The following is a 113614-nucleotide window of genomic DNA, read 5'->3' as shown; positions in this document are numbered from 1 at the left end:
ATGATCGATAGCTCGCTTCGCACCAAACTCAATTCGATCAAGCACGCGATGAAAGAGGCAGGCTGATGGACATCCGCGCCGCGGAAATTTCCGCGATCCTCAAGGACCAGATCAAGAATTTCGGCCAGGAAGCTGAAGTCTCCGAAGTCGGACAGGTGCTGTCCGTCGGCGACGGTATCGCCCGCGTTTACGGTCTGGATAACGTCCAGGCCGGTGAAATGGTCGAGTTCGAGAACGGCACCCGCGGCATGGCGCTGAACCTCGAAACCGACAACGTCGGTATCGTCATTTTCGGCGCCGACCGCGAGATCAAGGAAGGTCAGACCGTCAAGCGCACCCGCGCCATCGTGGACGCGCCGGTCGGCAAGGGCCTGCTCGGCCGCGTCGTCGACGCGCTCGGCAACCCCATCGACGGCAAGGGCCCGATCCAGGCCGACAAGCGCATGCGCGTCGACGTCAAGGCGCCCGGCATCATTCCGCGCAAATCGGTGAACGAGCCGATGGCGACCGGCCTCAAGGCGATCGACGCCCTGATCCCGATCGGCCGCGGCCAGCGCGAGCTGATCATCGGCGACCGTCAGACCGGCAAGACCGCGATCGCGCTCGACACCATTCTCAACCAGAAGCCGCTCAACGCGCAGCCGGACGAGAACATCAAGCTGTATTGCGTCTACGTCGCGATCGGCCAGAAGCGCTCGACCGTTGCCCAGTTCGTGAAGGTGCTGGAAGAGCAGGGCGCGCTCGAATATTCGATCATCGTCGCCGCCACCGCGTCGGATCCGGCACCGATGCAGTACATCGCGCCGTTCACCGGCTGCACCATGGGCGAGTACTTCCGCGACAACGGCATGCACGCCGTCATCATCTATGACGATTTGTCCAAGCAGGCCGTCGCCTACCGCCAGATGTCGCTCCTGCTGCGCCGCCCGCCGGGCCGCGAAGCCTATCCGGGCGACGTGTTCTATCTGCATTCCCGCCTGCTCGAGCGCGCGGCGAAGCTGAACAAGGACCAGGGCTCGGGCTCGCTGACGGCGCTGCCGGTCATCGAAACCCAGGCCAACGACGTGTCGGCCTACATTCCGACCAACGTCATCTCGATCACCGACGGCCAGATCTTCCTCGAAACCGACCTGTTCTTCCAGGGCATCCGCCCCGCGGTGAACGTCGGTCTGTCGGTGTCGCGCGTCGGCTCCTCGGCGCAGACCAAGGCCACCAAGAAGGTCGCCGGCAAGATCAAGGGCGAGCTGGCGCAGTACCGCGAAATGGCGGCGTTCGCGCAGTTCGGCTCCGACCTCGACGCCTCGACCCAGCGCCTGCTCAACCGCGGCTCGCGTCTCACCGAGCTCCTGAAGCAGCCGCAGTTCGCGCCGCTGAAGATGGAAGAGCAGGTCTGCGTGATCTGGGCCGGCACCAACGGCTATCTCGATCCGCTTCCGGTCAACAAGGTGCGCGCGTTCGAGGACGGTCTGTTGTCGCTGCTGCGCGGCAAGAACGTCGATATCCTCAACGCGATCCGCGATAGCCGCGATCTCTCCGACGACAGTGCCGCCAAGCTGAAGTCGGTGGTCGAAGGTTTCGCCAAGAGCTTCGCATAAGAGAACGGTCGCAAGGCCGGGCTTCGTGTCCCGGCCTTCCGTGCCTCACTGCATAGAAACGAAGACGTGGATGCCCGGGACACGCCCGGGCATGACGACTGGGATAGGCTAGCGGCTTGATCCAAGGGGTCGAACCGCCGGGGTGAACGAAGAATGGCGTCACTTAAAGACATGCGCGTCCGCATCGCCTCCACCAAGGCGACGCAGAAGATCACCAAGGCCATGCAGATGGTCGCGGCGTCCCGGTTGCGCCGCGCCCAGCAGGCGGCCGAGGCGGCGCGGCCCTATGCCGACAAGATGAGCGCGGTGATCTCCAACATCGCCAGCGCTGCCGCCGGTTCGCCCGGCGCTCCGGTGCTGCTGGGCGGCACCGGCAAGGATCAGGTTCACCTGCTGCTGGTCTGCACCGGCGAGCGTGGTCTGTCCGGCGCCTTCAACTCCTCGATCGTGCGTCTCGCGCGCGAGCGCGCCCAGGCGCTGATCGCGCAGGGCAAGGAAGTCAAATTCTTCTGCGTCGGTCGCAAGGGCTACGAGCAGCTCCGCCGCCTGTACGACAAGCAGATCATCGAGCACCTCGACCTGCGCGGCGTTCGTCAGCTCGGCTTCCTCAACGCCGAGGACATCGCCAAGAAGGTCCTGGCCCGCTTCGACAACGGCGAATTCGACGTCTGCACGCTGTTCTACGCGCAGTTCAAGTCGGTGATCGCCCAGGTCCCGACCGCGCAGCAGATCATTCCGTTGACCGTGGAAGAAAAGGCGGCGAACGCGCCGTCGACGTCCTACGACTACGAGCCGGAGGAAGACGAACTCCTCTCCGGCCTGTTGCCGCGGAATATCGCGGTGCAGATTTTCCGCGCGCTGCTGGAAAACAACGCCTCGTTCTACGGCGCGCAGATGAGCTCGATGGACAACGCCACCCGCAACGCGGGCGAAATGATCCGCAAGCAAACCCAGATCTACAACCGAACCCGTCAAGCCCAGATCACCAAGGAGCTGATCGAGATCATCTCCGGCGCCGAGGCGGTCTGACGCACGAACCAAACGACGGTCGTTCAAGTAAAGAATTTCGAAGGAGAGCTTCATGGCTACAGCAGCTACCCAGGTCGGTCGTGTCACCCAGGTCATGGGCGCCGTCGTCGACGTTCAGTTCGAAGGCCATCTGCCGGCCATTCTGAATTCGTTGGAAACCAGGAACGGCAACATCCGCCTCGTGCTGGAAGTTGCGCAGCATCTCGGTGAGTCCACCGTGCGCACGATCGCGATGGACGTGACCGAAGGTCTGGTCCGCGGCCAGGAAGTGACCGACACCGGTCAGCCGATCTCGGTTCCCGTCGGCGCGGGCACGCTCGGCCGCATCATGAACGTGATCGGCGAGCCGATCGACGAAGCCGGCCCGATCCAGTCCGAAGGCATGCGCGCCATCCACCAGGAAGCGCCGAGCTACACCGACCAGTCGACCGAAGCTGAAATTCTCGTCACAGGCATCAAGGTCGTCGACTTGCTCGCGCCCTACGCCAAGGGCGGCAAGATCGGCCTGTTCGGCGGCGCCGGCGTCGGCAAGACCGTGCTGATTCAGGAGCTGATCAACAACGTCGCGAAGGCCCACGGTGGTTACTCCGTGTTCGCCGGCGTCGGTGAGCGTACCCGCGAGGGCAACGACCTCTATCACGAGTTCATCGAGTCCAAGGTCAACGCCGATCCGCACAATCCGGATCCGAGCGTCAAGTCGAAGTGCGCGCTGGTGTTCGGCCAGATGAACGAGCCGCCCGGCGCCCGCGCCCGCGTCGGCCTCACCGGTCTGACCGTCGCCGAGCACTTCCGCGACCAGGGTCAGGACGTGCTGTTCTTCGTCGACAACATCTTCCGCTTCACCCAGGCCGGTTCTGAAGTGTCGGCGCTGCTCGGTCGTATCCCGAGCGCCGTGGGTTACCAGCCGACGCTCGCCACCGACATGGGCGCGCTGCAGGAGCGCATCACCACCACGCAGAAGGGTTCGATCACTTCGGTGCAGGCCATTTACGTTCCGGCCGACGATTTGACCGACCCGGCGCCCGCGACCTCGTTCGCGCATTTGGACGCCACCACGGTGTTGAACCGCGCGATCTCGGAAAAGGGCATCTATCCGGCGGTGGATCCGCTCGACTCGACCTCGCGCATGCTCTCGCCGCTCGTCGTCGGCCAGGAGCATTACGACACCGCGCGTCAGGTCCAGCAGGTGCTGCAGCGCTACAAGTCGCTGCAGGACATCATCGCCATTCTCGGCATGGACGAGCTTTCGGAAGAGGACAAGCTGACGGTGGCCCGCGCCCGCAAGATCGAGCGCTTCCTGTCGCAGCCGTTCCACGTCGCCGAAATCTTCACCGGCTCGCCCGGCAAGTTCGTCGACCTCGCGGACACCATCAAGGGCTTCCGCGGCCTCTGCGAAGGCAAGTACGATCACCTGCCGGAAGCCGCCTTCTACATGGTCGGCACCATCGAAGAGGCGATCGAGAAGGGCAAGAAGCTGGCGGCCGAGGCGGCCTAAGCTGCGAAGGGCGAGCAGGGAGTAGCGAATAGTCGCGCTGCTCCCGCTCCATTCGCAATTCGCTACTCACCATTCGCAGGTTTCCAATGGCCACCTTCCACTTCGATCTCGTCTCGCCGGAAAAGCTCGCCTTCTCGGGCGAGGTCGACCAGGTCGATATCCCCGGCGTCGAAGGTGATTTCGGCGTGCTGGCGGGACACGCTCCGGTCGTGGCCGCGATCCGGCCCGGCATTCTCACCGTGACCACCGGCGGCAAGCACGAGAAGATCATCGTGCTCGGCGGTATCGCCGAAGTTTCCGACAAGGGCCTGACGGTACTCGCCGACGTCGCGACCTCGCTGGCCGAGCTCGATCGCGCCCAGTTCGCCGCGACTATCTCGGAGATGGAAGAGGGATTGAAGGAGCACGAAGGCAACGAGCTCGATCAAGCCATCGCGCGGCTCGACCACTTCAAGAGCATCCAGCAGCAGCTCAGCAGCACGGCTATGCACTAAGCCCCGGTGCATCGCGCCGGGGCCCGAACTGAAAATTCCTGAATAAGTTCAGCGCTCGTCACGGAAGTGGCGGGCGCTGAAACTTTGTTGCACCGCGCCGCCGATCGCGCCATTCTGCACTCGCGAACTTTGTTCCGGGGGCCGGCCGCAAAATGAAACGCAAGATCGCAGCGATTTTCGCAGCCGATATTGCCGGCTATTCACGACTGGTCGCGGAAGACGAAGAGGAGACGCTGCGGCGTCTCGCCTCCTATCGCGAGGTTGTCGACGATTTCATTGCCAAGGCGGGCGGACGCATCTTCAACACTGCGGGTGACGCCGTGCTCGCGGAATTTCCAAGCGCAGTCGATGCGGTGCGCTGCGCGATCGACATTCAGGAATCCCTGCGAACCCGCAACATGGCCTATCCGCCAAGCCGGCAGATGTCGTTCCGCATCGGCATCACCATCGGCGACGTGGTCGAGCGCGATGGCGATCTGCTCGGTGACGGCGTCAATATCGCCGCCCGGCTCGAGGGCCTCGCCGAGGTCGGCGGCATCTGCGTCTCCCGCGCCGTGCACGAGCAGGTCGCCAACAAGCTGTCGGTGCAGTTCGCCGATATCGGCGCGCAGGAGGTCAAGAACATCCCGACGCCAGTGCACGCCTACATGGTGGCGATGCGGCGCGGGGACGGCAGCTACGCGACGCCGCAGATCAAGAAGGTGGCGAAGGCTGCGGCCGCGCCGAACTGGATGTGGCCGCTGGTGGTCGGTGTCGTCTCCGTCGTCGCCATCGGCGTCGGTGGCTTCCTCTATTTCACCAAGCTCGAGACCACCAGGGCGCCGGCGGTTGCAGCGATTGCGCCAAGCTCTGCATCAAGTCCGATGCCCAGCGCGGCTGCGGCAGCAGCGCCAAGCCCGTCAGCCACCATGGCAGCGAAAGCGCCGATGCCCATGCCGGCACCATCGGCTTCACCGATGGCCGGCAAGTTTCCCGCCGACAGCGTCCCCTTCATCAACGAGCGCATCCGCAACTACCTGGCTGGCGACTATTCCGCTGCCGGCAACTACAAGGCGTTCGCGCTCAATGTCGGCGGGTTCACCGGCGCGTCGTTGAATCAGCCGAACGAGGAAGCCGCGCGCAACGCCGCACTCGATCAGTGTCAGAAGCGCGCCGATGCCGCGCAGTCGCCGCGGCGCTGCGAGCTCTATGCGGTTGGCAACAACATTGTCTACACGCACGGCAAGCCGCCGATGCCGCCGCAGCCATTCGTCCGGCATGATGCCATGACCGAGCGTGCCTTTGCCTCCAAAGACTTTCCGATGGTGCGCGATCCCGCGAAAGTCCGCCTCGAGAACATGTTCGTGCCCGCTGCAAAATCCCGCGCGGTCGCGCTCGGCCCGGGCGGTCAATATTTCATGGTGATGGGCGCATCATCCGCCGACGATGCCGCGCGGCGTTCGCTGGAATCGTGCGGCGCGATCGCCGGCGTCGCTTGCCTGGTCGTTGCGGTCGACGAGAATTTCGTCGTGCCGATCCCGACCCTGCTGAGGATCACCGGCTTCTTCCACGCGGCGTCCAACGCCTCGATCGTCGCAGATGCGCGCGACGAGGTCGTGCGCAAGCTCGCCGACGGCATGGGCTGGAACGCCGTCGCGGTCGGCACCGCGGGCCGGCCGGGCCTCGGCCTCAAGGCCGCGGACGAGCAGACCGCCGTCAATTCCGCGCTCGCCGACTGCGCCAAGCGCGACAGCGACTGCCACGTCATCGCGATCGGCCCGTTCACGGTGGGACCGATCAATTAGGCTCGCGCAAATTTCCGGCGAAAGTTCTCTAATGATTTCAACCCCGTTCTACTGTGCATGGGGTTGTTTTCGCGTTTTTAGTTGGCGAAGGGCGCAAACTGCTGCGCCACTGCGCTGTAGACGTGGCGGCGGAACGGCACCACGACATCGGGGACGCGGTCGAGCCGCTCCCAGCGCCAGGCGTCGAACTCGGCGGGCTGCCCGTTGCGCGGCGTCAGCGGATCGATCTCGTCATCCTTGCCGGTGAAGCGCAGCGCGAACCATTTCTGGCGCTGACCGCGGAATTTCGCCAGCCGATGCGTCTGCGGCCCGTCATAGGGCGGAAATTCGTAAGTCAGCCAGTCGGTCTCGCCGAGATAGGTTGCGCTCTTGACGCTGGTCTCTTCCCAGAGCTCGCGCAGCGCGGCATCGCGCAAATCCTCGCCCTCGTCGACGCCGCCCTGCGGCATCTGCCAGTCGAGGCCCGGCAGGATGATCTCGGGTCCGTCGCCCTTGAAGCGGTGCCCGATCAGCACGCGGCCATCGGCGTTGAACAGCGCGATTCCGACATTGGGACGGTAAGGCTTTTCATGGGTCACGCGTGGATCTCTCGTCGTCATTCCAGGCGATGCATTAGCATCAAGCTGGAATGGCGACTTGAACTAATCCCGCGCCAGCGCGGAAAATTCCTTCACCACCCGCTCGTAGACTGGACGCTTGAACGGGATGATCAGCCCGGTCAGGTTCTTCATCGGTTCCCAGCGCCAGCTCACGAACTCGGCCTTGTGGCCGCCGCCGGGCTTTTCGACGTTGATCTCGCTGTCCTTGCCGGTGAAGCGGACCGCGAACCATTTCTGGCGCTGGCCGCGGTAGCGGCCCTTCCAGGCGCGCCCGGCAACCGTGCGCGGAATGTCGTAAGTGAGCCAGTCCGGAACCTCGCCGAGCCGCTCGACCGAGCGCACGCTGGTCTCCTCATAGAGCTCGCGCTTGGCGGCCTCCCAATTATCCTCGCCGGGATCGACGCCGCCCTGCGGCATCTGCCAGACATGGGTGTCGTCGACATGCTCGATGCCACCGGCGCGGCGGCCGATGAACACCAGTCCGTCCTTGTTGAGCAACATCACGCCGACGCAGGTCCGGTAGGGCAGATCCTCGTAACGCGCCATTCCGCCAGACCTCTCGCATGCCGTCGGTAAGGCTGAAGCAGGCCCCGCGGGCCTGTGCCGTACCAATCCGTTGATTTAGCTGGATTTTGATTTCAGCATCGCGGTTGTCAATGGCACCAAAAGGATACCTCGGTCGCCCAATGTCTTGGTCCAGACGCCAATGCGCTCGATCGAGACCGGGAGGGCGGAGGCGGTGCCTACGGCCACGCCGCGCTCGCGCGCCGCCGCTTCGAGCTTGGTCAGGGCGCGGTCGATCTCGGCCGGGGTCGGCACTGCGTCGATCGCGATATCGCCCTTGCCGAACGGCATCGCCAGGCTGCCGGCGGCCTGCGGTGCGATGCTGCGGGGCGATGAGCCGTCGTCGAAGAAGCCGAGGCCGCGCCTGGCCGCCTCGCGAATGATCGGCTGCATCGCCGGCTCCGTTGCGATGAAGCGGGCGCCCATGAAATTGGTGAGGCCGGCATAGCCCTGCATCCGGCTCAGATGCCAGTACAGGCGGTCCATGTTCTGGTCGGCGCTCAGCGAAGTCAGCAGCGTCTGCGGTCCCGGATCGTTGTCTGGGAAGTCGTAGGGCTCCATCGGAATCTGGAGGAAGATCTCGTGGCGCTGGGCGCGGGCGCGCTCGGCGAGTTTTCCTGGATCGGACCCATAAGGCGTGAAGGCCAGCGTCACCGCCGGTGGCAGCCGCATGATGGCATCGGTGGTCTTGGCGGCGCCGACGCCGAGGCCGCCGATCAGGATCGCGACCACCGGCATCTTGGCGGCCTTGGAGCGATCGGCATCCGCCGCATAGACGTTGAACGGCTTCAGATCCCCGGACATCGCCGGGATCATGCCGTAGCGCGATTTCTCAAGGAGTTTTGGGTCGATCCCGGCCATGACGGGCGGCGGTGCGGAGGCCGAGGCCGCCTCGCTTTTGCCGGCGGCATCGCCGCCGATCACCACGTCGTGGCGGGTGCCGGTGGAACCGTCGATCATGGTGACGGTCTTCTGCTCGCCCGCCTGCTTCGGTGCGTCCCTGGTCTCTTGCTTGCTTTCCTGCTTGCTGTCCTGGCCGTGGCTGGCGGCGGCCGGCTTGTCGTCGCCGGTCTTGTCTGCGGCACTGGGCTCGCGGATCGCGAGCCGCGTCATCGGCTCGCCGCCGAGCGGATCCTTGTTGAAGATGGCGAAGCCGGCAAAGGTGACCAGGAACAGGCCGAGCAGGACTGCGAGCAGCTGCATGGCGGTGAACGGCAGCCGCAGCCGGCGTTTCCGGCGCGGCTTGTCCCGTCCGAGCGGGGCGCTCAGATCATCGGCCGTTTCAGTCATGCGCGATCCCGAATCACTCGAGACGACGATACCACGCCGAGGTCAAGCGGCGGCAGGCCGGGATAGGCCGGGGATATCAGGAGTTCCAAGCAAAAAGGGCGGCTCCGGGAGCCGCCCTTTTCGTCAGATCGCGATGCGCCGACTTAGTTCGCCGCTTTGGGCTTGTCGGTCGTGGCCTTGTCGCCGCCCGGGGTGGGCGCCGCGGAGGCGCTGTTCTTGATGCCGTGGAGCAAATCGTCGGCGAGCTTGAGCGCCTTGTCGTCCTTGGCGTCCGGCGGAACGTAGGACTGCGAGCCGGTCTTCTCGTCGCCGTCGTTCTTGAGATGGCCGCGCAGCGAAGCTTCGCCCTTGGTGTCGGTGCGCGACTTCAGCTCGTCCGGCACGTCCTGCAGCACTTCGATGTCGGGCACGATGCCCTTGGCCTGGATCGACTTGCCCGACGGCGTGTAGTAGCGCGCCGTGGTCAGACGCAGCGCGCCGTTGCCGGAGCCGAGCGGAATGATGGTCTGCACCGAGCCCTTGCCGAACGAACGCGTGCCGACGATGGTCGCGCGCTTGTGGTCCTGCAGCGCGCCGGCGACGATCTCCGACGCCGAAGCCGAGCCGCCGTTGACCAGCACAATGACCGGCTTGCCCTTGGTGAGGTCGCCCGTATGCGCGGTACGGCGCTGGGTCTCCTCGGCATTACGGCCGCGGGTCGAGACGATCTCGCCCTTCTCCAGGAAGGAGTCGGAGACGGTGACCGCTTCCTCGAGCAGCCCGCCCGGGTTGTTGCGGAGGTCGATGACGTAGCCCTTCAGCTTGTCGCCGATCTGATTCGAGAGGTTGGCGACCTCGCGCTTCAGGCCTTCGGTGGTCTGCTCGTTGAAGGTGGTGATGCGGATATAGGCGATGTCGTCGGCCTCGATGCGGGCGCGCACCGAACGGACGCGGATGTTGTCGCGCACCAGCGTGACGTCGATCGGATTGTCCTGGCCCTTGCGGATGATCTTGAGCTTGATCTTGGTGTTGACGGGGCCGCGCATCTTCTCGACTGCCTGGTTCAGGGTCAGCCCCTGCACCGCTTCGTCGTCGAGATTGGTGATGATGTCGTTGGCCATGACGCCGGCGCGCGAGGCCGGGGTGTCGTCGATCGGCGAGACCACCTTGATCAGGCCGTCTTCCATCGTGACTTCGATGCCGAGGCCGCCGAACTCACCGCGGGTCTGCACCTGCATGTCGCGGAAGCTCTTGGCGTCCATGTAGCTCGAATGCGGATCGAGACCGGTGAGCATGCCGCTGATCGCGGATTCGATCAGCTTGGTGTCGTCGGGCTTCTCGACATAGTCCGAGCGCACGCGCTCGAAGACGTCGCCGAACAAATTGAGCTGGCGATAGGTGTCCGCGGTGGCGGCTCGCGCGCTGGAGCCCATGAAGACTGCGCGCGGTTGCGTCACGAACAGCGTCAGCGCCGCACCGGTGGCCGCGCTGAGGAGGATAACTGAAGTCTTGCGCATCATCCGCGAACCTTCTCGCCTTCATTTGCGGCCCACCATGGGCCTGGATCGATTGGAGTGCCGTCTTTGCGGAACTCGACATAGAGCACAGGTTGACTCGCGTTCGTGGCGAGAATGGAGGCGACTTGAGAAGTCGACCCCATGGTCGCGACAGGCTCCCCCGTGAGCACAAACTGACCGATGTTGACCGAAATGCGCTCCATCCCGGCGATCAGCACATGATACCCGCCCCCGGCATTGAGGATCAAGAGTTGTCCATAGCTGCGGAAGGGGCCGGCATAGACTACCCAGCCATCACACGGCGTCGTGACCTGGGAGCCGGGCCGGGTCGCCAGCGAAATGCCCTTCTGGACCCCGCCGAGCCCGTCCGAACCGCCGAAATCCCTGATCTTGTTACCGTTAACCGGAAGAGGCAGCAGGCCCTTGGCCGCAGCGAAGGCCATCGCAGGGGTGGTCCGGGAACGATCCTTGAAAGCGCCAGGGCCGGTCTTGGCGCTGGCGGCCGCGTTTGCAGCGGCCTTTGCCTCGGCCTGCTTGGCGGCCTCAGCCGCCTTCTCGGCCGCCTTGGCGGCACTTTGCAGATCCTGCTCCATCTTGGCGATCAGCCCCTGGAGATCGCCGACCTGTCGTGAGAGCGCGACGGCGCGCGCATTCTCGGCGTCGAGGTCCTTTTCGCGCGACGCCTGCTGGCGCTGCCGCTCGTCGACCAGAGCTGCGAGCCGGGTCTGGTCGTTGCGGACCTTGTCGCGGTCGGAGGCAAGCTGGTCGCGCTCGGTCGCGATGGTCTTGCGCAAGGCCACGAGCTCGCCGAGCTCGCTTGCGATCTTCTCGGCGCGCCCGCGCAATTCCGGCACCACGGCACCGAGCAGCATCGCCGTGCGCAGCGATTGCAGGGCATCCTCGGGCCTTACCAACAGCGCCGGCGGCGTCCGCCTTCCGGCGCGCTGCAAGGCCGCCAGCACCTCGACGATGTCGGCGCGGCGCGAATCGAGCGAGCTGCGCATCGCCTGCTCGCGGCCGTTCAGCGATCGCAGCCGCGCTTCGGCTTCGTCGATCTTGGTCTCGACGGTGCGCACATTGGCGGCGGTGTCGATCAACTGTTGATTGAGCTGGGTGCGGTCCTGGCCGAGCGAGGTGATCTCGGCCTTGAGCTTGGCCTGCGCTTCCTCCGCGCTCTTCTTGCTGGCGCGCGCGGCTTCGAGCTCCTGCTCGCGCTGCTTGATCGCATCGGGCGCGACGGCCGCAGTCTGCGGTGCAGGCGTCTGAGCTTGCGCAAGGCTTGCGCCCAAAATACTTGCGCCGGTCATGCCGGCGATCAGCAGCAGGTTGAGGACAGGCGCTCGCATCGCTTTAGGCAAAGGTGCTCGTTGTGGCGCGGATCACGCGCGGTGATAGGGGTGGCCGGCCAGAATGGTGGCGGCCCGATAAAGCTGTTCCAGAAGCATGACGCGGACCATTTGATGCGGCCAGGTCGCAGAGCCGAACGCGATCGCGAGCTTGGCCTTACGGCGCAATTCGGGCGAAAGTCCGTCCGCCCCTCCGATCATGAAGATAGTGTGACCGGCACCCTCGTCGCGCCAGCGGCCGAGATGCCGTGCGAATACGGTCGAATCCAGATTCTGGCCGCGCTCGTCCAGCGCCACCAGAACCGATTTTTCGGGAATATGCGCCGAGATCGCCGCGGCCTCTTCGGCCATCCGCGTCGCGGTATCGCGCGCACGGCTTTCGGGCAATTCGTGGATGGCGAGCTCGCGGAATCCGAGCTTGCGGCCGGCCTCGTCGAACCGCTCGAAATAGCGGTCGGCAAGCTCCCGTTCGGGGCCCTGCTTCAGCCGGCCCACCGCAATGACGGCTATGCGCATAATATGTTCAGGGTCGCGTTTTCTGGACCGCGCGCGATATGCGCGCGCACGACGCTAGCATGCGCGTCAGCCGATTCGAAATCGGCCAGCAGCCTCTCAGATCGCCTTCGCCGCCCCTGGGCCCTGCGTGTACAATCTCTCGAGACTGTAGAACTCGCGGACCTCGGGTCTGAACACGTGCACGATCACATCGCCGGAATCGATCAGCACCCAGTCGCAATTGGGCAAGCCCTCGACGTGGATGTTCTTGATGCCGTTTTCCTTGAGGCCTTTGGCGACGTTCTCCGCGATCGCGCCGACGTGCCGGTTCACCCGGCCGGTCGTGACGATCATGTAGTCGGAGTAGGCCGATTTGCCGCGAAGGTCGATGGTAACCGTCTCTTCCGCCTTCATGTCGTCGAGGCGGGAGAGGATCAGGCTCAGCGTCTTGTCGGCGTCGGGTTGCGCCTTCAAGGCCGCAGCTTTGGTCGATGTTTTACGCGTCGGCTTGGCAACCTTGGGTAAAACAGACTTCGGTGAAGCCGTCTTGGGTGATGCTGTCTTGGACAATACAGATGTGGTCAGGGACCATTCCTTTCACTGTATCGCGAACGCCGAATCCGGCGCTCACTGGTTACACTACATCATGTGGGGTTAAGGGTTTCAATATGCCAGAGAGCCGAAGGCCGCATGGCGTTCGCACAAATCCGACTCACTTCGTACCTTTCCAGCTTCCGTCCGGGTTCCGTAAGCCGGTCGACGAGAGATTCAGCTTCATACCGGTCAGGAATACCCAGGCCGGGGCGGCCCGATCGGCAAGCAATGGCGCCTCATTCTCCGGCAAGCGGTAGCGCCTGAGCGCCTGGGCGGCGGGAGAGGCGAGGGCACGAAAGCTCTGCGGCGGGCGATCGATGACCGCGATCGGCACCTGACCGGCGATGCGCCGCCAGTGCTGCCAACGATGGAATTGAGCGAGGTTGTCGGCGCCCATGATCCAGACAAAGCGCAAGCCCGAGAGGCGGCGGCGCAAGGTGTTGATCGTGTCGATAGTATAGCGCGTGCGAATGACGGATTCGAGACAGCTCACCTCGATCCTGGGGTCGTCGGCCACGTCGCGCGCCGCCTGCATGCGCTCGCCGAGCTCGTGCAACGCGCCGTTCTCCTTCAGCGGATTGCCTGGCGTCACCAGCCACCACACGCGATCGAGCTGGAGACGTTTCAGCGCGAACTGGCTGATCGCGCGATGGGCCTGGTGCGGCGGATTGAACGAGCCGCCGAGCAGGCCGATGCGCATGCCCGAAGTGTGGCTTGGTATGGCCTGCGCGAAGAAACGTGGCGCGACGAAATTGTTGCTCAATGCCCCGCGCCCTGCGTCGTCTACGGCCGCGTCTGCCCGGTGCCGTGAACGCGATATTTGAAGCTCGTCAGCTGCTCGGCGCCAACCGGGCCGCGGGCATGGAATCTGCCGGTGGCGATGCCGATCTCGGCGCCGAAGCCGAACTCGCCGCCGTCGGCGAACTGCGTCGAGACGTTGTGCAGCACGATCGCGGAATCGACCTCGCTCAGGAATTTCTTCGCAGCGGTCTCATCGGCGCTCACGATCGCATCGGTATGGTGCGAGCCGTGGTTCTGGATATGCGCAATCGCGCCGTCGACGCCGTCCACCACCTTCGCTGCGATGATCGCATCGAGATATTCAGTGTCCCAATCGTCCGCGCTCGCGGGTTTGACGCGGGCATCGGTCTTTTGCACGGCGTCGTCGCCGCGCACTTCGCAGCCGGCCTCGATCAGCATCTCGATCAGCGGCTTCAGGTTTTTACCGGCAGCAGCGCGATCAACCAGCAGCGTCTCGGCGGCGCCGCAGACGCCGGTGCGCCGCATCTTGGCGTTGAGCACGATCGATTTCGCCATGGCGAGGTCGGCGCTGCCGTCGACGTAGACGTGATTGACGCCTTCGAGATGCGCGAACACCGGCACGCGCGCTTCCTGCTCGACGCGCGCGACGAGGCTCTTGCCTCCGCGCGGCACGATCACGTCGACGGCGCCGTTCAACCCCGACAGCATCTGGCCGACCGCCGCACGGTCGCGGGTCGGCACCAGCGTGATCGCGGCCTCGGGGAGGCCCGCTTCGCGCAGGCCCTGCACCAGGCATTCGTGGATCGCGCGGCAGGAGCGGAAACTGTCGGAGCCGCCGCGCAGGATCACGGCATTGCCGGACTTCAGGCACAGCACGCCGGCGTCCGCCGCAACGTTTGGCCGGCTCTCAAAGATCACGCCGACGACGCCGAGCGGCACGCGCACGCGCTCGATGGTCATGCCATTCGGCCGTTGCCAACTCTCGGTGACGATGCCGACCGGATCGGCAATGCCGCGCACGATGCCGATGCCCTCGGCCATGCCCTCGACCCGCGCCGGCGTCAGCGTCAGGCGGTCGATGAAGGACGAGGTGGCGTTGCCGGAGGCGCGGGCCTCGGTGACGTCCTCGGCATTGGCAGCAAGGATCGTAGCTGCATTGTTGCGGATCGCCCGCTCCATGGCCTCGAGCGCCCGGTTCTTCTGCTCCGGCGGCGCCAGCGCGAGCACGCGCGCGGCAGCGCGGGCACGGGTACCGAGATCGGTCATCAGCGCCTGAAGATCGGCATTGCCGTCGACGGCTTTGAGGGGGGCGGCCATGGGGAGTTCAACCTTCTGCTAAGGCGGTGTCCTAGCACGGAAATCCCGCTTTTGCGAAGGGCGGGACGGGTATGGCAGGTCTCCCCGGCCGCACCGGGCTAGGTCTTTGGCCTACCAACTTCCTCGGAAAAGGACCGCTGCGGCCGCTACCCGCCCATCACCAGATCATCGCGGTGGATCATCTCGGACCTCCCGCTGATCCCGAGAATCGCCATCACATCCGGGGAGGAGCGGCCCTTGATCCGCTCGGCATCGTCGACGTCGTAGGCGATCAGGCCGCGGCCGACTTCGCTGGTGTCGGGGCCGCGCACGATCACGGCGTCGCCGCGGGCGAACTGGCCCTCGACCTTGATCACGCCGGCCGGCAGCAGGCTGGCGCCGGCGCGCAGCGCCGCGACCGCGCCGGCGTCGATGGTCAGCGTGCCCTTCGGCTCCAGCGAGCCCGCGATCCAGCGTTTTCGCGACGTAATGGGATTGGCCGGCGTCAGGAACCAGGTGCAGCGGCCGCCATCGGCGACCGCTTGAAGGGGATGCTCGATCTTGCCCGAGGCGATCAGCATATGCGTGCCGCCGGTGGTCGCGATTTTTGCGGCTTCGACCTTGGTGCGCATGCCGCCGCGCGAGAGCTCGGACTCGGCGTCGCCTGCAACGGCCTCGATCTCCGAGGAGATGCTGTCGACGACGGGAATGAGCTTGGCGTTCGGGTTGTTCTTCGGCGGGGCGTCGTAGAGCCCGTCGATGTCGGACAACAGCACCAGCAGGTCCGCGCTCGCCATGGTGGCGACGCGCGCGGCGAGGCGGTCGTTGTCGCCGTAGCGGATCTCGTTGGTGGCGACCGTGTCGTTCTCGTTGATCACGGGGATCGCGCGCCACTCCAGGAGCTTGCCGATGGTGGAGCGCGCGTTGAGATAGCGGCGGCGCTCCTCGGTGTCCTGCAGCGTCACCAGGATCTGGCCGGCGCCGATGCCGTGGGCGCCAAGCACCTCCGACCATATCCGCGCCAGCGCGATCTGACCGACGGCAGCGGCCGCCTGGCTCTCCTCCAGCTTCAGCGGGCCGCGCGGCAGTTTCAGGCGGCTGCGGCCGAGCGCGATCGAGCCGGAGGACACGACGAGCACGTCACGTCCCTCGCGATGCAGCTTGGCCATGTCGTCGGCGAGCGCGGCAAGCCAGGACGCCCGCACCTCGCCCTTGTCGGAATCGACCAGCAGCGCGGAGCCGACCTTGACGACGATGCGGCGGAATTGACTGAGTTCGGGGCTGGCCATCTATGTATGTGGTGTGTGTATGTGCTGGAGAGCGGCGCCGGTAAGGCCTGCTTTTGCAGCAGGACGATGGCCGGCGCAAGGCGGCAGGCCCGGTAAACGGCGCTTGTCCGGAGCGCCCGTCTGGCTCTAACTGTCGCCAACCATAATGGGCTCAAAGAGGAAACCAATGGATCGCCGCAACTTCATCGCCGGATGCCTCGGGTTGCCGTTGTTGGCGCAGGTGGGCGGTTCGCAAGCACAGACCGGGCTGACAAAAATGATCTTCCCGTTCGCGGCGGGAGCGGGTGGCGACACGCTGTGCCGGCTGATCGCACAGGAGATGGCGCCGGGGCTGCAGCGGACCATCGTGGTCGAGAACCGCACCGGCGGAGACGGCCTGATCGGCATCAAGGCGGTGAAAGGGGGCAGCCCCGACGGCAGTATGGTGCTGGTGACCACCGGGCCCACGATGTACCTGCTGCCGATGGTGGAGACGACCCCGAGCTTCGACACCGCAAGAGATTTCGTCCCGGTCTCGCTGCTGGCGCGGTTTGAGTTCGCCGTCGTGATCAGCCCGACGATCGATGCCGCGGATTTCAGGGGATTCGTCGCCTGGCTGAAGGCGCATCCGGACAAGGCATCGTTCGGCGTGCCGAGCAACGGCACCATCCCGCATTTCATGGGCTCCAAGCTCGAGAAGGATCTCGGCATCCCCATGACGCGCGTGCCCTATCGCGGCAGCGCGCCCATCCTCAACGACATCATCGGCGGTCACATCTCCTTCGGCATCGTCACTTTGGCCGATGCGCTGCCGCAGCATCGCGCCAAGGGCGTGAAGATCATCGCGGTCGCGAGCGCGGAACGTTCGCCCTTTGCTTCGGAGGTGCCGACCTTGAAGGAGAGCGGCATCGATCTCGTCGCGGAGGCCTGGTACGGCATGTGGCTTCCCGCCGGCAGCTCGCCGGAATTCGCGAGCAAGCTCGGCGCGGCCGCAAGCGCCGCGCTCGCCAAGCCCGAGGTGAAGGAAAAGCTCACCGCGATCGGGCTCATTCCGGTCGGCAGCAGCGCGGAAGGTCTGACCAAGGAGCTCGCAGCCAACACCGCGTTCTGGCAGCCGATCGTGAAGGCGACGGGGTACAAGATCGAGAATTGACCCGAGCGCTTCACTCTCTCCTCATCCTGAGGAGCGCGCTCTTGCGCGCGTCTCGAAGGATGAAAGGCCCGACTGCCGCAGCGGGGCCTGCATGGTTCGAGACGGCGCTTCGCGCCTCCTCACCATGAGGTCTTAGAGCTTCGCGCGTTGCGCGATGCCGTCCTTGATCGACGCCAGCTCCGCTTCGTCCCAGATGCCGATCAAAATCCCGCCCTTCACCTGGAGCTGGTTGTCGGCATAGGCCGCGATCTTCTCGCGCGGTGTTGTGATGTGGTCGTTGGGATGTAGCGCCCAGTCGAACAATTCCGCCTGTAGTCGCGCGATGATGCCGGCGCACTCAGGATCGTCGCCGCGATCCAGAAACTCTTCCGGATCGGTTTCGAGGTCATACAGCATCGGGCGGAAGCCTGAGGCGTGAATGTATTTCCAGCGGCCGTCGAACACCATGAACAGGCGGCAGCGTTCGATCGGCTGGTTCAGCTTCAGCCGCACGTCCTGCATGACATAGTCGTATTCGGAGAACGCCACCTTGCGCCAATCGGGCGGGCTCTCGCCGCGCATCAGCGGCAGCAGCGAGCGTCCCTCGAGGATATGGCCCGGCACCTTGCCGCCGAAATAATCCACGAAGGTCGGCGCGAGATCGATGGCTTCGACCAGCGCATCGTTGCGCGTGCCGCGCGTCGCATCCGCCTCCTTCGAAGGGTCTATGATGATGAGCGGGATCTTCGCCGACTGCTCGTGGAACAGGTCCTTCTCGCCCATCCAGTGATCGCCGAGATAGTCGCCGTGATCGGAGGTGAACACGATCATGGTGGTGTCCAGCAGATCGCGCTCCTCCAGGAATTTCATCAGCACGCCCATCTGGTCGTCGATCTGGGTGATCAGGCCCATATAGGTCGGGATCACCTTCTCGCGGGCATCGTCGCGCGCCATGTTGCGGGAGTAGCGCATGTCCATATAGGCGCCGAACACCGGATGCGGGTTCTGGCGCTCGCGCTCGGAGCGGATCACCGGGATCATGTCCGATGTCGAATACATGCTGGCGTAAGGTTCGGGCGCGATGTAGGGCCAGTGCGGCTTGATGTAGGACAGATGCAGGCACCACGGCCTGCCGTCGGTCTCGGCCTCGCTGATGAAGTCCATCGCGCGCCGCGTCATGTAGGGCGTCTCGGAATGCTCGTCCGGCACGCGCGCGGCCTTGTCGGCATGCACGAGCAGCCAGCCGTTCTGGAGCGAACCGTCCTCGGCCGCGCCTGAATTGGCCCAATGTTCCCAGGGATTGGGCGCATCAAAGCCCTGCTGGCGCAGATACTCGTCGTATTTCGGGCGCGGCCGCCCCGTGGGATGCAGGCCGTCGTCGCGCTCATAAGGCTCGAACCCGCATTCGGCGACGTGCACGCCGATCATCGATTCCGGCGGGATGCCGAGCGCCTTCATGCCTTCGAGATCGGGCGCCATGTGGGTCTTGCCGACCAGCACGTTGCGCACGCCGAGCTTGTTGAGGTGATCGCCGAGGGTGGGCTCGCCGACGCGCAACGGCCAGCCGTTCCAGTGCGAGCCGTGCGAACGCATGTAGCGCCCGGTGTAGAACGACATCCGCGAGGGGCCGCAGATCGGCGACTGCACATAGGCCTTGCTGAACAGCACGCCGCGCTTCGCCATGGCGTCGATGTTCGGCGTCTTCAGCGTGGGATGGCCGGTGCAGCCGAGATAGTCATAGCGAAGCTGGTCGCACATGATCCAGAGAACGTTCTTCGCGCGCGCCATGAATCATCCCTGCCGTTTCTTGATTGGCCGATGCTGCGCTATCGAGGGCGCGAAGACAAGCAGGGGGTCCGATTCCGCTGCGTCACAAGCAACGAACCTCATCCTGAGGAGCCCGCGACAAGCGGGCGTCTCGAAGGATGGCCACGGGCGAGAGCCGGGCCTTCATGGTTCGAGACGCGCGTTCCGCGCTCCTCACCATGAGGGTCTTCAAGCCGGATTGTTCAAACCGACCAAGGCTCCGCTTCGGCCGCGCTCTTGGCTTTCGCCGAGACCGGGCTCTCGCCGATCACATCCGCCAGAGCGCGCAGCGCTTCCTGCACGCCATCGCCGGTGGCGGCGGAGAGCAGCAGCGGGGTCTTTTTGGCGGCGCGCTTCAGCCGGTCCTTCTGCTTCTTCAACTCGTCCGGCTCGACCGCGTCGATCTTGTTCAGCGCGACGATCTCGATCTTGTCGGTGAGCTGCCCGGCATAGGCGTCCAGCTCGGTTCGTACCGTCTTATAGGCCTTGCCGGCGTGCTCGCAGGTCGCATCGATGAGATGCAGCAGCACGCGGCAGCGCTCGACATGGGCGAGGAAGCGGTCGCCGAGACCGACGCCTTCATGCGCGCCCTCGATCAGGCCGGGGATATCAGCCAGCACGAACTCGCGGCCGTCGGCATTCACGACGCCAAGCTGCGGATGCAGCGTGGTGAAGGGATAGTCGGCGATCTTCGGCTTGGCCGCGCTGACCTTGGCGAGGAAGGTCGATTTGCCGGCATTGGGCAGGCCGACGAGGCCGGCATCCGCGATCAGCTTCAGCCGCAGCCAGATCCAGCGCTCCTCGCCGGGCTGGCCGGGATTGGCATTGCGCGGCGCACGGTTGGTCGAGGTCTTGAAATGCGCGTTGCCGAAGCCGCCATTGCCGCCTTCGGCCAGCACGAATTTTTCGCCCACAGTCGTGAAATCGTGGATCATGGTCTCGCGATCTTCATCGAAGATCTGCGTGCCCAAGGGGACCTTCAGCACGATCGACTTGCCGTTGGCGCCGTGGCGGTCCGAGCCCGAGCCGTTCTCGCCCTTCTGGGCCTTGAAGTGCTGCTGGTAGCGATAGTCGATCAGCGTGTTCAGGCCGTCGGCGACCTCGATGATGACATTGCCGCCGCGGCCGCCATTGCCGCCGGAGGGGCCACCGAATTCAATGAATTTTTCGCGGCGGAACGCCACGCAGCCGTTTCCGCCGTCGCCGGAGCGGATATAGACCTTTGCTTCGTCTAGGAATTTCATGGGCCATAGGTAGGCCAGCCGGTCCCGCGCGGCAACCCGGATAGACCCGCAAATCGGCCGAAACCCGGCGATTTGTGGCCTTGCTTAACCACAGGATGACGTCAGAGCGGCCGGCGCCGGATCAGGAATTTCTGCGTGCCCTCCAGCACCAGCTCCTTGCGCTGGTTGAACACGGTGCTTTTGAGCGTCACCGCGCCGGTCGAGCGTCCCGGCACCAGCTCGGTGACCTCGAGCGCGGGATAGATTGTGTCGTCGGCGAACACCGGCTTGAGGAACCGGCTCGATTGCTCGAGGAAGCCGACCAGGGAGTCCTCGACCATGAACGGAAACAGGCCTGCGCCGGGTGCGGTGTGGATCAGCGTCTGGAAACCGTGGGCGAGCAGATGCGGCATGCCGCGGCTGCGGCAATACTCCACGTCGTAATGGACCGGATGAGTATCGCCGCTTGCGGTCTGGAACGCCGCGAACACGGCCGTCGTCTGCGTGCGGCTCGGCAGCACGAAGCGTTCGCCGACCACGAAATCCTCAAACCAGCGTTGCGCGGGGATCATGCGATGCCGGGCCGGGTCGAAGTCGGTCATGGCTAAGCTCTTTCCTGGCTCTTTCGTTCGGTGTCGCCTATCGCTACCGCGACGCGAAGAGTGCGGCAATCCGTTCAATTCGGCTTGCGCGGGCTTGTCGCGGGCGCTCACGTCATTAAAACGACCGCAAGCGACTCCGGTCGCCATTCCGACGCTCTCTCCGCTCGTCATTGCGAGCGAAGCGAAGCAAATCCAGACTGTCTCCGTGGCAACAGTCTGGATTGCTTCGTCGCAAGAGCTCCTCGCAATGACGAGTTTCCACGAACGACAGCAATGCCCCTCTTCAAGAATCTCTCGGCCTATGACGAACGCTCGGCGCGCCTCGCCGGGATCGCACTCATGGTGCTGTCGATCTTCATGTTCTCGTTCGGCGACGCCATGGGCAAGTTCCTGGTCGGGACTTATTCGGTGGGGCAGCTGCTGCTCCTGCGCGCCTGCGCAGCGCTGCTGCTGCTGTCGCCGCTGGTCTGGCGGCAGCGTCACCAGTTCCTGCAGCTGGAGCGGCCGGGCCTCCAGCTCTTTCGCGTCGTGCTGTCGACGCTGGAAGTGGCGGCCTTCTTCCTTGCGACGGTCTACCTGCCGCTCGCCGACGTCATTACCTATTATCTCGCCGGGCCCATTTTCGTCACGGCGATGTCGGCGATCTTTCTCGGCGAGAAGGTCGGCTGGCGGCGCTGGACGGCGATCCTGATCGGCTTCTGCGGCGTGCTGATCGCGCTGCGGCCGTCGGCACAGACGGTGAGCCTGCCGGCGCTGATCGCGCTTGGCGGCAGTCTTTCCTTCGCAACGCTGATGCTGATCACGCGCAGCCTGCGCAAGACGCCCGATATCGTGATGGCGTCGTCGCAATTCGTCGGCACGTTCTTGCTGGGTGCGGTGCTGTCGGCGTTCCACTGGGTGCCGCCGACACCGGGCAGCCTCGTGATCTTCGCGCTGGCGGGATGCGTCTCGGTCACGGCGCTGTTCTGCGTCAACCGCTCGCTCAAGCTCGCGCCGGCCAGCGTCGTCGTGCCCTATCAATATTCGATGATCGTCTGGGCGGTGATCTTCGGCTTCGTCGTGTTCGGCGACGTGCCCGAAATCGCCACCATCGTCGGCGCCGCCATCATCATCGGCGCCGGATTCTATATTTACTTGCGTGAGCGCGATCTCGGGCGTGGGGACGCGGATGTGAATCCGCCGGCGTAATCACAGTCATCGGCGTCGTCCTGGACAAGCGGAGCGCAGATCCAGGACCCATTACCCCAGGGAGGAGTTTGATGAAGATTCGTGGTTGATAGTTCGCGCCACGACTTCACCCTGGGGTAATGGGTCCTGGCTTCCGCCAGGACGACGATTGTGATTGAGGCGCCTCCGCCTACCTCACCCTCCGCGCACTGCTCCAGCTCTTCAGCGACGCCCACACACTGCGTGACAGGCGGAAGCAGTCGACGGGCGTGGACGAGCCCAGCGCCAGGAAGCGATGCAGCTGGACGCCGCTCCACTGGAAGCCGCACTTCTCCAGGACGTTGCGCGAGGCCGGGTTGGTGACGCGCGCGCCTGCATAGAGATGATCGTCCTCGAACTCCTCGAAGAAGAAGTCGATTGCGCCGCGCGCGGCCTCGGTGGCAAAGCCGCGGCCCCAATGCTCGACGCCGAGCCAATAGCCGAGCTCCGCATTGTCGGGTGTCGAGCGGTCGATGCCGACCATGCCGATGGGGCCGCTGTCATGCTCGATCAGGAACACCGTCTCGCCGCCGGGCGCGGCGGTGGCGCGGACGAAGGCGACGGCGTCGTCCTGCAAATAGGGATGCGGGAGGCGCCTGGTGTTTTCGGCGACACGGCGGTCGTTGGCGAGGAGGGCGATGGTCCTGACGTCGGCGAGGGTCGGCCGCCGCAAGGTCAGCCGCTCGGTGGCGACGACGCTGGGTCTCGCCTCCCGCAAGGTCACGCTCGAAAAGTCCTGCAACATGTCCGGCTCCGTCGAAGTCACTCAGTGAAAAATGAGCACGCAAACGAAAGGGGAGGCCGGTTTCCCGCCTCCCCTGGAGCCTTCGATCTCTAGGATCTCAAGGACTCCGCCGGTTCGGTCTGGGACCCGGCGGACTCCAAATTTGATCCACCGTCTATTCAGCCGCCTCTGCGAGCGGGAGCACCGAGATGAAGGTGCGGCCGTTGGCTTTGGCCTGGAACGTTACGCGACCCTCGACCTTGGCGAACAAGGTGTGGTCCGTGCCCATGCCGACATTAAGGCCGGGATGCCAGGTGGTGCCGCGCTGACGCGCAATGATGTTGCCGGGAATCACAACTTCCCCGCCGAACGCCTTGATACCGAGGCGCTTGCCCTTGGAATCGCGACCGTTGCGCGATGAACCGCCTGCTTTTTTGTGAGCCATGGCTCGTCTCCGAAATTCTACGTATGTCTAGATCAATTCCTTGACGGAATCATTTCACAATTTCTCACGCATCAATTCGTGATGGCGCGTGATCAAATTATGCGGCGGCCTCTTCGGTGGTCGTTTCCTTGACGACCTTTTCCCGCTTCGGACGCGGCCCCTTGGTGGGCTTGGCGCCGTCCGTCAGGATCTCCGAGATGCGCAGCACGGTGATCTCGTCGCGATAGCCGCGCTTGCGGCGCGAGTTCTTGCGGCGGCGCTTCTTGAAAGCGATGACCTTGGGACCGCGCTTGTGGTCGAGCACCTCGACCGCGACGGAGGCGCCTGCGACCGTGGGCAGACCCAGGATCGGCGTGTCGCCGCCGACCAGGAGAACTTCATTGAGCTGCACGATCGAGCCGACTTCGCCTTCGATCTTGCCTACTTCCAGGACATCATCCGGAACGACGCGGTACTGCCGGCCGCCGGTTTTGATGACTGCGAACATCGTTGTTTTCCTTCGTGTTCATTCCCGGCCTCGCGACATATCGTCGGGGCCGGCTTTTTGTCAGTCGTTATGGGTTTATGCGAGTTTTGTGCGGGCGGGAGTTATCCCTTTGAAAACCCACGCAAAAACAAGCGGCGCGAGAAACGCCCCGCGCCGGTTGCGGGATTTATAGCCGCTGACAGCACGGAGTCAAGGAAAAGCCGGCGAAAACGGGCCGGATTTGAAGCATTTGGGCCCGATCCGGCCCCGCAGGCGAATTTCGGCCCGCGCGGCAACCAACAGGTTCCCCCGCCGTTGTCCCCGCGAATTCAGTCAGACGGGCAAGGGGCTTACCATGGCAACGGACGAGCTGGTCAAGACGACGACGGGCATCGCCACCCACGGCGCGGAGCGGTTGCCGTCGGTGGACATCGACAGCTTCAACATCGAGATGAAGGACGAGGACGGGTTTCTCGGCGACCGCGCCAGCAAGGGCGCGTTTCGCGAGATCCTCGATCGCTGGCGCAAGCCGCTGCGCAAGACCGGCGAGGACCCTTTCGGCAAGGAGCCGTCGGATGAGATCAGCAAGAAGACGCTGGACGCCATCCTGGTCGGCGACGACACCGAGGCCTCCGCGCTGGTGCACAGCGCGATCGAGGACTTTGCCCAGGAGCTCGCCTATGTCACCCGCCGTTTCCTCAAGTCCAAGGCCTGGGCCAAGACCGAGCGCATCGTGGTCGGCGGCGGTTTCCGCGATTCCCGGCTGGGCGAGCTCGCGATCGCGCGCGCGGAGATCATCCTCAAATCCGAGGACTTCAAGATCGACATGATGCCGATCCGCCATCACCCCGACGAAGCCGGCCTGATCGGCGCGCTGCATCTGGCGCCGTCCTGGATCTTCGAGGCCCATGACAGCATCCTCGCCGTCGATATCGGCGGCACCAACATCCGCTGCGGCCTGGTGGAGACCAGCTGGAAAAAGGCAAAAGACCTGTCGAAAGCCAAGGTCGTGAAGTCCGAGCTGTGGCGCCATGCCGACGACGAGCCGACGCGCGAAGGCGCGGTGAAGCGGCTCACCAAGATGCTGAAGGGGCTGATCACCGAGGCCGAGAAGGAAGGCTACAAGCTGGCGCCGTTCATCGGCATTGCCTGTCCCGGCGTGATCAACGCGGACGGCTCGATCGAGAAAGGCGCGCAGAATCTGCCGGGCAATTGGGAGAGCAGCAAGTTCAACCTGCCGGCGAGCCTGCTCGAGGGCATCCCTTCCATCGGCGAGCATGATACCGCGATCCTGATGCACAATGACGGCGTGGTTCAGGGCCTCTCCGAGGTGCCGTTCATGCAGGACGTCGATCGCTGGGGCGTGCTCACCATCGGCACCGGCCTCGGCAATGCCCGCTTCACCAATCGCCGCAAGGACAACGGCCAAGGCAAAGGTAACGGCAAAGATAATGGCAAAGACCGGGAGTCTACGGAGAACGGGAAGAAAAAAGGCAAAGAATGACAAAGAATGACAAGGAGTAACCTTGTCTGGTTAGGTTAAGAAACGGATTGCGTTGCGGTGCACGGGTTACACGCTACGGTGGAACCGTCGCCTCACCTGGCCGGCGAAGCCGCCCTTCCCAGCCAGTATTTCAATGAGCGGCACGGGACCGCCAGTGTTTACCGCGTCTGGCGGTCCCACCCCTTTTTCAGCGCATAATGAATGAGACGGGCCTCGTGCCCCGATAAAGGTGCGTTCCCTCCCCCCTTGTGGGGGAGGGCCAGGGAGGGGGGTAGCCCAGGAAAAGGTGCCGGTTATTGATTGCGCGGCGAGAAACAGAGCGGAAGCGGTGAAACGGGCAGCGGATTTTCCCCTTTCGCGCCTTGTCTGGCCCGCCATCCTCGCCTATTAACGCCCGAACCACAGGGGCCCTGCTCCTTACTTGGCGCCTTCAGGAGAGGTGGCAGAGTGGTCGAATGCACCGCACTCGAAATGCGGCATAGGTGCAAGCCTATCGGGGGTTCGAATCCCTCCCTCTCCGCCAGTTAAATTCGCCCTATCCGCCACTTTTTGGATCCGCAAAACCTCGGAAAACAACGTCTCCGGCCTGCCAGAGTGTGCAAGTGTCGAAGCGTGTATCCCCCAATGTAGTCCACGAAGTAGTCCGCCATGACAGAGCATCCGAGCGCCTAGCGCGCTGGCCCAGAGGGCCGGGGCGGGCGCCGACCTATTTGGTGCGTCGGCTTTCCACCTATTTCTTCCAGATCCGCCCCCCCTCAAACCTTGCAGCCGGCCTGCCGTCATGCGCTCCTATTCGGGTGCGACTTGGGGTGCTTCCGCATCGCGAGGCGCAGCGGCGGGCGTCTTGGCTGGGCGCGCTGGCGCAAACCGGTTTCAGCCAATGGAGAGGTGGGGTGAATACTCACACCGAGACCGAGATTTCGAGCAGCGACGTCGGGTTTCCGAGGGGCGATAGCCCTGAGGAATTCCTCACGAACATGCTCGCGTTCCTCGAAACCGCAGCGGCCAAGATCGCCAAGCCCCCTCCGTGGCCGGATTTTTCGCCTGACGCCCTGCGCGATATCGCCGCGATCCAAGATGCGGTGTTGATCGAAAAGGAGGTCGGCAAAGGTGAAGCGGGAAATCCGACGGTCGTGGCCCGCGCCGGCCTGTTGCGCCAAGACGTCTGGAATCGTTGGCGCGCTGGCGTTGGAATCGCACCTGGCGGTGAGCCGCTTTCAGACGTGCTCGGCAAGCTCACCGAAGTAGCCGATCGTCAACTTGCATTTCTGGAACAGAGCTCGGCCACGTCGACAAGCCGGTCTGCAAGGTCGCGCGACTTCAGGCCGACGAAGCCGGAACAGTCGCGGGCGCACGTTCCGCCAAACGTCGAAACATCGTCCGCGCCAAAGTTTAGCGAACTGGAAGACCAATATTTCGAGCTTCGAAAGGCTGGGGGAGCATCCGACAGCGCCATCAGCACTGGCCGGATGCGTGCGGCCACATTCAAAGCGCTTGTCGGAGATCGACCGATCGATTGCTACCTGCCAATTGATCTTCAGAATTTCGTCAACGAGCTTCAGTATGTCCCGCTTGAGCTTTCGCGTGAGGGCGAAAATACGGAAGAGCTGCGACAGATGGGGATCCTTGCGGCGATCGCAAAGAATAAAGCGGAAAGCTGCTACGAGCCGCTCGCGCTGAAAACCATCCAAGACGGATATGTGCAGACGGTTCGAGCGATCATCAACGGTGCGGTAGGATTGCATCGGCTTCGCAACCCATTCGAAGGCTATAGGGTGCGATGGCCGGACAACGCCAAACCTTCAGTAAAGCGCGAGGCCCTCGACTACGAAAAAGTCGACAAAGTCTTCAGACTGGGGGTCGACAGCGGCTATTTGGACGACGCGATGTTGGGGCCCCTGTGCCTTCTCTCTTCGCGTCGGATAGGAATCCTTCCGTTTATCCGAGGCAGCGATTTTGACCGTAAACACGGCGTAGACATCGTGCGCGTAAACGGCATCGTCTACGACAAAGAGAAAGGTATGTACAAGCGGATCGGGTTCAAGACGGAGGCGAGTCTGCGCTTTTTCGTGTTGCATGACTTTTTCCGCCGCATCGGTTTTGTCGATTGGGCGGCCGAGCAGGGCGATGACTTTATCTTCCGCCTACTCGCGTCCACATCCGATCCCGGCGACGTAGCATCGAAGCGCGTCAACCGGCTTCTCAAGAAAGCCGGCGCCATCGGCATGAACGTTGAGGTGGCGCACTCCCTTCGGCACGGCGCTAAGGACATGTTCATCGAGGAAGAAGTCGATGACGAAGCCACACGACTGCAGATGGGCCATGAGGCAAACGATGTTCATGGCAACTATGGCCAGCAGTCTGCCCTGCGTCGTAAGCAGTGCCAAGAGTTGGCTCATTTCGATCTGCCGAAGGAAATCGATTGGTCGATGTTCGAGGGCCTCGATTTCGAAATGATGGCATCCAAGCAACGGATTGTGGGGCGTCCAAAACAAGGGCGGTGAACAACCATATGCAAATGCGAGGTCTTTTTGACGATCCGCGGGCAGAAGCCAGCAATCACACCAAGATTTGTCCCTCAGCCATGTCGGCAAGCCGTGACGGATGAGATCCAGGGGCTGGAATCTAAAGCGCTACCGAGGTGTTTCCCTTGCGACTCCGACCCGTTCAACGGGTTCGGTTAGGATGGCATTAACCATGTCTGGTGTTCATGGTTACCGATGTATATATCGCGGAACAATCGCCTCGTGCAGTTGCCGGACGATGCGCAGGACGCATTGATCGCGGCCGCGCGCTCTTCAGCGCCGGTCCGTGGCCTGACCCACGGCTTCTATAAATACCCCGCTCGCTTCTCACCCGTTTTCGCCCGCGCAGCCATTCAGGCATTCACGAGTCCAGGCGATCTCGTGCTCGATCCTCATGTCGGTGGTGGTACGACGCTCGTCGAAGCGCTCGCCGCAGGGCGCGAAGGCATGGGCGTCGATATCAGCACACTCGCGGAATTTGTTTCGACCGTGAAGTGCAGGATCTATTCGGAAGCCGAGCTTGACCGGCTCGAATGGTGGTCCGACCGCGTGGCGAACGCAGTGGACATCCACCGGCCTTCGATAGCGCTGACCGACTATGAAGAACTCGGCTATTACAAGCACCTGGATCATCCGGATCGCTGGCGCATGCGCAAAGCGATTGAGCAATCGATCGCGAGCGCGATGAAGCTGGGTACGCCGCGGCTAGTGTCATTCGGCCGATGCGTCGTGTTGCGGTCGGCGCAATGGGCGCTAGACGGTAGGAGCAAGCAGGCGACTATCGAAGACTTCCGCCGGGTCCTTACAGAAACATCGAAAGACATGCTGCAGGGCGCTCGCGAGCTGCGGGCAGCCGTGAAAGCAAACGGGCGTCATGGCGTGACGGTCCTTCGGCGGAGCACCGCCGGCATTGAGCATGATGACGATGTTCGCGGCATGCGCGCGCCGCGGCTCGTGGTTACGTCACCCCCATATCCCGGGGTCCATGTCCTATACCACCGTTGGCAGGTGGATGGGCGCAAGGAAACACCACTGCCATTCATGATCGCTAACAAGCTCGACGGTTCCGGCGCGAGCTACTACACGATGGGGGATCGGAAGAACCCGCGCCTCGACAACTACTTTGCGAACATCAAGGCCTCGATGTCGTCCGTGGCAGCGATCGCAAACAAAGATACCGTTGTCGTACAGATGATCGCGTTCTCTGACGCTCGAAAACAGCTTCCCCGCTATCTAGAAGCGATGGAAGCGTGCGGCCTCACGGAAATGATGCTGCCGGTCCTAAAAGAGGAAGCCGACGGTAGGCTTTGGCGCAGCGTACCGGGTCGCCGCTGGTACAGCATGCAGCGTGGCGAAACCCCTGGTTCGCAAGAGCTCGTGCTATTCCATCGGAAGGCGACGGTCAGCCCGTCGCAGCTTCAAGTCCATCGAGGTCATCCCCTTCCGACAAATCCTGCTGCCCGAGGCCAGTCAGCGCGAGCATAAACGGCGCCAAAGCGCGCGTAGTCTCTTCGATGCGGGATTCGATTGACGGCGTTCCTTCCGCATCCTTCGGCTTAGGCGTCTGCCGGTCCTGAAGCAGCATCGACAACCCGACCAAGACGTTCGCGTACAAGAATTGATTCCGCGCCGTCATGTCCTCCAGCTTGCGCTGCTTGATCTCGTTCAAGAGCGGCGTGTTGTCCATGTTGATCTTGAACTCGTAGATTTCGCTTTCGTTCTCGTCGTTTTCGTAGCCAGCAATGTCAACACGCATTGCGGTCCATTCGGTGAAGGGAGGGTTCTGCCCCTCCCACTCCTCGCGAAAGACGCGCTTGATGGCCGGTGTCGAGAGCTGCCGCGGTGCCTCGCGGTCGTTGCCGGGGGTCTTCTGCGGAGGCTTTCGCGTGCCGCCACCGCCTGATTGCGTCTCGGTCGCGGGCTTAACGGTCGCCTCAATGACGTTCTCGAACGTGCTGTGCGGGTCGTCGGTGCGAGCGATGAGCTTAATTACATCGCCGATCTCGGCATCGTCCGGCAGGTTCGCCGTCACCGTCGCGATGCCGCTCTTCAGGTTCGGCCCGACGTATGAGCAGTCCTGCTGGTCGCCCTTCTTGTCCACGTACACCAGAGAGAAATTGCCGCGTTCGATACGACGCTGGAAGTAGTCGTCGCGCGCGTCGGTCTCGAACGTGAACTTCATGCGGTGATTGATCGGCGCGATGCGCTTGAACAGCTTGCCGTATTCCACGTTCTTAATTTTGAAGAACGTCGGGTAGATCTCGCCCTTGAACGGCTCCTCGGGGTGGCTGGACACCATCACAGTATTGAACGGAGCAGAGATGCGCTGACCGAGCTGCAAGAGCTGGGTGAGGTTGGGCGAGCTCTTGATTAGATTTTGCAGCACGTCGTTGAGCGGGCGATCGTCCTTCAATTGCTCGGACACGCGCTCCTGCTGCCGCTTATTGCGGAGTTGCTTCAGCGCTTCGTCAGTCTTCAGCGCCTGATCGAGCGAATCGATCAAGTCAGCCTTGAACGCGATGTCGGCGAGCCGATCGCGTGAAGGCATGAAGAGATCCTCGCGAACGTCCGGGCTCATCTGGTCGCAGTCAACGAAGACCAGCATGTCCTCGGCGAGCGGCTTCAGCTTCAACGTGTCGCGCTTGAAATAGTCGCGCGGCAAGCTGCCCTGCGTCTGTCCGTTACGGACGAACACGACGCCCTCACGCTTGCGGTATGACTTGATGCCGCCAAGCTTCTTGCGGTCCTTGCCCTCTTCTTCCTCGTCGTCGCGCTCCGTGCCTTCCGGCTTGAACACGAACACGTCCGCGATCAGCTTCTCGCCCCGAGGAGAGAAGTTGAGGGTGATCGGGAAGCCGGTCTCAACGTTCTCGTTATCGATCAGGCGACGGCGCAAGCCGACCAGCGTGGTCTCCCGGCTGCCCTTGGGCAGCACCTTGCCGGCAGCGTTCTTGCGGAACTCGTGCAGCCGGACGGGGAGCGCAACCTCGGGGAGCAAAAGCTCGAGACGGCGCAGAATGACCCGCTTGCCGAAGATGATGTTCGAGCGCTCGCCGATGTACTGGTACTCGTAGAGCTTGATGGCCGTACCGAAGGGGGCCTCGCGGCCGAAAGGCTCGTCGTCGTTCGGGAAGATCGGCATCGTAGCAGCCGAGAACGCCAGAACATCGCCATTGCGGGGCTCGTGCGCCGTTCCCACGCCGACCGGCGCCAGGTAGGTGAAGATCGAGTTCTTACGGCCGTCGGTAGCTTCCGACGCACGCTCGCGGCGCACGATGGTGAACCCCCACTGCTTGTCGACGTCCTCCGGGTCTGGTCCGATCAGCGCCGGGTTGCGGCGACTGATGACTAGCTGAAGGTTCCGTTGCCCGCAGAAGCGAAGCGCACCAGCGCCGCCTTGATTGAACTGCCCCTGGACGAACTTGACGTACATCTTGTTCGACCGGCTGAGCGACAAAATGGTGCTCGGCAGGCGGCGAGGGCTTTGGCCTTCGCCAACGTCGGCGATCGTGAGGTTCAGCGTGGGGCGCGTTCCTGTCGCCGTGAGGGTGATGCCCTGCGCCACATTGCGAATGCGCTCGTCGGTCCAGTTCTCGATGAGGCCGCTGGTCTGCTTCTTGCCGGGCTCCTCAAAGAAGGCCGCGACAGCGGCAGGAATGCTCTGCGGGGCATCCTTGCTCTTGGGATCTATGCCGCGCATCCAGCATTCGTTGATGAGACGCGCATCAACGGAGTTGACGATTTTCTCGGCAAGCGCCGCCTCGGCGAGGCTTTGCTGGTTGCCGCCGGTGCCCCAGTTATTCTCCAGGTCCCCGTAATTCCGCCAGAGCTCGGGCTTGTCCCAATACTCCGCGTTCTTCAACACCGTGATCGCTTCGTCCTCGGTCTCGGCGTGAAGAAGTGCGAGGCAAAGGTCCCGAATCTGGCCGTTCGTCATATGCTACAACCCCCCATTAGTGAGAACCGTAGCTCACAATTTGAACTCCACCGACTCTTTTCCGCCGGTTGTGGACATCCGGGCCTTCAAGGCATCGACTTCCTTGCTCAAGGCGCGGATAATTTTGGTGACATCAGACTCGTCAAATTGATAGGCGTTTTTGTTGCCCAATTTGCCGATCACTCGGATCGCCTTGATCGCGTTAACGGTGCGGCTTTCGGCCAGTTCAACGAACTTTTGTCGCTTCGCGTTCACCGCGGGGGCTTCCTTTGAGGGCGATGTTTTTTCCAGCATTTTGGGTTTCCTCGTGCAGTGATTGCGCCAAATTTAGAGATGTTATTGTCTCTAAATTACAGGACTTTTAGAGTCCAGAAGAATCACGAAAATGCGCGTAGGAAATTGCACTCGTCGCGATATCAAAGAATCGCGTGTAATATCAAAGGGATGCGTGAGGGCGGCTCTTGGCGTGCGCTCGCTGCGCCTCTGCTGAGGGTCGAAGTACGATCCTGCCGAGCCGGCCGCGGGAGCGCGGACATCACATCAAGCGGCCCTCAAATGGGGAGCGGTAAGCTTTGGCACGTGTCGAGACCAGGATATAACGGTGGAGCTTTTCCAGCCGGACGCATGGCGGGAGTGCGTGCGGCCGGCCACGCGCCGAAACAACGTGCCGGCTGTCGTTCAGTCTTCAAAGGGTTTCGACTTTCGGTCGTCCCTCAGTTTGAAATTTGACGATCAGAAGACCGCTCCATCAGGAGGAGCGATATTCGGCCACCACTCTGCAATGGTCGCGCAGGCGGCATCCATATTGTTAAACCGGCTCACGGCATCTGTTGGGGCGCGATGGCAGATCCCGCCAGAGGCATCTATGGTGAGGCAAAGTTGGCCTTCGGGTTCTGCCTCCGGCTCGGTTGCTGTGTGGTGCAGGTAGCCCAGCATAAAGGCCGATTGCCAGTTCGCGACTTCGGACGAAAGGGATTTCCCTTTGGCATAACGGAATGCCGCGCCGCCCACTCTGATTTTGTTGGTCTTGGTCAAGCGACGGAGCCGAAATTGTATTTCGGTGGTGACTTTGACGCCGTTCAGCTCGATAGGATGGGACTTGCCCGGCGGGTGAAACTCGACATTCGGCAAGTCCAAATTCGGGAAGACCTCCGCAAAACGGTCAATATAATCAGCATTATGATCAAGCAAGTCTCGATCGAACTCGCTATCGGCCATGCGGTTTCGCAGACCGCTTGCTTTTTCAGTGAGTATTGCGGTGTCGCCCTCTCCGTCGCGAAGGAACTTGGATATCGTTGATTTGGCCTCATCGTGCTGAACGAGACGGGCAATCGGCTGATATTTGCATCCTCTCAAGATCGTGCGACGTGTGCGCTCCGAGGCTGCCATAAAATCTGAAAGGTAACGGGCCGAAATTTTCGGTTGGTTAACCATTCGGTGAGTCTTCTGAACAGGCATAAATCAAGCTCCTAGGTGAGTGTCATGGCAAACTTTTATTTCAGTGTGGGCCTTGATAACGACCGCACACTTTGTGTTGCGCCTCTGACCAACCGGAAGATCGCGATGGCTGGGGTAGAGGTGCCAGACCCAAGCGGATACTTTCTGTACGAGCGGCGCGGATCCGAGGATTTCGGAGGCGTCGAAATAATCGCTCAGGTCTTCTCTGAGGAGGCGGCGTTACGGCTTCGTGATATGTTCAACATGGCTTAGGCCGCCGCGCTTTTCTTATAAGGGCCGCGCTTCGCCGGGCCGATTCGCGAGCGTCGATCAATGCTACCACATCGCTCATAACCATCGGGGATGAAACGAAGTCGGCAGCCATTGCTGGCGTCATGCGCAGCGTCTTGTGCTGCTTGGTGAAATTGTACCAGACGAAACAGAGCGAGAGCGCGTGCTAGTGGTTTTCGACCTTCTTTTGCGCATGGCGAGCTTCTGGCGCTCCACGTAGGACGCGGAAATGTGCGCCATGTCGAGCGAGCCAAGGATCAAATCCTTATCGATGCCAATTAGCTTAGCGCGGCTGTAGTGCTCCTGAGCCTGGGAGTCGCTGCCGTGGTCTTCACCGACAAGCCGCAATCGATGCCGTCGGCGCCGCGGGTCGAACTAGTAGCATTCAAATAGCCCGGTGACCGTCCGTGGTGAGCTGGCCGCGGTTGGCGATGCGAAGCTTCAAATCTTCCATGAGCGCACTGGCGGCGCTCGCGTCACGATCACCAGCCAGCCAGGTCAGGATCAGCTTGGAATCGGCATCGATCGCGGTCCACATCCACACCTCACCGGAGCCGATCGGCGGCGCTCGCGACGTTCTTGGCCTTGGCAGATTTCATCGCACTGAATAGGTTCTGACTTCACGTTGCGCACGGTCAGTCGTGGAATGCGGAACAAGCGTTGCTGGCATCGATCAAGAACTTGGCGGCCGTATTCAGGAAAATGTCGGCCAGCCGTATCCTTCGTTCACTGATGCGGTCGTTGACTTTCTGCCGGCGCATGTGCCGATAGCCAGTTCTTACGCGCCACCTATGGATAAGGGGAGGGCGCCGTCTCGTCTCCGGCCGGATCTCTTGGAGGCGGCCGCTCTGGGCCTACCGGGAAGCATGTACCCTCCGCCGTTGGCTCTTGTTGTTGTTATCTGCGAAGGCGCTGATCGCCGGCCCGCGCCCGTCTGCGAGGCCGTGCCCGCAGCGATACGTCTCAGATAATGACCGGTATCGCCGAAAGGTCCGGGCCAAGGCCCCGATCGTATCCACGCAACCGCGCCGCCTAACTATTTTCCCCGCCTCGCTGTGCTGCGGCTTCCCCGCGGAAGTCAAAATAGTCGGCTCTCAGCGGCCCTCCGCGCTGCTTCGGCATAAAGGTGCGTGTCGATCGCCTGTCGTCGTCAGGACCGTCATCGAGACGCAATCAAGCGGGCTCGGAGGCAAACGAAAAACTGACCATGGCAATCATCGGATCCTTCACTAAGAACAACCCCACACGCCCCGACATTTATCAACGCGTCACTGACGCTATCATCCGCGACCTGGAGCAGGGTACGCGCAGCTGGATCAAGCCTTGGACGACGTCCTCCAAAAAATCGGCAATCCGTCCGCTTCGCCATGACGGCACGCCCTACCGCGGCATCAATGTTCTCATTCTCTGGTCCGAGGCTGCCGGCCGCGGCTACGCGTCGTCGACTTGGATGACCTATCGCCAAGCTCAATCTTTGGGCGGCCATGTCCGCAAAGGCGAGTGCGGCACCACGATTGTGTACGCCAAGACCATCGAACGTAGCAACGACGACGACCCTGCGGCCGGCGAAGTGACAATCGAACGCATACCTCTGTTACGAGCTTACACCGTGTTCAACGCCGATCAGGTCGATGGCCTGCAGCTGCCATTGTCCGCGAATTCGTCACTGAGCGCAGAGGCTCCGTCCACGCGGATCGACCGCGCGGATAAGTTCATCGCCGCGACCGGCGCTACCATCGTGCACAAAGGCAATCGTGCTTGCTTCATTCCGTCGCGCGACATCATCGAAATGCCGCTCTATAGACAATTCGTCGACACGCCCACATCAAGCGCTGGAGAAGCTTACTATGCGACCTTGCTCCATGAACTGATCCACTACACATCCTCGCCCGGGCGGTGCAATCGAGATATTGGTAAGAGCTTTGGCGACAACGCCTATGCACGCGAGGAACTTGTCGCCGAACTCGGAGCGGCATTCCTCTGTGCGGATCTCGGCATCGCTCCCGAACCGAGACCCGATCATGCCGCCTATCTTGCGACCTGGTTGACTGTACTCAAATCGGACAAGCGGGCGATTTTTAGCGCGGCCGCCTTGGCTCAGAAGGCAACCGATTGGCTGGTGGCCAAGAGCGGTGCCGGGTGATGGGCAACCGGAGCATCGCCCCCGCCAAATGCGATCTGGTGAAGGGAAACGCTCAGTAATTTGCATGCGGCGAGGTCCGAGGTCTTGCTCAGACGCCCGCCAACCATTGCTAATTCAAGTATCCCAGTGCACGGGCACGTGTCGTCCTTTGTACTTCTCTAACGTGGTTTTTGCGAGTTGGCTGGGATCCTTGCGTAACAGGCGCTGTAGGTTCGTGCGCTCGTACTCGTGACCTGACAAGAGGGTCGCGTCCAGGTACTCTAGGCCGCGCTCCACCTCGGGAACGATTACCGATCGCCACCCGTCTCGGTAGAGCACCCCCGCTTCCCTGTTTTTGACTTCGATCGGCAAGGCTTCTGCGATCGGACCGTGCCAAGCGAATCTCAATAAGCAGCCGACCTCCTCAGGCAATGCAGCGTTTTCTGTCTCGGTGAAATTGGCGCATTGATCTTGCGCAATCATGTGTCGGCTCACCCTAAACTCGGTTGCGACAATGCTGCAGCCAAAGTCCACGGTCGTACGGTGGTATAGAATCATGGGCATCCAATTTCGCTCTTAGCTAAATGCGACTTCCGTCCATTCGTCGCGAAAGCAACGAAATGATTTGTCGGGGGCACTTCCTATCCTGGCATGCGCAAATGCCCGGTTAAATCCAGGCGACAAATTTGAACCGTCGTATTCTGTTTGGTCGCTGCCAGGATCTGCTACGAAGGCCGTTAGCCGAAGAGGCGCCGGTAACGCCGAGATACGTTTGCAGAGATGTGACCAGCAATTGTTAACGCCTGACCGGGTATCACCCAGCCCATGCACAGTCATTCTCGTTTCGGTCGCGTTTGTGTCACCATCGTCCTGGTCTTAGCAGTGCTCGCGTTCGGGTATCCCGCCGCATTTATCGTTCAACATGGCTGGAATCCAGCGGCTTGGCCTGGTAATGTGCCTTTGACGCCTTTCGTATGGCTCCGCGAGCTGTCGACCGAGCCAGGTGTCCATTACACCAATGCCACTCTCATATTCGGAACGTACCGGGAGATGTATTCCGGGCAAGCCGCTGCGTTCGTCGGTGGTGGCTCCTTCGAAGCCATGACGCTTGGGATGGCCACGCTTTTCCTGAGCTCCTTGATCATCCTCGGCGGCAAGGTTGTCCCGCTACGTGATCCCACGAACATGTACGGCAGCGCGCAATGGGCTTCGAAGGGTGATCGTGCTCGTTTGGATCGCGGTCTCGAGATGGGAATTGATCCCGATACTGGTCGGCCCATTCGCATCCGGGTCGAAGGTAACCTGCTTACAATTGCGCCGCCGCGTACCGGTAAAACAAACGGGTTCATCATTCCTAACTTGGTATTTCCGGAAGCCGGTGCGTGGGCCGGTCCGGCCGTTGTTATTGATCCTAAAGGCGATGCTTTTCGCGCGACGCGGCGTCGTCGAGCAGGGATCGGCAAGACGGTCCGTTGCATCGATCCTCTAGGTCTGGCGGACGGCACGGATCGATGGAATCCTTTGTCCCGCACAGACCCGAACGATGTGCTCTATCTGCAGAGCATGGCACGCGCCCTATTGCCGCCAGGCGACCCCAACGTGAGGGACAGTTCCTACTTCCAGGAGCGCGCCGTCGACCTTATCGTGGCCTCGATCGTCGCGACCATCCGCAACAACCGGGCCGACCCCGTCGGCGCCGCACAGCTGCTCCTGGACCAACCAGCCTTCCTCTCCGCGCTTGAAAATCGAACGGATCAGATTTCCGTGGCGGCGCGCAATATTCTGACCATGGATGAGAAAAGCCGCGCAAGTATCGTTTCGACGGCGGAGCTGGCAACGCAGTGGTTGCGTGATGAGCGTATGCAGGCCGCGGTTCAGAACCACACGTTCGAACTGGCCGACCTGAGAAGCGGAGAGGTTGACCTGTTCATCGTGCTACCGGCCGATGAACGGAAGGAGACGTTGGCGCCGTATGTCCGTTGGCTGCTCGCCGATCTTTTCGCTACAGTCCGTCAGGAGAAACCCACGGAACGCATCATCGTTTTCATTGACGAGGCTTTCGTGCTCGGCCGGTTCGATGCGATTCTCAAGGGAGCGGGCGAATTGCCAGGCTATGGAATCTCACTGTGGACCTTTTGGCAGTCCCGGCACCAACTTATCGAAACCTACGGCCCCGCCGGCGCAGAGACCTTTATTGGTACGGCGGAGGTGGTCAACCTGTTCAACTTGCCAGCAGCCCAACCTGACGAAGCGGAACATTGGTCGAGAGCTATTGGTACCTACACAGGGGTGAAAGTCACGAAAGCGCGGGACCCCAAAACTGGGCAGATTAGCGAAACCCAGACCGCCGAAGCGGTTCGTCTGGTGCCGCAGAGCGACCTGCCAAAATTCTTGCAGCAATGGCAAGTGATGTTCCTGACCAGCAGGGCCCATACGGCTGATCCGATCCAATTACGCCGAACGCTCGCTTACAACGATGCTCGCTTCGGCGGGCTCGTTGATGCCGTCGCGCCGATAGGGCGGAATTAATCGTTGCCATCCAATTTCACTGTACAGTCGTCTCATAGGTCGCGTAACCTGCTCCCTCGATCCAACGGCGCGCGATAGCGGATGTGCCCGTCAGACGCTTGATGGCGAGGTTGCCACCGGCAGGCATCTCCTTTCGCTCCTGTGTTCCGTTGGGAAGTGTCCAGAGTGGCGCGAACGGCCGTGATAGCGCTACGACTTCGTAGGTGTTTTTCCAAGCCGTGTACGTCAGCGCTCCTGCGGGAAAAATGAAGACGATTGCGATCGCAAGTGCTGGCGCATGTCTGAGTAGTCCCCGCATTCTCCGAAGAGACCATGTGCTGGGCAATTTGATCGATCGGCGCGAACTTCGATTCTTGAGCTTCGCCTCAATCGAGTTTCGTAGCTTCAGTCGATCGTCGCGCGTCAGCAGCGGGTCATCAATTGCGTTCAACCGGCGTGCTGGCGGCAACTCCATTAGTTCAGCCAAGCGGCTTTCACTGGCACGCTGAACTTCCGCCTCAGCCGCCTCCGCGCGCTCGTTCGCCGTCTGGTAGCGCTGGCGTAGGCGCTTATTCATCCGACCAGCCACTCTGCTGCCGGACGTACAGCCTGCATGGCTTCGAGACGAAACCGCTCGAGGTCCTTGCGGATTCGTACGGCCGATGCGATGCCGTGTTTCTCGCGCAATTTGGCCGGGTCAAGTTTACCGATCATGAGGAGACCGCCGGCCTGGAGGTACTCGTCAGCGCCGTCTTCCATGGACTGATGGTCAAACGACGTAACTTTGGCGCTATCGCCAGATTTCTTGAGCCATGCTGCATCGACAGCGCCGTGTAGGCGGTTCTCGACCAGAAACCTCGCCTTAGTCCAGGGTTTTGCCAACGACAGCAGCTTAGGGGCCTCTGCGAGCGCACCCGGGTCGTTGGTCACGACAACGCAGGCGCCGAACTCAAGACCTTCATCCGATAGGGTGGGTGCGATTTCGGACAACATCGTGAGGAATGTCATCGAGGTATTCGCGCCGACGTCAACGATGGTTGACATCTTCGTCTGTGCGATCGCGTCAATGACGGCATCGAACTCTGCTCTGGATGCCTTGCCGCCTGACTTTTCGATTTCCTCTCGGGTGGCTCTCATCTTGAAAAAGCTGACGCGGTCGCCAAGCTCATGCATGCGGCGGCTCGCATCAATCTCGAACACAGGGGTGCCCTCGACGGCCTCGGCAAGAGCTCGCGCAAAAACCGTCTTGCCAACGCCACCTTTCTCCTGGGTGATCAACAAAATCCGCGGCATTCATTCATTCCTTTTTCAATACGGTTTGAAGTTTTTCGAAAGCGGCCCGCCTAAGGTCGTCCTCGGTCGACGGCAGCGGGACATTGGAGGCCTCTGCAGAACTTGCGAGGTCGGGCGAAAGGGTCAGGCGCTTGAAGGGCTCAGCTGGGCGCATAGCTGTGTCGCCTCTGTCGCGATTGGCCTTCTTGGCGGCTTTCCTACGCCCGCGGGCCTCAATTTGGCTGATGAGAGCCGTCAGACGTTTGGCCGTCAGCGGGATGCGGTCTTTGCCTTGCACGACGCCTTGTGCGGCGAGCGCTTCAGCTATCGCCGGCCAAGACACCCCATCTTCACGAAGCTGGCGGATAGCGGGAAGGGCTTCCCTGATCACCTTGGTCGCACCAGTGGTTTCCTGGCCGAGAGGCGATGCGGTTCGCGCGTCCTGTAGGCGCTGCGCATCTTGGCGAAGTTTTTTGTGATCCAAAGGCATCGGGGCCGGACCATAGGCCGACCATGCCGCACTAGCGAGGACTAGCGGTACTAGCGGTTACCATCACCTTGACTAGCAAAGTACCATTTATTCTTATTTGCACACCACACGCACTAAAGTTGCCATCCACTAACCACATTGGGACCGGGCAGCGAATCGAGGGTTGATGCACGGCTCATCTCATGCGACGGCCCAAGGCGGCGGTCAAGTTGCCATCATTGCGAATTGCTGGGAGAGCGCATGCAGACCTACAGGGTGCAGATCGAGCCGAAGCTTTCCGAGCGGCTCGAACAGGCCGCTCGCGTCGCGAAAATCGCGCCGGCCGAACTGATTGCGCAGTGCGTTGAGCAGCACCTGGATATCGCTCTTCGGTATGTCGCGCTCCTTGATCGCCTGGACTCGGTCGATCAGGGGCTCTTGGACCTGGCGAGCCTTGTCGGTGAGGCTTCCGCTGGCGGCGGCGTCGAGGTGTCCAGCATCTGCCGGTATTCGCCTCCGAAGGTATGACCGCCTCGCTCCATACGTTGGGCGCCGGCCGCGACGCCGGTTTGTACTACGTCAACGATCCCAATCGCGAGGCGCGCCCGAGGAGCCGGGACGAGTACTACATTCGGGACGGTGGTGGCGTTTGGTGGACAACGGGCGAAACGATCGTTCGGCACGGTGCTGCGATTGACAAGGAGAGCTTTCGAGATCTTTGCGCGGGGATTGATCCGCGTACCGGGGAGCGACTCGTCCGCGGTGCAGGACCGAAGCATCGAGCCGGATGGGACATCACGTTTTCTGCCCCGAAATCGCTATCCATTTTGTGGATGGCGGCAGACGAGCGGCAGCGTGCAACACTGCACGCGCTGCACCGGGCTGCGGTTGAGGATGCTCTCAAATTCTTGGTGGACGAACGCCTCGTTGAAGTCCGGTTGGGTGCTGGCGGATATCTCCGCGAGCCCGCCGCCGACGTTATCGTAGGTCGCTTCGATCACTACACCTCGCGTGAGGGTGACCCCAACATCCACACGCACGCCGTTTTGATGAACGTAGCTCGATCCGGTGAAAAATTCCGCACCTTTGAGCCCGAAAAACTGTTTGAGTACCAGCTCGTCCTCGGCGCGGCGTTCAGAGCCTCGTTGGCCCACCGCTTGGCAGCTATCGGATTTTCGCTGCGCGAAGCTGGGCGCTATCAATTCGAAATTGCCGGCATCCCACAAGGTGTGATCGAAACGTTTTCGAAGCGATCGCGTCAGATAGAGGAGCTTGTCGGACGTGACGCGACCGGCGCGCAAAAGGAACTGGCAGCGCTCGCAACGCGTGGGTCAAAAGATGAAGTCCCGGTTGGTGAGATCCTAGAGGCTCGCTGGGAAGATGAACTCGCGCAAACCGCCACCGATCCATGGAAGGCGGTGCGCGACTTCGTGCCTGGTCGAGAGGTCGATGCGGCCGTCGAACCCGACCTTGATCCTCCAGAAATTGAAGGGACCGGTCCGGTTGCACTTGCCGCATCGAAGCTCTTTCGGCACCAAAGCGTGATTGCCCGCAAGGAGCTGTTGCACGGAGCACTCATCGAGGCCGGCATCGGCACAGTCGGCATAGATAAGGTTTGGTCGGAGTTGCGGTCGTATGAGGAGCACGGAATTCTGCAGTCGCTCGCGGGCAAGGAGAGGACAGAGTGCTGGACGACACCAGCGATCGCCGCCGCCGAAGCCAGCCTATTACGATCGGCGGATCGCCTGAACGAGCAGGATTGGTTTCAACCCGACGCAATTGCGACAGCGCTCGTCAATGCGCCTTACCTGTCCAGGGAACAGGCAGATGCCATTAGGTTCGCCGCCAATCGTGATGGCGTATCTATCTGCGAGGCGCCCGCCGGCACCGGTAAAACAGTGATGACCCAGGCGCTAGTCGAAGCGGCCCAGCGCTCCGGCCTCAAAATTCTGGGATTAGCACCCACCTGGGTTGCTGCCGACGAACTTTCTAAATCTTGCGGTATTGAAGCCCGCGCTATCGCCAAATGGCGATACGATCATGAGCGTGGAATCGGCTCCGCAATCGATACCAATACCCTCATTGTTGTCGATGAGACCGGCTTGGCCGGTGTGCGGGATCTCGAAACGATCTTAAAGGTGGCGCATGAAACGCACGCAAAGGTTGTATGTCTCGGGGATCGCCGCCAGCTCCAAGCAGTGCCGGGAGGGAGTGCGCTAAAAGCGATCTCCGACGTGATCGCGCGCGGTGCGGTTCTATCGCAAGTGCGTCGACAAACGCTTGAGTGGCAGCGCGCGGCCTCAATGGTGATGGCAAGAGGCGATTCCAACGCGGGTCTGCGGGCTTACGCGCGGCATGAAAGGCTAGAACTGGTGTCGGGCGAAGCCAAGGCGCAGGCCCGCGTTATAGAGACGTGGGATAATTATCGCGACGTGCATGGGGACGACGTCCTGATCATTACACGCCGGAATTCGGATGCCGCAGCCCTTAATAGAGCAGCGCGCGCAGTCTTGCGTTCGGAAGGCCGGCTGGTGGGCGAAGATCTATCTGTGCTTGCGGTTGGTCGCGACAAGAAAATTGGCTCGATTGAACTCGCCCAGGGCGACCTGATTAGATTCAGTGAAAATCTGGCACAATTTGGCATCCGCAATGGGTCTCGTGGCACGATCGAACGCATAGAACGCGATGACACTGAAGTAAAATTGGCTGTTCGGCTCGAGGACGGCCGTTTGATCGAGACGCCATGGGCATTGTTGACTCGCGATCGCGGCGAACGTTCGCCTCTGCCGCCTCGCGTTTCACTGGCCTATGCAGGTACTGCGTATTCTGTCCAGGGTCGCACGTCTGCTGCTGCCGTGCTGTATGTAGCAAAACCAACTGACGCGAGGGAGATCTATGTGGGCCTTACCCGGCATAAGATGGATGCCTTTGTCATAGCCGAACGCGACCGTCTCGAAGCTAAGGTCCTGAAGCGCCAACTTGATTCACACAACGCTCCCACGGAGATTGCAATTCGCGAGCGGCTTTTCAGCGAGGCGACGTCTTACGCAGAGAAGGCGAACGTCGTGGATTTTGCTGAGGATCGCATTGAATTCGCACGGACCGGCCAACTTGAAATGCGACGCGAGGCAGGATCGCTCAATCTTGCTCGAGTTGCACTGGCGGCACGGCGGATATTGGAGGCCGCACGCGAAATATCGGTTGATACGTCTCTCACCATCCCCGTTTGGCGGTTGATCGACAGTGCGCGCCAGATCAGACAAGATGTTGCGCAACGCTTGAGCCAGACTCTTCAAGCCATTAGGAACCGCATACATATGAGAGCCAAAGAGCGCATGGTCCCTCGCGATTGGGATCAGGGACGTTGACACGAGCCGAAGGTGGCTGCGAGGTCAATCTCTTACCGCCAGAACGAGATCTCGGGTTTTCTGCGCGTGACCGGCAAGCGAATCCGCCAGAGCCACCGAATAACAAGGATTCCAATAAACGCCGTCGAGTTTTGTGACTCGCGCTGTGTACCAGGGGAGCTAGTGCGCGACGCAAGGACGGAAGCTGGTCTCTAGCTCCGTTAATCAGATTACCGCCTTAGGACGATCGCTGGCACTCTGGTAGTGCTGATCTGCTGCTCATTGGCAAGCCGTTCGTGGATCATGCTCACGACCGACGTCACGTTGTCGAGCGCTCGCGAATGAGCGCGTCCGCGCAGCCGGGTCAAATCGAATAGCTCGACGCCCTCTCGTCGAAAGTCGGTGGCATAAGGCTCTTGGTCCGGAACGATGCCCCGAGGCGGATTGCGCCTCCATGGAGCGACTTGGATTGCTTCAATACGGCATCGTCCTGGGACACGAACAGTGCGAAGCGAGGCCTACCCGAACCCATGTCGTGCAACTGCGAACGGAAGCTTTCAGCGTCGACATCTGGCGCAACGAAGAGGACGTTTTTGATTTTGGCCCCTATCCGGCCCGCTATCGCTCTCGCGCGCCACGTCTCGAAGGTGAGGAAGCGCCCCACGGAATGACACAGGACCGTCACTTCCTTGACGTTCGGTGTGGCAGCGCGGAGTCTAGTCAAACGCGCGTCATTGGCCTCGAAGCGATAGCGCGACGGTGTGGCTTGAGGAACACGGTTGTGAACAGGGCGTCCAAGGTTGACCCATCGCCGCTTGCTGGATCAATATCTTAGTTCGCCAATTGGCGTCGGGACCCCAAGCGATTTACAATCTGAGAAGGCGAGGCACGAGGCATCGTCGATTGCGACGTGGACGAACTCGTGACCGGCGCCACGGCTTGCGCTCTTCTGGCGATTGCCGGTGATGCGATGGCCGGCTTGTCGAATCTTCCGAATGTCTTGATCTCGATTTGGATGATTTCGCTGGGGTGCTTGGGGGCTAGGATACGTCGAGCGTCCAAGCGGGTCTCGGTAACGCATGTAACCGGGCCGTCGCCTCCACCGTGTTGCGCAGGAGGCATGCGATGGTCATCGGGCCGACGCCGCCCGGCACCGGCGTGATGGCTCCTGCCACTTTGCTGGCTTCGTCGAAAGCGACGTCGCCGACGAGCTTGCTCTTGCCCTCGTCGGTGGTGATGCGATTGATGCCGACATCGACGATCAGTGCGCCAGGCTTTATCCAATCGCCGCGCACAAACCGCGGCCGACCAACCGCAGCCACGACAATGTCCGCCCGCCGGCAAACGTCGGGCAGGTTCTTTGTCCGCGAGTGAGCAACCGTGACCGTGCAACTCGCCCTCATGAGCAGCTGCGCCATCGGCTTGCCGACAATGTTCGATCGTCCGATCACCACCGCATCGAGACCGGCGAGATCCGGGCGCACCGATCGCAGCATGAGCATGCAGCCAAGCGGGGTGCAGGGGATGAGGCTTGGGACGCCAGTCGCGAGGCGCCCGACATTGCTCGGATGGAATCCATCGACGTCCTTCGCAGGCTCGATCGCCTCGAGAATTCGTTGCGCGTTGATGTGAGCCGGGAGAGGCAGCTGAACCAGGATTCCGGCGACACGCTCATCCGTATTGATGTGAATCGGCGCCGGGGTCACGTCGCTTGAAGTACCGGCAGTATCCGTCTGAACAAAATTAAAAAAGCCAAGTTGGGGTGGGGTCACGATCGGCGCCGATCGGGACCCCACCTCAACGCAGATTAGGTCAGCTGCGGCAAGGAATTGCCGCCGTTACTTCAACGGGCCGAGTTCGGCGCCGATTGACATTACGTTCGCAATCGTTGACTTCACTTGGCTGTCACTAAGAACATTGCAACTGCAGACGATCACGGTGCGCTCCTATTTGTCATGCCGAGTTGCAGAAAAACAATCTCTACTGCGGGCGCGGTCTATAATCCGTACGGCGATCGTATGTGGGCGCACAGGGGAATCCGTTACCCAAGGTCGCCACCGGCGACAGGCAGAATGTCACCGGTGATGTAGCTCGCTTCGTCCGAAGCGAGGAACAAGATTGGCGCTACTTGTTCGTCAATCGCGGCGTAGCGCTTGAGGAAACTGGAATAATTTACCTGCTCGACGGTCTCGGCCATCCACTCCTGCTCCTCGATGGTGTCGCCCTCAGCGTTGCGGGGAATGCGGCGGGGTGGGGCCTCGGTACCGCCAGGCGCTGTCGCCACTACACGGATATTGCGGGGGGCATATTCCATCGCCAAGCTCTGCGTAACGGCGTTGACCCCACCCTTCGCCGCGGAATAGGGCACGCGGTGAATCCCACGGGTTGCATTCGACGACACGTTGACGATCGTGCCCCGGCCGCTCTTGAGGAAGTGCGGCAGCACGGCATGGCAACACCACAGCGTGGGCATCAGCGAACGCTGGATCTCCGCCGCGATCTGCCCGGGCTCGAATCGGTCGTATGGCCGCATCCGGATCGCGCCGCCGACGTTATTGATGAGGATATCTATACCGCCGAAGCGGCCCACCGCCTCGGCCATCGCGCCCGAAGCCCCGTCGTAAGTCTCGAGATCGCAAACAAAACCGTGTCCCCGAGCGCCTGCTTCCGTCGCGACGTCGTTCACGAAATCCGCGCGATCGACGAACAGGACATCGCCGCCCTCGGCTGCGGCGCGCAGCGCCACGGCCCGCCCGATACCTTGCGCGGCGCCTGTCACAACCAGTCTCTTTCCGGCAAAGCGGTCAGCGAAGATCATGCCGCCACCGCTTCGGTTGCAGAAAACTTCTCATAGAAGAAATGCGAAGGCTTGACGCCCTTCTCCGTGAAGAAGGCCCGTACCGCCTCGACCATCGGCGGGGGACCGCACAGATAGACGTCGCAATCGCCGGCGTTGAGATGCTCGTCGGCGAGATGTGCGGTGACGTAGCCCTTCAACGGATGCGAACTCTCCTGGCTCGCGACACAGGTCGCCCAGGTCAGCGTCGGAAGCTTCTTGGCAAGTGCCTCTATCCTCTCGATCTCGACCAGGTCGCCGTCGTTTGTGACGCCGTAGATCAGGTGCACCGGCTGATCGGTGCCGCGATCCGCAAGGACTTCCAGCATCGACAGAATCGGCGCCAGTCCCGTGCCGCCGGCGAGCATGACGACCGGGCGCTCTAGCGCCCGCAGGAAGAAGCTTCCTTGCGGACCGACAAACGTCATCCGGGCGCCGGTCTTGGCATCTTTGGCGAGCCAGCCGCTCATCAGACCGCCCGGTACGTTGCGGATGAGGAAGCTGGCTTCCGTTGCTCCGACCTTCGAACTGAAGGAGTAGGAGCGGTGCTCGCTCGTCCCCGGCACCGTGAGATTCACGTATTGGCCCGGCAGGAATCCGAGCGCGTCGGGTTTATCGAGCTTGAGCTTGAGGATGATGGTGCTGTCCGAGACGAGTTCGACCGAGCTCACCTCCCCGCCGTGCTCGGCTGGCTTCACCTTGCAGGCTCCGGACGGCACCGGAACGGCTATGACGCAATCCGAGGATGCCACCATCTGGCAGGTCAGAACCATTCCCTCTTCGGCTTCCGCTTCGCTCAGCGCGTCCTCGAGATACTCGTCGCCGAGATCATATTCGCCCTGCTCGCAGCGGCATTTGCAGGTGCCGCAGACACCGTCCGAGCAGTCCATCGGCAGATTGATCTTGTTGCGGTAGGCCGCGTCGAGGACCTTCTCACCCTCGTTGCATTCGATGAAGCGGGTGGCTCCGTCCTCGAAATTGAGTGCCACGCGATAGGTCATGTCACCTCTCCAGTCATTCGGACGCGGCGCGTCAGATGTGATAGACGTCGATCACCTGGTGGATGTAGTCGCTCTTCAGGACGACCTTTTTCGCCACGATGCGCGGCTCGTCGCCTTTCGTATCGAGCGTGTAGAAGGCAGTGCCGAAGAAGCTGTCCGTTTTCTTGTAGCGGTGGCTCAACGTGTGCCAGTTGAAGCGCAGATCCAGCTCCCCGTCGTGCTCCTCCACAATCTCGATATTCGAGATGTTGTGACTGGTCCGCGGCTCCGGAGTGCTCGCACCAGAGCGCTCGGTCTTGATCCGGAAGACGCGGTCTTCCAGTCCTTCGCGGTTGGGGTAGTAGATCAACGAGATATCCTTCTGAGGGTCCTCGACCAATTGGTCGTCATCGTCCCAGGACGGCATCCAGAAGTGGACGTCGGGTGAATAGAGCTTGATCCATTCGTCCCACTGCCGATCGTCCAGGAGGCGCGCTTCGCGATAGAGGAATGCCCTCACCTGCTCGAGGTCGAACTTCACCGAAGGCGAGAGAGTGGCGGTGGCTGCGATGGTCATGCTGCTTCTCCCTGCGTGGGGGCGAACCGAGCCGTCTCGCCGCCACTCCGGAGGATCGCCTCGCGGAGCGCTTTCGCCCAGAATTCATGCTGGCGCACGAATAGGCCTTCGTCCTCGCTGCGCTCACCGCTCAGGAGCGGCTTCAGGCCGATCGCCTTGGCGTTCTCGTCCGGACCGTCGATCCAGTGCACCGCGCCCCGGCTTAGATCGTTCCAGAGATCGCCGGCGCCGATATAGGCCGTCTGGCATGCGCGAAACTCCTCAAGGTCGTCCGGCGTGCCCATTCCGGAGACGTTGAAGAAATCTTCGTACTGACGGATACGGATTGCCCGCTCCTTGGCATCCTCGCCCTTCGGGGCGAAGCAGTAGATCGTGACCTCGGTCTTGTCGACGCTGATGGGCCGCACGACGCGGATCTGCGTCGAGAACTGGTCCATCAGATAGACGTTCGGATAGATCCCGAGATTGCGTGTCTGCCCGACGATGAAGCCGGCGCGGTCCTTGCCAAGCCGGGCTTCGAGCGCCTCCCTGTGATTGAACACCGGGCGGACCTCGGGATTGAGCAGGTTGGTCCATAGCAGGATGTGACCGTTCTCGAAGCTGTAGACACCGCCCACGCTCTTGGACCAGCCGTTGGCGTCGACCGTCTTCGTTCCCTCGTTTTCGTAATTGCGGTGGCCCATCGTCGCCGAGTAGTTCCAGTGGACCGAGCTCACATGATAGCCATCGGCGCCGTTCTCCATCTGGAGCTTCCAGTTGCCGTCGTAGACGTAGGAGGAGTTGCCGCGCAGCACCTCGATGCCGTCAGGAGCTCCATCGACGATCTGGTCGATCACGGCCTTGGCGCCGCCGAGGTGATCTTCGAGAGACGGGACGTCCGCATTCAGGCTGCCGAAAAGAAAGCCCCGATAGCTCTCGAACCTGGGCACCCTCGCCAAGTCGTGCGAGCCCTGCGTATTGAACGAGGCCGGATAATCGCCAGTCTTGCCGTCCTTCACCTTCAACAGTTTGCCCGTATTGCTGAAGGTCCAACCATGGAAGGGACAGGTAAAGCTGCCCTTGTTGCCGTGCTTGCGCCGGCACAGCATAGCTCCACGGTGAGCGCAAGCGTTGATCATGGCGTGGAGCTCGCCGGCCTTGTCGCGGGTGATCATGATCGGCTTGCGGCCGATCCAAGCACTGAAGTAGTCGTTGTTGTCGGGGATCTGGCTTTCGTGCGCCAGAAACACCCAGTTGCCCTCGAAGATGTGCTGCATTTCGAGGTCGTACATCTCTGCGTCGGTGAAGATGTCGCGACGGCACCTGAACAGTCCGCGCTCCTTGTCTTCGACCACCGCGCCGTCAATGCGCTCCAGTACCGTCGTCATAGTTCCTCTCCTATGCTTTCCTTTTTGCGTCGGTATGCCGAGGTCTACGCAGCCTCGGCGCGCGGTCGGGACGAGAAGTGCTCGTCGGCGCCGTCGGAGGCACGTTGGAGCTGGAAGTCGAAGTTGATGTAGGCACTATCGCCCTGGCGCTGCGGCACCGGCAGCAGGCCGTCGCGGGTGGCGAAGGCGAAGTCGTCGGCAGCATGCGGATCGTCGCCGAAGTTGATCTGCGTGGTCAGTTTGCGATAACCGGGCGCTTCGATGAAGAAATGGACGTGTGCCGGACGATGGCCGTGGCGCCCGATCGCCTTCATCAGCGTGTCCGTGGCGCCGCCCGGCGGTACGGAGTAGCCGTTCGGCATTTTGGAATGGAACGCGTACCTGCCGTCCGGACCAAGCTTGATGCGTGCGCGGTTGTTGAAGGGAGTTTGCTCCCGCGTCGGGTCGAAATGCGAGTACCAGCCCTGTGAGTTGGCGTGCCAGACGTGCAGGACGGCATCCTTGACCGGTTCGCCGTCGGGACCTGTAACACGACCCCTCATGTACAGACTGCCGGTCTCGTCAGCATCCTTGGTCAGATTGACATCACCTTCCTGCAGCGGCGCGCCCGCCACATAGAGCGGTCCCTCGATCGTGCGCGGCGTGCCACCAGTCAGTCCCGCCTCGGCGTCCTTTGCGTCCATGAAAAGATCGAGGAAATGTTCCAGTCCGGTGCCCGGCACCAGCAAGCCGTATTCCGGCGCGCCCTTCTGCAGGAAATTCACCGCGCCCCAAAATTCGTCCTCGCTGACGTCGTGGCGGGCGATGATCTCGGCGCCGGCCTCGACGATGTCGCGCACGATCGCTTTCAGACGGGCGTCACCGTTCGGTTGATTGAGGCCGGCAGCCTTGTCGAGCAGGGCCTGGACTTCCGGGGTCTTCACGAAGCTCGCATCCATGTCGTCTCTCCCTTGGTTTTGTGTCCGCTGCGCGGACGTTCGTGGTTCGAAGCGTTAGCGGTCGTCTTCATGCAGAGAGGACGGGTGCCGGCAGAGCGGCGTCACCTCCATCTCCATGAAGGGATAGAGCGGCAGGCTCGTCAGGATATCGTGGAGCTCGGAATTGCTTTCGACATCGAAGATGCTGACGTTCGCGTAGCAGCCAACGACGCGCCAGATGTGCCGCCACTTGCCGGCGCGTTGCAGTTCCTGGAAGCGCTCCTTCTCGCGCGCCTTGAGGCGCTCGGCTTCCTGTTTGTCGAAATCCAACGGGATCCGCACGTTCATCTGGACCATCGTCAGCATGGCTCAAGCTCCCTTCGCGACGACGTGCAAGGTCGGCGCGGTACGGTCGCGGCGGAACCGAGCGATCTTGTCCTCGTCGAGCGCGATGCCGAGGCCGGGTCCGGTTGGGACGCCCAGGGTGAAATCCGCGTAGTCGAGGGGCTCGGCGAGGATCTCCTCCGTAAGCAGCAGCGGGCCGAAGAGTTCGGTGCCCCATGCGAGTTTCGGAAAGGTGGCGAAGAGATGAGCCGAGGCCGCCGTGCCGACGCCGGCCTCGAGCATGGTGCCGCCGTAGAGGCCGACGCCCGAAGCGTCGGCAATGGCGGCGACGTCGCGCCCGGCATGGAGACCACCCGACTGCGCGATTTTCACCGCAAACACGCGGGCCGCCGCGCTTGCGGCGACGCGGAAGGCATCCCGCGGACCGTGCAGCGCCTCGTCTGCCATCAGCGGAATGCCGTGGCGCGCGGAGAGACGCGCCATAGCCGCGAGCGCGTCGCGTGCGACCGGCTGCTCGACCAGATCGCAGCCGGCGTCCTCCAGCATCTTCATGCCGACGTCGGCCTGCGCCTCGTCCCATCCCTGATTGACGTCCACCCGGACGCTGCCGCGGCTTCCGACGGCCTTCTTGATCGCCGCCACGTGCGCCACGTCGTCGGCCACGCTGCGCTTGCCGATCTTCAGCTTGAAGATCGAGTGCCGCCTCGCCTCGATCATCGCCTCGGCTTCCTCGATGTCGCGCGCGGTATTTCCGCTCGCGAGCGTCCAGGCTACGGCCAAGCGATCGCGGACGCGGCCGCCGCCGATCAGTTCCGAGACGGGCACGCCGAGCCGCTTGCCTGCAGCATCGAGCAAGGCCGTCTCCACCGCGCATTTGGCGATGTGGTTGCCGACAACACTTCGGCCGATTTTCGCCATCGTCTCGGCGACGCGGGAGACGTCGCAGGTCTTCAGGACCGGCGTGATGTAGGTGTCGATGGCGAGCTTGATGCCTTCGGGGCTTTCATCACCGTAGCTGAGGCCACCGATCGTGGTGCCCTCGCCGATCCCCACGACACCGTCCGGACAATCGATCCGGACCAGGACCACCGCCTGGCTACGCATCGTCGCCATCGCCAGGACGTGCGGCCGAATGGTGGGGACGTCGACGATAAAGGTATCAATATGGGCGGGCTTCAGTGTCACGTCGTTTCCTCGATTTCTCAGTTCTTGCCTGAGAAGTACGGGCAGACGGCGCGTTCGGCAAAGATCGTTTGGGTTTACATACTATACCTACAGGGTATAGTTAGGCATGGACCTCCGGCAGCTGCGCTATTTCGTGACCGTCGCCAACGAGCGCAATTTCTCGCGCGCCGCGGACCGGCTGCACATCGCCCAGCCGCCGCTGAGCCGGCAGATCCAGCATCTCGAAGCCGAGGTCGGTGCCGAGCTGATCGACCGCTCGTCGCGGCCGCTGCGGCTGACCGAGCCGGGCCGGCTCTTCTACGAACAGTCCATCCAGGTGCTCGCGCGTGTCGAGGAGATGCGCACGATGATGAAGCGTACGCTCAAGATCGAGAAGAGACGGTTCGTCATTGGGTTCGTGGGTTCGGTACTCTACGGGCACCTGCCCGAACTCATCCGGGAGTTCCGCCGCGCGGCACCGGAGGTCGAACTCCATCTGGTCGAGCTCGTCACTCTTGAGCAGATTGCCGCCCTCAAAGAGGGCCGGATCGACATTGGATTTGGACGCGTGCGCTTCGATGATGACGAGGTTCGCCGCATCATCTTGCGCGAGGAGCAGCTGGTGGTCGCCCTGCCGATGGATCACCCTTTGGAAAAGCAGAGCGGTCCCGTGTCGCTTGAGCAACTCGCCGAAGAGCGCCTCATTCTCTACCCTCGCGCGCCCCGCCCGGGCTACGCCGACCAGGTCATCGCCCTCTTCCATGATCGAGGGCTCGAACCTCGGGTTGCACATGAAGCGCGCGAACTTCAGATTGCGGTCGGCCTCGTCGCCGCCGAGGAAGGCGCCTGCATCGTGCCGGTCTCGGTACAGAAATCGCGGGTCGAAGGCGTGCGTTATAAGCGACTGGCCGAACCTGCGACGTCTCCCATCATCATGAGCCACCGCTTGGGCGACAAGATGCCGGAACTTGGAGTGATGGCGGACGTCATCGCCCGAATGTATCAAATTTGGGGCTACGACGTGCCCGACGCGCTGCTGCGTTTCGACCTATGAAAGTGATTGGCCGACGAGGTTCAACGCAGATTGTTCGGCAAAGACGATGCGACGTCACTTCCGGAAATTTGGCGGCTCCTCCGCGATCTCCGACTTCGCGACGGGAAGTTGCCATTTGTAACGGATCGCCAATAAGCGAAGTCCGAAGCAAAGAACCAATGCCACGACGACGACCGGCGTGATCGGCAACTGCAGCAGGTGACCGATCACCACGACGGCTGCAGCGGCGAGCGCCGCGACGGCATAGAGCTCGGCGCGCAGCACGGTCGGTATTTCGGCCATCAGCACGTCCCGCACCATACCTCCGCCGATCCCGGTCACCATGCCGAGCACCACGGACATGACCGGATTAAGACCTTGCGCGAGCGCCTTCGAAGAGCCTGCCACAGCGAAGAACGCCAATCCCGCGGCATCGAACACCAAGATCGCGGTCGATAGCCGCACTATGAGCGACGACAAGAAGAACGTGACGAGGCCGGCAAAAAGCGACACGCCGAGATACCGCAGGTCGACAAGCGCCGCGGGCGGGACCGCCCCGATCAGGATATCGCGCGTGATGCCTCCGGAGTTCGCGGCCGCGAAGGACAGGACGAGGACCCCGAAGATGTCCAAACGTCGTTTGACGCCCGCCAGCGCGCCGCTCAGAGCGAAGACGAAGGTGCCCGTCAGGTCGAGCACCAGCGAGAGCTTCTCCATACTTTCCAACCTTCCTTATCGCGATGGATCGAAGACGCGTCCCACGGCCCAGAACCGACCTACGCCGGCATCCACGCTCGCGCCGCGACGACTAGGGATTCCACTCCTGTCTCCAGCGTAGGATGGAGTACGGGCGCGAATTTCGGGCTATGGTTCACCGGGAGCTCGTTGAGCTTGTTCGCGTCTCTCGCCTTCGCATAGACGTCCGGATCGGTGCCTCCGACGAACCAGAAGACCGACGGAACGTGCCACTCCCCACCAAAAGACCCGAAATCCTCGCTCGCGGGCGCGGGCCCGGTAGGCCGGACACGTGCGGCGCCGAAGTGTCCGCGGAACGCCTCCACCACGCGTTGGGTGGCTTCCTGATTGTTCACGTTAAGCGGATAGTGGTCGATCGTCGTGATCTCTGGCTTCCGGGGCGCACCCGATGCGGCCGCTTCGGCGTTGACGATCCGTTCGATCGCCGCCAGCACGCGTGTGCGCACTCCGGCATCGAAGGTCCGTACGTTGAGCTTGATGATGGCATCGTCAGGGATGACGTTCTCCTTCGTGCCGGCCTGGAGGACGCCGACGGTCAGGACGGCCGACTCGGTCGCGGCCACCTCACGCGAAACGATCGTCTGCAGACGCAGCACGGTCGAGGCCGCCATGACGACCGGGTCGATGCTGGCCTGCGGCATCGAGCCGTGGGCTCCCCGCCCGAACAGCTTGATCTGCAGGCTGTCCGCGGCCGAGGTGATCGCGCCGGCGCGCCCGGCGACCGTGCCGGCCGGCCCCACCATCACGTGTTGTCCGAGGATCACGTCGGGTTTAGGGAAGCGCTTGAACAGGCCGTCGTCGATCATCGCCTGCGCGCCCTCGCCGGTCTCTTCCGCCGGCTGGAAGACGGCCATGAGCGTACCGCGCCAGGAACTCCGCGCTTCCGCGAGCAGCTTCGTCGCGCCCGCAAGCCAAGTGACGTGCATGTCGTGACCGCACATGTGCGACACGGGGACAGTGTTGCCGTCCCTGTCAGTGGCGGTCACCTTGCTGGCGTACGGCAGGCCCGTCGCCTCCTGGACCGGCAGCGCGTCCATGTCGGCTCGCAGCATGACGGTCGGACCGTCGCCGTTGCGAAGCAGGCCCACCACGCCGGTCTTGCCGACGCCCGACGTCACTTCAAAGCCCGCCGCCGTGAGCCGCTTCGCCGCGATCCCCGCCGTGCGCGTTTCCTGCATCGACAGTTCAGGATGGGAATGGACGTCCTTGTAGAGGTCGGCCAGGTCGGGAAGCAGGGCGCCGAGGTTGCGCAGCGCCGGATCGGAGGAAGTCTGCTTGGTCGTATTCACGGTCGTCTCCTTCGCGGTTGGGGCAGTAGCTTGCTGGTCTTCAAGTTCGATTTTTACCCGCTCGTCCTTGCTATTGCCGAGGGCGGCGATTTCTTCTTGTCCGCGGCCTTCGACCAGGAGCGGTAGTAGGCGACGGCCGTCATCAGCGCGACGCCGACGACGCTGACAACGATCTGCATCCAAATCGAGCCGGATACTTCGACGAGAACCACGTGCGCCCCAACGGCCAGGAACACGCCGGTACAGAATACCTCGAGCGATTGCTGACCGCATTTGACAAGCGGCTGAAACAGCGGCCGTTGGAGCGGCGGCCAGTCACGCGGCAGGAAGCGGTTGATGAAGAAGGCAAGGACGATGAAGTGCAGGAGGCGATAGGGCGCCAGATTGGTCTTGTCGTTCGGATTGAACGCATCGAACAACCACGTGGGCATCATCGCGAGACCGATCTCCGGGAATCTTCCGGCCATAGTCATGACGAAGGCGAACAGCAGGTAGGCGAACCCAAACCACAACATGGCGCGCGACCGGATCAACGGTCGCGCTTCGATCGATCCGCCGAGCGCGAACCATCCGCCGAATATGAAGAGGAACTGCCAGCAGAAGGGATTGAAGTACCAGTATCCCGTCGGATAGGCAGCGAGATTCCACTCGAAATGCCGCGCCGCAAGATACAGCAGGAAGGACGCCGCGAGCGTCAGGTTCGGCAGTCGAAGCATGGTCCAGAGGACGGGCGGAAACACGGCCATCAGCAGAATGTACAGCGGCAGCACGTCCATGTTGACGGGTTTGAACGCCAGTATCAGCCCCTGGTAGAGCGTATCCGCCGGGTTCGCCATGAATCCGGCGACGTTGAATTCGTTCTCAAGATTGGGGTCGGCATAGCGCTTCGCCAAATATTCGATCTCGGCGATGTACATCACGAAAAGGATGACGTGCGCCACGTAGATCTGCCATGCGCGCCTGATCAGACGAGTGCCAGCTATCGTGAAGCCGCGATCGAGCATCATCCGCGCGTAGACGAACGAGGCGGTGTATCCGGAGATGAAGACGAACAGGTCGGCGGCATCGCTGAAGCCGTAGTTGCGCTGCGTGAGCCAATTGACCGCGTTGTTCGGGATGTGGTCCAGATAGATCGCCCAGTTCGCGAAACCACGCAGAACGTCGAGCCGATAGTCGCGGCCTTTCGGCGGCAGGATCGTCCGGATCTTCATGTCGAACGCCCCACAGCCTCGAAACTCCTCTTGGAAGGGGGCCGATTATTTGCCTGGCGCCATGGCGGTCACGTCAGCTCGCCGCCACTCCAGATAGGACATGACGGTCTTGCCCGACGACGAGATCGGGCTGGCGCTGCCCAGGAAGAGGCGATCGCCCTCGATCCGGACGTTGCGCGCCTGGGTCTGGCCGATCCAGTTCGGGAACAGGGAGATGAACATCGAGTGCGTAAGATGCTGCTTCGCCTTATCGACGTGGAACGGACCGGTGTAGGCGATATAGCTGGTGGCTTCGCCCTTGAACTCGGCGTCCGTCGCGACGAACCAGTCGCCGGAGGCGAACGGCTTGCGGTCCGGCTTGGAGAGTTGCGCCGACATGAAGCAGTCGGGCGCGTACATGATAATTCCCTTTGGATTGGTGCCCATGGGGTAAAAGGACGGCGAACCGTCGACCGGCCGTTCTTCGTAGGAGATCAGGCTCCAGGCGCCTATGAGCCGGTCGCGCAGACTCTTCTCGGTCATGATCGCTCTCCTCGCCGTGCGGCGCCTGTTCAGTTTCTCTGCATGTCGCCGTCGATCGGCATGATCTGGCCCGAGATCGACTTGGCGGCGTCCGAAGCGAGAAACACGGCGAGCGCAGCGATATCCTTCGGATCGACCAAATATGGCAGCGATTGATTGGACATCGATTCGGTCCTGATCTCCTGGATGGACTTCCCGCTCGCCTTCGCCCGTCCCTCGAAGACCCTATGGATCCGGTCACCGTCGACGGCGCCGGGCAGGATCGCGTTGGCCCGGATGTTGTGGGCGCCGAGCTCCATCGAAAGCGTCTTCGTGAAGCCGATCAGCCCCCACTTCACGGTGGAATAGGGGCTGCGGTTCGGGTAGCCGAAGCGCCCCGCCGCCGAGGACATGTTGATGATGACGCCATGGCCCGATTCGATGAGGTGCGGTATAGCGGCCTTGGTGATGAGGAACGTCCCCGTGAGATCGATTTTGAGGACGGCTTCCCACTGATCGGGATCGACGTCCTGAACGGGAGCGGTCGGGCCCGAGATGCCCGCATTGTTGACCAGGATGTCGACGCCGCCCCCGAGCTGCGATGCCGCGTCCTTCATCATAGCTTCGATCTGCTTTCGATCGCCGACGTCGCATACGCCGGTCTTCAGTCCCGGCAGTTCGCGCGCCGTCGCATCGAGCGCGGCACGGTTGATGTCGCACGTGTACACGCTATCGCCCGCCGAAAGAAAAGCCGCCGCGATTTCCTTGCCGATTCCCGCAGCTCCCGCCGAAACCAATACCCTTCGCATGGTCGCCCTCCAAAGGCATCTCCGAACGGGAGGATCGGCCTTCCGGCTGGGTCCAGAAACCGACCTGATCAGGTCGGTAAGGCCAATCTGCCGCAGCGGCTAACTTTGTTTGAATCGTAGCCAATGGGCCGAGGAGGCCGGAGATGACAAGCAAAGTCGTGGTGTGCGGCAAGCTATTCGACGGCCAGAGCGACATGATGCGCGGTCCGACGGAAATCCTGATCAATGACGGCACCATCGTCGAAGTGTCGACCTCGGTAGGCCGTCCCAATAGCGCCGAAGTCATCGACCTGAGCGAGCGTGCGGTGTCGCCGGGATTCATCGACACTCACGTCCACCTCTGTATCGACGGCCTGAATCTCGCCAGGCAGACGATGCAGTGCTCCCCCGCGAAGGCCCTCGCCGGACTGTACTACGCGCAGCAGTACATGCGTTTCGGTTTTACCACGCTTCGAGACATGGGCACGCTGGATCCCGAATGGCCGACCGTGAATCTTCGCGACGCCATCGAGAGCGGGATGGCTCGGGGGCCGCGTCTGATCGTTGCCCCTCACATGATCAGTGCGACCGCCGGGCACGGCGACATGCAGGGCATGTTTCCGTGCCGATGCCACATGGGTCTGTCCAGGGTCGCGGACTCTCCGGCCAAGATCCGCGAGTTGGTACGAATGGAGCATGCCTTCGGCGGCAACTGGATCAAGACGATGAACACCGGCGGCTATATGAGTGCGGGCGACGATCCGGCCAGAGTGACCTGGTTCGAGGACGAGATGCTGACCCTCGGGCAGACCGCGCAGCAGCTTGGCCTACCGTTGGCGGTCCATACCGGTGCGGCGGAGGGGTGCAAGCAGGCCCTGCGCGCCGGCGCGCGTAGTTTGGAGCACTGTTACCTGATCGACGACGAGGGCATCGCGATGGCGGAGAAGGCCGGCTCGTTTCTCGTTCCGACGATGCAGATGACGAGGGAGGACAAGGCACTCATGAAGGCGGGCAAGCTTCCAGAGCACGCGGTCTGGAAATTCCGCCGCGACGTCGCGGAGATCGAGAAGGCTCAGAAGCGCATCGCACGAAGCAAGGCGAAGATCGCTTTCGGGACGGATTGCGGAATGTTTCCTTTCAGCGAAGGCGTCCTGGAGTTTCAGGCGATGGTAGCCGCGGGTATCGATGCCGTCCGGGCGATGAAGGCGGGTACGAGCGTCGCGGCCGAACTGTTGCAACGCGACGACCTCGGCGTGATCGCGCCTGGCAAGCAGGCGGACATTGTCGCGATGCCAGGTGATCCCTTGGCGGATATTGCCGCCACGGCGAAGGTGGACTTCGTCATGAAGGGGGGGCGAGTCTATCGGCATGGAGCGTTCGAAATACTTCAGTGAAGTGCCGCCCTTCGGAGACTCGGGGCTCGTGAGGATCGCATTCCGTCGAGACGGGTGTGGGACGTGCTCGATATGCCCCCGACCGGAAGAACATCGTGGCGACCACGGGTCCGTTGACGACGCCGGTCGACGGGCAACATCAATGCCTTCCGGTTCATAGAAGGGAGATGGAACCTAGGGCCATCGGCGTTGAAGCTGACCCGTCCGAGCGTCACCCGATTGGGACTCGCTGCGCCCGGGCAAGTGCGCTATTCTGTCGCAGGTATAGTTCAGCCGCCTGGGCCGCCCCGGAGAATGTGGATGAAGCATTACCCCTCTCGCGAATTCGATGCGTTCAGGTCCGCCGCCGAGGGAATGGTGGGGGCTCTCGCCGCAGCGAAAGACCTTTCGGAAATCGACCGGATTTTCGTCGAGCGGATCACCACCCTCGGCTTCCACACTGCGGGCTATATCCGTGTGTTCGGCCAGGGCCAGTTCCACTCCGCCGAATTCCTGTTCGGCGGGACCGTCCCGAATTGGGCGGAGCGCTATCAGGCGCAGTACTACCGGATCGACGATCCCGTCGTCTCGGCAGCCTGCCGCATGACAGGCGCCTTCACGCTCGACGAGGTAGCCGGCACGTCGCGCCTAGGCGCCCCTATCCTCAAGGACAGCCGTAGATACGGCCTCTACGACGGCTTCTGCGCACCGATCCGGGCGGAATACGACGAGATGGGCCTGGTGATGCTGGGAACGGGTCGATTACTCCATCTCGGCGATTATGAGCGTTTTCTGCTGCAGGGAATGTGCGAGGCCTACGCGCAAGCCGGGCTCAAGATGCATCTTGCCCCGCACGCGGCGCCGCCATCCCTGACCCGGCGGGAGACGGAATGCTTGAGGTGGGTCGCGATAGGCCGCAGCGACCCGCAGATCGGCATGATCCTCGGTCTCTCGCCGAATACCGTGCACGCGCACGTGGAGGCGGCGAAGTGCAAGCTCGGCGCCAACTCCAGGGCACAACTCGTCCTGCGAGCGGTGATGGCCGGCATTCTCAGGTCGGACCCCTCGCAGCAATAATCGCCGCCGAACCCGCTTGTACGAGAACTCACCTGATCAGGGGGGTACCGGCATGCCGCCGCAGGCCCGAAGATGATCGCTCCAAGACGCGCCATCGACCGTCGCGAAGCGAGCTCCATCCCGAAGTGCGTGCGATGAAAATCATCAGGTGCAGGAAACGCGCCGACGCGATACCGAAGGCTTGTGCGACCGCGACGATAGTTGCCCTTGGTCTCGTTGCGGACGGTTACGCGAGCGCCGATCCGATCACACCTTCGAAGCTCCCGCAAATCTCCACTGTCGACGAACGCTTCCAGTCCTACAACGTCGAGATGCTGGAGGTGACCGGCGGTCGCTTCTGGAAACCCTACAAGGACATCATGAAGACCTCCGCGCCGGCGAGCGATCACGTCGCCGGTGCAGCGTCAGGCACGGCCGCACCAGCCGGCATGAGTCCGGACCTCTATCAGTATCGCCCACCAATCGATCTCACCAACCGGTGCCTGCGCGCGCTCGCACGAAACCTCGGTCCGGCCTACGTGCGCATCAGCGGCACCTGGGCGAACACGACCTACTTCACCGACGCGAAGACACCGCCGAAGACAGCGCCCGCGGGCTATAATGGCGTGCTGACGCGCGATCAGTGGCTGGGAGCGATCGCGTTCTCGCGTGAGGTCGATGCGCCAATCGTGACCTCCCTTCCGAACAGCGTGGGCGCGCGCGGACCGGACGGCGTATGGCGCCCCGACCAGGCGCGCCTCTGGTTGGCCTTCACGGTGGCGCACGGCGGAACGATCGCCGCAGCGGAATATTTCAACGAACCCACTCTGGCTTCGATGGGCGGCGCGCCGAAAGGCTATGACGCGGCCGCCTTCGGCCGCGACTTCAAAGTCTTCGATGCATTCATGCGTAAGGAATATCCTCGCGTCAAACTTCTTGGACCCGGTTCCGTCGGGGAAGCCGATGCACCCTGGTCCGTGGCGAGCGGCGGCTACGGCGAGATGACCGTCTTGAAAGCCGGTGAACTCGCGGCGTTTACCGGCGATGCCGATGCGTTCTCCTATCACCACTACGGAGCGGCATCGGAGCGCTGCACAGCGACCGGAACGAGCGCCGCCGATGCACTTTCGGAACAGTGGCTCGGGCGAACCGACAAGACACTGGCCTACTATCGCGCGGTCCGCGACAAAGCGATGCCCGGCAAGCCGTTCTGGAACACGGAGACGGCAGACGCGGCATGCGGGGGAAATCCTTGGGCCGGTACGTTCCTCGATACCTTCCGCTATCTAGATCAACTCGGACGCCTCGCACGGCAAGACGTCAAGGTCGTAATCCACAACACCCTCGCAGCGAGCGACTACGGCCTTCTGGATGAAAGCACCTACGAACCGAAGCCGAACTACTGGGGAGCCCTGCTCTGGCGGCGGTTGATGGGTACGACGGTCCTGGATGCGGGGCCTTCCCGGGAAGGACTTCACCTCTATGCACAGTGCCTACGCGGTAAGCCAGGCGGGGTGGCACTGCTCGCGATCAATAACAGCCGGAGCTCTTCGAGTTCAATCGATCTCGCCACTGAGAGCCTTCGCTACACCCTGAGTGCCGATCCAGTTCAGTCCGGGACCGTCAAGCTGAACGATGCGGTCCTTAAGCTGGGACCAAACGATGCCCTACCGGAATTGAGAGGGCAGGCGACGGCGGCCGGCTCCATTTCGTTTGCTCCGGCCACCATCACGTTCCTCGCGATTCCGGAGGCGACCAATGCCGAATGCAAGGGTTAACAACGGAGGAAAGTCGAATGGATAAACGCGATGTTGCCGTGATCGTGGGCAGCCTGCGGAAGGACTCGATAAACCGCAAAGTGGCGCACGCGTTGATGGAGATTGCGCCCGCTGATCTGAAGCTGTCCATCGTGGAGATCGGCCAGCTCCCGCTCTACAATCAGGATGGCGACGACAATCCGCCGACCGAATGGACGTCGTTCCGCCAGCGCATCGCAGCCGCCGACGCGGTCCTCTTCGTGACGCCGGAGCACAATCGATCGGTGCCCTCAGCCCTCAAGAACGCGATCGACGTCGGCTCACGCCCCTACGGCAAAAGCGCATGGAACGGCAAGCCGGGCGCGGTCGTCACTGCATCGCCTGGCGGCATCGGAGGCTTCGGGTCCAACCACCATCTGCGGCAGTCGCTCGTCTTCTTGAACGTTCCGGCGATGGCGCAGCCGGAGGCGTATATTGGAGGTGCGGACAAGCTGTTCGATGCGAGCGGCAAGCTGGTCAACGACGGGACGCGAAAGTTTTTCGAAGGGTTTATGCAATCCTTCGCGAAATGGATCGCGTCGAACCACTGATGATCCGTAAGGCGGCCGTAGCTGCGAGAGGATTTTCATGAGCAACGCGATCGAAATGACTGGTCGACTAATTGCCGCAGCGCGCGCGCTGACTGGCATCAGTTTGGACGACTTTGCGACCGCCGCAGGACTTCCCTCAGAAGCCCTGCAGCGGATGGAAGCGAACGGGAGCGCGTGGCTTCATTCGGAGAGCGACGCGAAAGCCGTCCGACGCGGTCTGGACCATTTCGGAGTGATCGTCATGGACGAAGCCGACGGTCTCGGTGCAGGCGTCAGGTTGAAGTTCACGCGACAGGACGCGAGACAGATCGCTCGCTTGGAAGGCGAAGGCGGGATCGTCGGATCCGATGACGCGCATTGAGAAGCGGCAGGCCATCGATGCCCATAGTACGGGTGCTATGCGATCGATTGCGGAACACATGGCGGGAGGTCGCCGCCGCCACCGTCGCTGCGCCTTTGGCGTGGGTCGCCTCGGAAAAACTATTCGGCCATCCCAACCGCTCTTTGCGTCCGTGATTGCGGTCGTCGCCTTGGGTCCGGGCATCGCGAGCCACCGCGAGCAGGCATGGGGGCTCGTCGTCGGCGTGGCAACGGGAATCATTATCGGGGAACTCGTGCGGTTCGTTCCCTATCCGGCCGTGGCGATGGTAATCGGCGTCTTTGTGTCGATGATGATCGCCGCCTGTTTCGCATTGGGTCCGGTCGTGCCAATTCGAGCCGGCGTGTCCCTCCTTCTGGTTCTGACGCTCGGAGCGGAGACTGCTGGCCTCGTGCGCTTGATCGACGTCGTCATCGGCGCGATCGTCGGACTACTGTGCGGGAGACTGTTCCTCAAGCTCCCGGCACCCCAACCAAATTCAGCGACTTCTCGGTGATCGGCGACCGGTCGGGCTTCGCATGAAAGAGAGCAATGATCTCATGAACGCACAGACGAGCCGCATGCCGGCACTCTTCATCGGACACGGCAGCCCGATGAACACACTCGAGCTCAACGGCTTCACGCGTGCTTGGCGGTCGCTCGGCGAAAAGCTGCCGAAGCCGAGGGCAATCCTCGTCGTGTCGGCGCATTGGTTCATCGGAGCGACGGCGGTGACTGCGATGGCCAGGCCGCGCACCATCCATGACTTCTACGGCTTCCCGAAGCCGTTGTTCGATTTCGAATACCCGGCCGACGGCTCGCCGGAGGTAGCCGGCGAAGTCGTGGAAGCGGTCAAGCCCGACTGGGTCGGCCTCGACCAGGATCAATGGGGACTGGACCACGGAACGTGGAGCGTCCTGGCGCATCTCTATCCCAACGCCAACATTCCCGTCGTGCAGCTCTCGATCAACGCGCTCAAGCCGTTCGAGTATCATCTCGCCTTGTCCGCGCGCCTATCGTCGCTCCGCGACAAAGGCGTTCTCGTTCTTTCGAGCGGCAACGTCGTGCACAACCTTCGGCTAGTCGAGTGGAACAAGCCGACCGAAGGCGCGGACTGGGCGCATCGCTTCGACGAAGCGGTTATGCGGCAAATGGCGGAAGATCCCGCGGCGATCCTGAAGCTCAACGAGCATCCCGATTTCGCGCGGTCCGTGCCGACGCCCGACCATTACATCCCCCTGCTCTACACGGCAGGCATCGCCGCGGCGGAAGGCCGGTCGCAGCCGCTCATCCGGGGCTACTCCCTCGGGTCGCTCTCGATGACCAGCTACAATGTCGGGCCCGAACTCAACCTGCCCGCCACTGCAGAAGGTATCTCCGACATGCCCAACAACGTGCCTGCCGACCAAACCAACATCTGATTGGAGAGAGCACATGGCCAGATTGGTGCCCGGAGTCAGTCACAAATCACTGCTGCACCCCCTCTTCATCGCTGCGGGGTCGACCCTGCTGATCGCCGGGTTGGCCACCGATATCATGTACTGGAATACATCGAACTGGCAGTGGGCCAACTCGTCGGCGTGGTTGATTGCTGCAGGCTTGGTCCTCGCTCTCGTCGCCACGATCGCCCTAATCATCGATTTTCTCACGAGCCGAGCCGGACGGATCAACTGGATGCCGTTCCTTCTCGTCGCAGTGGCGGCCCTGCTGTCGCTTCTCAATGTTTTCGTTCACAGCCGCGATGCTTGGACATCTGTCGTACCGCAGGGAATTTCGATCTCCGCGATCGTGACGATCCTGCTCCTCATGGCCGCCGCCAGCGGTTGGAAGGTGACCACCGTTCGTACCACCGCCGTCGGAGACCGCCTGTGACCCACGCAATGCTTCGAGCCGTGCCGGCCCTCTGCGCGTTAGTCGCGCTAACCGCCTGCGACCAGGGCGGCGATCCCATGCGGCAATACGGAGCTGATCCCTACCTTCCGGAGCCGCAAAACTATCTTTTGCCGCCCATGAGCGTCCCAAAGGCGGTGGGCTGGGAACCAGGGGAGACGCCAACGGTCCCCGCAGGGATGAAGGTTCAGGCGATAGCGATGGGGCTGATGCATCCTCGCATCGTCTACCCGCTGCCGAACGGCGATGTCCTCGTCGTCGAGGGCAACAGTCCGGGCACCACGCCTTTCCGACCCAAGGATTTCATCCAGGGCAAGGTGAAGGCGAGGGCTGGAACGGCCGGCAAGGGCGGCAACCGCATCACCCTGCTTCGCGATGCCAACGGCGACGGAAAGCCGGAGGAACAAACGGTTCTCGTCGACCACCTTCACTCGCCCTATGGCGTCACGTATGTGGACGGCACCCTCTACGTCGCCAACACGGACGCGATCATGGCGTTCAAGTACGCGCTCGGGCAGACCAAGATCACCGAGCCCGGTGTGAAGCTCGCGGACCTTCCGGCCGGACCGATCGACCACCATTGGACCAAAGCGATGGTCGCCAGCCCCGATGGGTCCAAGCTCTATGTCGGCGTCGGCTCCAACAGCAACATCACCGAAAACGGCCTCGACGCCGAAGAGGGGCGGGCCGCGATTTACCAGGTCGACCGCCTGACCGGCGCGAAGCGCATCTTTGCGTCGGGCACGCGCAATCCGACCAATCTGGCGGTCGATCCCCAGACGGGCCGGCTGTTCGCGGTCGTGAACGAGCGGGACGAGATCGGCCCGGACCTCGTCCCAGACTATCTCACCGCGGTTCAGGAGGGTGCCTTTTACGGCTGGCCTTACAGCTATTGGGGCCAGCACGTCGATGTTCGAGTCCATCCGCAGCGACCCGATCTAGTGGCCAAGGCGGTCAAGCCGGACTACGGCCTGAGTTCACACGTGGCCGCGCTCGGCCTGGCGTTCAGCAAAGGCGAGACGCTCTCCCCTAAATTCAGTAACGGCGTTTTCGTCGGTGAACACGGCAGTTGGGACCGCAGCCCGGTTAACGGATATCAGGTGATCTTCGTACCGCTGGTGAACGGTCGGCCGGAGGGTAAACCGGTCTCGGTCGTCACCGGATTTCTTGGCAGCGACAACGACACGGTGCGGGGCCGGCCCGTGGGCGTAGCTCTCGACCGCACCGGCGCGCTGTTGGTCGCCGACGACACCGGCAACGCCGTGTGGCGCGTCAGCGCGGACAAGCCCGGGCAATAAGCTGGATCAACACGGATGGCGATTGGCCGCTGAATGCCCAGGGAAATATCGGAAGGGTCGGCGCGGATCGCATTCCCGAACCGCCTCGAAAAAGACCGAGATTGATGGCCCGCACCGCCCAGGCAGGTGGTACACACAGGTGGTCACAAACGTCGGCCGTGGCTTTCGAGAATCCTTGTTTTTCGGCGTAATTCGCGCGTTCGCGGCCTAAGGGGAGAGATTCCCACTCTCTCCCCCAAATCGTCATGTGCTGAGACACGGACTATAGCGATGGGGCGACCCGCGCGCTCCTCTCGCGATGTTTCGTCGTCCAGCCGTGTGTCAATCGGCGCGCGATTTGACCCTCTCGTCAAAGTTCGGCGCTTATTCACATTCCTGAAAGGTTGCGCGCCGAAGAGGGGCTTGGCTGTGGAGGAACGACGCAACTCCGGGGGAGGGCGCGGACTTGCCAGGCCGCCTCGCCTCGGCCCACATCTCGCTGATTGTTATCTGAGATGCAGGCCCAGGCGACGTAGACGCGAAGCTGGACGCAATCAATTCGAGATTGCCGGCATCCCACAAAGTCTAATTGAGACGTTCTCGAAGCGATCGCGCCAGATAGAGCAGCTTGTCGGACGGGACGCGACCGGCGCGCAAAAGGAATTGGCAGCGCTGGCAACGCGCGGTTCAAAAGATGAAGTCCCGGTGGGTAAGATCCTGGAGGCTCGCTGGAAGGAAGAGCTCGTGCAAACTGGCACCGATCCATGGGAGGCGGTGCGCGACTTCGTGCCTGGTCAAGAGGCCGACGCGGCCGTCGAACGTGAACTTGATCTTCCAGAAATCGAGGGGGCGGGTCCGGTTGCGGTTGCCGCCTCGAAGCTCTTCCGGCATCAGAGTGTGATCACCCGCAAGGAGTTGGTGCATGGAGCACTCATCGAGGCGGCCATTCGCGCGGTCAGCATCGACCAGGTTTGGGCAGAGCTGCGGTCGTTCGAGGAGCGTGGAATTGTTCGTAAGCTTACGGGCGAAGAACGAGCAGAATACTGGACCACGCCAGCTATAGCTGCCGCCGCAGCAAGCCTGCTACGATCCGCGGATCGCCTGAATGAGCAGGACTGGTTTCCACAGGACGCGCTTGAGGCGGCGCTCGCAAACGCGCCCTATCTGTCTCAGGAACAAGCCGATGCTGTCAGGTTTGCCGCCAATCGCGATGGGGTGACTATATGCGAGGCACCCGCCGGCACTGGGAAAACGGTGATGACGCAGGCGCTGGTCGAAGCTGCCCAGCCCTCCGGTCTCAAGATTTTGGGATTGACGCCCACCTGGGTGGCTGCTGACGAACTATCAAAATCTTGCGGTATTGAAGCATGCGCTATCGCTAAATGGCGATACGACCATGAGCGCAAAATCGGATCCGAGATTGATGCCAATACACTGATTGTTGTCGATGAGACCGGCTTGGCCGGCGTGCGGGATCTCGAGACGGTCTTAAGGGTGGCTCATGACTCGCACGCTAAGGTTGTGTGTCTCGGGGATCGGCGCCAACTCCAGGCCGTGCCAGGAGGCAGCGCGCTGAAAGCGATCTCCGACGTGATTGCGCGCGGTGCAGTTTTATCGCAAGTCCGTCGACAAACGGTGGAGTGGCAGCGCGCAGCATCGATGGTGATGGCCAGAGGTGATTCCGACGCGGGTCTGCGGGCTTACGCGCGGCAAGAAAAGCTCGAACTTGTATCGGGCGACGCCAAGGCGCAGGCCCGCGTCATTGAGACGTGGAATAATTATCGCCAGGCGCATGGCGATGACGTCTTAATCATTACACGCCGAAATTCTGATGCCGCAGCTCTCAATAGAGCGGCGCGTGCTGTCCTGCGTTCTGAAGGGCGCCTAGTAGGTGAGGATTTATCTCTCCTCGCCGTTGGCCGTGACAAGAAAATTGGCACGATTGAGCTTGCCCAAGGTGACCTCATCCGGTTCAGTGAAAATCTTCCCCGATTCCGCATTCGCAACGGAACCCGTGGTACAATCGAGCGCCTGGCGCGAGACGATGCTGACGTGAAAGTCGCCGTTCGGTTCGACGACGAGCGCATGATCGAAACGGAATGGGGATCTCTAGCTCGCGAGCGCGCCGAAGGTCCACCTAGGCCACCGCGTATTTCGCTGGCCTATGCGGGCACGGCGTATTCAGTGCAAGGCCGAACGTCCGCTGCCGCCGTGCTGTACGTGGCGAAGCCGACGGACGCACGGGAGGTTTATGTCGGACTTACGCGACATAAGATCGATGCTTACGTTGTCGCCGAACGCAATCGGCTTGAGGCTACTGTAGCGAAGCACCAACTCGACCCGCGCATGGTCCCAGGGGAGGCTGCAATTCGTGAGCGGCTTTTCAACGAAGCGACATCTTACGCAAAAAAGGTGAACGTTGTGGATTTCGCCGACGATCGCATTGAATTCGCACGGAACGGCCAACTTCAAATGCGATGCGAGGCAGGATCGCTCAACGTCGGTCGAGTTGCACGCGCAGCACGGCGGATGTTGGAGGCTTCGCGCGAAATGTCAGCCGATACGTCTCTCACCATCGCCACTTGGCGGTTGATCGACAGTGCGCGTCAAATCAGGCAAGATATTGCGCAACGCGTGCGCCAAACTATTCAAGCGATTAAGAACGGTATGGATTTCAGAGCCAAAGAGCGCACGGTAGCTCGCGAATGGGACGGGGGGCGTTGAGATGAGCCAACGTGTGTCAATCGGCGCGGGGTCCCGACGCCGATCGGCGAGCTAAGCTATTGACCTACCAAGCGGTGGAGGGGGCAATCTTGAAGGCCCTTTCACATCTAGGATGTTTGCCCGCTTCCGGAGAGCTGTTATTGTTGAGCGGTCTTGCGTCTAGGGGATGATGATTTTGTCTCCAGCAGAACTGTCTAGCAGCGAGGCGGAACGACTGCGGGCCTTCGAACGCCAAGGTCATGATGCTTTGGCGAAGAGCTATCATGCATTTTTTGCGGCGGTGACTGCTCTAGCCACCGATCCTCTTTTCGACGACGTGCATTTGCACCGTGGTACACGTCTGCTGGATGTCGCGAGCGGACCGGGTGCTCTTACAGCCGAAGCCGCAAATCGTGGCGCACGCTCGGTCGGTGTTGACTTGTCGCCGCGGATGATAGAGCTGGCGCAGCGACTGTACCCCACGATCGAATATCGTGAGGCAGACGTAGAACATCTCCCATTTCCCGATCATACGTTTGACGCAGTCGTCTGCGCTTTCGGGCTTGGACATTTTCCCCGGCCAGAACTTGCTGTCGCAGAGTGCGTACGAACCTTATCGCCCGGCGGACGCATTGCGTTTTCTTGGTGGGGTGATCCGTCGCGCCAGCGTATTCAAGGCATCTTCCGTGACGCGATTGCCGAGATCGGCGTATCGGCTCCGCTGGACGTGCCACAGGGCCACAATGTGTTTCGTTATTCCAACTCGGGCGAATTCCTCCAGTTGCTAGACGGAGCTGGCCTCACGGAGGTGAAGGTCACAGAGCACGCTGCAACCTACTTCGTCCCCGATACGGAGACCCTTTGGCGAGGCGGGTTGGGCAGTCTCGTTCTGACCGGCGCTGTCATCCGGAAGCAAGATCAGGCGACTCAAGGCTTGATCCGAACCGCGTTCGAACGTTGTGCCAGCGTCTACAAATCAGCCGATGGGCTGAACCTGCCTATCGCGTTCAAAATAGGCTCGGGCCAGCGACCGACTTGAGGGGCGCACAGGCGCAATGGGTCAAATGCGACCTGGGGAGGAGGGCTGCTGTTGTGAAGATTTTCGGACGTCCCCGTAGCCCTAGCATAGCCCTTCTCGCCAGCAACTGAATCTGACCGGATACGTTGCTCGGAATCGCGTGCAGCGTGTCGATTGCGGCGCGTTGGTGCCCTGTTGCAGGGTGAAGCCCGCCGCTGGGCATGGCTTCACGGAGTGGCACCAAGACAGCGATGAACGTAACAGATTGAGCGACTAACGATCGGCGGCTCGTCGTAACTATTGATCTCGGTCAGCTTCAAATTGATCGGCATAGCCCCACATCGTGGCGGCGGTGCCTCTCTCCGAAATCAATTGAATTTCCCAGGGCCCGTATGTAGTTGCAGGCATGGAAACGACGCGCACTCTCTTGCCGGCCCCAGGTCGGGTACAGGCGAGACTACGAATGCGGGCTCCGTCGTCCTGAGCCATTGCGACGATTGCCTTTCGGATTTGGAATGGCGTTTCGCAGATCACAGTGTCAGCCATCGTCCAAAAATAGGACGTCTTGACGTCTACTGATCCATCCGATTGCCAGCGGAGCCAAACGGCCCCAGCAACCGCAAAGGCGAAGCCAATGTCGAGGAGGCGCATGAGACCTCCATACCGGCCCCGGCGCGGCTCCGGCCGCGGGTATCCGGTCGAGATCTACATTACAGGACAGTCCTGCTGTGCGCCAGAGCCGAACCCAAAGATCTGGAGGTGATGTGGTGATTTGTACGCGCCTTGAAGCCGCGCATCGTCGCCGTGGCACTCAGTGACCGTTGGCTGACACAGGCCAACCAAGCAAACCACCATCGACCCGATTCCTGTGACGGACTCGATGGAAAATGATCGGCTGCCGCAAGCCAGAAAAGCCGGGCCGTCGGAATCCAATTAGGAGCTTTCACTGAATTTGCGGCCGGCATGCGCAGAGGCAACTGCCATTAACCTGCACCGGCGGGCAACTCTGGCAGCGACATGCATTGATGCGCACTGCCGGAGATGGGTCCGCGCAGCCCCAGGGAACGCTAATCAGTTTCAGAAGGTGAACAGAACGGATGTGTACCAGGAATAGCGATCAGTTTGCTCCGTGTTCTCGACTCCTCGCCTGACATAGCCGAGCAGATGGAAATTGCTGCTGAGATCATAGCGCCATCCCACCCCGAGGCTGGTTGTCGCGGGCGTGCCCGTAGAGTTGGCGGTCTGATGAAAGAGCTCCGCACCGATCTGAAGCTTGGGCATTAGTTGATATGTGAGAACACCACCCGCCAAACAGAAATCTGCTCTGCGAAGGGCGCCGAACACGCATCCACCGCCCCCGAAGGCGGACCATCCGCCCTTCCAATCCTTTTGCACCCAAACCGGAAGAAGCAACGAGGCATGGTTGTCGCCGATCGTGTTCGAACCGCTGGGGAGAAAAACGCGAGGAAACACGGCGACGTCGAGACCGAAGTTGTCTTGATGCAGAAACCGGTATTTTGCGGCAAGCTCTATGTTGCTCAACCCAAAATTCGTGCCGCCGGCCGCAGATTGACTGAAGCCCGCGGGCAAGGTCGCTGTGAGCTGAAGGTCAGGCGCTGCACCGTAGTTAAAATCTATGCCCGCCCCGCCATCTATGCCGTCGCGCGTATTCGTCCCATTGTTGAATGTGTATATCTCGAAGTGATGATATTCGGTCGGTTCGGGATCGTCGGACACGAAGGGAGGACCCGCGACCGCCGGCCGCGCCAGCAGGACCAGCACTGTAGCACCTAGCCAACCCGACAGAACGCGCATTGAACGACATCCTCTGCCAAACGATCTAATCGGGGTGTGGAATGCGAGCGTCCTCAGCAAAATGCGCCTACTCCATCTGAGGATCACCGCACCTGCGCTGCGACGCCGGATCCGGGATGCCGTCCGGGCCTCTGTGGCAAGACCAGAATGAGAATGACGATGACGGCGAGGATCACCCCCGATGCGAGAGGACGACTGAGCGCCAAGCCGCCGTGGCTCGTCGGCTTGTCCAGAAAGTCGCCGACCGTCGCACCGAGCGGTCGCGTCAAGATGAAAGCCGCCCAGAATAGGAACACGTGCGAGATTGTCGTCCAATAGTACAGAGCTGCCAGCACGATCAGTCCCGCACAGAACACAAGCGCGCCTCCGTCATATCCCAATCCGGTACTGTCCGCGGTCCAGTCTCCGAGCGCGGTACCCAGAGTTTGCGAAAATGTGATCGTCACCCAATAGAAGATTTCCACTTTCGGCGTTGCAACCGTCTGAACGTTTATCGAACCGATAGTGAGGTACCAAGCCCCGAGCGAGCACAAGACGCAGGCCAACAAAATCAACGAGCCTCCTGTGTAGCCGATGCCCAACGAGCGATCGAAAAAGTCAGCCATGGCGGTGCCCACCGTCGTGGAGGCCACGATGGCGATCCAGTAAATCCAGGCGTTGAACCTCTTCGTCGAGATTTGAGCGATCACCGCCGCAACGAACACGGCAAGGAATATGCCAGTGCCGATCAAATAACCCCCGTTATGGGCATTTTGGTCAGCGTGCAGCCAGCTCATTGTCACAGTATCGCCGCCCGTTTCGCCGAGCGTCGTGGCGAGGATCTTGATCACCCAGAAGCCGAGCGTCACCTCGGGGATCTTGCTCACGAAATTGTCTTCGTTTGGCATTGTACCTCCAGCAAACGTCTACGGGTTTTGTTTTTGGCTTGTGAGCGGCAGTCTTTTGCTGAGTCTCAACGCCGGACGCGCGAGAAGGTCGCTCTAGGAACTGTGTTTTCTGCAGTTCTGCCGCTCTGCGACAGCAGCAAATCGCGTTCTGGAGATCGCATCGCGGCTCGCTTGCCGCAACATCACCGCAACACTTGTGCGCCGCAGCCGAAAGAGCATCGCAGTCGTCCTCAGTCTTTTCCGACCGAATCCATGACGGACAGCAGGTCAGCGATCGTCTGCTTGCATTTGGTCGTATCGGGCGACGCTGCCCGCAACGCCTCGAGCGCACGGTCGATCGCCTTGTCGAGCGTGTGCCAGTCAGCGGCGGCGCGCGGCTTTAGCGCAGCTTCCGCATCGTCCCATTGTGCCTCAAGATCCCTGATCCGGTTCTTGGCGCCGCCGAGGTCGCCCTTGTCTATCAGAGCGGAAACATCGACCACGACGCTGCGGAACGGCGACAGGTCACCGAGCTTGGAGGATACGCCGGCTTCGGCCGTCGGCAGGAACGAAGCGGCGCCGCCTGGAGGAATAGGCTCGCCGATGGCCCACGTGAGCAGGCCGGCCACTGCTGCCAGAAGAACTCTTTTCATGAACAATCTCCTCATGGCTTGCCCTGCGCACCATCCACGCAGGCTCTAGGGTAAAAGCTCAAGATGACTCCGCCGGATGGACACCTTTGCTGCGATCCCCCTCAAAGGTCACCCAGGCGACCAGCGCGATGATCACGGTCAGGAAGGCCAGGCTGGTCTGGATCGTGCCGAGACCGAACCCGCCGTAATGACGCGACTGCGACAGCAAGTCACCGAGCGACGCGCCGAGTGGGCGCGTCAGAATGTAAGCAAGCCAGAAGGTCAGGACCGGGTTGACACCGAGCGAGTAGAAAACGGCGATGAACGCGATCAGCACGCCGAACGCGAGGACGCCAAGCTGGAAACCGAGCCCGAGCGCCTCAGTAGCGAGGTCGCCCCCCGCGGTGCCGAGCGCAAAGGTCAAGAGAACGGCGGCCCAGTAAAAGAGCTCGCGGCGGGTGGTCACGATGGTGCGGATCGAGAGCGTGTGCTCGACGCCGTACCAGATCGCGAAGGTTCCGGCGAGCGCACAGGCGAAGACCGCCGTGCTCACGTAAAGGCTGATCTCGAGCTTGTCGCTCATAAAATCTGTAATTTGGGTTCCGACAATGCTGACCAGAACCACCGTGAGCCAATAGATCCAGGGAATATAGCGGCGTGCGCGCAGCTGCAAGACAAGCGCAGCGATCAGGAGACCAGCCATGCAGGCCATGGTCAGGGTTGCCCCGAGACCGACATGCACGGCGAGATAGTCTGCGCCGGTCTCGCCCACCGTGGTTGAGAGGATTTTGATGGTCCAGAAAATGAGCGCGATCTCCGGAACCTTGTTCAGCATCGGCGATAAGCGCAGTTCCCCGGCCATGGACATGTGGTTCTCCCGGAATCGAGTTGCACTCAAGCGACGTCGGAAGTTTGGCCACGGCCAACTTAGGCGCGCCTTAGGGCGAGGAGTTTCCTGCAGCGCCGACGCTAACTTTTTTGTCAACTTGCGGGCGGACCCGGCCTAAGTCTGCGCTAAGTCTGAAGCACAAGAATTAGGCATGTCCGATTCTTGACTCCCGAGTGAGGAAACGAACGATGCGAGTTCTGTTGATCGAGGACGACAGAATGATCGGCACGGCCATCGAGCAGGCGCTCAAGGATGCAGCCTATGCGGTCGATTGGGTCACCGACGGCGAGACGGCGGTCCACGCGGCGGAGAATGAATCTTACGAGTTGGGCCTGCTCGATCTTGGGCTGCCGAAGGCGGACGGCCGCGAGGTGCTTCGGCGCCTGCGCACATTGGGCCGGAGATTCCCCGTGATCATCGTAACCGCTCGGGACGCGGTCGATGACCGGATCGACGGCCTCGATCTCGGCGCGGACGACTACCTGGTAAAACCGTTCGAAATTCGCGAACTGTTGGCGCGGATGCGCGCTGTGCTCCGCCGCGAGGGCAGCGGCTCCCCGCCGCTCTTGAGCAACGGCAAGCTTAACCTTGACCCGGCAACGCGGCAGGCGTCGTTTGTCGATCAGATCGCGCTGCTGACCGCGCGCGAGTTCGCTTTGCTGCAGGCGCTGCTTGCGCGGCCGGGCAGAGTCCTGTCGCGCAGCGAGCTCGAACGGCAGATTTACGGTTGGAATGAAGAGGTCGAGAGCAATGCCATTGAATACCTCATCCACACCATCCGCAAGAAGCTCGGAGCCGCAGCGATCCGCAACGTGCGCGGAGTCGGCTGGATGGTGGACCGCTCATCATGATCAGGTCCCTGCGCGCGCGCCTGTTCGTCGGCCTGACCGCAATCATACTGGTGAGCGGTGCAATCGGCGGAATGTTCGCCTATAGCTGGGCGTTCGGCGAGGCCATCGAACTGCAGGACTCGATCCTGATCCAACTTGCGAGCCTGGCCCAAAATGCCGGTTTCAGCGGCGGCCAGCCTCTTCACGGCGTCGAGGAGGACACAGAGGTCTGGCTCGTCGAGTTGGGAAAGACGCCGCGAGGCTTGGCAGAGGATCGCCAGCTCTTCAACCTGCCCGATGGTCTGCAGGTCGCGACGTGGAAGAAACAACCAGTCCGGGTGCTCCTGCGAACGCGATCCGACGGCAGCCGGTTCGCCGTGGCGCAGCCGACCACTGTTCGAGACGAAACCGCGCGCGATGTGGCGTTTCGTACGTTGCTTCCGATCGCCGCGCTGATTCCCTGCCTGATGCTGGTCACGGCGCTTGTCATTGCGCACTCGCTCCGCCCGATAGTCCAGCTTGCCGGAGATCTCGATTCAAGGCGAGCCGATGACATGACTCCGCTGCCGCTAAAGCGTACGCCCAGCGAGCTGCATCCGTTCATCACCTCGATCAACGGATTGTTGGCGCGTATGCGGCTCTTGATGGATCAGCACCGGCGCTTCGTTGCCGATGCAGCGCATGAGCTGCGGACGCCGATCACCGCGCTCAGCCTGCAGGCGGAAAATCTTGATTCGGTCGCGCTCCCCGAGGTCGCGCGGGAGCGCGTCGCCGCGCTCAAGCAGGGTATGCATCGCACCAAGCATCTCCTTGAGCAATTGCTCGCGCTGGCGCGGCATGAGGCTACCCCCTCCGACCCTGCCGAAATGCCGCTTGCAGCGCTAGACTGTGTGGCGAAAGAGGTCGTGGCCGATCTGCTGCCGGAGGCGCTTGACCGCGGCATCGATCTCGGCTTCGCGCTTGTCGAACCTCTCACGGTGCGCAGCGAGCCGGTGATGCTCGCGGCGATCGTCCGCAATTTGCTCGATAACGCGCTTCGTTTCACGCCCCGGGGCGGAACGATCGATATCGGGATCTATCCACAGGACGACGTGGCGATCCTGCAGGTTGAGGATACCGGCCCCGGCATTGCTTCCGGCGACATGGATCAAATCTTCGACCCGTTTTTCCGGGGCTCTCGCCCGGAGGGAGAAGGAACCGGTCTTGGCTTGTCCATCGTGAAGCGCATTGTCGACAGCCTGGGTGGCGGAATCGCGCTGGAGAACATCGCGGGCGCCGGCCGGTCAGGGCTCCGTGTCACGGTACGGCTGCCGATTGCCGGCGTTCCGGATGCATTACCCAGTAAAGACGCGGCCGCGTAGAGAAGCCCAGCGGTCTCCGGAACGGGCGTGCTCCTAAGTCGCAGCTAATTCTCATCGTTGAAATGATCCTGCTCAATCCAGGAGGCGAGGTAGGATGATAGGAAGACAACTAACGAGCTTTGGGCATCTTCAAGGTCGCAATTCGCAAGGGGGGCAACAGGAGGTCAACCATGAACAGAATGAGCGCCGTTGCTATCGCCGCCGCTCTGGCGAGCCTCGTTGGATTCGCGCCCGCGTCTGCCTTTGCGCAAGCAAGCAGCGCCGAAAAGCCGGTCGCCGCGGAAAAGAACCCGCCCGGCGACATCCCGGACAATCAGGTCTTCATCGACTACCGCTCGCCGCTCGGCTTCAACATCAAGGTCCCGGAAGGATGGGCTCGCCGCGAGACATCCGACGGCGTCACCTTCAGGGACAAGTACAACACGATTGCACTGGCTGTGTCGCAACGTTCCGATGCCATAAGCGTGGTCAACGCCAAACAACAGGAAGTCGCCGACCTTGAAAAGACTGGCAGGGCGGTTCGCGTGACAGGGGTCAAATCCGTCAAGCTCCCTTCCGGACTGGCCGTGGTCGTCAGCTATAGCTCGAATTCCGAGCCGAACCCGGTGACCGACAAGGCGATCCGCGAAGAGAACGACCGCTATTTTTTCTGGCAGAATGGCAAGTTGGTCACGTTGACCATGTCGGCGCCCTTGGGAGCGGACAATGCCGATCAATGGGATCTGATGGCGAAGAGCTTCAGGTGGCAATGACATGGCCACCCTGGAAGCTTTCGATCTCTACCGGTTCTTTCACGCACGCGAATCCGAAACGCTCGCGCTTCGTGGCGTCAGCCTGCGGCTCAACGAGGGCGAACTGGTCGCGCTGGTGGGCCCGTCCGGCAGCGGCAAGTCGACGCTGCTTGCCTGCCTGTCGGGTCTGGATGAACCCGATGGGGGGTATGTCGAATTTCTCGGGGAGCGCCTGACCCGCCGGTCGGAAGCCGAGCGCGCACGCCGCCGCGGCGCGAACATCGGCATCCTGATGCAATCGAGGAACCTGTTTCCCTCGCTTTCAGTTGCGGACAACATCAAGCTCGCGATGCTCATCGCTGGCAAAATCAACGACGAGCGGGCAAAGAACCTGTTGGCGGGTGTCGGGCTTGAGGAGCGCGCTGCGGCGCGGCCAGGTCAGCTGTCGGGAGGCGAGTTGGCGCGGGCGGGTCTTGCCGTCGCCCTGGCTGCGGCTCCTCGTATCCTTCTCGCGGACGAGCCGACCGGCGAGGTCGACGCCGTCACGGAACGGTCCATCCTCGACATACTAAACGAGCAATGCCGGGCCGGTGTTGCCGTCCTCGTGGCAACCCATAGTCAGGCGCTTGCCGCGCGCGCCGATCGGATTATCCATCTTCGCGACGGGAGAATCGGCGATGCCTGACATCCTTGTCGAGGGCAAGGAGGTGACGCGCCGCTTCAGCCAGGGCGGCAGCGACATCTACGCCCTGCAACCGGCATCGTTCGAGATCCGGGCCGGCGACCGAATAGCCCTGCTCGGCCGCTCTGGAAGCGGCAAATCGACATTGCTTCATCTGATCGCCGGGCTCGATACGCCGACCGGCGGTCTGCTGAGATGGCCAGCGCTCGGCCCGCATGATGCGCTTCGGCCGGGATTTGTCGGGATCGTGTTCCAGGCGCCGAGCCTGATCCCGACGTTGAACGTCGTCGAAAACATCGAGGTCCCGCTGCGAATAGCCGGAAACATCTCCTCGCCGCAGACCCGGGCACTGGCGGCGCTGGAGTCGCTTGGGCTGGCAGACATAACCGACAAGGTCCCGGACGAGCTGTCGGGCGGGCAGGCGCAACGCGTCGCGCTCGCGCGGGCGATCGCTCTGAAGCCCCGGCTGATTCTGGCCGACGAGCCGACCGGCCAGCTGGATCAGTCGATCGCCCGGCAAACCGTCGATGCATTGCTCAACTCCCTCGAGGGGAGCGATGCCGCCCTTCTCGTTGCCACCCACGACCCCTCCGCGGCCAGGCGCATGAAGACCACATGGCTCATGGATCACGGTCGGCTCCAGCTAACGGCGATGGCGGAAAGCACATGATACGGCTTTGGCTCAAGGGCTTTTTCGCCGCACATTTTGGCCGCCTCGCTGCTGCTGTTGTCGGGCTCGCATTGCCTGTCGCGCTGTTGGGATCTCTGGGCGCATTTGTCGTCGCATCTTCCGAAAGCATGGCCCGACGCGCCGTGGCGAGCCTGCCCGCGGACTGGCAGGTTCTTCTCGTCCCCGGGGCCGATGCGGCAACGGTGATCGACGCGATCGGCAATGCCGCCCGCTATGAAAACTTGCAGTCCGCAGGCTATGCGGACACGGAAGGATTTTCCGCTATCACAGGCGGGACGACGCAGACGACCGGACCGGGCAAGGTGCTCGGCCTGGAGACGGATTATCGTCAGCTCTTTCCCGGCCAGCTTGAGCTCAACCTGGGTTCATGGGACGGTGTGCTGATTGCCGCGCAAACGGCCGCCAATCTTCACGTCGCCCCCGGCGACACGGTGACGATCCGTCTCGTGGGCGGCAGCCCGGTCGACGTCAGGATTGCCGGTGTGGTGGCGCTGCCGAATGCCGACTCCATGTTCCAGGCAATCGGGGTGTCCAGGAACATTGCGCCCCAGGCTCCGCCGGACAACGTGCTTCTGATGCCGATGTCGGAGTGGCGGACCGTGTTCGCACAACAAGCGTCCGCGCGGCCGGACACAGTCCGCACACAGATCCATGTCCGCCTCGATCATGCCGTCTTGCCGCCGGATCCGAGCGCCGCTTTCGTGCAGGCGCAGCGCGCGGCCAACAATTTCGAGGCACGCGTCGCAGGCAGCGCCGCGCTTGCCGACAATCTTGCCGCGCGGCTCGACGCGGTGCGCGCCGACTCGCTTTATGCGCGCGTCCTGTTCCTCTTCCTCGGCATTCCCGGAGTCATTTTGGCGCTCCTGGTTACGCTCGCGGTCGCCTCGTCCGGTTCGGAACGTCGCCGCCGGGAGCAGGCGCTGCTACGGCTTCGCGGCGCGTCGCTTCTGCAACTGTTGCGTCTTGCCGCGATTGAGGCCGCTGCGGTTGCGGGACTCGGCACCGTGATCGGCCTGCTTCTCGCTGTAGTCGTGGCCCTGACCTGGTGGCGGTTGCAAAATCTCGGGCTGGTTATGCCCTGGCTCGTGCTTGTCGTTGCCGTCGGGCTTGGCTTCGGCATTGCGGCCTCGCTCGTTCCCGCCTGGATGGACGCGACGGGCACGTCGATCGCGGCTGCGCGCGCGGAGATGGATCGACCGGTGCCCTCGCTATGGCAGCGACTTTATCTGGACGTTGTCATTCTCGGTGCCGGCGGCGTCGTATTCTGGATGGTCGCAAGGACCGGTTATGAAATTGTTCTGGCTCCCGAGGGCATCGCCCAGACCTCGGTGCACTACGAAGCTTTCCTGGCGCCGCTGTGCTTCTGGATCGGTGGCGGCCTGTTATGGCTCCGCCTGAGCCGATGGGCGCTGGGACGGGGCCAGGGTGCGGTCGCGGTGCTGCTTACGCCGCTGTCGGCGAATCTCGGGCCGATCATCGTGGCCTCGCTGTCGCGTCAACAACGCCGGATGGCGAGGGGCGTTGCGCTGGTCGCGCTTGCGTTCGCCTTTGCGACAGCAACGGCCATCTTCAACAGCACGTACAACGCACAATCACGCGTGGACGCTGAACTCACGAACGGCGCCGATGTCACGTTGACGGGAACCACGTCGCATCCCGCCAGCGAGCTTCTGACGGAGCTGCGAGCAATTCCAGGCGTGGCCGCAGCGGAGCCGATGATGCATCGCTTTGCCTACGTCGGAGCGGATCTGCAGGATATGTTCGGTATCAATCCCACAATGATCGGCAAGCTGACCACGATTTCGAACGCCTATTTTGCCAATCATGATGCCGGCAAGTCTCTCGCGTTGTTAGCCGAGACCCCGGATGGTGTTCTGGTCTCGCAGGAAACGGTGGACGACTTCCAGCTGCAGCCCGGCGACCGCCTGAACCTGCGGCTTCAGAACGCAAGCGACAATCAATATCACGTTGTTCCATTCAAGTTCATTGGCGTCGTCCGCGAGTTTCCGACAGCACCAAAGGACTCCTTCCTGGTAGCCAACGCGGACTACATCGCAAAACAGGCTGGCTCCGATGCCAGTGAGGTAGTTCTGTTGCGAACGTCGGGGGACGCAGAAGCCGTCGCGGCTGACGCGCGCAAGCTGGCAGTGAAACGCGGCGGCACCAAGGTCACGACGCTCGGTGAGACACAGGCGCTCATCAGCTCCAGTCTGACCGCGGTCGACCTGCGTGGCTTGACCGCCTTGGAGCTTGGCTTTGCAGTGTTGATGATCGCGGGCGTGACCGGCCTTGTCCTGGCGCTGGGGCTCTCGGAGCGTCGGCGCAGCTTCACCATTCTCTCAGCGCTCGGCGCCACGCCAAGACAACTCGGCGCGTTTCTCTGGAGTGAGGGGCTCATCATCGTGGTCGGAGGCGCGGTGATGGGCATCGCGGTCGGCTTCGGAATAGCGTACGCCCTCGTCACTCTCCTGTCCGGCGTGTTTGATCCGCCACCGGAGACGCTCACCGTGCCGTGGTTATATGTGACGGTCGCTCTGGCTACGGCGCTCCTTTGCGGCTCGATTGCAATAGCCGGAACGCTCACCCTTTCGAAGAAGCCGGATCTTGAGGCGTTGCGTGGTGGCTAAGCGACATGTTGGATCAAGTTCTTGCGGCAGTTGCGAACTGGATTATCGGTTCAATATCGGATTTGGGCTATTTCGGCCTGGTCATTCTGATGGCAGTCGAGTCTGCCTGCGTTCCTCTTCCATCTGAAATCATCATGCCGTTTGCCGGCTATCTTGTTTTCGCAGGTCGGTTCAGCCTGCTCGGCGCAGCGACGATGGGAGCGATCGGCTGTAATCTCGGTTCGACCTTGGCGTACCTTATTGCCGCCAAGGGTGGCAGGAAGGCGATCGAACGCTGGGGAGCTTACGTCCTACTTCGCCCCGCCGAACTCGCCAAGGCCGAACAGTTCTTCGCGCGCTACGGCAGCATGGCAGTCTTTGTCAGCCGCCTATTGCCGGTGATACGAACCTTCATCGCATTCCCGGCCGGGCTTGCGCGGATGCCAATGGTGAAATTTCAGGTTTATACGTTCCTCGGCTCGTGGCCCTGGTGTTTTTCGCTTGCCTACATTGGATATTTGGTAGGGGAGCGGTGGCACAGTGACACGACCTTCCGCAGGCTCTTTCATCAGTTTGATGCCGTGATCCTGTTGGCTCTTGTGATCGCCTGCGGTTGGTTCGTTTGGTCGCGGGGACGCCGGAGATTTCGGCCACGCAAGTGATCCTGATCTCAAAGGGCCGCCACAAAGGTGGCGGTCCCTGGCGAAATCCGCTCAAAATCAAATGCCGCCAATCCCGGCGCTTGGAAAAATCCAAATCGGCTTTAGGATTCTTGAGTATGAGTACCAGAAACTTCGGCTCCACTTATGGAGCACAAGGATATGGTCAGTCGCAGTTGATCTTGCTGCCAGTCATGACCCGACAGTGCTCAATGATCTTTTCGACTTCTGCTTCGGTCAAATACCCCTTTGCCTGCGCGATGCTTTCTACAGCCTTCTTAAAGCCAGGGTGGTCGAACAATTCCCTCGACGCGGCGACAGGTCGCTGATGAGCGAGGAGGTAAGAGAGAATGCCAATGTTGGCGATCGTCGTTAGCAACACCAGAGTGACAACAAGTTTGACCCAATGAGGCATGTCAGTCTCCGACAATTGAATTCTACCGATGAGCGCGGACAAATACCAGACGGTCGATGCTGCTGAACGCCAGTCGCCGCGGCGATTTGCGGCGCAGCCTTGTGGCGCAGGCAATTCATCTGCCCAATAGAAGGCGTACCCGCGACGTCAATTGGATCTGTCCTGATTCCGTGGAAGTCGCGGTCAACGCCGCGGTGGCGAGGTAGGTAGACCGGACGGTGTTGCGTATCGAAGCCGGGTTCTTAAATTCCCGACGATACGGTCGCTGCAATGCGGATAACAAACTCTCGTAGATTAACCCGCCATTAAATGGTGTCCCTCATGCTTCCGGATATGAGAGTTGCAATGGCCACGCTTGTTGCTCTCCTCGCGCTTCATTCGTGGATGAGCAATTGTACGGCGGCCGCTATTCGAACGCTGCGGCGGCAATTCTTTCTGACATCAGTTGGTAGTTTGGCCAAGTTTCGTGGCGCGTTATGATTAGCAAGGTCGACCATGCTGGAACCTCGCTCTGAGACGAGTTCTGGATCATCCTCTGACCGCTACCGAGAGATCGTCGCACAGCTGGACGAGATAGTTCAACGTCTGCCGTGCTCTCATTTTTACAGCAGCGACTTGGCTCGGCGCATTGGAACATCCATCCGAACCTTGCAGGTCGCGTCACAGTCCGTGAACGGCGTGAGCCTGCACTGCTACCTGCGCCTGAAAAAGCTATCAGCGGTTCGCGACCAGCTCTCCGCGGGACAATCAAGCGTGAAAGCCACCGCACTTGCCAACGGCTTCTGGCACCTGGGCGACTTTTCGCGCCTATACGCCAGGACATTTGGGGAGATGCCGTCTGAAACTCTCGCCCGCGCTAAGCGCGTGAGCGAGCCTTAGCCACTGACCGGTCTCGCCTCAACGGATGTCCTTCTCGATGGCATAGAACTCGGCGATATGCTTGAGCGACTCGCTCGCAATAGGCGCGGGACCGGGGGCGGCAAGTTCGTAGAAGTTGCGCCGCATATGTGATCAGCAGAACGCAAGCCGACGTCGTCGCGCTTGCCGAGCTTGCCATAGCCGGCATAGCCGTCGACCTGCAGGAGCCCGCTGAAGCCTGCGAGATGGGCGATTCGTCGGTCGGCTTTGCGATCAGGGGAATAGAGATAGGCGACGCCCGGGCGGTTCGGCACCGTCCATGGCCTGTCGTCCGCTGCATAGGCCCAGAGCTGACCGGTCTTGGCGCGCCCGCGGACGGGATCGAGCACCGGCATCGTCGTCTCGTCGCCGAACAGCTTTGGCCGTTGCCTTCGCAGGGCCCTGAAGCGCGTAAAATTTGAGCGGCTCGATTGGGCCGACCTTAACGCAGAGCTAAGGCACAAGCGCGAGATTTACCGGTCGTTCAACCCGGAGACGGTGTGATGGTCTCGCTGACTTAAGCTCCTTGTCTTTTTTAGACTTTTTCGAGCTGCGAGCACGTCATGGCTGACACCGCGTCTTTATTGATCGAGTTGGAAGAGGCCGTTGCCAAAGGAAATCCCGAGAGTTGTCTTCGGGCGTTATGGCATGCGACCGATGTGCTGATTGCCCGTACCTACTCCGAGGACCAGATCTGGACCTTCGGCGAGATCATCGGTCGCCTCGCCCAGGAGATTGAGACGACGGCTCGTGCCCGATTGGCAGGAAAGCTCGCCTCCAGCACCAATGCACCCTACCAGCTGGCCCGCAAGTTCGCCTCCGATGACTGCATCGAGGTCGCCTGGCCGATCCTCAAGCAGTCGGAGCGCCTCGATACTGAGACGCTGATCGCGTGTGCCAGGACAAAGAGCCAGCAGCATCTGCTTGCGATCTCCAAGCGAAGGTCGGTCCCGGAATCGGTCACCGATGTCCTCGTCGTCCGTGGTTCCAACGAGGTCGTGAGCTCGGTCGCAGCAAATAGCGGGGCGAATTTTTCGAGTTCCGGCTTTTTACACCTGGTGCGGCGTTCGGAAGGGGATTCGATCCTCGCGGAATCTGTCGGATTGCGAAAAGATATTCCGCGGCACCTGTTTCATCAGCTGATCGCCAAAGCCTCCGAAGAAGTGCGGCAAAAGCTCGAACGGGAGCGTCCCGATATCGGGCCGCAGATCCATCAGGTCGTCGTTGACGTCACCGGCGCAATCCACGCCAGATTCGGTCCGGCCTCGAAAGACTATTTCGCTGCCAAGCGGACAGTGGCAAAGCTGCACGAGCGAGGCGAGCTGACCGAGGACAAGGTCTTCGAATTTGCCCACTCGCTCAAGTTCAACGAAACGGCTGTAGCCTTATCCTTGCTCTGCCAACTGCCGATCGACATCGTGGAACGAGCACTGATCGAAAAAGATCGAGAGCCGATCTTGATCCTGGCCAAATCGCTGGAGTTCTCATGGCCATCTACGATGGTGCTGCTGTTCTTGGGGGCGCCAAGCTACAAGATCACGGCCGGTGACCTCGAGCGATTGATGCTCGATTTCTATCGGCTAGACGTGAAGACGTGCCGCGGCGTCCTAGCTGTCTACCGATCGCGAAAGAACGCACCGGGCAACGGACCTTTTCAGCGTGCCAGCGCTATGCGTCTTTGACAAATCCCATAGCTTGGCTTGCCCGAGGTCCCGAGGCATTTCGAACGACAACAAAGCTGAAGAACAGTGTCAGGTTCCTAACTTCATAATGTTAGCCTGGGCTGAGCGGGACGCTTCGGATCGGCAGCTTCTGGTGTCAATCGGCGCGGGGTCCCGACGCCGATCGGCGAGCTAAGCTATTGACCTACCAAGCGGTGGAGGGGGCAATCTTGAAGGCCTTTTCACACCAGCAAACGAAACGCTGCAAGTACCTGAAAAGTTGCCGCGCAAAAGCCAAGCCCGGTGGACCGCTGGAGCGGCCGGTTTGGGTCAGTTGCGCCGCTTGCGCCGTGAGGCGATGACATCCGGGTCTAACCCGATAAGCGGGACGCGGTCAGACCGGACGGGCACGTCTCGAACGGGCCAGGAGCGGCCCCCGTGAGGGGCAAGCGGAGGAGGCATAGGATGTGAAGGTTGAACGTGCGCTGTTACAGACAGCCGCCCTTGCCGCGTTCGGAGCAGAGCCGCAACGCGCTTGACAGGGTAAACACGAAGCGCGGGCTGCGGCGCTCGTTGTCGGGCGCCGGGTAGCTCAGGGGGACCGCCACGCCGAGATCGGCCTGAAAATCCTCCGGCAGGAAGAACCTCACGCCAGCTCCGGCGGAGGTAAGCGACAGGCCGTCGCTCAGGCGGTAACCGTAGTTCCAGACTGCGCCGGCGTCACCGAAGGCATAGAGCTGATAGCCGGTCCAGTAGCGGAAATTGAGCTTCTGGTCGAAACGCAGTTCGAGCGAGCCGGCAAGACCGTTGTCACCGCTGATCTCGGCTGCGCCGTAGCCCCTGCCAAAGGCCGCGCCGCCGAGATAGAATTGCTGCGAGGAGAACAACGGCCGTGACGCCGTCTGGCTCGCACCGGAAAGCTTGAGCGACCAGACGTCGTTGAGCGTCTGGTAGCGCGTGAACCAGAGGTTCAGCACGGAGAAGTTCGATGACGCGCCATCGCGCGACAACAGGTCGTCGCCGAAATGCGAGGCACCGAAGATGTCGAGCCCCTGGCGGTAGGTGAGCGTCGCGAAATTGGTGCCGCCGAAATGATCCTGGAGCCGGTAGTCGGCGGTCAGGCTCGCCGTCCTGATGTGGTCGTTGTACCAGGGGCCGTAAAGGTCATGCTCGGACACGTTGCTGAAGGCCGTTGCCGCGGTCACGGTCAGCGAGGAGGATTGCGACTGCAATGGGACGATGCTGCCACGCAGCTCGAACGCCTCGGTCGTGGTGATGTCGCTGTCGAGGCGGCGCGCATCGCCCGGTCTGACCGCGCTGTACAGGACGGACCCGCCGAGACGCACGCCGTCGACGCCGACTGGGGCATCGTAGGACAGCCGTGCGAAGCCGAGCTGGCGGGGGTCGTTGGCAATCGTCGACAGGTTGACTGCCAGCGTGTCGCCGGGCGTGAGATAGGAGTTGAACGCGCCGGTCGCGTAGGTCTGCCAAGGACCGACTGATGATGAGCCGAGATTGTCCAGACCGAACGACGAGAAGACGTGCCAGGTCTTCAAATAGACGATGAGGCGGAAGCGGCCGGTTGCACCGCCGATTTCCTCTAGTGCGGTATCGGTGATCCGGACGCCAGGTCTGCCGTTGATGAGAAAGAGCTGGCGTTCCAGCGTTGCCAGGCGCGACGGTTGCTCGGCCAGAACCGGCCCAAGCATCGGTTTCACGCCGAACTGCTCGGCGCCGTCGCCTTTCAGCTCAGCCTCCACGATAGCGCCTTCGATTACCTGGATCCGGAGCAGGCCGTCGGCGATGTCCTGCGGCGGCACGATCGCGCGGCTTAGGTGGAGTCCAGATTGACGGTAGATATCGGTGATCGCGCCGGCAATCGCGGTGAGATCTGCCTGCGAGACGTTCTTCCCCAGATAAGGCTGGTAGACCGTAGCGATGCGATCGGGGGAAATGGCGTGAGCGTCGGTGACGACGATTCCGCGCAGCACGAACTGAGGCCTGGTATCACCGCCGGTGTTGGGCGTGCCGACCTTGGGGGCGGCGAGTGTTGGACGGCGCAGCAAATCCTGCTCCGCTTGGTTTTCAAAATATTTCTCGGGTTGGCGTGGATCGAAACCTGGCTGGTTCGCCTGCTGCGCGAGTGCCTGCGAGACTCCGGTGAAAGTTGGGGTCATCAACATCAGCGCGGCAAATAGATGCCATTGGCACGCAATGAGCCCTTTCCCGTAGTTTGACGGAGAACTGCCCATGAGCTGGTGAGAGTGCGTTATTGGCATGATTTTTCGTAACTTTTTATGGTCAATGGATCGTTAACAGGATGGTTTCTGCTCTGCTTCTCGCTAAGTCTATGTTGAGTAATTTTGGATACCCCTCAGGACTGACTATCGTGGACTGAGGACCGCCATGCTGAGCAAAATTGGAATGCGGTGCGCCTTCGCGGCTGCGCTGATCCTGGGAACGGCCTCCGGCGCAACCGCCGCAGACGACGGCGTCTGGTCGGTCGGCAAGGCCACGGGCGAGGTCTGGGTCGCCACCAGCGGCGCGCAGCAGGTGTCGCTGAACCAGCAGGAGGGACTCAAGCCCGGCGACACCATTCGCACCGGACGCAACGGGCGCGTGCTGCTCGTGCGCGGCGAGGAAACGATCCTGATCTCTCCCAACTCAGTGGTCGGCTTGCCGACCGAGAAAAAGGACGGTCTCTCGACCACCATCATCCAGCAGGCAGGTTCGATCCTGCTCGAGGTCGAGAAGCGCAACGTCAAGCATTTCGAGGTCGAGACGCCCTATCTCGCCGCCGTGGTCAAGGGGACCCAGTTCAGCGTCACCGTGAATGCGGGCAGCACCAAGGTGGGCGTGCTTCGCGGCCAGGTCGAGGTCTCCGACTTCAAGACCGGGCAGATCGCCCAGATCCTGCCGGGGCAGGCCGCCACCGTCTTCGAGCATGGCAAGCCCGGCCTCTCTCTGAGCGGCTCCGGAACGTTCAATCCGATCGAGCACGGCAAGCCGCGCGCCGCGACGATCGAGCGTATCCCGGTGCCGAAATCAGGCCTGTCGGCCCCGCGCAATGCAGCGAACGCCCACGCGATCCATGCGCTCGGTCCGACCGACAAGGGCACCAAGGCCGCCGGCGCACTGAAGCAATCGCAACAGGCGGCCAGCGGTCCCGCGCCCAAGGCTGGCGTCGTGCGCATCTCGAATCCGCTCGGCGAGGTCAAGTTGAACGTCCACAAGGCCACGCACGGGCTGGCGCGAGGAGGGGAAGCGCTCGGCACGGTGAGAGGTGCGCCTCAATCCCGGATTGAAACGGTCTGGAATGAGGGCAAAACCAGCTCGACTACATCCAATAGCGCTGGGCAGGCCGCAGGCACGACAAGCAGCGGGGCTGTCGCAAGCACGAGCACGTCAGCTCCGAGCACGCCGGCAGCCGTTACGACCGCAGGCGCGTCTAGCGATGGTTCTACCAGAGGAAACTCCGAGGACAATAAGGGGAATGGGAAAGGCAATGATGGGAAGGACGGCAAGGACGGCAAGAGCGCAACCGGGAACGGCAAGGGCAATAACGGCAACGGCAACGGCAACAGTGGAGGAAATGACAGCAACGGTCACGGCAATGGTCACGGCCATGGCAAACACTGAGGCCGGGGATGACGTCGAAGAACCCGCCCGTCATCCTCTCTGCGAGGGCGAGTTTGTTGCGGCCCAGGTTTTTTAGCGGCCTCACTGCGGCGGAGTCAGCTGCAGTCATTCGGCTACCCACTATATGCGACGAGTACCGCTCCAGTCGCTATCAGGATAATCCCCAGCCAATTGAGGACCGATAGCTTTTCACCAAGGAAGAGTACTGCAAAGACCGCAACGAACACGACACTAAGCTTGTCGATAGGCGCGACACGGGCGGCGTCTCCAATCTTCAGCGCGCGAAAATAGCAAATCCAGGACGCCCCGGTTGCTAGTCCGGACAGCACCAAGAAAATCCAGGTCTTGGCTGATACAGTAGTAGGTTGCTGCCAGTTGCCAGTGGCGACGACGATCAGTGATGCAGTCATCAAGATGACGATTGTCCGAATGAACGTCGCGAAATCAGAATTTACATTCTCGATACCGATCTTCGCAAAAACTGCTGTGAGGGCGGCGAATGCTGCAGAAAGCAGAGCCCAAAATGTCCAAGACAGCATAACGTTCTTCATGATCCTGATCCTGTGGTTAGCTTCTGATCCCTGCAGCGCCTCATCCAAGCCACCACGTCCGTTCCCTTGCCCCGAAGAACTCGGAGTGATTTGGTACCTCGTGGTTCCGCATTGGCTCCTTCAAAGCCCAAAGTTCGCTGACAATCAGAGATGCCAGCGGATTCGCGAGCTCCCGGCAAGTCGCAGTGTAGAATCTCGAAGGAAAACGAGTTCGGACGCAGCAGAAGCGATGTCCGCTGACACAAACCGCCGTCGGTCCACGGTCAGCTCGGCGTCGGGTTTACCAACGACTGCGGACATCACGGGGCTCAGGCACTCTTCGGCTTAGGAGCGAGACCGGACATCTCATGCGTCGTTCCACAGTTGCAAACCAAAGACCCCTATGTCGCAAGCTCGGACAAGGAAGCCTGCGCGCGACGCTCGAAGATGAGTGCACCCTGGCGCTCGGCAATATCGGCGGCGGTTGCGTAGCATGATCGCGCTTCGGCCTTGTTGCGACGGTCGAGAGCCAGCAAGCACGCCCCGCGCAGACGATAGATCTCAGGCAGATAGATGCCGACGCCTGCTTCGTCGATGCCGGCAATCGCCCGGTCGAGATGGCCGAGCGCGTCCACAGCTCGGCCGGCGGCAAGCAGCACTTCCGCCGCGAGACCGAGATAGTATTGCGGCAACGGACCGACTGCCGTGGCATTGGCGATCTCGGTATCGATCAGCCGCACGGCGTCCGTCACGGCTGCGCCGGCCGCCGTCGCCCATCCGACCAGAATCAGGCTGCTGGCGCGCCATGGCGGCAGGTTGAACTTTTCGGCCAGCGCCAGGGCCCTATGCGCCGCCGTGTAAGTGGCACCGCGGTCCCCTCCAAGCTGATGGCCAATACCGATGTTGTGCAGTCCGTGGCCGAGACTGTTTGGATGATCGAGCATTTCGGCCAGAGCGATCGCCTGCGTGAAGTGCAGCCTTGCCTGTTGTTCTTCGCCCGACAGTTGCCACGAATTGCCGCACTGGGCATGCGCGCAGACGCCGGGATCGTGGCCACCAAACGCGTGCGCAAGGTGACGGTGCTGCGTCATATCGTAAATCGCGATGGTATGCCGGCAGCCCTCCAGCGCGCCGCGGACATCGCCACGAAAATGGGCCGTTGAAAGCTGGCAATGATAGGCTTCGAGCAGCAATTCGCGGTCGCCGGACTTTTGCGCGAGCGATACCAGTTCGTTGGCGCGGTCGCGCGCCAATGCTGTCTTGCGTCGCAGATTGGCGCTGAGCCAGAGACCCCATTTAGCCTGGAAGGACGCAGGGCCGTCCCCGAGTTGCTCGCCTATCTCGCTGGCTTTGGTATAGGCCCTTTCGGCCTCAACACTCTGCATGCCATGCGCGACGACCAACGCCGAACCAAGCTTCAGCCAGAACTGCAGTCGCCGGCGCAAGCCCTCTTGTGGCGGCAAAGCCTCGGCGAGCTTGAGGCCTATCGTGAAATGCGCGATGGCTTCCACATAGGCCGACCGGTTTACGGCCTGATCGCCGGCGCGCATGCGGTAGTCGCAAGCGAGAGAGGGCAGCCCGGCTTCGCCGAAATGATGGGCCAGCAATTCCGGTTCGCGGGCTGTAACGTCGCCAAACCGTTGCTCCAGCGCCTCGGCCACTCGCCCATGCCACTCGCGACGACGCATCAGCAGCAGACTCTCATAAGCGGAGTCGCGCACCAGCGCGTGCTTGAAGATGAAGCTCCGTTCGAGGCCCCGCTCGTCGGGAAACACAATTCCTGCGGCTACCAACCTTGCCAGCGCGCGTTCGAGTTCCCCGGGGTCTTTGCCGGCAGCCGCTTCCAGCAAAGCCAGCGTGAATTGCCGACCGATCACCGCGGCAATCTGGGCCACCTCGCGCGCACCGCCGAGGCGGTCGAGGCGGGCCATCAACGAGTCCTTCAATGTTGCCGGCACGGCTGAATCTTCGCCCGCCGCTTCCATGACGGTTCGGGTCAGTTCTTCAACGAATAGAGGTACGCCATCGGTCTTGGCGATGATTGCCGCGATCGTATCGGCCGACAGGCCGTGCGCGGCGGCTACGCCCGCGACCACCTGTATGCATTCGGCCCGACCGAGGCGCCCGAGCGCTACCAGCGTTGCGTGGGGCCTTGCTTGCCAGGGCGGCTCGAATTCCGGTCGCGCTGATACCACCGCAAGCAGCCGCGCCTCGCCAATGCTGTCGGTCAACCGCGTCATCATCTCGAGTGTGGTGGCGTCGATCCAGTGCGCGTCTTCCAGCACGATCAGCACCGGATCGTTGCCGCCAATTTGCGCCATCATGTTGACGATCAGCGCAAGTGTAGACGCCTTGCGTTGGGCCGGCGACTGGGCGGCGGGAGCCGTCTCGGCCATCGGGATCGACAGTAGCTCGGCGAGCAGCGGCAGCGCATTCGGATCGGCGATGCGTCGTGCCTCAAGGAGAGCGCGAAGTTTCTCGGCGCGCGTATCCGCCGGATCGGCAGGTGCAAAGCCGGCTGCGCGATTGAGATATTGGATCATGGGGTGAAGCGAGCTATCGCTGTGATAGGGTGAGCACTGCAGATTGATGCGGGCATGCGCTTCGCCTGCGAGCTCTTCCTGCAGTGCCTCGATCGTGCGTGATTTGCCGATGCCGGCTTCGCCGATTATCGTCACGATCTGGCCATCGCCTTGCCGCGCCAGATGCCAGCGTTCGCGCATCAAGCCCATTTCATGCGCCCGGCCGATCAGCGGCAGGCCCCCGGTCCGGATCGCGGCAAAGCGGCTTTCGACCGAGGCTTCGCCGCAAACCCGCCAGGCCGGCACTGGGCGGGCAAAGCCTTTCAGCTCGTGCTCGCCAGTGTGTGTAAGCTCGAAAAGGCCGCGCAACAATTTTTGCGTCGACTCGCTGACGATGATGCAATCGGGCTCGGCCAATGCCTGCAGCCTCGCCGCAAGGTTGGGGGTTTCGCCGACGATGGTCCGCTCCTGCGCGATGCCGGTGCCGATGATCTCGCCGACCACGACGAGGCCGGTGGCGATGCCGATCCGAGCCTGTACGCGCGTGCCGTCAGGCGTTTCAATGGCGCCGACTTCCGACAGAATTCCGATTGCGGCACGAATGGCGCGTTCCGCCGCATCCTCGAACGCACGCGGAAAACCAAAATAGGCCAGCACTCCGTCGCCCATGAACTTGGCGACGAAGCCACCGTAACGCCCGATCGCGCCGGCCACCGCGTCCTGGTATCGCCGGATCAGGCCGCCGAGCAACTCCGGATCGAGCCTCAACGACAGCGCTGTGGAGCCGACCATATCGGCGAACATTACGGTCACCTGCCGCCGCTCGGCATTGGCAGAACCGGGCTCCTCCGCGACGGACGATTTGGCGCCTGACGAAAGCGAGGCGGCGGAAGAAGATGCATCGAGTGAGGCAGCATTGTTCGCGGCGGAATTTGGGACCGCCCCGGTGTTGCCCGCCGTGATCGCCCTCAAAAGCCGACGGCGATTGCCCAGGGACAGACCTAGCTTCTCAAGATCATGGTCGTCGAGCTCGGCCAAAATATCCAGGTCAATGTCGTTTGCCTCAAACGCGTCGGCGTATTGCTCGAGATTGTTCCCACTTAACCAGTCGCGAAGATCGCTCATGCAGTCGGTCCCCAGCCCCAAGTATGCAGATTGGCACATTTCTAAAGAACTGGAAGGCGGATTTCGATGAGCCAAAGGGGACGCCGCCTATCGCATTTGGGCCAAACCGGAAGTCGGGTGAAGTTCGTGCGCGGGCGAGGTCTCGCCAGCGTGGTCCGTAGGATCAGCCGGGATCCATGCCCTTCGATTTGATGATTGCAACCGCAGCCGGACCTTTAAGGTATTCAATGAGGGCCTCGGCAGCGGCGGTCTCTTTGGTGTCCGTTCCAATCGCGGCCGTGAACGCCACGTTCTGCTGCAGTTCGGCCGGAAATGGCCCGACGACGTCCAAACCGGGTGCAGTGAGAACGTTGATAAGGAATATGCCCAATTCCACTTCACCTTGGGCGACAACGGCGACGACCTGCGCCGGGTTGGGCTGCGCCCTCATCTTGGCCTTCATAGGCTCGGCGATTTCAAGGCGATCAAATACCTTTGCGATTGAATAGCCAGTTGCGCTCTCCGGGATCGAGGCGATGGATCGAGCTTTGAGCAGCGTTGCTTTGAGCGCGGCCGGGTTGCCGATGTCGGGCTTTGGAGCCCCAGACCGAACAGCAATGCCGAGGCCAACGTGGGCAATATCGGTCGTCGGACTTGCCGCGAATTTAGATCGGGCGGACGCGTCTTGCATAACTTCGAGGGGTACAACGCCAACATCGAACGGCTGGCCCGACGTAGCCTCCTTTATGAGGTTCGGAGTTGTTCCAAAGAAAATCTCAAGCTTATGACCAGAGGCTTCCTCGAATTGCGGTTTGATATCCGCCCAAGCGCCCGACATTGCTCCACCGGCCAGAACCCTAAGTTCGGCAGCGTGCACGTCAGCGGAGCGCCACAGCACAAGTGCCAAACCCAGTATTGAGGCCGCGAGTAAGAGTGAATACCTCTTCAACACAAAACACCTCATTGATTGCAGCGCTCAAATTAGCTATTTCACCAAGGCACGCAGACCAGCGCGAATATTCACTTTTCGCGGTATTCCTGCAAGACGGACGGCGGCACCCCGATGTCTCAGTTGGGTCACAAGCGGTCCTCGGGCGAATGGGCACGGCAGGTCAGTTATGGGCCGATTTCGTTGCAAAAGTCGTCTGTGAGCGATGGATCGTTCGGCGATTTCGCTAAGGACAACCGGCTTTGATCCGCCGGCCCTGACGCTCTCTACGCAACTGGAACGCTACGCAGTGCGCAGAGCCCGAGCAGGTGGCGGACGAGCGCCCAGCGACGCGAGCCGCCGCAGGTTCTGGGCGATGGCAGCAAGAACAAACTCGTCCTGGGCGCCTTTTGGTCCCCGCAGTCGGAGCCGACCGAGCTTCAGGATGCGCTTCAAATGTGCGAACCGCATCTCGATCTTCTTGCGCTCACGCCGTGACTTCTCAAAGTCGTCGGTGTCGGCAATCGACCGGGCAACGTCTCGGGCGTATTCATGAATGTCGCGCGGGATCTTGCGCGACGGTTCTTTTGGACAGCACTGCGGTTTAAGCGGGCATACATCGCAGTCGCGCTTGCTTGCTCGATACAGCAGCGTCTTGCCTTCATGCACGGTGCCGCTTGTCCCAAGCCGCTTACCAACTGGGCAGTGATAGACGTCGCCGGCCGAGTCATATCGAAAGTCGCTCCGCGAGAAGGTGCCGTCATCCCGCTTCGACTTATCGAACACAGGATATGTGGCGCGGTGCCCTTCTCCTCGACCAGCCAGTTCAGCATCGGAGCAGCACCGTAAGCGGTACCTCTGATAAAGCGTTTTGGCTTGAGACCGAAGCTCTCCTCGGTCCGTTCGATCATGGTTTTTTGCTGCACCGACCTCGGCCTGGCGAATGGCGTGGGAGGCCTCGACATCAACGATGACGCCGAACTTCACGTCGATGAGATAGTTGTCGGGAGTACGCGAAGAATGCCGGCCCCTTGTGAGCGCCGGTCCACTGCGCTGCCGGATCGGATGGCGAGACAAACTTCGGGACGACATCACTGGCGGCGCCCCACGCCGGATCGTCGAGGGTTGCCAAATACTCCTTCACCGCGCGGCTAGACCTGGCCGGATCGCGATCCCTGCGCCAGTCCTGACCTGCGATCGAGCGCTGCTTGTTCGCGTCGGAAGCAATCAGGCTCGCATCGACTGCAAATCCTTCGCCGCCAACCAAATCCGCGGCATTGCATGTCTCGACGATCCGGTAGAACACGCGGCGGAGAACATCGCCATCGCGGAAGCGCTCGTTGCGGGCGCGCGAGAACGCCGAATGATCCGGGACAGCGTCCTCGATGCCGAGCTTGCAGAACCAGCGACAGGCGAGTGTGTTTCGGCATGGACCTTTTGGATGCCGATAGGGGGGCCCAGTCGAACGCCGATTGACAAGCGGGCGCGGCGGCCAACCGATTGGTCTGTACTCGCACCAAAAAGCGCGTGCCGAGATCCTGCGCCAGGCAAAAGAGCTTGTAGATGTCGCTCTCGCGGTCGGCCACATGCAGGCAGCGCTCTGGCGTGCCCACGAGCGCTATCGACTGGCGCGAACGGAGGACCCAAAAGATGCCATTGAGCACGCGACGGTCATTCACCCGCAAATCAAGGCGCAGATCTAGGAAACCACCTCGGACTACGACCGTGAGAAGCTCCAGGAGCGTCTTGCCAAGCTCGCTGGCAGCGTCGTGGTGATCCGCGTCGGCGGCGCGACCGATGTCGAGGTGAAGGAGCGCAAGGATCGCGTTGATGACGCGATGCATGCGACCCGCGCGGCTGTTGAAGAAGGTGAGTACGGCAACTTGGTCGCCAAGGGCATCATCGACCCGACGAAGGTGGTTCGCGTGGCGATCCAGAACGCGGCCTCGGTAGCGGCTCTCTTGATCACCACTGAAGCTATGGTGGCGGAGGTGCCGAAGAGGAACGCAGGCGGCGGCGTGCCTGCGGGTGGCGGCGGCATGGGAGGCATGGGTGCACGGATTTCTAGGTCAACCCGCTTATGGCGGAACCGCAGAGGATAGGCCTATTTCGAGAAGGCAGACGATCATCTGCTCAAAGGAAGGGGCATGAGGGCCCGGCTGCCTGCCCGCAATACGGCGAACTGTTCCGAGGAGCTCTTCTTGCATGCAGGCGCCGAGATGAGGCTGCTGTTCAACCGCGCGGCTTGTTCGCAGCATCGGTTTGATGGCGGTCCATTCATAATCGCTGAGTTCGTAGCGCATGATTCGCGGCTCCGGTTTCGGAGCTTGAATCAGGTCTCGGGCGCGCCATCAACTCGTGATGGACCGTGGCGGTGCCTCTTAACGGTCTGAATTACTTCCGTTTTCGGCGCAACAATGGACATGGCCCGGCTTCTGACCGACTCACGTCTGTCGCGCTTGAGCCGGAGGGGACTCTAGCCAACTTCAGACGCCTATCTGTCAGCTTTTAAAGAATCGGGGCATGTTGGAAGGCCCAGCAGATTGCTTGCAGGGTTGCCCGCTACGACTTGGGGACGTTGAAGGTTGTCGGGTGGCAGAGCCAACTGATGCAGCCCGTAGCGCTTTTTCACACTCCGATGGGGCGCTCGCTGTGCTCGGTGCGATGCAGCAAACACCATCATCGTAGGCTGACGAAGTTGTTCAGCGCGGCATGACCGTGGTAACATCAATCGATATTTTGCATTGTTGATTAGGGGGACGTCATGAGAGTGGTTTCCGCACTGGTCGGAGCGTTATTTATTTCACTGATCTTCGGAGAAGCTCAAGCGCAGATCGCGCGTGAAGCGTTCTATTCAATCCCATCACAAACAGCATCAGCCGCCGATTTTCTAACAGGAAAACAAGGAACGCCCGTCGCGCTTGCAGGGCAATTGCGGCTTGCGAAATCTGGCTCGACGAAACAGCCGCTCGTTATACTTCTGCATTCAGCGAGTGGGCCCATCACGGATGGCGCACCCTACGAGGAATGGCCGCGGGTCCTTAATGAAATCGGCATCGCAACGTTCGCAGTTGACAGTTACGCCGGTCGCGGGCTGGTCAATTATCCGGGTGATCCCAACAAGATTTCCTTTCTGACCCGGATTATTGACGCTTACCGCGCGCTAGATGTTGCCGCAAAGGACCCGAGGATTGACACCTCTCGCGTCGCGGTAATGGGCTTCTCTCAAGGGGCATCTGCCGCACTTTATTCTAGCATGGCTCGATTTCAGAAAATGTACGGCAGCCCAGACCTTCATTTCGTCGGGTACATATCTGCTTACGCGATATGCGGCACACACTTCCAAGACGACGAGAACGTCAGTGGGCCGATTCTCATGTTGCACGGAACCGCGGACGATCTCACGCCCATAACGCCATGCCGCGAATATGCAGAGCGGCTGTCCAAAGCGGGCAAGAGCGCGCGCATACTCGAATACCCCGACGCATTTCACCAATTCGACGCCCCAATGTACCGGACCCCGGTCAAATTCGAACAAGCGCCCAATCCGATCAGACGATGTCGCTTCGAAGAAGGTGAGAATGGCGCCACTCTGAACGCCGAGACGAAGCAACCGCTGACGCCGAGTGATTCCTGCTACGAAAAGGGTTTTACAGGGGGCTTCTACCAGGAAGCGGCGGCGGACAAATCCCACGAAGATGTAAAAGCCTTCTTGAGAGAGTTGTTTCAGTTGAAGTAACCAATGCCTTCCACGCGACGGCCTACAGCTCTTCCCGAAGATCCATCAGCATTTCGCCGTGCCTGTAGTGAGGAGGTTCGATGCTGCTTTTGTACAATTTATGGGTTCACGGCCTAGGCAGCCTGAAAGCCGATCGTCAACCCGGACTCAGCGGGGCGCATTGTCCGCTGCGCGTCAAACGCGGCGGCAGGTGTCAAGTCAGACGGCAGCGCCGTTTGCCCTGACAACGGGCAAAACGCGCGTTCAAGCGACCTTCGGCTCGGCCATAACCGGAAGTCGAGGCTTGTCTGCAGAGACGGTGCATTGACGCCATCTCAATGGACGGGGACGGGCACAATCTCAAAGCGGAGCACCACGCGAAGCACAGGTCCCGAGCCGTCCCGCACCTCGTTGAAAGAATACGAACTACCGAGCCCGGGAGCACGTCCTTGGCGAAGTCTGCCATTGCCTCGGACGCCGCACGCTTTACCTCTTCCAAGCTGGCGATTTGACCCCCCATCTCGTCAGGAACGAACCTGTCGTTGTCGCGCGTGTCGAAGTAGTACAGCGGCATGGCGGTCAAGACACGGTCGCGCTTGATGTTCCTATCCGAAATTAGAAACTGCCCTGATTCATCCGGGGCCGTAGGCCATCATAACCCCGGTTTCCCGGGTCCTTGTGCCACCGGGCCAGCCTCTAAGCGACGCCGCTCGCTCGGTTGTTCGGCATCGAGCATTTGCTGCGCTTGCCGCGCCAGCTCCTCATAGTCTGCTTATTTCGACCCTCCCCACTGTCAAGGTAGAGGGTCCTGACGACGCACTACTTTATGGCCTCGGCCGACAACATCTCATCAACTCTGAATCAAGATCGCGCGGCGGGCTGGTCCCTGGGGCATTGACCGCGGCAGACATTGGCGCGATTCTGCGTCGCTGGTCGCTGCAGTAGTCCACGTTGTAGTCGTCAGTGTAGTCCGTAATCCGCCGGCTCGCGTTGTTTCATCGAGGTAATCGGGCGGATAGGGCTTAATTGGTCCGAGAGTCCCTCCCTCTCCGCCAATCTTCCTAGGATTGTATAGCGTCCGCTATAGGCTCGGCCTGGCTGATACGTGGCCTGCAAGACGCGCATTGACGACGATTTGCGCCACCCGCTTTGATCGTCCCCCGCACACCAGGAGATAGTCCCGGAACAACCCGTGGCCAACGGGAATCGAACGGTCAGCCCCGTCGAACATTCGATGAAAGCGCGCATCGAACAATGGACAATTCACACGGCTAATTATCGGCTCAATTTCTCATGATTGGTACACTGAGCAATCACTGCCCAGCTTGGACCTGGATCAACCAGTCTCTGGCGAGGCTAGGAGGCACGTAAAAAACAATAAGTGGGGCCGCCGTCGCGACCACTTTCTTGCCTATTCTGAGATCGTAAGAATGTAATTGAACTGAAAGTCGATCAGGCTTCTGAAAAAACGTATCGCCCGGATAGCCGCCCGGCCGATCTGTCCGGCCCTGCAAAAAGTTTTCGATTGTGCCATCGGCGTTGATATCGCGGCGACCGCTAGCCTCGGGGCGCATCCTGTAGACCGCAGCCGTCAAAGTAGGATCGCGCCGAAATGCCTCACCAATCGTAACTAGTAGACCGGTGAATGCAGCAGTGTCACGTGGATCTTCGAAGCGATACTCAACAAGCGCGTCTATGATCCTTTGCATCTCTACGCTCTCAGCGATCTGATGCCGTTGTGCAGTTTCCTTGGAAAGGTAGCTCGTATCGGCGAGGAATCGTAAATCGCGCATGAGGGACGCTATGGTCTCGGCGTTTCCTTGACGTGCTGATGCGGTCAACAGTGCGCCGCGTTGCTGGGTCCATCCGCCGCCCGCCCGAGTTCTAGTGTAAGGATCTGACACTACCGATCTGCGGCACGGATGAAGAGAGGGATCTAGAATAAGTCGACGCCGCCAAGTACGTAGATTCTCACCAATTCTTTCAATCCGCTTCAGCTCCGCACGCATAGTCTGTTCGTGCTCAACGTAGTCCTCAAACGCAGTCTTCAATCCTTGCTCAATAAAAATGCGGCACAAGCCTAGATAGCTTCTCTTGTAGCCAAAGAAGCGAGCTCTCTGCTGAATTGTATCTGCATTTCCGACACCAACCCCCCTCGGCATATAAGTTACCGAAAGGGAATCGACGGTGAAGCCTCGATCCACCGCTTGTCCGCCAACTAGAATCCAACCCTCTGCGTGCCTCCAGTTGATTTCGGGCGTCTTAGGGCTTCCGCGCGTATTGAACTCAATTACGGTTGTGTTGCGTAACGCTCGTGGCAGTTTCTCGATCACGGCATCGAAAGCGGGAAGGTTTGGTTCTGTTGTCAAAAGCTCATTGTAAGCGTCTCTAAAATCCGTGATCGCTTCCCGACGATCTGGGTCATTAGACGGAGCGGTGAGAGCACCAATCCAACTATCCTTCGCGGCACTCGCCCATTGAGCGCTCGATTGATGTACTAGGCGTTCGCGTGCCGGATGGATCAACATCGATCGACGACGGCCACTGTGGATAATGATGCTTGCAGCTAAGCCCACAAAAAAGAGTCGCAAAGCCGTCAATAGGCTGTCCGGTGGATCTATTGGCAGAGCATTTGTCGGGGGAATATCATTGATCGGTATCACTTCAACGTACGGACTGTTTCTCGCAAAGAAAACTTCGCCTCCGACATATCCGACTCCGGGTTCAAGAACGTGAACGAAGTCCGGAGAGAGTGTGTCCGCGATATTGATCAGAAGGGGAGCTTGGGGCGTGGCGGTATACTGAAGAAACGTATGGCACGGCAGGGCGTCTCGCAACTCACGCAATCGAGTGTACGTTGGGCTTTCCTGTCCCCGGTTGACCTTGGTGTTGAGACTTGCTTGATCCGCTTCATCATCAATAACCAGAGCCGGAACATCTCTTAGGTCCAAGCTACGCAGGAGCGCTGTAAGGGAACTTAGGCGCTGGTTTTGCTTCAAGACCGTAAGCAACAGAGTCGGCTTCTCATCCCCGTCTCGCGTCGCATCGCGCCAATTTGCGATGGTCTGGCGAAGCAATTGTTCGTACTGCCCACCCTGAGACTTCGGGTTTTTCTCCATTATCCAAGCTGGGAGGCCTTCGCCTCCTTCGACATCTAAGTCTTTGCGGAGTCGTTCGTGCGATTGAGTCAGCAAGTTGCTCTTATTTCCAGCAACAACAATAACAAGCGGAAATCCGTTGTCGCGCGCAAGGCTGATTACGGTCGTGAATGATAGCGTCTTGCCACTTTGAACATATCCCACCACCAAACCGGTCGCTTTGTTCGGACCCAATTTCGGGTCTACTCCAGAGCCCAGAATCTCAGCAGCAGAACGCACCAACAGAAGCTGACCATTTTCATCGATTCCGCTTCTCCGCAGCACACCGGCGGCTTGTTCTCTTTGAAACGGAAGCCATTTGACACCGGGCTTCAGAACCTGATTAGCCAAAGGTGAAATCGGCGAACTGTTGGCGCTCATGGCTGCGACAAAGCCTCTCTGAGAAGTTCGTTCAAATTTCGCCGCACGGTGCCGGCCGATTTCACTCCCGAACGCCGCGCTAACTTTTCTGAAATTGCGATCCCCGCGGCTATTCTTAAAATCGGCTCAATATCGTCAGCGCTGGTCTGAGCAAACAAGACCATGAAAGGGTGGGCCATCGAGACCCGAATTTCGATGGTATCTGCGCTACCATTTGTTATTCCCGGGTCTGCAATTGAAAGCCAGTCGCCCTCAGAAGGATCGTCTGAGAGTTCGATCCGTACAAGCCAAGGCACCCCCCGGAAATCAAACCGGAGTTCTCGAGCTGCCAAAACGGGTTGCTGATCTAGCGACTCCGTCTTTGTCTCAAAAGGTGGTGCGTCAGCTATTTCTGGAAGCGCCGATGGCATCGATTCTACGATGGTGTCACCGACTCGGCTTAGCGCCTTGGTCGCAGCTCGCGTCCGATCCTTCTTCGACGCCAAGGCTCGATAGTGCTCACATTGGCGAAGCAGCGGGAGTTCGTCACTGTCTAAATGCTCTTTAAGCAATTCTAGAAATGGCTCTTCATTATCGTCCCAACGAAAGCCATCCTTGGTATGGCTCACGTCGAAGCCATGAAGGTGAAGTTCACCGAACAGTCTGAGTCTAGCGTAGCTGCTGCTCCCACTGGTCCCAAAAAGTAAGGGAGGTCGATAGCCGTCCTCCGCGCTTCCTTCAATCAAACGGAAACGCCGGAAAAGGGCAAAGCCAGATCGCGAATAATTTCCGGGATCGCGGAGCGCAGCGAAGCCATTCACAAAAAGCCCGCCGCCAAGGTCGAAATTAATGTCTTTGCGCCAAAGGACGGATTGTCCATGAGGATCTTTATAAAATGGAGCATCTAGAACAGGAGGCTCATCATACGACAGAAGGTCCGGGCCAAACTGCAGCGAGAAAATGCCGCTACGAAGCAGAACCCGATAGATGTCGGTGAGATGCTCTTTTATCTTCCCAAGCGAACGCCCGACCGGAACATGGTGCAGTTCATCAAGGACAACTTCGGTATAGTGATCGTCGACCTTGGCAGGACGTTCTTGGATATCAAGTTCTTCGATGTCGTCCCGAACGATGTGGGCAATATCGAATTGGACGGAACGCTCCACGTCCTCCCCCAGAGCCTTCGTTCTTACTCGCCAGCGCGGAGCAAACCAGCAAGCCGCGCTCTTCATCCCCATTCCGAACTCAGAGAGCCCTGTTCGGTTCGGCGGAACTACAGCGGGGCGAAATGCTCGCGGGAAAGCATCTTTCGGAATACCTGCGGCGTTGTCTCGAATGACAATTCGGCCCGGTGTTGAGGTGTCCACCTCAATGGAAACTTTCAGCTTCCAATTCCCGCCGTGATGCGAAAGGAGCCTCTCAGAATTGTCAGCGAAACTCTGAACGGCGTTGTCAACGAACTCAGCTAGCGCAAACCAAGGTTTGTAATTTAAATGCCGCAGCACGGACAGAACGCTCACGCCGGGCCGGATACTGACCCGATTAATTGCGCTCGCTGCTTCAGGCTGCATCGGCTAACTCGTAGCGCATTGAGCGTCGTTGCCGGATAGGGCGCTGAACAATCTGAATGTCTGCCTTGAACAGCGACTTAGCTATTTGCTTGACGACCGTAACGTTGACGGCGTTCCCCAGCGCCTTAAAGGCGGCACTTTTTGAATTGGGTAGATGCTTTAGTCGCCCCATGCTCTGTAGGTGACTGCATTCCTTCACAGTCAGGTAACGTCGCTCCCAAGCAACAACAGGGACCTGGCTTGAAGACATGGCTACCAGCGATGGGGCGCGCCGCGGTGATTTCACTCGAATGCCAGATGCCCGAAATTGTATTACGTAAGACCAAATGTTTCGGGAGCCGTCCTTACAGTTCCATTCTAGTTTTTGAAAACTTGGAGGGAAGTTTTGGACTCGGGGTAGCCAAGCGTCGATGATCGCTTGGTGTTTCCGATAGAATTCCCGATTTTTGCGGATGAATTCAATTTTCCATTCAGGGAAGTGCTTGGACTTTTCCCGCGCATACGGAGGAAGCGCCTCCAACAACTTGTCCTTCGGGAGCCGCGATAGTGACCTGCCGAATGCACCTGCGCATGCCCCCATCTTTCGATACTTCCGCGAATGGGGAGTTCTACTTGTGTATGGATAACTTGCGCCGAACTCCATTGCCCAAATCGGCCACGTCGGGAGAGGCTCATCTTTCGGTAGCGCGTTGATGAGCGATTGCCAGCATTTCAAATACTCGATGAAGTGTGGCTCGAGATACCGAGCCTCCACAGGCTTCTTTTCTAGAATGGTACGAATTGAAAGATTGGGACTTGCGGTGCCCTTTGGCCAAGCGAAATGCGCAAGCCCTTTTCGGTGACCAACTATAAAGGCGCGTTCGCGTGTCTGCGGCACGCCGAACATATCGGGCGACAATTTCGATTCGGATACGTCATAGCCGGCCTTAATCAGCTTTCTGCGAATTTCTTTCCAGGTTTCTCCATCCTCATGCCGCATCAAGTTGGGAACATTTTCCATGATCAGCATGCGGGGCTGATGATGATTTAGAATCTTTATGATGTAAGTGACGAGATCGCCCCACTTTGGACAATCGAGACCCAACTGATCTCCAGCCTTGGAATAATTTTGACAAGGAAACCCGGCGCACAAAACATCGTGGGCGGGGATTTCCTGAGGTTCAACGAACCGTATGTCCCCATGAGGCCTTAGTCCAAAATTCTTATAGTATAGATCTGCTAGTTCGGGGTCGATCTCACTGGCGAAGACGCAACGATGTCCCAAAGAATCCAGTGCTTGATGAAATCCACCTAGACCACAAAACAGATCGATGAAGCGCAATGCTTTCTTCTGGCTGCCGCCGCCCATTTACACCCTATCCCCTTCAGGTATTCCTCCCGGTGCGACCCCAGCCCCTGGGTGCGCTGCACCTACGAAAAGACGAATCTTTTCGCAATACTCACTTTGGTTGAGTTGTCCAGAATTGTCGAGGTCCGCTGCGCTAGACTTTCCGCCGAGGTCGGCGACGTCACGGACATTCCGCGCCGCTAACAGTCAATCATGCGTTCAAACGCGGTTGCCGCGAGCAGCTGGGTCTAATGGTGTCTCGCCTCGATTTGCACGGGGTATCGTCCGGCGTACCTGACGGGTCAGCCAATTCCGCCCCCACGTAAGTCATTGATATTGCAGCCCCCGTCTACTGTGCATGGGGTTGTTTTCGCGGTTTTTGTTGTCCGGCCTCGGAAGGCTTAAGGGTAATCGTCACGCCACCCCGGCTGGCACCTCCAGATCGGACCACCACCCACCACACGAGACAGACATGCAATCTTCCGGCAGCGGCTGGGGCAACGGGCTTCTTGGCGTCATCATCTTCAGCGGCTCGCTGCCGGCGACGCGGGTGGCGGTGGGCGGGTTTTCTGCGCTGTTCCTGACCTCGGTGCGCGCGGTCATCGCGGCGCTGATCGGTGTGGCCGTGCTCGGCCTGCTCCGTCAGGCGCGGCCGCAGCGCAAGGATCTCGTCTCGCTCGCGATCGTCGCCATCGGCGTCGTGGTCGGTTTTCCCTTGCTGACGGCGCTTGCGCTCCAGCACATCACCTCGGCGCATTCGATCGTCTTCATCGGGCTCTTGCCGCTGTCGACCGCGATCTTCGGCGTGCTGCGCGGCGGAGAGCGGCCGCAGCCGATGTTCTGGCTGTTCGCAATTCTCGGCAGCGCCACCGTCGCGGGCTTTGCGCTGTCCAACGACGGCACCGCATCGCTCACCGGCGATCTGCTGATGGTGGCGGCGATCGTGCTGTGCGGGCTCGGCTATGCCGAAGGCGCCGCGCTGTCGCGCCGGCTCGGCGGCTGGCAGGTGATCTCCTGGGCGCTGCTGCTGTCGCTGCCGCTGATGCTGCCCGTCGCGATTCTAACCTGGCCCTCGGCATGGAGCGGCATCAGCGTGCCCGCCTGGATCGGGCTCGCCTACGTCTCGGTCTTCAGCATGTTCGTCGGCTTCATCTTCTGGTATCGCGGGCTCGCGGTCGGCGGCATCGCCCGCGTCGGCCAGTTGCAGCAGCTCCAGCCGTTCTTCGGCCTCGCGCTTGCAGGCTGGCTTCTGCACGAACCGGTCGCCTGGAGCATGATCGTGGCGACCGCGCTGGTGGTCGCCTGCGTCTTCTTCGCGCGGCGGTTTGCCTGAGGCCGGATTGGTCTGGCCTTAGTTCTTGCCCGGTTGCGCCTTTTCAATCCCCGGCAGCCGCGCGATTCCCTCGGCGAGAAAATCGACCAGCAGCCGTACCCGCGCGATGCCGGACCGCTCCGGGACGATCAGCATGTTGAGCGGAACGGACGGCGGCGCGTAGTCTTGAAGCACGCGCTCGAGTTGGCCGGATGCAAGAAGGTCGTCGACGAGCCAAAGATGGGCCGGCGCAATGCCACGACCGGCCGCGAGCGCCTCGCGTGCGGCCAGCCCGTGATCCACCCGCAGCCGCCCTGCGAACGGGACCACATGGCGGCCGCCGCGGCGCCCGTGCAGCACGAGCACGTCGCTGCCGGCGATGTTCGACATCCTGACACCATCGTGGCTGGCGAGATCCTGCGGGCGCGTGGGCCTGCCGCGCGAAGCCAGATAGTCCGGTGCGGCCACAAGCACCCGCCGCGACTGACCAAGCAGCCTGAGCTTCATCGAGCTGTCGGTGAGCGGCCCCAGACGCAGCGCGATATCGACACCTTCCCGCACAAGGTCGATCCGCTCGTCGGTCAGGCTGAGATCCACCGCCACATCCGGATAGCGGTCCTGGAACGCGAACACCAAGCGACTGACGTGGAGCACGCCGAAGGCCGCGGTGCAGGAGACGCGCACGGTTCCGGCAGGCGCACCGCGTGTGCTGCGCGCCTCGTCGCCGGCGAGTTCGACCAGGCGCAGGATCTGCACGCAGTCGGCGTAGTAGCGGCGTCCTTCCTCCGTCATCGTCACGCTGCGTGTGGTCCGCGTGAGCAGCGGCACGCCGACGGCCTGCTCCAGTTCCCGCAGATGCCGCGTCACTGTCGACTGGCCGAGACCAAGCTCGCGCGCGACCGCGGACAGGCTTCCGCGCTCGGCGACCCGCACGAAGCTGCGCATGCGTTCGAGCGTAACGTCCGATCTATCCATATTTCGGCAGGATCCTATCCATCCGCGACAACTACCGGATTGCAGTCGGAGGCGCTACCTGCTGCTCGCAATCGTCAACCAAGGTGCTGATCATGAAAGTGTTGATCGTCTTCGCTCATCCCGAACCGCGCTCCCTCAACGGCTCGCTCCGCGATGTCGCCGTCAGAGAACTCGAGGCTGAGGGACACGAGGTGCGGGTGTCAGACCTTTACGCCCATGGCTGGACATCCGAGGTCGGCCGCGCCGACTTTCCGCTGCTGCCGCAGGACGCGCGGCTGGCGCCGGCCGCCGCCTCCAAGCAGGCGTTCGAGTCGGGCACGCTCACCGCGGACGTCAAGGCCGAGATCGAGAAGCTGCTGTGGGCGGACGTTCTGATCCTGCAATTCCCGCTGTGGTGGTTCAGCATGCCGGCCATCCTCAAGGGCTGGGTCGATCGCGTGTTCGCCTACGGTTTCGCGTATGGCGTCGGCGAGCACAGCGACAAGCGCTGGGGCGACCGTTACGGTGAAGGCAGACTAGCGGGCAAACGCGCGATGTTGATCGTGACCGCCGGCGGCTGGGAGGAGCATTATGCGGCGCGCGGAATCAACGGGCCGATCGACGACCTGCTGTTCCCGATCAATCACGGCATCCTCTATTATCCGGGATATGACGTGCTTCCGCCGTTCGTTGTCTACAAGGCCGACAAACTCGACGAAGCGGGTTTCCAGGCGACTGCCGAACGGTTGCGCGAGAGGATGCGAACGCTTGCGACGACATCGCCGATTCCTTACCGACGCCAGAATGGCGGCGATTACCTGATTCCGAGCATGCAGCTCCGCGCGGGGCTCGAGCATTCCGGCGCGACCGGATTCGCGCTTCACGTCGAGCAGGCCGAGGCACGCAGCCCGAATGGTGAGGCGAGCTCCATGCGCTCGACGACGGATGGTTGCGCGGCGATAGCCTAATCCGTCGCCCGCGAACGATATCACCCCATCACCGTCCGGGTCAGCGTGCTCCGCGCAAACTTCTTCAGCGGCATCGGCTTGCCGAACAGAAAACCCTGCACGAGGTCGAAGCCGAGCTCGTTGGCGGCGACGAGGTCGGCGCGGCTCTCGACGCCCTCGGCGACGGCGTGCACGCCGTAGCCATGTGAAAGCTCGACGATGTGGCGGCACACCGTGCGCTTGAGGCGATCAGTGCCGCTGCCGGTGACGAAGTGCCGGTCGGCCTTCAGCTTGATGAACGGAATTTTTCCGAGGTCCATCAGCGACGGCCAGTTGGCGCCGAGATTGTCGATCGACAGGCCGATATTGTGCAGACGCAGTTCGCGGGCGACCTCGACCAGGAGATCGAGGTCGCGGATCGCCTCCTCGCTGTCGATCTCGATCGTCAGCCCGCCGAAGGCCGGATGCGTCGGCATGCGGCGGCAGAGATCGCCCACGGCTTGCGGCTCCTTCAGATACGACGCCGGCAGATTGATCGCGAGATCGACCGGGCTCTGCTGCTCCAGCAGATAGTGCCAGTCCTGCATGGCGCGCTCGATCACGAATTCGGAGAGGTCGCGCAGATTCGGGTCGTGCTCTTCGGGGATGAAATAGGCCGGCGGCACCACGCCCCAGGTCGGATGCCGCATCCGCACCAACGCCTCTGCGCTATTGCGGATCAGCGTGCGCGCGTCGATCTTGGGCTGGTACCAGAGCTCGAGCCAGCCAGCGTGCAGGGCCTCGCCGACATGCACGGCCGGGCTCGGCGCCGGCTCCTCCGGCAACAGCATCGCGACGCGGTCGCGCAGCGTCTCCGCGGCAAAGGGCGTGGTCAGCGGCGGCAGCATCTTGAGGCCGTATTCCTCGCCGACCTGCTGCACCGCCCTGACGATGATCGACTCGCGGGCGCCCACCGTCAGAACCTTTCCGTCGAAGGCCTCGCGCACCAGCGTCTCCAGAAATTTTCCGGGCTCGATGCCGTCGGCAGCGATGCCGAGCAGGATCAGGTCGGGCAATCCGCTCGTCAGCACGCTCTGCAGCTCCTCGGCGCTGGCGCATTCGGTGGTGACGAAGCCGAGATCCTCCAGAACTTCCGCGAGAAACGCGCGCAGATGGCGCTTGCCGTCGGCGACGCAGGCGCGCGGCTTCATCTTTCGCCGTCCGAAGGTCTTCGGCCTTCGTTCGGCGAGTTCTACAATTTCGTCGTTCATCGCAAGCACTCCCGTTCCGTGCCGGTGTGTTAGCGACGTGAGCAGTTTCAAATATGGAAGGCTTCAGTCGATTGTCGAATTATCTGGGTAACGTTAAAGCACCCATCACGTCTAAAATTGTCTGCGTCTTGTTCGAGAAGTTTTTACGTCTGCCCGCGCATCGGGCGCAGGGTTGCGGCAATCACTGGAGATTCCGCGACGCGCAGTAAGGCTGCATGCACGCGCACTGTCCTGCAATTGGACCAAGCCGCGCGCGCCTCGCCCAATTGAATAATGGCGTGCCTCAATTGCGCGCGATGCGCGCATTTTTCCCGGTTCGCTCGTGACGGTTCTGCGACAATGCGTCGGCGCGCGCTGGCGCCCGTGTGAAGCACATCACAAGCGGATTGCTGCACGTGCGCTATTGCTCTGGGCAGCCGGTGGTGGGCTGTGGAGGATCGCAGCAATGACGTCGCGGCGAATAATGTATTGGTGGTTCAGGTTCGTGCTGTCAGGGCGATTTCTCGATCGCTTCCTGTGCCTGCCGCGCGCGCATTAGCGCGGGATCAGGTTTGGCCGATCAGCTTGCGCAACGCGGCCGCGCCGTCCTCGATCGCATCGCGTCCCTTCCAGGCCAGATAAGACAGCTTTCCACCGAGCGTATCGTGGCTGCGCAGCCGGCGCGAGCCGAGAATGTGGCCGACATTGGAGGGGAAGCGGCTCACCTCGGCGGCCACCAGCGCCGCGATCGCGTCCATCAATTGCTGGAGCCGAATGCCCCATTCGCAATGCTCGATGCCGTCGATCCGCACCTTGAGCGCATATTCGGTGTCGTAGATCTCGGCGAGCAGGTCGCGCGCGATCAGCACCCGGTTGTGCCGGAGCGCGATGCGCAGGGCGAGGCGCCTGTCGTCGAGCTGGTCGAGCACCATGTGAACGACGCAGGCATAGGGCGTGGCGGCGACATCGGCGGCGCTCTTGCTCGCGGCGGCCTTGGTGGCAAGGCGCACCAGTTGCCAGAACGTCTTCAGCCGCCTCGCCACCAGCGTCAGCGCGAACGGCAGCGCCTCGGGATGGGCCTTCTTGAAGGCGTCCAATCGTGCGGTGATCTGATCGACCAGGCCGTCGTCGAATTTCGCGATCTTCTCGGGCAGCTTTTCGTTAAACTTCGGCAGCGCAGCGCCGGCGCGCAGCACGTGCTGCATCTTCTTCACGTCGTCGAAGGCGGTGCGCGACGCCGTATATTGCGCGAGCTTGCCGCGCGCGAACTCGGTGCTCTCCGCTGAGGCGAGGGTGCTCTCGAGAACCTTGACGACCTTGGTCTGGAAGGTCGATGCGATCTTCAGCACTTCCTTGTGGTTGTTGGCGGCGACCTGGTCGTTGATCGCCTTGATGTAGTCGCGCGCCATGGTCGGCAGCAGGTCGCGGCAGATCCATTCCCAGATCGGGGTGAGGGTGTTGCGCGAGATCCGCCCCATATTGGCATGCTCGGGCGCGCCGTCGATCAGGAGCAGCTCGAGCGGCGCAAAGAAATGGCGCGAAGGACTGGTGGCGCGCGCCTGGCTCGATCCGTCCTTGCGAAATTCGGCCCGTAGCCGGGATTGGAGGTCGGACGAGCCCGGCATGTCGATGCCGCACAGCTCCAGCCGTTCAAGCTCGCTGAGCAGGCAGCTGCGCGACAGCGGCGTCAGCTTCTGCAGGAAGTTCGATAGCTGGTCGATCTCGTTCATGGCACGCAATCTTCCGCAACGATTCCAGCAGGCCTACCGGCCCCATGCATGGAGGCATTTGCGCGCTCTCAGTTGCGACATAGAGAAGCAAGCCGCCGTTAATATATCCGTAAAATCGGGTGCCGGAGGTATTCGGCGCTGACGTGATCGTTAAGAAGGCTTCCGGTCATCCGCCCATGATTTGAGCAGGTTCGGCAACCTAAGACTGTTGAGGGTCGTTGCCACTCAAGCATAAAGTGTGCCGGCGCCGGGGTTTCAGCACAAAACTGCCAAATTTACCGTAGTCTTACGGAGCAAAAAGTTAACTACAGATCGCGTTGGGTTCCGCTAAACGAGTGACATGGGGTCACAGAATGATACGGCCACTGATTCGCGGCCGTCGGAATGGTACGAAAGCAACGCCGCTCCAACTGAAGGGCTCGATGTCGTCCGCCTGAACGCCGCCCGCGCCAAGGCGGCCGACGAAATGGCCGCCGCCATCGCCCGCGAGCTCAACGGTCCCCTCACGGCGCTCCTGCTCTACATGGGCGAGATCAAGCATCACAGCGATCAGCTCGCGCCGGTGACGGGCGACCGTGCCTATTTGCAGCGGGTCGTGGAGAATGCGCTGGTGCAGACCGAGCGGGTTTGTGGCCTCGTCAAACAGCTTGCCGGTTCTCCCACGGCTGGTCTGCCGACCGCGGAGGCCGAACCGAAGCTCACGCGCGCGCCACAGCCGCAGCGGGTGTCGAGCGGCGAGATCCTCGGCCTGTCAGGCCAAAAGCGGCTGACCAAGCGCGAGGGCGAGGTGCTGAGGCTGATCAGCGAGGGATATTCGAACAAGCAGGGTGCGCTTCGGATGCAGATCAGCCCGCGCACCTTCGAGAGCCATCGCGCCGAGGCGATGCGGAAGCTCGGTGCGCGCAACACGGCGGACCTCGTCCGTGCGGCGCTGCTGCATTCGATCGACTGAAGGCTCTTGCCTCGGGCCGCCCGCCAGCGGCGAGGGCCAAGCGTGAGAGATCTCTCGAGAAAGACCCGCGGCTCCGATCGTGCTCAGAAATAATCTTCGGCGAAGGGACGCGCGCGCGACGAGGGCCGCAGCGGCTTGAGCTCTTCCTTCGGCACGTTGGGAATGATCGTGATGGTCCAGCGGGGCGGCATGCTCGATTCCTGCTCCAGCACCGAACGCACGAAGCCCGTCACCGTCGCCTCGCCAGCGGCCACCGTCGCCATCCGGCCGTTGAACTGTGCGATGCGGAAGCGACGAACTTCTTTCTGGTCCGCGGTCTCGTAGGTGAACATGGAAACCCTCCTGGTTTCCGGCGACTATCGCTGCCTATGATTAGCCATCTGTGAAAATCCCAAGCCGTAGAAGTACGGCGGGCATGCACGTGTGAGTGGTTACGGCGTTTTCGAGCGCGCGCGTCAGCCCTCCGGCTCCTGCGCGCGCCCGGCGGCATAGGCCGCGTCCATCAGGTCCAGGAGGTCGCGAAATCCGGCGTCGCCGAGCCTCTCCGCGGTCTTCTCCAGCCGCAGCGCCAGCACCGCGAGCCTGACATAGCCGAACGTTCCGGCCGCGCTCTTCAGCGAATGCGCTTCGCGCGCGATCCTGCCGTGGTGCTGCGCGAGCGAGAGCGTGCGGAACAATTGCAGGCGCGCACAGGTCTCGCTCCAGAACACGTCGCGCACTTCGCAAGCACCGTCCTCGCCGATCTCGCGCACCAGCGCCTGGTACGCGCCCGGCTCGCGCGCAGGCTCGGCATCAAGCGCTGTCTGCGCAGGCGCGACGGTGACTTCGAACATGGTTTGGCCTGCCTTGATCACGGTTGGTTTGCCGCTGGCCCGTACAGGCGCGCGCGTCACGTCCGTGTCTACGGCATCCGGATTTCAGTTCCGGTAGCAGGACAATCCGTGTTTGCGGGCCGGAATTAGCGGCCGGTTTACCACGCCGCGGCACCGTCAGCGTGGGCCGAGCAGCCGGTCATACTGCGCCTTCACGGTGGCGTAGCATTCGCACGCCGTCTGGCGCAGGCCGTCCAGGTTGAGGATCTGGATGTGTCCGCGGCTGTAGTGAATGAAATTCGCCTGCTGCAAGGTATTGGCGACCAGCGACACGCTGTTGCGCCGAGCACCGATCATCTGCGCCATCGCCTCCTGGGTCAGCAGCAGCCGGTAATCGCCGGAGAGGTCATGGGTGTGCAGCAGGCAGCGCGACAGCCGCGCCTCCACCGGATGGGCGGCGTTGCAGCCCGCGGTCTGCTGCACCTGCGCGTAGACCGCCAGCCCGTGACGCGTGAGCAGCGTCCGCAGGGTGCCGCTCTGGTCGGCCGCGATGCGCAGCCGGTCGAGGTCCATCATCGAGGCGGAGCCGGGAACCAGCACGATGGCCGTGTTCAGCGCGCAGGCATCGCCCATGGTCGAGAGCGTTCCGAGCAGGCTGTCGCGGCCGATCATGGCGACTTGCACGTGCTCGCCCCTGGCGAGCTCGACCACCAACGAGATGACGCCGCGATGAGGAAAGTAGGCGCGCTTGAGCGTTTCGCCGGTCTCGACCAGCACCGCGTCATGCGGCAGATCGCCCGTACGCAGGTGCGGGCGGATCAATTCATAATCGTCTGCCGACAGCGCGGACAGGAAACCGTTGGAGGAACGCACCATCGTTTCCAAAGTAGCCTCCCGTCTCTCGGACCCGCGGGGCCGCAGCACGCGAAACTGCTTGCCGTCCGCGCAAGTTCCATCATCTTCCCGTCGGGATATATAGGCAATTGGGACAAGTTGTCCGACCGGTGATCGCCGCTGCACGTCGCCCTCGCCAAGACAGATTCCCTGACCATTTCCACGATACCGATTTGGGAACCCAGCAGATCCAGATCGACTGGAGCATCCATTCGGAGGGTGGTCGCGGTCATGGTTGATCCGGCGCGTTTCGAAGTGATCCCCGCCATGTTCCTGTTCGTCATCCGGTTGTGCGGCAGCAAAACTTTATTATAATGGTTGTGTCGCTCTGCGTATACCCGGTGGGGGGCAGACAGGCTGGTGCATTTGCGGCCGAAATGAGAATGGCACGCTGATTCGCTGATGAGCCGGCGGACCGATCTGCGAGGGGTTTGCGCAGGTAAAAGCGGCAAGGGCCTTCATGAGCCGGAAGCATTGCATCCGCGCTGCCATCGGACGCCGGTCGACCCGTGCACCCTCGTTGGTCGGACGAGTGCCTGCAATTCTCAAACATTGCTTTGAACCTTGGCGCCGCGTGGCCGCAGATTCCGCGTCCATCGTCTTCCTCGCCGCGGCAACGACATTCTCAACAGTTCATTTCTCGAGCAAAGGAGAAAGGCGTGCGCCACGGTTCAATTATTGAATCGCCGAATCGGGAAGCTCAAACGGGGACAGAAGGTCTGCGCCATATTCTCGTCGTCGACGACGACCCGATGGTCTGCATGGCCATCGAGGTCTATCTCCAGCGCAACGATTTTCGGGTGACGATCGCCGAAGGGGGGAAGCCGGACTTCGCGCGCTCGAACACGAGCAGTTCGATCTGATGATCATCGATATCTTCATGCCGCACATGCGCGGGTTCGAATCGGTCAGGATCTTCCACGAGCGGGCGCCGGCCGTTCCGCTGATCGCGATGTCCGGCTACGCGTTCGCAAATCTGAATTCGCCTGCCCCCGATTTCCTCCGGATGGCGCTGGAGCTCGGTGCGGCGCGCTGTCTGCGCAAGCCGTTCACGCCGCACGCGTTGCTCGCCGCCATCAACGATTGCCTGGCGGAGCACCGTCCCCACGGCGACCTTGCCTCGGCCGCGCGCCTGGGTTAGCGCGGCACCGGCCGCAGTGGACGCGGGTAACGGTTCGTTTACCGCAAATGCGGGTCTTGCGTATCCCGGCAAAGCACCAAGCGAACGTGGCGAGACCGCCGCGGATTGCAGGCGGCTCGATACAATTCCGCGAAGACCGCGCATATCGTGCTTCACAAGCAGGGCTTTCCCGCGCGCCTGGTCCCGCTGTTATCGGCACGTTTACCCAACGAGTCTCGCCGTTGCGGCGCGGGGCCGGTTTTGCCGAAAAACGCTGTCGCCTGCAGTCGAACGGCAAACTTGTCTTCAATATCCGTATTAGCACGGAGGATGAAATTAACGGGACCGTGAAAGGGGATGTCTAACGATCCAAGGTGGGGACTTCCGTTCATGCCAGCGCGGCTCGGGTGTCGAGGTCCAGATCCAGGTCAGTAAGGCGTAGCTCATGGATGATCTGTTGCGGGAGTTTTTGACGGAAACCAGTGAGAGCCTGGACACCGTGGACAATCAGCTGGTGAAGTTCGAGCAAGAGCCGAACAACGCCAAGATCCTGGATAACATCTTCCGGCTGGTCCACACCATCAAGGGCACGTGCGGCTTCCTCGGATTGCCGCGGCTGGAAGCGCTGGCGCATGCCGGCGAGACGCTGATGAGCAAATTCCGTGACGGCATGCCGGTGACGGGGCAGGCGGTGACGGTGATCCTGGCCTCGATCGACCGCATCAAGGAAATCCTGTCAGGCCTCGAGGCGACCGAAGCCGAGCCCGAGGGCACCGACCGCGATCTCATCGACAAGCTGGAAGCGATGGTCGAGCAGGGGATGGCCGCCATGGCGGCGGGTGCTGCTGCTCCCGAGGCTGAAGCGCCGCCGCTGGTGCCGGAAGCGCCTGTCGCCGTTGAAGCCGCGCCGACCTCCGGCGTGCTGGCCGACCAGACCCTGGAGCGCCCGCTGCGTCCGGGCGAAGTGTCGCTCGACGAGCTCGAGCGCGCCTTCCGCGAAACCCCGATCGAAGTCCCGGCCCCGGTTGCCAAGGTTGAGGTCAAGGCTGAGCCCGCACCCGCCGCTGAAGCGCCAGTGCCTGTTGCCAAGGAAGTAGCGAAGGAAGCCAAGGCGCCCAAGGACAAGGCCGCGCCGAAGAAGTCGATCGCCGACGAGGGCGCCGGCGAGGGCGCCAGCATCGCCA

General features: G+C 61.5%; 102 protein-coding genes, 1 tRNA gene and 6 pseudogenes (1 of these 109 cut by a window edge). 47 read left to right on the top strand and 62 right to left on the bottom strand.

The genetic code is table 11. From position 1 onward, the window contains the following. The 6 genes from FXB41_RS11260 to FXB41_RS11235 all read left to right on the top strand — a co-directional run. On the top strand, positions 1-66 hold the 3' end of the coding sequence (locus FXB41_RS11260) for a F0F1 ATP synthase subunit delta (RefSeq protein WP_007598889.1). The gene continues 495 nt to the left of window position 1, outside the view; 66 of the gene's 561 nt are visible here — the last part of the coding sequence; its start codon lies off the left edge, out of view; the stop codon is at positions 64-66. Beyond that, entirely contained in the window at positions 66-1595 is a 1530-nt protein-coding gene (gene atpA / locus FXB41_RS11255; protein ID WP_007598893.1) for a F0F1 ATP synthase subunit alpha, read from the top strand. Before FXB41_RS11260 ends, atpA begins: the two co-directional genes overlap by 1 nt. A 153-nt stretch (positions 1596-1748) precedes the next feature. Then, positions 1749-2624, top strand: coding sequence for a F0F1 ATP synthase subunit gamma (locus FXB41_RS11250; protein WP_007598895.1), 876 nt, complete (start codon positions 1749-1751; stop codon positions 2622-2624). 52 nt (positions 2625-2676) lie between these two features. Beyond that, positions 2677-4119 carry a F0F1 ATP synthase subunit beta gene (atpD, locus tag FXB41_RS11245; RefSeq protein ID WP_007598896.1) on the top strand — a complete coding sequence of 481 codons (1443 nt, stop codon included), beginning with the start codon at positions 2677-2679 and terminating at the stop codon, positions 4117-4119. An 86-nt stretch (positions 4120-4205) separates the two neighbouring features. Next, entirely contained in the window at positions 4206-4613 is a 408-nt protein-coding gene (locus tag FXB41_RS11240; RefSeq protein WP_007598897.1) for a F0F1 ATP synthase subunit epsilon, read from the top strand. Positions 4614-4765: 152 nt separating this feature from the next. Then, entirely contained in the window at positions 4766-6397 is a 1632-nt protein-coding gene (locus tag FXB41_RS11235) for an adenylate/guanylate cyclase domain-containing protein (protein ID WP_219681805.1), read from the top strand. Between the two features lie 77 nt (positions 6398-6474). On the opposite strand, the gene FXB41_RS11230 is transcribed toward FXB41_RS11235, so the two are convergent. The 10 genes from FXB41_RS11230 to proB form a co-directional block, all read right to left on the bottom strand. Continuing rightward, the gene (locus FXB41_RS11230) at positions 6475-6975 is read right to left on the bottom strand and encodes an RNA pyrophosphohydrolase (protein ID WP_007598899.1); all 501 of its coding nucleotides are present in this window, start codon (positions 6973-6975) and stop codon (positions 6475-6477) included. 63 nt (positions 6976-7038) lie between these two features. Further along, on the bottom strand, positions 7039-7542 hold the full coding sequence (locus FXB41_RS11225; RefSeq protein WP_007598900.1) for an RNA pyrophosphohydrolase: 504 nt from the start codon (positions 7540-7542) through the stop codon (positions 7039-7041). A gap of 75 nt (positions 7543-7617) precedes the next feature. After that, positions 7618-8850 carry a divergent polysaccharide deacetylase family protein gene (locus tag FXB41_RS11220; RefSeq protein ID WP_007598901.1) on the bottom strand — a complete coding sequence of 411 codons (1233 nt, stop codon included), beginning with the start codon at positions 8848-8850 and terminating at the stop codon, positions 7618-7620. A gap of 143 nt (positions 8851-8993) precedes the next feature. After that, positions 8994-10349 (bottom strand): S41 family peptidase, encoded by a 1356-nt coding sequence (locus FXB41_RS11215; protein ID WP_007598902.1) that lies wholly within the window; start codon positions 10347-10349, stop codon positions 8994-8996. Next, complete coding sequence (locus tag FXB41_RS11210; protein ID WP_219681804.1) at positions 10346-11692, bottom strand: murein hydrolase activator EnvC family protein; 1347 nt, start codon at positions 11690-11692, stop codon at positions 10346-10348. Before FXB41_RS11210 ends, FXB41_RS11215 begins: the two co-directional genes overlap by 4 nt. A gap of 33 nt (positions 11693-11725) precedes the next feature. After that, a complete protein-coding gene (rlmH, locus tag FXB41_RS11205; protein WP_007598905.1) occupies positions 11726-12208 on the bottom strand; it encodes a 23S rRNA (pseudouridine(1915)-N(3))-methyltransferase RlmH in 483 nt (160 codons plus the stop codon). A gap of 96 nt (positions 12209-12304) precedes the next feature. Further along, entirely contained in the window at positions 12305-12661 is a 357-nt protein-coding gene (gene rsfS, locus FXB41_RS11200; RefSeq protein ID WP_007598906.1) for a ribosome silencing factor, read from the bottom strand. 238 nt (positions 12662-12899) lie between these two features. Beyond that, complete coding sequence (locus FXB41_RS11195; protein WP_007598907.1) at positions 12900-13544, bottom strand: nicotinate-nucleotide adenylyltransferase; 645 nt, start codon at positions 13542-13544, stop codon at positions 12900-12902. A 20-nt stretch (positions 13545-13564) separates the two neighbouring features. Further along, on the bottom strand, positions 13565-14860 hold the full coding sequence (locus FXB41_RS11190) for a glutamate-5-semialdehyde dehydrogenase (protein ID WP_007598910.1): 1296 nt from the start codon (positions 14858-14860) through the stop codon (positions 13565-13567). 146 nt (positions 14861-15006) lie between these two features. Beyond that, positions 15007-16128: a glutamate 5-kinase gene (gene proB / locus FXB41_RS11185; protein ID WP_007598911.1), complete on the bottom strand. Its 1122-nt coding sequence runs from the start codon at positions 16126-16128 to the stop codon at positions 15007-15009. A 166-nt stretch (positions 16129-16294) separates the two neighbouring features. Here proB and FXB41_RS11180 point away from each other — a divergent pair, with 166 nt between their 5' ends. Then, positions 16295-17260: a Bug family tripartite tricarboxylate transporter substrate binding protein gene (locus tag FXB41_RS11180; protein ID WP_219681803.1), complete on the top strand. Its 966-nt coding sequence runs from the start codon at positions 16295-16297 to the stop codon at positions 17258-17260. 132 nt (positions 17261-17392) lie between these two features. Here FXB41_RS11180 and FXB41_RS11175 read toward each other — a convergent pair whose 3' ends face one another. The 3 genes from FXB41_RS11175 to FXB41_RS11165 form a co-directional block, all read right to left on the bottom strand. Beyond that, on the bottom strand, positions 17393-19027 hold the full coding sequence (locus tag FXB41_RS11175; protein WP_007598913.1) for an alkaline phosphatase family protein: 1635 nt from the start codon (positions 19025-19027) through the stop codon (positions 17393-17395). A 221-nt stretch (positions 19028-19248) separates the two neighbouring features. Next, positions 19249-20289, bottom strand: a complete 1041-nt coding sequence (gene obgE / locus FXB41_RS11170; RefSeq protein WP_219681802.1) for a GTPase ObgE — start codon at positions 20287-20289, stop codon at positions 19249-19251. Between the two features lie 101 nt (positions 20290-20390). Continuing rightward, positions 20391-20870, bottom strand: a complete 480-nt coding sequence (locus tag FXB41_RS11165; protein ID WP_219681801.1) for a MaoC family dehydratase — start codon at positions 20868-20870, stop codon at positions 20391-20393. Positions 20871-21143: 273 nt separating this feature from the next. On the opposite strand from FXB41_RS11165, the gene FXB41_RS11160 reads away from it, so the two are divergent. Further along, positions 21144-22058 carry a DMT family transporter gene (locus FXB41_RS11160; protein ID WP_219681800.1) on the top strand — a complete coding sequence of 305 codons (915 nt, stop codon included), beginning with the start codon at positions 21144-21146 and terminating at the stop codon, positions 22056-22058. A 169-nt stretch (positions 22059-22227) separates the two neighbouring features. Here FXB41_RS11160 and FXB41_RS11155 read toward each other — a convergent pair whose 3' ends face one another. From FXB41_RS11155 to rplU, 3 genes are all read right to left on the bottom strand, one after another. Next, positions 22228-22821, bottom strand: a complete 594-nt coding sequence (locus FXB41_RS11155) for a GNAT family N-acetyltransferase (RefSeq protein ID WP_219681799.1) — start codon at positions 22819-22821, stop codon at positions 22228-22230. Between the two features lie 154 nt (positions 22822-22975). Next, positions 22976-23245 carry a 50S ribosomal protein L27 gene (rpmA, locus tag FXB41_RS11150; RefSeq protein ID WP_007598923.1) on the bottom strand — a complete coding sequence of 90 codons (270 nt, stop codon included), beginning with the start codon at positions 23243-23245 and terminating at the stop codon, positions 22976-22978. 97 nt (positions 23246-23342) lie between these two features. Next, the gene (gene rplU / locus FXB41_RS11145; RefSeq protein ID WP_007598925.1) at positions 23343-23732 is read right to left on the bottom strand and encodes a 50S ribosomal protein L21; all 390 of its coding nucleotides are present in this window, start codon (positions 23730-23732) and stop codon (positions 23343-23345) included. A 334-nt stretch (positions 23733-24066) separates the two neighbouring features. Between rplU and FXB41_RS11140 the strand changes: the two genes are divergently transcribed. The 4 genes from FXB41_RS11140 (at position 24067) to FXB41_RS11125 (ending at position 29225) form a co-directional block, all read left to right on the top strand. Continuing rightward, positions 24067-25215 carry an ROK family protein gene (locus FXB41_RS11140; protein ID WP_219681798.1) on the top strand — a complete coding sequence of 383 codons (1149 nt, stop codon included), beginning with the start codon at positions 24067-24069 and terminating at the stop codon, positions 25213-25215. Between the two features lie 433 nt (positions 25216-25648). After that, positions 25649-25738, top strand: a tRNA-Ser gene (locus FXB41_RS11135). 370 nt (positions 25739-26108) lie between these two features. Continuing rightward, entirely contained in the window at positions 26109-27719 is a 1611-nt protein-coding gene (locus tag FXB41_RS11130; RefSeq protein ID WP_219681797.1) for a site-specific integrase, read from the top strand. A gap of 243 nt (positions 27720-27962) precedes the next feature. Then, complete coding sequence (locus tag FXB41_RS11125) at positions 27963-29225, top strand: DNA methyltransferase (protein WP_219681796.1); 1263 nt, start codon at positions 27963-27965, stop codon at positions 29223-29225. On the opposite strand, the gene FXB41_RS11120 is transcribed toward FXB41_RS11125, so the two are convergent. The 3 genes from FXB41_RS11120 to FXB41_RS11110 form a co-directional block, all read right to left on the bottom strand. Continuing rightward, on the bottom strand, positions 29143-31677 hold the full coding sequence (locus FXB41_RS11120; RefSeq protein WP_219681795.1) for a hypothetical protein: 2535 nt from the start codon (positions 31675-31677) through the stop codon (positions 29143-29145). The genes FXB41_RS11125 and FXB41_RS11120 overlap by 83 nt on opposite strands. A gap of 33 nt (positions 31678-31710) precedes the next feature. Beyond that, positions 31711-31971, bottom strand: coding sequence for a hypothetical protein (locus FXB41_RS11115; RefSeq protein ID WP_219681794.1), 261 nt, complete (start codon positions 31969-31971; stop codon positions 31711-31713). Positions 31972-32409: 438 nt separating this feature from the next. Further along, entirely contained in the window at positions 32410-33135 is a 726-nt protein-coding gene (locus FXB41_RS11110) for a hypothetical protein (RefSeq protein WP_219681793.1), read from the bottom strand. A gap of 24 nt (positions 33136-33159) precedes the next feature. Here FXB41_RS11110 and FXB41_RS11105 point away from each other — a divergent pair, with 24 nt between their 5' ends. Beyond that, positions 33160-33387: a hypothetical protein gene (locus FXB41_RS11105; protein WP_219681792.1), complete on the top strand. Its 228-nt coding sequence runs from the start codon at positions 33160-33162 to the stop codon at positions 33385-33387. 403 nt (positions 33388-33790) lie between these two features. Here FXB41_RS11105 and FXB41_RS11100 read toward each other — a convergent pair whose 3' ends face one another. Beyond that, positions 33791-33943, bottom strand: coding sequence for a hypothetical protein (locus tag FXB41_RS11100; RefSeq protein WP_219681791.1), 153 nt, complete (start codon positions 33941-33943; stop codon positions 33791-33793). A 669-nt stretch (positions 33944-34612) separates the two neighbouring features. On the opposite strand from FXB41_RS11100, the gene FXB41_RS11095 reads away from it, so the two are divergent. Next, positions 34613-35548, top strand: coding sequence for an ArdC family protein (locus FXB41_RS11095; protein ID WP_219681790.1), 936 nt, complete (start codon positions 34613-34615; stop codon positions 35546-35548). 114 nt (positions 35549-35662) lie between these two features. Here FXB41_RS11095 and FXB41_RS11090 read toward each other — a convergent pair whose 3' ends face one another. Continuing rightward, positions 35663-36010, bottom strand: coding sequence for a hypothetical protein (locus FXB41_RS11090; protein ID WP_219681789.1), 348 nt, complete (start codon positions 36008-36010; stop codon positions 35663-35665). 471 nt (positions 36011-36481) lie between these two features. On the opposite strand from FXB41_RS11090, the gene FXB41_RS11085 reads away from it, so the two are divergent. After that, on the top strand, positions 36482-38056 hold the full coding sequence (locus tag FXB41_RS11085; RefSeq protein ID WP_376707497.1) for a type IV secretory system conjugative DNA transfer family protein: 1575 nt from the start codon (positions 36482-36484) through the stop codon (positions 38054-38056). A gap of 16 nt (positions 38057-38072) precedes the next feature. On the opposite strand, the gene FXB41_RS11080 is transcribed toward FXB41_RS11085, so the two are convergent. The 3 genes from FXB41_RS11080 to FXB41_RS11070 are packed head-to-tail and all read right to left on the bottom strand — an operon-like array spanning position 38073 to position 39797. Then, positions 38073-38612 carry a hypothetical protein gene (locus FXB41_RS11080; protein ID WP_219681787.1) on the bottom strand — a complete coding sequence of 180 codons (540 nt, stop codon included), beginning with the start codon at positions 38610-38612 and terminating at the stop codon, positions 38073-38075. After that, on the bottom strand, positions 38609-39328 hold the full coding sequence (locus tag FXB41_RS11075; protein WP_219681786.1) for a P-loop NTPase family protein: 720 nt from the start codon (positions 39326-39328) through the stop codon (positions 38609-38611). The genes FXB41_RS11080 and FXB41_RS11075 overlap by 4 nt, the downstream gene beginning before the upstream one ends. A 4-nt stretch (positions 39329-39332) precedes the next feature. Next, the gene (locus FXB41_RS11070) at positions 39333-39797 is read right to left on the bottom strand and encodes a hypothetical protein (protein WP_219681785.1); all 465 of its coding nucleotides are present in this window, start codon (positions 39795-39797) and stop codon (positions 39333-39335) included. Between the two features lie 240 nt (positions 39798-40037). Here FXB41_RS11070 and FXB41_RS11065 point away from each other — a divergent pair, with 240 nt between their 5' ends. Both FXB41_RS11065 and mobF read left to right on the top strand, forming a co-directional pair. Beyond that, a complete protein-coding gene (locus FXB41_RS11065; RefSeq protein ID WP_219681784.1) occupies positions 40038-40304 on the top strand; it encodes a hypothetical protein in 267 nt (88 codons plus the stop codon). Further along, the gene (gene mobF / locus FXB41_RS11060) at positions 40301-43144 is read left to right on the top strand and encodes a MobF family relaxase (RefSeq protein ID WP_283843420.1); all 2844 of its coding nucleotides are present in this window, start codon (positions 40301-40303) and stop codon (positions 43142-43144) included. The genes FXB41_RS11065 and mobF overlap by 4 nt, the downstream gene beginning before the upstream one ends. A 343-nt stretch (positions 43145-43487) precedes the next feature. Here the strand turns inward: mobF and FXB41_RS41925 are convergent, their stop codons facing one another. The 10 genes and pseudogenes from FXB41_RS41925 to FXB41_RS11015 all read right to left on the bottom strand — a co-directional run bounded on the left by FXB41_RS41925 (position 43488) and on the right by FXB41_RS11015 (position 51330). Then, positions 43488-43787, bottom strand: coding sequence for an alpha/beta hydrolase (locus tag FXB41_RS41925; protein ID WP_376707496.1), 300 nt, complete (start codon positions 43785-43787; stop codon positions 43488-43490). A 210-nt stretch (positions 43788-43997) separates the two neighbouring features. Next, positions 43998-44158 (bottom strand): annotated as a pseudogene (locus FXB41_RS40600) (IS481 family transposase); the annotation flags it as partial. A 5-nt stretch (positions 44159-44163) separates the two neighbouring features. Then, positions 44164-44808, bottom strand: a pseudogene (locus tag FXB41_RS11050) (bifunctional 5,10-methylenetetrahydrofolate dehydrogenase/5,10-methenyltetrahydrofolate cyclohydrolase); the annotation flags it as partial. 356 nt (positions 44809-45164) lie between these two features. Further along, positions 45165-45941: a benzoate diol dehydrogenase BenD gene (benD, locus tag FXB41_RS11045; RefSeq protein ID WP_219681781.1), complete on the bottom strand. Its 777-nt coding sequence runs from the start codon at positions 45939-45941 to the stop codon at positions 45165-45167. Then, a complete protein-coding gene (benC, locus tag FXB41_RS11040; RefSeq protein ID WP_219681780.1) occupies positions 45938-46960 on the bottom strand; it encodes a benzoate 1,2-dioxygenase electron transfer component BenC in 1023 nt (340 codons plus the stop codon). Before benC ends, benD begins: the two co-directional genes overlap by 4 nt. Before the next feature lie 31 nt (positions 46961-46991). Next, positions 46992-47480, bottom strand: coding sequence for a benzoate 1,2-dioxygenase small subunit (gene benB / locus FXB41_RS11035; RefSeq protein ID WP_376707495.1), 489 nt, complete (start codon positions 47478-47480; stop codon positions 46992-46994). A 32-nt stretch (positions 47481-47512) separates the two neighbouring features. Then, positions 47513-48883, bottom strand: coding sequence for a Rieske 2Fe-2S domain-containing protein (locus FXB41_RS11030; protein ID WP_219681778.1), 1371 nt, complete (start codon positions 48881-48883; stop codon positions 47513-47515). Between the two features lie 44 nt (positions 48884-48927). Continuing rightward, positions 48928-49821, bottom strand: coding sequence for a dioxygenase family protein (locus FXB41_RS11025; RefSeq protein WP_219681777.1), 894 nt, complete (start codon positions 49819-49821; stop codon positions 48928-48930). Between the two features lie 54 nt (positions 49822-49875). Continuing rightward, positions 49876-50166 carry a muconolactone Delta-isomerase gene (catC, locus tag FXB41_RS11020; RefSeq protein WP_151646639.1) on the bottom strand — a complete coding sequence of 97 codons (291 nt, stop codon included), beginning with the start codon at positions 50164-50166 and terminating at the stop codon, positions 49876-49878. A gap of 3 nt (positions 50167-50169) precedes the next feature. Beyond that, the gene (locus FXB41_RS11015; protein WP_311985825.1) at positions 50170-51330 is read right to left on the bottom strand and encodes a muconate/chloromuconate family cycloisomerase; all 1161 of its coding nucleotides are present in this window, start codon (positions 51328-51330) and stop codon (positions 50170-50172) included. A 106-nt stretch (positions 51331-51436) separates the two neighbouring features. Here FXB41_RS11015 and FXB41_RS11010 point away from each other — a divergent pair, with 106 nt between their 5' ends. Next, positions 51437-52363, top strand: a complete 927-nt coding sequence (locus tag FXB41_RS11010; RefSeq protein WP_219681776.1) for a LysR family transcriptional regulator — start codon at positions 51437-51439, stop codon at positions 52361-52363. 54 nt (positions 52364-52417) lie between these two features. Here the strand turns inward: FXB41_RS11010 and FXB41_RS11005 are convergent, their stop codons facing one another. Genes FXB41_RS11005 through FXB41_RS10985 form a run of 5 tightly spaced genes read right to left on the bottom strand, consistent with a single transcriptional unit; the run spans position 52418 to position 56908 of the window. Continuing rightward, the gene (locus FXB41_RS11005; protein WP_219681775.1) at positions 52418-53059 is read right to left on the bottom strand and encodes a trimeric intracellular cation channel family protein; all 642 of its coding nucleotides are present in this window, start codon (positions 53057-53059) and stop codon (positions 52418-52420) included. A 59-nt stretch (positions 53060-53118) separates the two neighbouring features. Next, positions 53119-54387 (bottom strand): M20 family metallopeptidase, encoded by a 1269-nt coding sequence (locus tag FXB41_RS11000; RefSeq protein ID WP_219681774.1) that lies wholly within the window; start codon positions 54385-54387, stop codon positions 53119-53121. Positions 54388-54440: 53 nt separating this feature from the next. Continuing rightward, complete coding sequence (locus FXB41_RS10995; RefSeq protein WP_219681773.1) at positions 54441-55598, bottom strand: OpgC domain-containing protein; 1158 nt, start codon at positions 55596-55598, stop codon at positions 54441-54443. Positions 55599-55643: 45 nt separating this feature from the next. After that, entirely contained in the window at positions 55644-56120 is a 477-nt protein-coding gene (locus FXB41_RS10990; RefSeq protein ID WP_219681772.1) for a lipocalin-like domain-containing protein, read from the bottom strand. Positions 56121-56149: 29 nt separating this feature from the next. After that, a complete protein-coding gene (locus FXB41_RS10985; protein WP_219681771.1) occupies positions 56150-56908 on the bottom strand; it encodes an SDR family oxidoreductase in 759 nt (252 codons plus the stop codon). A 143-nt stretch (positions 56909-57051) separates the two neighbouring features. Between FXB41_RS10985 and FXB41_RS10980 the strand changes: the two genes are divergently transcribed. The 11 genes from FXB41_RS10980 to FXB41_RS10930 all read left to right on the top strand — a co-directional run bounded on the left by FXB41_RS10980 (position 57052) and on the right by FXB41_RS10930 (position 68930). Next, complete coding sequence (locus FXB41_RS10980; protein WP_219681770.1) at positions 57052-58281, top strand: metal-dependent hydrolase family protein; 1230 nt, start codon at positions 57052-57054, stop codon at positions 58279-58281. 300 nt (positions 58282-58581) lie between these two features. After that, on the top strand, positions 58582-59337 hold the full coding sequence (locus tag FXB41_RS10975; protein ID WP_219681769.1) for a helix-turn-helix transcriptional regulator: 756 nt from the start codon (positions 58582-58584) through the stop codon (positions 59335-59337). A gap of 134 nt (positions 59338-59471) precedes the next feature. Continuing rightward, complete coding sequence (locus FXB41_RS10970; protein WP_376707494.1) at positions 59472-61094, top strand: glycosyl hydrolase family 79 N-terminal domain-containing protein; 1623 nt, start codon at positions 59472-59474, stop codon at positions 61092-61094. A gap of 17 nt (positions 61095-61111) precedes the next feature. After that, the gene (locus FXB41_RS10965) at positions 61112-61663 is read left to right on the top strand and encodes an NADPH-dependent FMN reductase (RefSeq protein WP_219681767.1); all 552 of its coding nucleotides are present in this window, start codon (positions 61112-61114) and stop codon (positions 61661-61663) included. A gap of 37 nt (positions 61664-61700) precedes the next feature. Next, positions 61701-62024 (top strand): XRE family transcriptional regulator, encoded by a 324-nt coding sequence (locus tag FXB41_RS10960; RefSeq protein ID WP_219681766.1) that lies wholly within the window; start codon positions 61701-61703, stop codon positions 62022-62024. Beyond that, entirely contained in the window at positions 62011-62538 is a 528-nt protein-coding gene (locus tag FXB41_RS10955; RefSeq protein WP_219681765.1) for an FUSC family protein, read from the top strand. The genes FXB41_RS10960 and FXB41_RS10955 overlap by 14 nt, the downstream gene beginning before the upstream one ends. Positions 62539-62581: 43 nt before the next feature. Further along, positions 62582-63442, top strand: coding sequence for a 4,5-DOPA-extradiol-dioxygenase (gene ygiD, locus FXB41_RS10950; RefSeq protein WP_246648754.1), 861 nt, complete (start codon positions 62582-62584; stop codon positions 63440-63442). 13 nt (positions 63443-63455) lie between these two features. After that, complete coding sequence (locus tag FXB41_RS10945; RefSeq protein WP_219681764.1) at positions 63456-63893, top strand: DUF2231 domain-containing protein; 438 nt, start codon at positions 63456-63458, stop codon at positions 63891-63893. An 8-nt stretch (positions 63894-63901) separates the two neighbouring features. Next, complete coding sequence (locus FXB41_RS10940) at positions 63902-65209, top strand: PQQ-dependent sugar dehydrogenase (protein WP_219681956.1); 1308 nt, start codon at positions 63902-63904, stop codon at positions 65207-65209. 270 nt (positions 65210-65479) lie between these two features. After that, positions 65480-67912: an AAA family ATPase gene (locus FXB41_RS10935; RefSeq protein ID WP_246648753.1), complete on the top strand. Its 2433-nt coding sequence runs from the start codon at positions 65480-65482 to the stop codon at positions 67910-67912. Between the two features lie 166 nt (positions 67913-68078). After that, positions 68079-68930 carry a class I SAM-dependent methyltransferase gene (locus FXB41_RS10930; RefSeq protein WP_219681762.1) on the top strand — a complete coding sequence of 284 codons (852 nt, stop codon included), beginning with the start codon at positions 68079-68081 and terminating at the stop codon, positions 68928-68930. Positions 68931-69206: 276 nt separating this feature from the next. Here FXB41_RS10930 and FXB41_RS10925 read toward each other — a convergent pair whose 3' ends face one another. From FXB41_RS10925 to FXB41_RS10905, 5 genes are all read right to left on the bottom strand, one after another. Beyond that, complete coding sequence (locus tag FXB41_RS10925; protein ID WP_219681761.1) at positions 69207-69560, bottom strand: hypothetical protein; 354 nt, start codon at positions 69558-69560, stop codon at positions 69207-69209. Positions 69561-69986: 426 nt separating this feature from the next. Further along, the gene (locus FXB41_RS10920; RefSeq protein ID WP_219681760.1) at positions 69987-70724 is read right to left on the bottom strand and encodes a transporter; all 738 of its coding nucleotides are present in this window, start codon (positions 70722-70724) and stop codon (positions 69987-69989) included. Positions 70725-70807: 83 nt separating this feature from the next. Further along, positions 70808-71611, bottom strand: coding sequence for a COG4705 family protein (locus FXB41_RS10915; protein WP_219681759.1), 804 nt, complete (start codon positions 71609-71611; stop codon positions 70808-70810). Positions 71612-71841: 230 nt separating this feature from the next. Beyond that, a complete protein-coding gene (locus FXB41_RS10910) occupies positions 71842-72243 on the bottom strand; it encodes a hypothetical protein (RefSeq protein WP_219681758.1) in 402 nt (133 codons plus the stop codon). Between the two features lie 58 nt (positions 72244-72301). Further along, the gene (locus tag FXB41_RS10905) at positions 72302-73084 is read right to left on the bottom strand and encodes a COG4705 family protein (protein ID WP_219681955.1); all 783 of its coding nucleotides are present in this window, start codon (positions 73082-73084) and stop codon (positions 72302-72304) included. A gap of 215 nt (positions 73085-73299) precedes the next feature. Here FXB41_RS10905 and FXB41_RS10900 point away from each other — a divergent pair, with 215 nt between their 5' ends. The 7 genes from FXB41_RS10900 to FXB41_RS10870 all read left to right on the top strand — a co-directional run bounded on the left by FXB41_RS10900 (position 73300) and on the right by FXB41_RS10870 (position 80674). Next, positions 73300-73962: a response regulator gene (locus FXB41_RS10900; protein ID WP_219681757.1), complete on the top strand. Its 663-nt coding sequence runs from the start codon at positions 73300-73302 to the stop codon at positions 73960-73962. Continuing rightward, the gene (locus tag FXB41_RS10895; protein WP_219681756.1) at positions 73959-75302 is read left to right on the top strand and encodes an ATP-binding protein; all 1344 of its coding nucleotides are present in this window, start codon (positions 73959-73961) and stop codon (positions 75300-75302) included. Before FXB41_RS10900 ends, FXB41_RS10895 begins: the two co-directional genes overlap by 4 nt. Positions 75303-75472: 170 nt before the next feature. Further along, entirely contained in the window at positions 75473-76054 is a 582-nt protein-coding gene (locus FXB41_RS10890; RefSeq protein ID WP_246648751.1) for a hypothetical protein, read from the top strand. A 1-nt stretch (position 76055) separates the two neighbouring features. Continuing rightward, a complete protein-coding gene (locus FXB41_RS10885; RefSeq protein ID WP_219681755.1) occupies positions 76056-76718 on the top strand; it encodes an ABC transporter ATP-binding protein in 663 nt (220 codons plus the stop codon). Next, positions 76660-77385, top strand: a complete 726-nt coding sequence (locus FXB41_RS10880; protein ID WP_246648750.1) for an ABC transporter ATP-binding protein — start codon at positions 76660-76662, stop codon at positions 77383-77385. Before FXB41_RS10885 ends, FXB41_RS10880 begins: the two co-directional genes overlap by 59 nt. Before the next feature lie 71 nt (positions 77386-77456). After that, on the top strand, positions 77457-80033 hold the full coding sequence (locus FXB41_RS10875; protein ID WP_246648749.1) for an ABC transporter permease: 2577 nt from the start codon (positions 77457-77459) through the stop codon (positions 80031-80033). Positions 80034-80038: 5 nt separating this feature from the next. Beyond that, complete coding sequence (locus FXB41_RS10870; protein ID WP_246648748.1) at positions 80039-80674, top strand: DedA family protein; 636 nt, start codon at positions 80039-80041, stop codon at positions 80672-80674. 163 nt (positions 80675-80837) lie between these two features. Here the strand turns inward: FXB41_RS10870 and FXB41_RS10865 are convergent, their stop codons facing one another. Next, a complete protein-coding gene (locus tag FXB41_RS10865; RefSeq protein WP_219681753.1) occupies positions 80838-81086 on the bottom strand; it encodes a hypothetical protein in 249 nt (82 codons plus the stop codon). A 495-nt stretch (positions 81087-81581) separates the two neighbouring features. Between FXB41_RS10865 and FXB41_RS10860 the strand changes: the two genes are divergently transcribed. Beyond that, entirely contained in the window at positions 81582-81965 is a 384-nt protein-coding gene (locus FXB41_RS10860; RefSeq protein WP_219681752.1) for a helix-turn-helix domain-containing protein, read from the top strand. A 21-nt stretch (positions 81966-81986) separates the two neighbouring features. Here the strand turns inward: FXB41_RS10860 and FXB41_RS10855 are convergent. Continuing rightward, a pseudogene (locus tag FXB41_RS10855) lies at positions 81987-82363 on the bottom strand (IS66 family transposase); the annotation flags it as partial. 183 nt (positions 82364-82546) lie between these two features. Between FXB41_RS10855 and FXB41_RS10850 the strand changes: the two are divergent. Continuing rightward, the gene (locus tag FXB41_RS10850; RefSeq protein ID WP_219681751.1) at positions 82547-83665 is read left to right on the top strand and encodes a DUF2336 domain-containing protein; all 1119 of its coding nucleotides are present in this window, start codon (positions 82547-82549) and stop codon (positions 83663-83665) included. A gap of 467 nt (positions 83666-84132) precedes the next feature. Here the strand turns inward: FXB41_RS10850 and FXB41_RS10845 are convergent, their stop codons facing one another. Then, complete coding sequence (locus FXB41_RS10845; protein ID WP_376707493.1) at positions 84133-85896, bottom strand: ShlB/FhaC/HecB family hemolysin secretion/activation protein; 1764 nt, start codon at positions 85894-85896, stop codon at positions 84133-84135. 154 nt (positions 85897-86050) lie between these two features. On the opposite strand from FXB41_RS10845, the gene FXB41_RS10840 reads away from it, so the two are divergent. Then, entirely contained in the window at positions 86051-87283 is a 1233-nt protein-coding gene (locus tag FXB41_RS10840) for a FecR domain-containing protein (RefSeq protein WP_219681749.1), read from the top strand. A gap of 113 nt (positions 87284-87396) precedes the next feature. On the opposite strand, the gene FXB41_RS10835 is transcribed toward FXB41_RS10840, so the two are convergent. The 4 genes and pseudogenes from FXB41_RS10835 to FXB41_RS10820 all read right to left on the bottom strand — a co-directional run. Then, the gene (locus tag FXB41_RS10835) at positions 87397-87834 is read right to left on the bottom strand and encodes an EamA family transporter (protein WP_219681748.1); all 438 of its coding nucleotides are present in this window, start codon (positions 87832-87834) and stop codon (positions 87397-87399) included. A 380-nt stretch (positions 87835-88214) separates the two neighbouring features. Further along, positions 88215-91460, bottom strand: coding sequence for an adenylate/guanylate cyclase domain-containing protein (locus tag FXB41_RS10830; protein ID WP_219681747.1), 3246 nt, complete (start codon positions 91458-91460; stop codon positions 88215-88217). Between the two features lie 163 nt (positions 91461-91623). Then, a complete protein-coding gene (locus FXB41_RS10825) occupies positions 91624-92388 on the bottom strand; it encodes a molybdate ABC transporter substrate-binding protein (protein ID WP_246648746.1) in 765 nt (254 codons plus the stop codon). A 282-nt stretch (positions 92389-92670) separates the two neighbouring features. Then, positions 92671-93784 (bottom strand): annotated as a pseudogene (locus FXB41_RS10820) (transposase); the annotation flags it as partial. Positions 93785-93839: 55 nt separating this feature from the next. Between FXB41_RS10820 and FXB41_RS10815 the strand changes: the two are divergent. Beyond that, the gene (locus FXB41_RS10815) at positions 93840-94070 is read left to right on the top strand and encodes a hypothetical protein (protein ID WP_219681969.1); all 231 of its coding nucleotides are present in this window, start codon (positions 93840-93842) and stop codon (positions 94068-94070) included. Further along, positions 94050-94469, top strand: a pseudogene (locus FXB41_RS10810) (hypothetical protein); the annotation flags it as partial. The gene FXB41_RS10815 and the pseudogene FXB41_RS10810, both read left to right, overlap by 21 nt. On the opposite strand, the gene FXB41_RS10805 reads toward FXB41_RS10810, so the two are convergent. Then, on the bottom strand, positions 94446-94670 hold the full coding sequence (locus tag FXB41_RS10805; protein WP_219681968.1) for a hypothetical protein: 225 nt from the start codon (positions 94668-94670) through the stop codon (positions 94446-94448). The pseudogene FXB41_RS10810 and the gene FXB41_RS10805 overlap by 24 nt on opposite strands. A 461-nt stretch (positions 94671-95131) precedes the next feature. Here FXB41_RS10805 and FXB41_RS10800 point away from each other — a divergent pair, with 461 nt between their 5' ends. Next, positions 95132-96106 (top strand): dienelactone hydrolase family protein, encoded by a 975-nt coding sequence (locus FXB41_RS10800; RefSeq protein WP_219681745.1) that lies wholly within the window; start codon positions 95132-95134, stop codon positions 96104-96106. Positions 96107-96299: 193 nt separating this feature from the next. On the opposite strand, the gene FXB41_RS41920 is transcribed toward FXB41_RS10800, so the two are convergent. From FXB41_RS41920 to FXB41_RS10785, 4 genes are all read right to left on the bottom strand, one after another. After that, positions 96300-96605: a hypothetical protein gene (locus tag FXB41_RS41920; protein ID WP_376707492.1), complete on the bottom strand. Its 306-nt coding sequence runs from the start codon at positions 96603-96605 to the stop codon at positions 96300-96302. Positions 96606-97398: 793 nt separating this feature from the next. Further along, entirely contained in the window at positions 97399-99603 is a 2205-nt protein-coding gene (locus FXB41_RS10795; RefSeq protein ID WP_219681744.1) for a Z1 domain-containing protein, read from the bottom strand. Further along, on the bottom strand, positions 99600-101153 hold the full coding sequence (locus tag FXB41_RS10790; RefSeq protein ID WP_219681743.1) for an ATP-binding protein: 1554 nt from the start codon (positions 101151-101153) through the stop codon (positions 99600-99602). The genes FXB41_RS10795 and FXB41_RS10790 overlap by 4 nt, the downstream gene beginning before the upstream one ends. Then, complete coding sequence (locus FXB41_RS10785; RefSeq protein WP_219681742.1) at positions 101143-102501, bottom strand: DNA cytosine methyltransferase; 1359 nt, start codon at positions 102499-102501, stop codon at positions 101143-101145. Before FXB41_RS10785 ends, FXB41_RS10790 begins: the two co-directional genes overlap by 11 nt. A 451-nt stretch (positions 102502-102952) precedes the next feature. On the opposite strand from FXB41_RS10785, the gene FXB41_RS10780 reads away from it, so the two are divergent. Then, a complete protein-coding gene (locus tag FXB41_RS10780; protein WP_219681741.1) occupies positions 102953-103813 on the top strand; it encodes a DMT family transporter in 861 nt (286 codons plus the stop codon). 18 nt (positions 103814-103831) lie between these two features. On the opposite strand, the gene FXB41_RS10775 is transcribed toward FXB41_RS10780, so the two are convergent. After that, a complete protein-coding gene (locus FXB41_RS10775) occupies positions 103832-104767 on the bottom strand; it encodes a LysR family transcriptional regulator (RefSeq protein ID WP_219681740.1) in 936 nt (311 codons plus the stop codon). Positions 104768-104859: 92 nt separating this feature from the next. On the opposite strand from FXB41_RS10775, the gene FXB41_RS10770 reads away from it, so the two are divergent. Then, positions 104860-105714 carry an NAD(P)H-dependent oxidoreductase gene (locus tag FXB41_RS10770; RefSeq protein ID WP_219681739.1) on the top strand — a complete coding sequence of 285 codons (855 nt, stop codon included), beginning with the start codon at positions 104860-104862 and terminating at the stop codon, positions 105712-105714. Positions 105715-105734: 20 nt separating this feature from the next. Here the strand turns inward: FXB41_RS10770 and FXB41_RS10765 are convergent, their stop codons facing one another. Both FXB41_RS10765 and FXB41_RS10760 read right to left on the bottom strand, forming a co-directional pair. Beyond that, entirely contained in the window at positions 105735-106943 is a 1209-nt protein-coding gene (locus FXB41_RS10765; protein ID WP_007598940.1) for an EAL domain-containing response regulator, read from the bottom strand. A 545-nt stretch (positions 106944-107488) separates the two neighbouring features. Next, a complete protein-coding gene (locus FXB41_RS10760; protein ID WP_219681738.1) occupies positions 107489-108652 on the bottom strand; it encodes a hypothetical protein in 1164 nt (387 codons plus the stop codon). Between the two features lie 340 nt (positions 108653-108992). On the opposite strand from FXB41_RS10760, the gene FXB41_RS10755 reads away from it, so the two are divergent. Beyond that, positions 108993-109604: a LuxR C-terminal-related transcriptional regulator gene (locus tag FXB41_RS10755; protein ID WP_219681737.1), complete on the top strand. Its 612-nt coding sequence runs from the start codon at positions 108993-108995 to the stop codon at positions 109602-109604. Positions 109605-109687: 83 nt separating this feature from the next. Here the strand turns inward: FXB41_RS10755 and FXB41_RS10750 are convergent, their stop codons facing one another. From FXB41_RS10750 to FXB41_RS10740, 3 genes are all read right to left on the bottom strand, one after another. Further along, on the bottom strand, positions 109688-109936 hold the full coding sequence (locus FXB41_RS10750; protein WP_007598946.1) for a hypothetical protein: 249 nt from the start codon (positions 109934-109936) through the stop codon (positions 109688-109690). Between the two features lie 123 nt (positions 109937-110059). Further along, positions 110060-110437 carry an Hpt domain-containing protein gene (locus FXB41_RS10745; protein ID WP_035995376.1) on the bottom strand — a complete coding sequence of 126 codons (378 nt, stop codon included), beginning with the start codon at positions 110435-110437 and terminating at the stop codon, positions 110060-110062. A gap of 156 nt (positions 110438-110593) precedes the next feature. After that, a complete protein-coding gene (locus tag FXB41_RS10740) occupies positions 110594-111292 on the bottom strand; it encodes a Crp/Fnr family transcriptional regulator (protein WP_219681736.1) in 699 nt (232 codons plus the stop codon). Positions 111293-111969: 677 nt separating this feature from the next. On the opposite strand from FXB41_RS10740, the pseudogene FXB41_RS10735 reads away from it, so the two are divergent. Both FXB41_RS10735 and FXB41_RS10730 read left to right on the top strand, forming a co-directional pair. After that, positions 111970-112451: pseudogene (locus FXB41_RS10735) on the top strand (response regulator). Between the two features lie 424 nt (positions 112452-112875). Beyond that, a partial coding sequence (locus FXB41_RS10730; protein ID WP_219681735.1) for an Hpt domain-containing protein occupies positions 112876-113614 on the top strand: 739 nt, incomplete at its 3' end.

The sequence above is a fragment of the Bradyrhizobium canariense genome, assembly GCF_019402665.1.
GTDB lineage: Bacteria > Pseudomonadota > Alphaproteobacteria > Rhizobiales > Xanthobacteraceae > Bradyrhizobium > Bradyrhizobium canariense.
Note: the sequence above shows the minus strand (reverse complement) of the source record. Positions and strands in the feature narration are given on the sequence as shown.

Bases quoted from the DNA above. Each gene is read 5' to 3' on its own strand.
- atpA (WP_007598893.1), top strand. From the start codon at position 66: ATGGACATCCGCGCCGCGGAAATTTCCGCGATCCTCAAGGACCAGATC.
- FXB41_RS11250 (WP_007598895.1), top strand. From the start codon at position 1,749: ATGGCGTCACTTAAAGACATGCGCGTCCGCATCGCCTCCACCAAGGCG.
- atpD (WP_007598896.1), top strand. From the start codon at position 2,677: ATGGCTACAGCAGCTACCCAGGTCGGTCGTGTCACCCAGGTCATGGGC.
- FXB41_RS11240 (WP_007598897.1), top strand. From the start codon at position 4,206: ATGGCCACCTTCCACTTCGATCTCGTCTCGCCGGAAAAGCTCGCCTTC.
- FXB41_RS11235 (WP_219681805.1), top strand. From the start codon at position 4,766: ATGAAACGCAAGATCGCAGCGATTTTCGCAGCCGATATTGCCGGCTAT.
- FXB41_RS11225 (WP_007598900.1), bottom strand. From the start codon at position 7,542: ATGGCGCGTTACGAGGATCTGCCCTACCGGACCTGCGTCGGCGTGATG.
- FXB41_RS11220 (WP_007598901.1), bottom strand. From the start codon at position 8,850: ATGACTGAAACGGCCGATGATCTGAGCGCCCCGCTCGGACGGGACAAG.
- FXB41_RS11215 (WP_007598902.1), bottom strand. From the start codon at position 10,349: ATGATGCGCAAGACTTCAGTTATCCTCCTCAGCGCGGCCACCGGTGCG.
- FXB41_RS11210 (WP_219681804.1), bottom strand. From the start codon at position 11,692: ATGCGAGCGCCTGTCCTCAACCTGCTGCTGATCGCCGGCATGACCGGC.
- rlmH (WP_007598905.1), bottom strand. From the start codon at position 12,208: ATGCGCATAGCCGTCATTGCGGTGGGCCGGCTGAAGCAGGGCCCCGAA.
- FXB41_RS11190 (WP_007598910.1), bottom strand. From the start codon at position 14,860: ATGGCCGCCCCCCTCAAAGCCGTCGACGGCAATGCCGATCTTCAGGCG.
- proB (WP_007598911.1), bottom strand. From the start codon at position 16,128: ATGGCCAGCCCCGAACTCAGTCAATTCCGCCGCATCGTCGTCAAGGTC.
- FXB41_RS11180 (WP_219681803.1), top strand. From the start codon at position 16,295: ATGGATCGCCGCAACTTCATCGCCGGATGCCTCGGGTTGCCGTTGTTG.
- FXB41_RS11175 (WP_007598913.1), bottom strand. From the start codon at position 19,027: ATGGCGCGCGCGAAGAACGTTCTCTGGATCATGTGCGACCAGCTTCGC.
- obgE (WP_219681802.1), bottom strand. From the start codon at position 20,289: ATGAAATTCCTAGACGAAGCAAAGGTCTATATCCGCTCCGGCGACGGC.
- FXB41_RS11165 (WP_219681801.1), bottom strand. From the start codon at position 20,870: ATGACCGACTTCGACCCGGCCCGGCATCGCATGATCCCCGCGCAACGC.
- FXB41_RS11160 (WP_219681800.1), top strand. From the start codon at position 21,144: ATGCCCCTCTTCAAGAATCTCTCGGCCTATGACGAACGCTCGGCGCGC.
- FXB41_RS11155 (WP_219681799.1), bottom strand. From the start codon at position 22,821: ATGTTGCAGGACTTTTCGAGCGTGACCTTGCGGGAGGCGAGACCCAGC.
- rpmA (WP_007598923.1), bottom strand. From the start codon at position 23,245: ATGGCTCACAAAAAAGCAGGCGGTTCATCGCGCAACGGTCGCGATTCC.
- rplU (WP_007598925.1), bottom strand. From the start codon at position 23,732: ATGTTCGCAGTCATCAAAACCGGCGGCCGGCAGTACCGCGTCGTTCCG.
- FXB41_RS11140 (WP_219681798.1), top strand. From the start codon at position 24,067: ATGGCAACGGACGAGCTGGTCAAGACGACGACGGGCATCGCCACCCAC.
- FXB41_RS11120 (WP_219681795.1), bottom strand. From the start codon at position 31,677: ATGACGAACGGCCAGATTCGGGACCTTTGCCTCGCACTTCTTCACGCC.
- FXB41_RS11115 (WP_219681794.1), bottom strand. From the start codon at position 31,971: ATGCTGGAAAAAACATCGCCCTCAAAGGAAGCCCCCGCGGTGAACGCG.
- FXB41_RS11110 (WP_219681793.1), bottom strand. From the start codon at position 33,135: ATGCCTGTTCAGAAGACTCACCGAATGGTTAACCAACCGAAAATTTCG.
- FXB41_RS11105 (WP_219681792.1), top strand. From the start codon at position 33,160: ATGGCAAACTTTTATTTCAGTGTGGGCCTTGATAACGACCGCACACTT.
- FXB41_RS11100 (WP_219681791.1), bottom strand. From the start codon at position 33,943: ATGTGGACCGCGATCGATGCCGATTCCAAGCTGATCCTGACCTGGCTG.
- FXB41_RS11095 (WP_219681790.1), top strand. From the start codon at position 34,613: ATGGCAATCATCGGATCCTTCACTAAGAACAACCCCACACGCCCCGAC.
- FXB41_RS11090 (WP_219681789.1), bottom strand. From the start codon at position 36,010: ATGATTGCGCAAGATCAATGCGCCAATTTCACCGAGACAGAAAACGCT.
- FXB41_RS11080 (WP_219681787.1), bottom strand. From the start codon at position 38,612: ATGAATAAGCGCCTACGCCAGCGCTACCAGACGGCGAACGAGCGCGCG.
- FXB41_RS11075 (WP_219681786.1), bottom strand. From the start codon at position 39,328: ATGCCGCGGATTTTGTTGATCACCCAGGAGAAAGGTGGCGTTGGCAAG.
- FXB41_RS11070 (WP_219681785.1), bottom strand. From the start codon at position 39,797: ATGCCTTTGGATCACAAAAAACTTCGCCAAGATGCGCAGCGCCTACAG.
- FXB41_RS11065 (WP_219681784.1), top strand. From the start codon at position 40,038: ATGCAGACCTACAGGGTGCAGATCGAGCCGAAGCTTTCCGAGCGGCTC.
- mobF (WP_283843420.1), top strand. From the start codon at position 40,301: ATGACCGCCTCGCTCCATACGTTGGGCGCCGGCCGCGACGCCGGTTTG.
- benD (WP_219681781.1), bottom strand. From the start codon at position 45,941: ATGATCTTCGCTGACCGCTTTGCCGGAAAGAGACTGGTTGTGACAGGC.
- benC (WP_219681780.1), bottom strand. From the start codon at position 46,960: ATGACCTATCGCGTGGCACTCAATTTCGAGGACGGAGCCACCCGCTTC.
- FXB41_RS11030 (WP_219681778.1), bottom strand. From the start codon at position 48,883: ATGACGACGGTACTGGAGCGCATTGACGGCGCGGTGGTCGAAGACAAG.
- FXB41_RS11025 (WP_219681777.1), bottom strand. From the start codon at position 49,821: ATGGATGCGAGCTTCGTGAAGACCCCGGAAGTCCAGGCCCTGCTCGAC.
- catC (WP_151646639.1), bottom strand. From the start codon at position 50,166: ATGCTGACGATGGTCCAGATGAACGTGCGGATCCCGTTGGATTTCGAC.
- FXB41_RS11010 (WP_219681776.1), top strand. From the start codon at position 51,437: ATGGACCTCCGGCAGCTGCGCTATTTCGTGACCGTCGCCAACGAGCGC.
- FXB41_RS11005 (WP_219681775.1), bottom strand. From the start codon at position 53,059: ATGGAGAAGCTCTCGCTGGTGCTCGACCTGACGGGCACCTTCGTCTTC.
- FXB41_RS10995 (WP_219681773.1), bottom strand. From the start codon at position 55,598: ATGAAGATCCGGACGATCCTGCCGCCGAAAGGCCGCGACTATCGGCTC.
- FXB41_RS10990 (WP_219681772.1), bottom strand. From the start codon at position 56,120: ATGACCGAGAAGAGTCTGCGCGACCGGCTCATAGGCGCCTGGAGCCTG.
- FXB41_RS10985 (WP_219681771.1), bottom strand. From the start codon at position 56,908: ATGCGAAGGGTATTGGTTTCGGCGGGAGCTGCGGGAATCGGCAAGGAA.
- FXB41_RS10980 (WP_219681770.1), top strand. From the start codon at position 57,052: ATGACAAGCAAAGTCGTGGTGTGCGGCAAGCTATTCGACGGCCAGAGC.
- FXB41_RS10975 (WP_219681769.1), top strand. From the start codon at position 58,582: ATGAAGCATTACCCCTCTCGCGAATTCGATGCGTTCAGGTCCGCCGCC.
- FXB41_RS10970 (WP_376707494.1), top strand. From the start codon at position 59,472: ATGAAAATCATCAGGTGCAGGAAACGCGCCGACGCGATACCGAAGGCT.
- FXB41_RS10965 (WP_219681767.1), top strand. From the start codon at position 61,112: ATGGATAAACGCGATGTTGCCGTGATCGTGGGCAGCCTGCGGAAGGAC.
- FXB41_RS10960 (WP_219681766.1), top strand. From the start codon at position 61,701: ATGAGCAACGCGATCGAAATGACTGGTCGACTAATTGCCGCAGCGCGC.
- FXB41_RS10955 (WP_219681765.1), top strand. From the start codon at position 62,011: ATGACGCGCATTGAGAAGCGGCAGGCCATCGATGCCCATAGTACGGGT.
- ygiD (WP_246648754.1), top strand. From the start codon at position 62,582: ATGAACGCACAGACGAGCCGCATGCCGGCACTCTTCATCGGACACGGC.
- FXB41_RS10945 (WP_219681764.1), top strand. From the start codon at position 63,456: ATGGCCAGATTGGTGCCCGGAGTCAGTCACAAATCACTGCTGCACCCC.
- FXB41_RS10940 (WP_219681956.1), top strand. From the start codon at position 63,902: ATGCTTCGAGCCGTGCCGGCCCTCTGCGCGTTAGTCGCGCTAACCGCC.
- FXB41_RS10935 (WP_246648753.1), top strand. From the start codon at position 65,480: ATGGGGCGACCCGCGCGCTCCTCTCGCGATGTTTCGTCGTCCAGCCGT.
- FXB41_RS10930 (WP_219681762.1), top strand. From the start codon at position 68,079: ATGATGATTTTGTCTCCAGCAGAACTGTCTAGCAGCGAGGCGGAACGA.
- FXB41_RS10925 (WP_219681761.1), bottom strand. From the start codon at position 69,560: ATGCGCCTCCTCGACATTGGCTTCGCCTTTGCGGTTGCTGGGGCCGTT.
- FXB41_RS10920 (WP_219681760.1), bottom strand. From the start codon at position 70,724: ATGCGCGTTCTGTCGGGTTGGCTAGGTGCTACAGTGCTGGTCCTGCTG.
- FXB41_RS10915 (WP_219681759.1), bottom strand. From the start codon at position 71,611: ATGCCAAACGAAGACAATTTCGTGAGCAAGATCCCCGAGGTGACGCTC.
- FXB41_RS10910 (WP_219681758.1), bottom strand. From the start codon at position 72,243: ATGAAAAGAGTTCTTCTGGCAGCAGTGGCCGGCCTGCTCACGTGGGCC.
- FXB41_RS10905 (WP_219681955.1), bottom strand. From the start codon at position 73,084: ATGGCCGGGGAACTGCGCTTATCGCCGATGCTGAACAAGGTTCCGGAG.
- FXB41_RS10900 (WP_219681757.1), top strand. From the start codon at position 73,300: ATGCGAGTTCTGTTGATCGAGGACGACAGAATGATCGGCACGGCCATC.
- FXB41_RS10895 (WP_219681756.1), top strand. From the start codon at position 73,959: ATGATCAGGTCCCTGCGCGCGCGCCTGTTCGTCGGCCTGACCGCAATC.
- FXB41_RS10890 (WP_246648751.1), top strand. From the start codon at position 75,473: ATGAACAGAATGAGCGCCGTTGCTATCGCCGCCGCTCTGGCGAGCCTC.
- FXB41_RS10885 (WP_219681755.1), top strand. From the start codon at position 76,056: ATGGCCACCCTGGAAGCTTTCGATCTCTACCGGTTCTTTCACGCACGC.
- FXB41_RS10870 (WP_246648748.1), top strand. From the start codon at position 80,039: ATGTTGGATCAAGTTCTTGCGGCAGTTGCGAACTGGATTATCGGTTCA.
- FXB41_RS10865 (WP_219681753.1), bottom strand. From the start codon at position 81,086: ATGCCTCATTGGGTCAAACTTGTTGTCACTCTGGTGTTGCTAACGACG.
- FXB41_RS10860 (WP_219681752.1), top strand. From the start codon at position 81,582: ATGCTGGAACCTCGCTCTGAGACGAGTTCTGGATCATCCTCTGACCGC.
- FXB41_RS10850 (WP_219681751.1), top strand. From the start codon at position 82,547: ATGGCTGACACCGCGTCTTTATTGATCGAGTTGGAAGAGGCCGTTGCC.
- FXB41_RS10845 (WP_376707493.1), bottom strand. From the start codon at position 85,896: ATGGGCAGTTCTCCGTCAAACTACGGGAAAGGGCTCATTGCGTGCCAA.
- FXB41_RS10840 (WP_219681749.1), top strand. From the start codon at position 86,051: ATGCTGAGCAAAATTGGAATGCGGTGCGCCTTCGCGGCTGCGCTGATC.
- FXB41_RS10835 (WP_219681748.1), bottom strand. From the start codon at position 87,834: ATGAAGAACGTTATGCTGTCTTGGACATTTTGGGCTCTGCTTTCTGCA.
- FXB41_RS10830 (WP_219681747.1), bottom strand. From the start codon at position 91,460: ATGAGCGATCTTCGCGACTGGTTAAGTGGGAACAATCTCGAGCAATAC.
- FXB41_RS10805 (WP_219681968.1), bottom strand. From the start codon at position 94,670: ATGCGCTACGAACTCAGCGATTATGAATGGACCGCCATCAAACCGATG.
- FXB41_RS10800 (WP_219681745.1), top strand. From the start codon at position 95,132: ATGAGAGTGGTTTCCGCACTGGTCGGAGCGTTATTTATTTCACTGATC.
- FXB41_RS41920 (WP_376707492.1), bottom strand. From the start codon at position 96,605: ATGGGGGGTCAAATCGCCAGCTTGGAAGAGGTAAAGCGTGCGGCGTCC.
- FXB41_RS10795 (WP_219681744.1), bottom strand. From the start codon at position 99,603: ATGAGCGCCAACAGTTCGCCGATTTCACCTTTGGCTAATCAGGTTCTG.
- FXB41_RS10790 (WP_219681743.1), bottom strand. From the start codon at position 101,153: ATGCAGCCTGAAGCAGCGAGCGCAATTAATCGGGTCAGTATCCGGCCC.
- FXB41_RS10785 (WP_219681742.1), bottom strand. From the start codon at position 102,501: ATGGGCGGCGGCAGCCAGAAGAAAGCATTGCGCTTCATCGATCTGTTT.
- FXB41_RS10780 (WP_219681741.1), top strand. From the start codon at position 102,953: ATGCAATCTTCCGGCAGCGGCTGGGGCAACGGGCTTCTTGGCGTCATC.
- FXB41_RS10775 (WP_219681740.1), bottom strand. From the start codon at position 104,767: ATGGATAGATCGGACGTTACGCTCGAACGCATGCGCAGCTTCGTGCGG.
- FXB41_RS10770 (WP_219681739.1), top strand. From the start codon at position 104,860: ATGAAAGTGTTGATCGTCTTCGCTCATCCCGAACCGCGCTCCCTCAAC.
- FXB41_RS10765 (WP_007598940.1), bottom strand. From the start codon at position 106,943: ATGAACGACGAAATTGTAGAACTCGCCGAACGAAGGCCGAAGACCTTC.
- FXB41_RS10760 (WP_219681738.1), bottom strand. From the start codon at position 108,652: ATGAACGAGATCGACCAGCTATCGAACTTCCTGCAGAAGCTGACGCCG.
- FXB41_RS10755 (WP_219681737.1), top strand. From the start codon at position 108,993: ATGGGGTCACAGAATGATACGGCCACTGATTCGCGGCCGTCGGAATGG.
- FXB41_RS10750 (WP_007598946.1), bottom strand. From the start codon at position 109,936: ATGTTCACCTACGAGACCGCGGACCAGAAAGAAGTTCGTCGCTTCCGC.
- FXB41_RS10745 (WP_035995376.1), bottom strand. From the start codon at position 110,437: ATGTTCGAAGTCACCGTCGCGCCTGCGCAGACAGCGCTTGATGCCGAG.
- FXB41_RS10740 (WP_219681736.1), bottom strand. From the start codon at position 111,292: ATGGTGCGTTCCTCCAACGGTTTCCTGTCCGCGCTGTCGGCAGACGAT.